Source organism: Mariniflexile sp., assembly GCF_041583155.1.
Taxonomy (GTDB): Bacteria; Bacteroidota; Bacteroidia; order Flavobacteriales; family Flavobacteriaceae; genus Mariniflexile.
The window spans coordinates 1-115,343 of sequence record NZ_JBFHGK010000002.1 but is presented as its reverse complement, the minus strand read 5'-3'; the positions used below and the strand labels follow the sequence as shown (position 1 = coordinate 115,343).

The window sequence follows — 115,343 nt, the reverse complement described above, 5'->3', positions numbered from 1 at the left end:
AAATGAGTAATGAAATAATTAACGAACAACTCTTTTTAGGAAAAACAAAAAAAGAAGTAAAGGCTATTTTAGGCAAAAGTGAATGGTATGGCTGGGATGATAGCATCAAGGCAAATTCTCCAGAAAAATGGAATTACAACTTGGGTTATAAACCGGGAGCTTTTAACATGACTCAGGAATGCTTAGAACTTGTGTTTAAAAATAACAAAGTTGAAAGTATTAAACAATATCAATTAGAAACGAAGTTTGAAGAAAAAGAGTAAATATATTGTCATTTTATTAATAGCCATTATTGGTATTAATTACATTAGTAGTATCACCTTTAAACGGATTGATTTAACTAAAGACAAGCGCTATACCCTTAGTGATGCTACCATTGCTATTGTTAAAGATGTCGATTCCCCAATAGTAATTGATGTGTTTTTAAGTGGTGAAGATTTTCCTTCGGAATTCAGAAGACTTCAAAATGAGACAAAGCAACTTCTCGAAGAATTCACTTCTAAAAACAAAAACATTGTATTCCAATTTATTAATCCGTTGGAAGACGACTCCACACGCGACAGGAATATCCAACAACTTACCGAACGAGGTTTAACACCTATGCAATTAAGCGTTCAGGAAAGTGGTAAAGCATCTCAAGCCATCATTTTTCCTTGGGCTTTGGCTAGTTATAATGATATAACGGTAACTATACCACTTGTAAAAAATAAAATAGGCGCTTCCCAACAAGATTTGGTAACAAATTCAGTGCAACATTTAGAGTATGCCTTTGCTGATGGGTTTAACAAATTAACAAAGCCAAAAACTAAAAAAATAGCTGTTTTAAAAGGAAACAACCAACTACAAGATAAGTATATAGCTAATTTTATTAGAAAAATTGGCGAATATTATTTCATAGCACCTTTTACTTTAGATAGTGTTTCAAAATACCCTCAAAAAACGCTTGAAAAGCTAAAAGAATTCGATTTAATAATTTCTGCAAAACCTACAGAAGCTTTTACTGAAGACGAAAAATTCACCCTCGACCAATACACCATGAACGGTGGTAAAAGTATTTGGCTTATTGATGCCGTAGCTATGGAAAAAGATAGTCTTTACAATGCTACTGGCTCAAATTTCGCAATAACTAGAGAGCTAAATTTAACCGATTTTTTCTTTAATTATGGCGTTAGAATTAACCCTGCAATTGTAAGCTCCCTTTACTCCGCCCCCATTACATTGGCCATGGGAGAAGGTAGTGAATCGCAATTTCAGCATTTACGTTGGCCTTATTCTCCTTTAGCATCTACCAACGAAACACATCCCATTGTTAATAATTTAAATTTGGTGAAGTTTGATTTTGCCAATCAAATTGATACACTAAAAAACAACATCAAAAAAACGATATTACTAGAAAGTGCACCTTTAACAAAATTAGAAGGTACACCACGAGAAATTAGTTTAGAAGTAGTTACCCAAGATGCCGACCCTTCCTCCTTCAATAAAGGTAACCAAACCTTAGCGGTGTTGTTGGAAGGTGAATTTACTTCGGTTTATAAAAACCGTATAAAACCATTTAAACTTCAAAAGGAATTAAACAAAAGCAAACCAACTAAAATGATTGTTATCGCCGATGGTGATGTTATAAAAAATGATGTTTTTAGAGGTGAACCGCAAGAATTAGGCTTTGACAGATGGACCGGACAAACCTTTGGTAACAAAGAATTTTTGCTTAATGCGGTTAATTATTTGTTGGACGATAACGGACTTATAAACATTCGTTCCAAAGAAATTGCCATTAATTTTTTAGATCAGGAAAAAATTGCTGACCAAAAAACGAGCTGGCAACTTATAAATATACTACTTCCATTAGTGTTTTTAAGCATATTCGGCGTTATTTTTAATTATTTCAGAAGAAAAAAGTACACAAACTAAATGGCTAAAACCTATTTAAAACATCTTCTTCCGTAAAAATTAATGTTAATAAGTTTGTTTCCAATATTAGTATGTATAGAATATATTTGTAAGTAGAATAATTAAGCTTTAATCGAATTATTTAAAATTGTAACATGCTAAGTTCTTAAAAAATCTTAAAATGTTGCATTCTACCAATAAAACAACATTATAAACAGATGAAATTTATAGTATCAAGTACCTATTTATTAAAACAATTGCAGGTTTTAGGAGGTGTTATTAACAGTTCAAACACCTTACCTATTTTAGATAATTTTTTGTTTGAATTAGATAATTCAACACTTACAGTTTCTGCCAGTGATTTGGAAACCACCATGGCATCTTCATTGGAAGTTGAAAGTGAAAGCCAAGGAAGTGTTGCCATTCCTGCACGCTTATTACTAGATACATTAAAAACATTTCCTGAGCAACCGCTTACATTTATTGTTGAAGATAATAATACAGTTGAAATTAGTTCTAACCACGGAAAATACGCTTTAGCTTACGCTAATGGTAACGAATTTCCAAAAGCGGTTTCACTTGAAGACCCTAGTAAAACCATTGTACTTGGCGATGTATTAGCTTCAGCTATAAGTAAAACCATTTTTGCCGCTGGAAATGACGATTTACGTCCGGTAATGAGTGGAGTATTTTTTCAGTTTTCAACTCAAGGTTTAACCTTCGTTGCTACAGATGCTCATAAATTAGTAAAATATACGCGTGAGGATATAAAAGCCAACCAAGTAGCTGAATTCATAATGCCTAAAAAGCCTTTAAATTTATTAAAGGGTATTTTAGCAGGTAGTGAAAATGATGTTACAATTGAATATAACGACTCCAATGCAAAGTTTACTTTTGAAAACTCGGTTTTAATATGTCGATTAATAGATGGAAAGTACCCTAACTATGAAGCCGTGATACCTAAGGAGAATCCAAATAAATTGGTTATAAGTAGAACACAATTTTTAAATTCGGTACGTCGTGTTAGTATTTTCTCTAATAAAACAACACACCAAATCCGATTAAAAATTGCAGGTGCAGAACTTAATATTTCGGCTGAGGATATTGATTACAGCAACAAAGCCGAAGAACGTTTAACATGTGATTACCAAGGTGACGATATGCAAATTGGTTTCAACTCGCGTTTTCTAACCGAAATGCTTAATAACTTAAGTTCTGATGACGTACAACTAGAAATGAGTATGCCTAACAGGGCTGGGATTTTAACTCCAGTTGATGGATTGGATGAAGGAGAACAAATTACCATGCTGGTAATGCCTGTTATGCTAAATAGCTAAAAATCCAGTTTAGACAGGAATTTAAATATAATAAAAGAGGCTTCAGAAAATTTCTGAAGCCTCTTTTTCAATTTAAAAAAGTTGAATAAATACTTATTTAACAAGATTATCGCTTCCTTGAAACGCTTTAATTAATAAATTTAATAGACATAGGGTATTTAGGAGTTTCCCCGTTGCTTGTTTTTATTGCATTAATTATTGGAAATATTATGGATATAATTCCAAGAACAATAAAGCCCAAAAGGCCTAAACCTAATAATAAAATAAGTGGTATACAGATTATAAAATAAATAATCAGACTAAGTTGAAAGTTTATAATATTTTTTCCGTGTTCATCCATTTGATATACTTTCTCCTTTTGTGTAATCCAAATAATTAAGGGTAATATCAAACTTCCAAATCCGGTGGCCAATGTAATTAACTGACTTAAATGGGTAATGACTAACAATTGTTTATCTTCTCTCATTATGATATTTTTTGATTGATATCTATAGGACGTACAAACAACAAATATGTTACAACTATTACTAAAAATGAGATTTACTACACCTAGTACATACCTTTACCCCTCTTTTGATTGTAGTGCTCCTGAAACCATTCAGGTTGCTCTATATCATTATCATAGATATAATCTGAAATTTTGCTAATAACATCTTCTGGATATGGCAACTTCGCCATAACGCCAAATCGCTTAACAGCACCAAACATTTTTGCATCTTTTTCATTCGGGTTTTTAATCCAATTTTGCATAGCGTCAGTAAATTCTGCTTTTGTAGTGCTTTTAAAAATATAACGGTTTTTAATAGCAATCATTGGTGGAGCTAAACGCTTATCTTCGGTTGTGGTGGCATCATGACAAGCATAGCAATACGTTTCCATTAATTTTTTTCCTGGATGTGTGGGGTCGGATATTTTACTATAAACGCTGGTAACATCGGTATAAGTATCGCTTTTATCATTTTTACAATCTGTAAAACAAAACAACAGTACGAGTAACAAAAAATAAATTTTCATTATAAACATTTAAAATTAATCTTCGTTTTTTTTCATTGCCAAAAACGGAATAACTGTAGCAAAGGCAATTGTTTCCACCGCATGAGTTTTGAATAACCTTTCTAGAAATGTATGTTTGCTTACCAACATAGCTATCATTTTAATTCCTTTCGTTTCAGTAAACTCATGTATGGTTTCAAAGACTTTATCATTTTTTACAACCAAGTAATTAAAAACTGGGTTATTAAAATTTTTCTTCAATCGGCTAATGCATTTATTAAGTTCTTCAGTCGCATCCTGATCACAAAGAGCGTGCATAATATGTATTTCACTATTATTTAAAGCTATAATGTCATTTAGTGGTTTAAAATCATTGATGTTGTATAGGGTTTTAAAACTTGTAATAAACCCAACCTTATCTAAACCAGAATATTTACAGTTTTCTGGAATTGCCAAAACAGGTGCAACACCGCGCTGTATCACTTTAATTGTATTACTACCAAAAAGTACTTTAGCCAATCCTGAAGCACCTTTTGTCCCCATAATAATCAAGTCTACATTGTATTTTTCTGAAACTTGATTTATGGAATCTATAAAGTTGTCATAATCTACAACGGCTTCAAAATGATGATTACCATTACTGTGTTTCTTAACAATTTTAGCGATGATATTATTAATTGATTTTTTCGCAGCATCCACAATGGTATTATAAATTGTTGCAGAAGCATTTACTACCAACATATCATCCGAAATGAACGAAGATGCTCTTTGTACATTCAATATATAAAAATTACACACCTCATTTTTATATAATTCCACGGCATAGTTTATGGCATTAATGGAGTTTTTAGAAAAATCTGTTGGTAGTAATATCGTTTTCATAGCTTATTGTGTTTCAAAGTTCGTCATGCATTCTAATTATAATGAGTATTTCTATAAATTTACTTCAACAAATTAATTTAAACTATGATAATTGTCAGCCAGAATTCAGTCTAGGTTTTGCATATTAAAATTAGTTTAATTTCCAAAAGCATTGTATTTTCGGCACAATAAATGTTATAAATTTGCTTTAATTTTATTTTAGGTTTTATGGTTAGAATTATATCCCTTTTGGTTTTTCTAGTAACGTTTTCAACGAAGGTAAATGCACAAAACAAAGCTTTTACCGCTGGAGAAAAACTAATCTATACTGCTTCCTACAACATGTCTGGTGTGTTAACAGAAATTGCACAAATAAACATGGAGACCAGCGAGGTTAAAACATCCAAAGCTACCCTTCTAAAATTGAAATTAACGGCAGCTACTTACAGCAAGTGGGATAGTTTTTTTAAAATTAGAGATTTATACGAAAGTTATGTAAATCCGAGTAATATTACACCATACTTACACAACAGAGATGTTAATGAAGGTAGCTATTATAAAAATATGAAATACACATTTAGTAATAGTACCAATACAGTAAAATCTGTTATGAAGAAAAAGAATGATTATGTTGAAAATAATAACATAAAAATAAATTCTGGAACGAAAGATATTATTTCTTCATTATACTATTTACGAGTTTTAGATTATAAAAACATGGCTGAGGGAAGCAAAAAATACTTCACTATACTCTTTGATAATGAAGAAGTTAAAGGCGTTGTTACGTTTCTTAGAAAAGAAACAATTAATACAGGTATTGGTAAAAAAGAGTGTTATAAGTTGGCTGTAGGTTCTAGTGAAACCAATGTGTTACAAGGCACTAACAGTAATTTTATTTGGTTAACTGCTGATGAAAATAAAATTATAGTTTACGGTAAATTTAAAATTCCGGTGGGCACCGGCGAATTAAAAATTAAATCGGCTTCTGGACTTAAAAATTAACATTAAACGAATGAAAAAACTTTTCACCATATTAGCCTTAATAGCTTCCTTTATCGCTATTTTATTTTCGGTTTTACCTATTTCTAATTTGGCAATTTTTCCAGGTTTAGCAGCACTAATTTTTGGCGGCTTTGCATTTTACTTATCCAAAAAGACTGGCGAAGTAAAAAAAATTCTTCATTTTGCGTTCCTTTTAACCATAATGGCCCTATTACTCACCTCTTATAAAGCATTTTTTACTAAAACTCAAGTTGAAAACATTGAAGTTTTAGAAGCCAAGGAAATTCAATTTGAAGAAGAAGCCATTGAGGAATTAGAGGAACTAGATATTGAAGAAATTGAAATTGAAGCTGAAGAAATAAACGATATCCAAGTTGAAACCATTGAAAACGCACCTGCTGAAATTAAAAGCAAAAATATTACTGTTGATGAATTAGAAAATTTGGATTTAGGCAACTAACAACTCATATCTTATAACAAATTCAAAAAAAATTCCATGATTTATTTTACATTTCTTTGAGGGAATTTCAATAGAAAATAAGAACGCTCATTCAGCATCAAAAGTCTATTATTTAATTAGAATTGAAATTGGATTAATTAAATGGTTTTTGTAATATCGTAGAATAATCAAAGCTTCATATAATGAAAAAAATCACCTTTATTTTAGGGCTTGCTATTTTAATAGTAAGTTGTGGTACATGTCAAAACAAAAACAGCGCTGAAAATATTGGAAAAGTATACGACTATGCCGCAACAATTACCCAAGAGGAGTTAAGAGAAGCACTTTACACTTATGCCTCCGATGATTTTGAAGGTAGAAAAACAGGTGAGCCTGGACAAAAAAAAGCCATTGAGTTTATAAAAAATCATTACATAGAAATAGGAATTCCTTCACCATTAACCAATGGTGACTATTTTCAAAAAATTCCAGCCTCTTTTTTTACGAATGGAATTAAAGAATCTGAAAACGTATTAGCTTATATAAAAGGTTCTGAAAAACCCGAAGAAGTCATCGTAATTTCTGCACATTTAGATCATATTGGCATCTCAAAAAGTGGTGAAATTAATAACGGCGCCGATGATGACGGCTCTGGAACTGTAGCCATCATGGAAATAGCTGAAGCTTTTAAATTAGCAGCAGATAAAGGTCATGGTCCTAAACGCAGCATTCTGTTTTTACATATAACAGGTGAAGAAATTGGACTTTTTGGTTCAAAATATTATACCGACGTAGATCCAATTTTTCCTTTAGAAAATACTGTAGCAAATTTAAATATTGATATGATTGGTCGCGTTGATCGAAAACACGAAAAGCAACGCAATTATTTGTATTTAATAGGGTCTGACAAGTTAAGTACGGAATTACATGACATATCGGAAGCTGTGAACCTGAAGTATTTCAACATGAAGTTTGATTATACTTACAATGATGATAACGACCCGAACAGGTTCTATTACCGTTCGGATCATTACAATTTTGCTAAAAACAATATTCCTGTAATATTTTATTTTAACGGTACACATGCCGATTACCACAAACCTAGTGATACCCCAGATAAAATAGAATATGACGTATTAGAAACACGAGCTCGTTTAATTTTCCATACAGCTTGGGAATTGGCAAACAGAAATGAACGAATTAAGGTGGATAATAAATAACGAATTAGATAATACGGAAAGTTGAATAACTTAAAAATTCCAAACCTGTCTACAATTTATTAAAACAAATTTTGATAAGTGTATTAAAAACACCTCCATCTCTTAATTGAAGACTTTTTCTGCCTGCGCATTAAGAGTTTATAAATAGTCTTGCTTAGCCCATTTAACCACAATTATTACAAAAGTACTTAATTGGGATATTATCTCTCTATCGTTTTAAACCCTGATAAAAACAAAAAAGCTCCACTAAAATAGTGAAGCTTTTTGTGAGCCCTGAAGGATTCGAACCTTCGACCGCCTCCTTAGAAGGGAGGTGCTCTATCCAGCTGAGCTAAGAGCCCTCATCACGAAACAAAATAACTATTTTGTGTTTCGGAGTGCAAATATAAAATTAACTACATATTTAACAAAGATTATTCTCAATATTTTTTAAAACATTTTCATTTTATTTTTTTTCAATCCATAAACTGTTAAAAACATGCTTAGTAAATATTTCATTAGGTAATTTTAATTTTAAGTCCATATCTTTATATGTTGATTAAACCTTTTTAAATGATAAACGAATTACAAGAAAACTATGGCTATTTATTTGAAGAGGCCTTACTCATTGAAATAAGTAGTGCAGGAACTTACAAAGAGGTTCCTGAAGGTTTTCAGCTAATAAATATTGGCGATTATATAAAATCAATGCCCTTATTAGTTAGTGGTGCCGTAAAAATATTACGAGAAGACGATAATGGTGACGAACTCCTACTCTATTTTATAGAACAAGGTGATACTTGCGCTATGACGTTATCTTGCTGTATGGGCCAAATGAAAAGTGAAATAAGAGCGGTTGCAGAAACTCCTACCAAACTCATCATGATTCCTGTTGAAAAAATGAGTGAATGGATGGGAAAATACAAAAGTTGGCAAAATTTTATCCTGCAAAGCTACCATGATAGAATGACTGAACTTCTTGAAGCCATTGATACCATCGCGTTTTTAAAAATGGATGAGCGGCTACTGAAATACCTTAAAGATAAGGCAATGGTAAATCATGATGATGTTATTAATGTAACACATCAAAATATAGCATTCGACCTGCACACTTCTCGAGTTGTAATATCAAGATTACTGAAAACTTTAGAAAACCAGGGCAAAATAATCCTTTATAGAAACAGCATTAAAATTTTACAACTCTAAATGAATTGTAACTATTGTTACTAAAAAAAACGCCCTATTAACATAGCTTTGTACCTTTCAATTCAACTATGGAATTAATTGATTTATTAGGTTTTTTTTTAGCACTATTAATTGGCGTAGTATTAGGCCTCATTGGTGGAGGTGGATCCATTCTTACTGTACCTTTACTGGTATACCTTTTAGGATATAATCCAGTTGTGGCAACAGCTTATTCTTTATTTGTTGTGGGTGCATCGTCTGTTGTTGGAGTTATTCAAAAAAACAAAGAAAAATTAGTCGATTTTAAAACTGGCTTTATATTTTCATTCCCATCATTTTTGGCGGTATATATAACTAGGCGTTTTTTAGTGCCAGCCATACCGCTTGAAATCGTTAGTATTAATAACTTCATCCTAACTAAAGGAGTGGCTATCATGGTGTTTTTTGCTTTGATTATGATTGTAGCTGCTACTTCCATGATTAGAACAAAAAAAATTAACGATTCTGAATTTAAAAAGATTCCATATTATAATACCTTTATACAAGGAATCATTATAGGAACAATTACAGGATTAATAGGTGCTGGTGGCGGATTTTTATATGTTCCAGCATTGGTACTTTGGGCAGGATTACCAATGAAAAAAGCTGTTGGCACGTCGCTAGTTATAATTGCCATAAATTCTATTATAGGTTTTTCTGGCGATTTATATAACCTAGAAATTAATTGGGATTTTCTTATATTGTTTACCTCCTTAACCATTTTAGGCGTTTTGCTAGGTGGCTATTTATCAAAATTTATTTCAAACAAAAAATTAAAAAAAGGCTTTGGTTGGGTTGTTATGGTTATGGCTTTGTACATAATTATGAAAGAAACCTTATAAAAAACCAAACAAATAAAAATAAATAAACTATTATGAAGATAGAACAAATATATACCGGATGTTTAGCACAAGGTGCTTATTATATTGAAAGCGAAGGTGAAGTTGCTATTATCGATCCATTAAGAGAAGTGAATCAGTACATTAAAAAAGCTGATCACAATAACGCAAAAATTAAATACATTTTTGAAACCCATTTTCATGCAGATTTCGTAAGTGGCCATGTAACTTTATCAAAATTAACTGGTGCTCCTATAATCTATGGCCCCACTGCAAAACCTTCATTTGATGCTATCGTTGCAAAAGATGGTCAGGAATTTAAATTAGGTAACTTAACATTCGTCGCTCTTCATACACCTGGGCACACTATGGAAAGTACGACCTATTTACTAAAAGATGCTAAAGGTAAAAACCATGCTATATTTAGTGGAGACACCTTGTTTTTAGGCGATGTTGGTCGTCCAGATTTAGCGCAAAAGGCTGCCGACATGACACAAGAGGATCTGGCTGGATTACTTTATGATAGCTTGCGTAATAAAATAATGCCTCTAGCAGATGAAGTTATTGTTTATCCTGCACATGGTGCTGGTTCCGCTTGTGGAAAAAACTTGAGTAAAGAAACCATCGGTACCATTGGTGAGCAAAAACAAACCAATTACGCCTTACGTGCAAATATGACAAAGGCAGAGTTTATAAAAGAAGTTACGGATGGTCTACAACCACCACCGCAATATTTTCCTTTGAATGTTAAAATGAATAAAGAAGGATATGATGATATTGATAGCGTTATTAAACGCGGAACTAGACCACTTAGCGCCAAAGCTTTTGAATTAGCCGCCAATGAAACTGGCGCTGTTGTTTTAGATGTTAGAAATGAAAAGGACTTTGTTACAGGTCATATCCCTAGATCTATATTTATAGGTATTGATGGTGGTTTCGCACCATGGGTAGGTGCCTTAATTGCCGATGTAAAACAGCCGATTCTTTTAGTAACTCCTGAAGGACGCGAAGAAGAAACAATTATTAGATTATCTCGTGTTGGGTTCGATAATACTATTGGTTATTTACAAGGCAGCTTTGAAGCTTGGAAAAAAGCCGGTTTCGAATACGATACTATTTCATCAATATCTGCAGAGGAATTCAAATCAAGAATAGATAACAACACTGAAGCTGTTTTTGATGTTCGAAAGGTTGGAGAATATCAATCTGAACACGTAAAGGACGCACACAACACACCCTTAGATTATTTGAACGATTATCTTTCTGAATTTCCTAAAGACAAACCCTTTTTCATTCACTGCGCAGGAGGTTACAGATCGGTAATTGCTGCGTCAATTTTAAAAAGTAGAGGGATTCATAATTTAATTGATGTTGCTGGTGGTTTCGGGGCTATAAAGGAAGTTGGAATTCCTGTTACTAATTATGTTTGCCCTTCAAAATTATAAATTTAGTTATATTATTATTTCAATGGATACTATTTAGAAAATTATAAAAAAAATAGCATTATGAATAAATTTGAAAGCATATTAAACCAAGACAAGCCTGTTTTAATAGATTTTTTTGCTGAATGGTGCGGACCCTGTAAAATGATGTCGCCTATTTTAAAAGATTTAAAAGACACATTAGGCGATTCGGTTTCTATTATTAAAATAGATGTAGATAAAAACCAAGCTATTGCTAGTAAATACCAAGTACGAGGCGTTCCAACCCTTATGATTTTTAAAAATGGCAAGCAACTTTGGAGACAATCGGGTGTTATTCAAAAAAATGAATTAGTTAGCATTTTACAATCCTTCAAATAATGGATTTATCTCGTAATTACTGGGAGGATAAATACAAAACAAATGATATTGGTTGGGATATAGGCCATATAGCCACTCCCCTGAAATTTTATTTTGATCAGTTAACAAACAAAAATCTAAAAATATTAATACCTGGAGGAGGAAACTCATATGAAGCTGAATATTTATATAATAACGGTTTTAAAAATGTATATGTCGTTGATGTTTCAAAAACCGCATTAAATAATTTAAAACAAAGGGTAAATTCATTTCCTGAAAATCAGCTAATTTGTGAAGACTTTTTCAAATTAGATATGGGTTTCGATATTATTATTGAACAAACGTTTTTTTGTGCAATTCATCCAGAACACAGACCTAAGTATGCCAAAAAGACTAGTCAATTATTAAATGAAGGTGGTAAGTTAGTTGGTCTTTTATTCAACATACCTTTAAATGATTCACACCCACCATTTGGCGGCAATAAATCTGAATATTTTCAGTATTTCAATCCGTATTTCAGTTTAGAAATCTTTGAAACTTGTTACAATTCGATTGAAAAAAGAAACGAAAATGAGCTTTTCATAAAGTTTGTAAAATTATAATCCTATTCAAATATTTTATCTAGTATCCACAATAAAGCATGATATTTTTCACTTAAAAAAAAGTCATTAAATCTTACTCTAGCGTGTATAAAAACCGATGCTACAACTTCATTTTACTTAATAAATGTGAATTATGACAGTTCTTTGGCAAACAGGCATTTTTTATGATAAAAGTTACCTAAGGTTAACATATAGCTTCGTATTTTTGAGGGCATAAAAAACAGATATGGAAGATATGTTATTTTACGATAGAATGCAATTTGCATTTACTATCACTTTTCACTACTTATTTCCACAGTTAACCATGGGACTTTCTTTAATGATTGTCTATTTTAAGTGGAAATTCCTCCGAACGAAAATCGATAAATTTAATGATGCCGCTAAATTCTGGATGAAGATTTTTGCACTTAACTTTGCAATGGGTGTTGTTACAGGCATTCCAATGGAATTTCAGTTTGGAACCAACTGGGCAAAATTTTCGGAATTAACCGGCGGTATTATTGGACAAACCCTGGCCATGGAAGGCATGTTTTCCTTCTTTTTAGAATCCTCCTTTTTAGGCCTCTTTTTATTTGGAGAAAAACTACTCGGACAAAAACTGCACTTCTTAACTGGTTTTCTTGTGTTTTTAGGCTCTTGGGCTAGTGGCTATTTAATTATTGCCACACATTCTTGGATGCAATATCCTGTGGGGTATGAAATACTAGAAAATGGAAAATTTGTTCTCACTAACTTTGGTGCACTATTCTCAAACCCTTGGTTATTACCTTCTTTTTTACATAATCAAATGGGTTCTGTAATTACCTCTGCGTTTGTTGTGGCGGGGGTTGGAGCCTTCTATATATTAAATGATAAACACAGTGAGTTTGGAAAATTATTTTTAAAAACCGGTGTTATATTTGGATTAGTATCAAGCATTTTAGTGGCATTTCCTACGGGCGATTTGGCTGCTAAAAATGTTGTAAAGTATCAACCTGTAAGCTTTGCAGCAATGGAAGGTATTTTTGAAACTGAAGAAGGCGGATCGGAAATAATTTTAATTGGTCAGCCTGACACGGAAAAAAAGAAATTAGACAATAAAATTGCAGTTCCAAACGTATTGAGTTTTCTAACCTATCAAAGTTGGGATGCTGAAATAAAAGGTTTGAACGAATTTGATGAAAGTGTTCATCCAACCAATATTCCTGGTTTGTATTACGCCTATCATATCATGGTTGGTTTAGGTACAATTTTCATTGGCTTAATGTTATTAGCAGCGGTACAATTATTCAGAAAGAAATTATACACTACTAAATGGATTTTATGGGCTATTATGTTCATGCTACCATTTCCCTACATTGCAAACACTATGGGCTGGTATACAGCAGAATTAGGAAGACAGCCCTGGTTAGTATATAACCTTTTACGAACTTCTGAAGGTATTTCGCCAACTGTTTCTTCCGGAAATACCTTATTTACTTTACTTGGATTTATTGGCCTTTACATTTTATTAGGACTCCTGTTTTTAATATTGGCAGGAAAAGCGATAAACCAAGGACCTGAAACTACAAAACTTAACTAATTATGGAATTATTCTGGTATATCGTTTTAATGACAATGCTAACCATTTATGTCATTTTAGATGGTTACGATTTTGGTGCAGGCATCATTCATTTGTTTTTTGCAAAAACAGAAAAAGATAAAAAAGCAATCACCAATGCAATCGGCCCATTTTGGGATGCGAATGAAGTATGGTTAATAGCATCAGGAGGCGTGTTATTTTTTGCTTTTCCAACACTTTACGCATCGTCGTTTAGTGGTTTTTATTTGCCTTTAATCATGATTCTTTGGCTACTTATTTTTAGAGCAATTGGCTTAGAGTTAAGAGGCCAAATACACAATAAAATGTGGGAAGTTATTTGGGATAAAGCTTTCGGTATTTCAAGTTTATTATTAGCTTTATTTTTTGGTATCGCTCTAGGAAACGTAGTGAGAGGTGTTAATTTAGGAATGGTTACAAATGGTGTTTCTGCCCACGAACCACATTATTTCTTCCTACCGCTTTGGAATGCTTCTTTTAGCCCACATGCCGAACATTTAGGTATTATTGATTGGTTTACCTTGCTACTTGGTGTCATTGGCGTTGTAGCCTTAACTATTCATGGGGCCAACTGGATTATATTTAAAACTAATTCCGACTTAAATGAAAAACTAAAAAAAGTGGTTTTCAACCTTAATATACTATTATCGGTATTAGTAATTATTTCACTTTTCATATGGCATGTTATAGAGCCTAAACCTTTTCATAATTTTATAGACAATCCTTGGTTATGGATTTTCCCTATCATTACATTTACGGGTTTATTTGGTTTGTTTAAAGTAAAAACATTTAAAAAACATGGAGTAGGTTTCTTATTTTCATCACTATTTTTATTTGGGGGCTTAACTTCCACCGTAGCATCCATTTTCCCGAAAGTCCTTCCTTCAACCAATAGTATAAATCCAGATTTAACCTTATATAATGTAGCTGCACATGAATACGGATTGTCTGTAGGTGTTTATTGGTTTGTAATTGCAGCACTATTAGTGGGGGTTTATATGTTTGTTCAATATCGCGTTTTTAGTGGAAAAATGGATGATGTTGGTTACGGCGAACATTAATCGGTGAATTTAAGAAATGACAGGAACGTTAATTTCACTTATTAGTATTTTCATAGGTATCATTGCAGCAAATCTATTTGGCTCTTTTAGAAAAAAATTTAGTTTTGGTTTTACAGGTAATACCTTAATTGGTGTTTTTGGAAGTATCTTATTTATTAAAATATTTGGGCGTTTAGGGTTCGATCCTTGGTCTATTATGAATAATGGAAATTTTAATGGATTTCTATTACTAATTAACTTATGTGTATCAGCTTTAGGAGGCTTCTTAACTCTAATTTTCGCTAAAATTGTTTATAAAAAAATGAATAAATAATTAAAAAAATAATCAAACAAATAGGGTTTGATTATTTTTTGTAAATTTGTTAACCAATTGGTTAAACCATATAGTTGAAATGAATAAAATAAAAGACGATACTACAGAATCTCAAATATTAGAAGCAGCCAAAAGCATATTTCAATCTAAAGGTATGGATGGGGCACGCATGCAAGAAATAGCAGATAAAGCAGGGATTAACAAAGCAATGCTGCATTATTATTACAGAAGTAAACAAATGTTGTTTGAAGCGGTATTTAATAATGCTTTTTCGCTATTAGCACCGCAATTAAATGCCATTTTAAATGATGATTCTTCCATTGAAGAAAAGATTAAAAACTTTACTTCAAACTATATTTCCTTTATAATAAAACACCCCTATTTGCCAAATTTTGTAATTCAAGAGCTTAATAGAAATCCTGAATTCATTATAAAACTGAAAGTTAGTAAAGACTTCCCTAATCTTGATAAATTTAAGAAACAAGTGGAAGAAGAAATTAAAACTGGTGTAATAAAACCAATAAAGGCTGAACAATTATTTATAAACATAATGGCTCTTAATATTTTTCCATTTGTAGCAAAACCATTAATTAAAGCCTTTATAAATGCAGAAGATGCCACTTACAATCAACTAATGGAAAATCGGAAAACAGAGGTATCTAACTTTATTATAAATTCTATAAAGAATTAATGAGATGAAACGCAGCTTACTTTTTCTTATATCCATATTCGCCATACCGAGCCTTGCTCAACAAAGTATCACTTTACAACAGTGTTACCAACTGGCAAACGAAAATTATCCATTATCAAAACAAACCCAATTACTTAAAAATCAAAATGAATTGGATAAAGAAATTATTTCCAAAGCAAAATTACCACAGCTTAGTTTTGATGCACAGGCTACATATCAATCTGATGTTATTGAGTTTCCTCTTGTTATGTCTGGAATAGAGCCTTTAAATAAAGATCAATATCGCGCCACGCTTTCTGTTAATCAACTTATTTATAATGCAGGTGCCACAGATGTTACATTAAATCTGAAAACAACTCAAAATAAAACAAAACAAAAACAAATTGAAGTCATTTTATACCAACTAAAACAAAAAATAAATCAGCTTTACTTCTCTGTTTTATTAGCTCAGGAAACTGAATTATTATTAAAGGCAAAACAAGCACAGTTACAAGCCAAGTTAAACGAAATAAAATCGGCTATTAAGTATGGGGTAGTACTACCATCTTCTGATAAAATTTTAGAAGCAGAATTACTAAAAATTAAGCAACAATTTGCAGAAATTGAAAACAATAGAGTATCATTAGTTTCAACTCTTTCAAGTATAATAGGTGAACCCTTAAATGCTTCTACCCTATTCGAAACTACTTTAATTACCTGTTCTTATAAACCAGTATTAAACCGACCTGAACTTGAACTTTTTCAACTCAAAAAAGAAGAAATTGAAACAAACGAAGTTTTACTTACAAAACTAAATGCGCCCAAATTACTCGGATTTGTCAATGGAGGTTATGGAAACCCAGGTTTAAATATATTAGACAATTCCTTCCAAACCTTTTATACAGTTGGATTTAAATTGAATTGGAATGTATTTGATTGGAATTCTAACAAGAAACAACGTGAATCTTTAGCCATAAACAAGGCTATTATTGATACTGAAGCAGAAACTTTCAAACTGAATACCCAAGCTGAACTAAAAGAACAACAAACTGAAATCGATAAAATTGAAGCCTTAATAAATTCAGATTTAGAGATTATAAATCTCAGGAAAGAAGTACTAAAATCGGCAAGTTCGCAACTTAAAAATGGTGTTATCACATCATCTGCTTATATCACAGAATTAACCAATTTATATGAAGATGAAAACATAATGATAAGACATAAAATACAATTGCAACTCGCTAAAGCAAACTACAACACCATAAAAGGACTTTAATTTATTACAAATGAAAATACATTATACGTTTATAGTATTAACCTTCCTTATTGCCAGTTTTTATTCCTGCGGAAATGGAAAGGATAAGGCAGATGGCTATGGAAATTTTGAAGCAACAGAAATAACGATTTCAGCCGAAAATAATGGAAAATTATTGCAATTTGATATAGAAGAAGGTTATAAACTTGAAAAAGGCCAATTCATAGGATATATCGACACCATTCCGTTATCATTACAACGTGAACAATTAGAGATTTCTAAAACGGTTATTAACGCAAAATCTAAAGGTGTTTTGTCTCAAATCGAGGTTTTAAATGCCCAATTAAAAACTGCCAATACCAATAAAAATCGTACTCAAAATTTGATAAAAGATAATGCAGGAACCCAAAAACAACTTGATGACATTCAGGGCGAAATAGAGGTAATTAAAAACCAAATTCGCAGCATAGAGATTCAAAATGCACCGGTAGTAAATGAACTAAAAAATATTGATGTTCAACTAAAACAAATTGCAGACCAAATTGAAAAATCCAAACTTGTAAATCCAGTAAATGGAACTGTTTTAGTAAAATATGCCGAACCCAATGAAATTACTTCTTTTGGAAAACCTCTTTATAAAATTGCAGATTTAAACACCATGCAACTGCGAGTTTACATTAGTGAAACCCAATTGGCAACCATTAAAATTGGACAAAACGTTACCGTAAAAATTGATTCAGCAAACACTTTGAAATCCTTTAAAGGCACCATTAGTTGGGTTGCTTCGGAAGCAGAATTTACCCCAAAAATTATTCAAACAAAAGAAGAACGCGTTGCCTTGGTGTATGCCATAAAAGTGGATGTAAAAAATGATGGCAGCCTAAAAATTGGCATGCCTGGTGAAATGTGGATAGAAAATAATTAAAAATATATAATCATGGAAAAACATATTTATAATGTTAATATTAGCTGGACGCAAGACCGTAAAGGAATGATGTGTTCACCAGAATTAAATAATTCAGAAAACAATCAATCCAACTGTATTGAGGTTGCAACACCACCAGAATTTGATAAAGGCATTCCAAACATTTGGTCGCCAGAACACTTATTTACCGCCGCAGTAAGTAGTTGTTTAATGACTACTTTTTTAGCAATTGCCGAATATTCAAAATTGGAGTTCATCAGTTTTAAATGTGGTTCAAAAGGTATACTTGAGAAAGTGGATGGGAAATTCGCAATTACGGAGGTGTTTTTATATCCTGAAGTTATAATTAATGACGAGTCCAAACGTGATCGAGCTGAACGTATTTTAGAAAAATCAGAGAAAGCATGTTTAATTTCAAATTCAATTACTTCCAAAGTAACCATGGAACCCAAAATAATTGTTCAAAATTAATTATACGTGAGTATCTCTGTAAAGAATGTTAGTAAATCCTACAAAAAAGTAAAGGCCTTACAAGACATTTCGTTTGAAGTTAAACCGAATGAACTTTTTGGCCTTATTGGTCCAGATGGTGCTGGAAAAACAACTTTATTCAGGATTTTAACCACACTTTTATTTCCAAATGAAGGTACAGCCACTGTTTCTGGTTTTGATGTGATTACAGACTATAAAAAAATCCGGAAGAGTGTTGGCTATATGCCTGGAAAATTTTCATTGTATCAGGATTTAACGGTTGAAGAAAACCTAAACTTTTTTGCTACTATATTTGGAACAAGCATTGAAGAGAATTACGATTTAATAAAAGATATTTATATTCAAATGGAACCTTTTAAAAATCGTCGTGCAGGAAAACTATCTGGTGGGATGAAGCAAAAACTGGCTTTATGTTGTGCCTTAATCCATAAACCAAAAGTGTTGTTTTTAGATGAACCAACCACTGGTGTTGATCCTGTTTCTAGAAAAGAATTTTGGGACATGCTAAAACGCTTACAACAAAAAAATATAACGATTTTAGTATCCACACCCTATATGGACGAAGCTGCTTTATGTGATAGAATTGCGCTAATTCAAGATGGAAAAATTTTAGAAATTGACACACCAGAAGCTATCGTAAAACATTTTCCAAAACAAATTTATAATGTACGTGCCAACAATATGTATCAACTCATTACTTGTTTAAATGAATACCAACACAACCATAGCGTATTTCCTTTTGGTGAATTTGTGCATTATACAGATAGTAGAAAAGATTTTAATCCGAATGAATTAAAGCTGTATTTAGAATCGAAAAAATTGTCAGATATAGAAATTGAAAAAACCAAAGCAACCATTGAAGATACCTTTATGGAATTAGCAAAATAGATATCCATTCAAAAATGTTACACTGAGCGCAGTGGGAGTGCGTTTACAACTAAAAAGTCATTTCCCCAAGACAATTCAAAATAAAAAAATGAACAATAGCAAAGTCATACAGGTAACAGAATTAACCAAAATGTTTGGTGATTTTACTGCTGTAAACTCCATAACTTTTGAGGTTAAAAAAGGAGAAATCTTTGGCTTTTTAGGTGCCAATGGCGCTGGAAAAACTACAGCTATGAAAATGCTAATAGGAATTTCAAAACCAACTTCTGGAAAGGCAAATGTTGCAGGTTTTGATGTGTTTACACAAGCTGAAGACATCAAAAAGAATATTGGTTATATGAGTCAGAAATTTGCACTGTATGACGACTTAACCGTTAAAGAAAATATTACGTTTTTTGGTGGGATTTATGGATTATCAAGAAAAAGAATAAAAGAAAAATCGGAGACATTAATTAAAGAGCTAGGCCTAGAAAAAGTTACAAATACGTTAGTTGGTGCTTTACCCTTAGGTTGGAAACAGAAATTATCGTTTTCAGTATCATTAATACACGACCCAAAAATTGTGTTTTTAGATGAACCTACTGGAGGTGTTGACCCCATTACCAGACGCCAATTCTGGGAAATGATTTACAAAGCTGCCCATCAAGGAACAACCATTTTCGTAACCACTCATTATATGGATGAAGCCGAATACTGCGACCGAGTTTCCATCATGGTGAACGGTAAAATTGAAGCTTTAAACACACCGAAAATACTAAAAGAGCAATTTAAAGTTGATAATATGAATGATGTGTTTTTAAAATTAGCAAGAGGATGAATCGATTTATAGGCTTCGTAAAAAAAGAATTCTATCATATTTTCAGAGATAGACGTTCGCTATTTATTCTCTTCGGAATGCCTATTGCTCAAATTATGTTATTTGGTTTCGCCATTACCAATGAAATTAATAATGTTGATATTGCTATTTTAGACCATTCTAAAGATGCTGTAACCCAAGAAATCATAAATAAAATTTCAGCATCAAAATATTTCAGCATTAAACAATTAATAACACGAGAAGCTGATATTGCTCCAATATTTCAAAAAGGACACGTAAAAGCTGTTTTAAACTTTGAAAAAGATTTCAGTCAAAAATTAATAAAAGCGCACGGAGCTAACGTTCAAATTATTACAGATGCCACGGACCCCAATACTGCGAATACAATCAGTAATTACGTAAATGCGATTCTGCAACAATACCAAAAGGAGGTTAACAAAGAAATAGTCAATTCCTATCAAATAGTTCCACAAACCCGCATGGTTTATAATCCAGAATTAAAAAGTGTGTATATGTTTGTTCCAGGTGTTATGACTATTATTTTGATGCTGGTTTCTGCCATGATGACCTCAATTTCCATCACCAGAGAAAAAGAATTAGGTACTATGGAAATACTTTTAGTATCCCCATTAAAACCAATTCTAGTGATTGTTGGCAAGGTATTTCCATACATTTTTTTATCCATAATCAATGCCATAATTATTGTGGTACTTAGTATTTTCATATTTAAAATGCCCGTTCAAGGCAGCTTAATTTTATTAGGGATGGAAAGTGTTTTGTTCATAATAACAGCATTGGCCTTAGGTATTTTAATCTCAACTATTTCTGCAACGCAACAAACAGCCATGATGATTTCTTTAATGGGTTTAATGTTGCCTGTAATACTTTTATCAGGATTTATTTTTCCTATTACCAGCATGCCATTGCCACTTCAAATAATTAGTAATATTATACCCGCCAAATGGTTTATTATCATCATTAAAGGTATTATGCTTAAAGGTGTCGGACTACAATATATCTGGAAAGAAACCTTAATTTTAATAGCAATGACCATATTTTTCATAGCATTAAGTGTGAAGAAATATAAAATTAGATTGGAGTAATGAAAACAGTTTTATACATCATACAAAAAGAGTTTAAGCAAATCTTTAGAAATAAAGGCATGCTTCCTATCATTTTTGTGTTACCACTACTCCAACTCATTATCTTATCAAATGCTGCTACTTTTGAAATTAAAAACATCAAATTTGGCTATATTGATAACGACCATACTTCAACATCCAGAGCCTTAATTAAAAAATTCAATGCCTCTACTTATTTTAATGTTTTAACCGATTTTCCTTCAGAAGAACTAGCAAGTTCAGCCATGTTAAATGGCAACGTAGATGTTATTTTGGAAATTCCACAATATTTTGAACGCAATCTACAAAAAGAAAAACACAACCATTTAGGTGTTACCATTAATGCGATTGATGGTGCCGCTGCGGGTGTTGAAAACGTGTATGTTACACAAATTATTCAAAGTTTTAATAAAAATTTGAGGGTCCAATTATTGCAACCATCGGACTCACAAATACAAGTAGCAAGCATTAAAACCATCCCCTTATTTTGGTATAACGAAACCTTAAACTACAAAACCTATATGGTGCCGGGAATTTTGGTTTTGTTAGTAACCATGATTACACTTTTTCTTTCAGGAATGAACATTGTACGCGAAAAAGAAATAGGAACTTTAGAGCAAATTAATGTTACACCAATTAAAAAAAGTCAGTTTATCATTGGCAAACTATTTCCATTTTGGGTAATAGGTATGGGATTATTAACGGTTGGGTTAACAATTGCAAAACTAATTTTTAATGTACCAATGATTGGTAGTTTACCACTAATGTATTTTTACACATCCATTTATATATTAGTTGTTTTGGGCATAGGTTTATTCATTTCAAACTTTACGGAAACACAACAACAGGCGATGTTTATCGCCTGGTTTTTTACAGTAATTTTTATTTTAATGAGTGGTTTGTTCACACCCATTGAAAGTATGCCAAAATGGGCACAAGCCATTACAGAATTCAACCCCATTAAATACTTTGTACAGGTAATGCGAATGGTCATGCTAAAAGGGTCTGGTTTTATGGATATTTTACCGCAGCTTTTAAAAACATTGCTTTACGCACTCATCATGAATAGTTTAGCCGTTTGGAGTTATAAAAAAACCAATTAATTTAATAAAACTAATAAGCTGTTTTAAAAAGACCAACCAATCTTTCAACTAATTCCCTTTTATACGGAGCCATAATTCCGAAAGCAACTTTTTTCCATCCCTTGAATCTTTAGAAACTTCCACAAAATGGACCTTATCTGAATTATATTCCTCTATTTTATATTGAAAAACAAAACTTTCAGATTTTGGTTCTAAACTTAAAAGACCGAATCTTAAATCATTAAAATAGAGCTGCTCATCTTGTTTCGAAATAGTGTACCATCCTTCAGAAATACTTATCATTCTTTCTACACTTTCATTTTTAACAAGATTTCCTAAGAGTTCATGATTTTTTGGATAGGATTCAAAAGTAACCGGCTTAGTATCAAAAAAAGAATAATACCCAATCAAATAGGTGTCATCTGTTTCTACATTAGCACTCCAAAGTATGGTATTCAATGGAGAGGGTCGTGTATCTAACTTTAAATAGCTAATATTCTGAATCTCCAATGCCGATTGAAATTCAACGTATGCCAACCTTTTTAAGAAAAAAGTTACCAATAAATACGAAGTACTTATTACTAGCCCCATGGTATTATAAAAACGACGTTTTCCGGATGTGTGCTTTTGCCACATGGCTAGTACCAAAAACACCAAAAAAGGTAATGTATAAATAGGATCTATAACAAAAATAGTTTTAAAGGCTAGTCTTAAATCCAATGGCCAAAATAATTGGGTTCCCCAGGTGGTATGTGCATCCAAAATAGGATGTGTAACAAAAGACCAAAAAAATAGCCACGACCAACCTTTAAAATCTTTATAGCCTTCATAACGAGAAACCAGCCAACCCAATAGAGGCGCAAAAACTGCCGAAAACACTATGGAATGGGTAAACCCACGGTGTATGGAAAGTGCTGTAACAGTATCTGTAAAATGAGAAGCAAACACATCTAGGTCTGGAATAGTACCCGCAATTGCCCCATAAAGCATCGCTTTATTTCCAACCTTTCTTCCTAAAACAACTTCTCCTACAGCTGCTCCTAGTACAATTTGAGTTAATGAGTCCATATAATCGGTAAAGATAATACATGCCTTTCAAACAGAACGATATTCTTTTTCTACATAATCCAATAACTACTTTCTAATAAATAAGGAGGATTACATGGATAATTTATAACAAAAACACCATACTAGGCTTAGCAATTTAATCCATTTAAAAATAAACATTAATAAATGGAAATTCCAAAACGCTTTTTAGTATTAAATCATAAAAAATTAATTAAAAATATAGCGATTCCCTGACAAAAGTCATTGTTTAAAATTATGTGTTTTACTACTTTTTTAGATAATTTTTAACAATGAAAAAACCTGTTTTAAACTTCGTAATTAACACTATTATGGCCTTAACAATGGCAGGGATAATAGGAATAGGATTTTTAATAGAATTTACTTTAATTTCTGGGCAAAAGCGTAAACTTCTATTTGGTGAAAATGTAGAGCTCTACTTTATGGGGATGAATAGGCACGAATGGGGAAGCATACATCTCATCCTTGGGTACATCATAATAGGATTACTATTTGTTCACATTTTTTTGCATTGGAATATTGTAAAAAGTGTATATAAAAAGATAATACACCGACCGTTACTTAATAAACTGATAGGCTTCTTCTTCGCCTTCATCTGTTTAGTTTTAATACTACTACCATTATTTATTAAGCCTGAAATTAAAACTACTAAAAATGGGAGCCATGAAAAATTTAAAATTGAACACTTAAAAAAATAAAGTACTTCTTAATCAATTTTCTAAATATAAGCCGTCAGTAACATAAGTTACTTTCTAGAGTTTATCTCTAACCTACATTTGCAATATCAAAATTATTACAATGAATAAAAATTTATATACACTAAGTTTTGTGTTTTTAAGCTTTGTATCCTTATTTCAGGGGCAAGAACTTGTTCCAATAACAAAAACTGAGGTTTTGAACAAAGTTTCAGAAGCAAACCAAACACTTAAAATCTCGGAGGAAGAATTTAAACAAGCACGAGCGGACTACCGACAAACAAATGCTGTTTTTTTACCAAACATAAGCGCAAGTCATACCGCCATGGCTACTACCAATCCTTTAATGGCGTTTGGTTCTAAATTAAATCAAGAAATTTTAACAGCAAACGATTTCAATCCTGCATTGTTAAACGACCCTTCACAAATTGAAAACTATGCCACAAAATTAGAAATTCAACAACCATTAATCAATCTCGATGGTATGTTTCAGCGAAAAGCGGCTAAATCCAAAATGGAAGCTATGCTTTTAAAAACAGAACGTACAAAAGATTATTTAGCCTTTGAAGTTGAAAAGGCGTATATGCAATTACAACTTGCCTATAAAGCTGTAGCTGTGTTAGAAAAAGCCTTAGAAGCAGCAAATGAAAATAAAAAGTTAGCAGACAATAGTTTTAACCAAGGGTACCTGCAACGCTCCGATGTATTACAAGTCGAGGTACGTGTTACCGAAGTTCAAAACCAATTACAAACAGCTAAAAGCAATGTTCAAAATGCTTCCAACTACTTATCATTTTTAATGAATGACGATACTTATGTAGTATATACCCCTTCGGATGAGTTACATATTTCAACATTCGCTTTGGAAAATAAAACCGTATCTGAAAATCGTTCAGATATAAAAGCAATGCAGCTTGCTTCCCAGGCCTATGAAGCTATGAATAAAGCTGATAAAATGGCTTTTTTACCAAGATTGAATGCTTTTGGAAGCTACGAACTGTACGACGATGAAATTTTTCAAGGAGATGCGAATGGTTATCTATTTGGAGCCCAATTAAGTTGGGATATTTTTCAGGGTTCCAAACGCTTAGGAAAAACACAAAAAAGCAGATCTGAATTTGAAAAATCTAAATTGGAATACAACCAATATATTTCACAAAGTAATTTAGAATTCAACAAAGCAAAACGTGCATTTTTAGATGCTGAGAATAAATTAAAACTTACTAGTTTGGCATTAAAACAATCGGAAGAATCTTTAAGGATCCGAACCAACAGATTCAAAGAAGGGTTAGAAAAAACATCCGATCTATTGATGGCTGAAACACAATTCGCACAAAAACAACTGGAATACTATCAAACCATTTTTGAATACAATTACTCACAGGCATATTTACAATTTTTAACTAAAGAATAACCGCACCACTGCGCTCGAGAAGACGAAACCTTGTTAGTTCGAGTGCCGTGGCGTTCTAAATAAATACAAACCAAATGATGAAAAACTTATATACAATCGTAGCATTCTCAACAGCTCTTTTATTTTCAAGTTGTGGAAGCGACAATAAAAAAGCAGTTGCAGATAATTCACCAGCCATTCCTGTAAAAGTTAGTGAAGTTCATACAAACGGAACCAGCCCATTTTTAAGTGTAAGCGGAAAAATTCAGGCAACAAATAGTGCCGATTTAAGCACTAGAATGATGGGATACGTAAACAAAGTACATGTTAAAGTTGGCGATAAAGTAAACAAAGGCCAATTGTTAATTTCAATTAATAATACCGATTTACAAGCAAAACGAGCACAAGTAAATGCTGGTATTACCGAGGCTATGGCTGCTTTTAATAATGCCCAAAAAGATTATAACCGTTATAAAAATTTGTTTGCAGGCAACAGCGCTTCACAAAAAGAAATGGATGATATAACGGCCAATTTTGAAATGGCAAAAGCACGTTTAGAGTCGGCAAACCAAATGAAAAATGAAATCAACGCTCAATTTGCTTATAGTAATATCACTGCACCTTTTAGCGGTACCATTACTAGTAAAACAGTAGAAGTTGGTGATATGGCAAATCCAGGAGTGCCATTAATAAGCGTAGAAACACCGGGAAACTTTGAAGTAATGGCCATGGTACCAGAAACTGAAATTTCGCAAATTACTAAAGATACTTCTGTTAATGTTTTGGTGAAATCCATCAACCAAACTATTAAAGGAACAGTAACAGAAGTTAGTAGCTCGGCTAAAAACACGGGCGGACAGTATTTAGTGAAAATAGCCTTAGAAAAGACCGACGCTAAAATTCTTTCTGGAATGTTTACAACCGTTCAGTTTCCTGTGGAAAGAAAAACTAAAACAGAGCTAGTTTTAATTCCAAGTGAAGCAATTGTTACAAACGGCCAACTAACAGGTGTTTATACAGTTAGCCAAAGCAAAACTGCAATATTACGTTGGTTGCGTTTAGGTAGAACCTTTGGAGATCAAATAGAAGTATTATCTGGTTTAAATGCGGATGAAGCGTATATAGTTTCTGCTGAAGGGAAACTTTATAACGGTGCTAAAATAGCTATTAAATAACTAAAAAGCTGCGTTAAGGATAAAAGTGAAAATCCTTTTTTTGCTGCCATATATGGCAAAAAAAGATTGCAACGAATAGCCTGTTAAAACGCCCAAAACAAAATAATATTAAATAGAGATTTCCACTACGGTGGAAATGAAAAAAATTTAATGCAATGAAAGAAGGAATCGCAGGAAAAATTGCAAAAGTCTTTATACAGTCGAAGCTTACAGTGCTGTTAATGATCGTGTTTATGGTTATTGGTGTGTATAGCTCATTTTTAATTCCGCGTGAGGAAGAACCACAAATTGATGTGCCTATGGCCGATATTTTTGTAGGTTATCCTGGAGCAAGCCCAACAGAAGTTGAGTCGCGTGTACTTAAACCTTTGGAGCAATTAATTTCGAACATTAACGGTGTGGAATATGTGTATTCTACAGCAATGAAGGAACAAGGGATGGTGATTGTACAGTTTTATGTGGGTGAAGATATTGAACGCTCTTTTGTGAAGCTTTATAATGAAATAAACAAACACATGGACCAAATGCCAGAAGGCGTTACATTCCCATTGGTAAAAACACGTGCTATTGATGATGTTCCTATGTTGGGATTAACATTGTGGAGTGAAAACTACGACGATTATCAATTAAGCCAAATGGCACAGGAACTGGAATCGGAAATTAAAAAGGTGAATGATGTAGCTATTACTCATAAAATAGGTGGTAGAAACCGTCAATTACGAGTAGTTTTGGATAAAGACAAACTTGCCGCTAGTGGTTTGGATTTCTTGACCGTTTCGGAGATGATTAAAGCTAATAACTCCCAATTAAACTCAGGAAGTTTTGATAAAAGTGATACTGAATTCCTAGTGAATACAGGAACGTTTTTAGAATCGGCCAGCGACGTTGAAAATTTAGTAGTTGGTGTACAACAAAACCAACCTATTTATTTAAAGCAAGTAGCTAGCGTAATTGATGGTCCTGAAGTTCCTAAAAATTATGTGAGTTTAGGTTTTGGAAAAGGTAGTGAAAAAGCATCAGATTATAAATCTGAATATCCTGCAGTGACTATTTCGGTAGCAAAACGCAAAGGAGCTGATGCGATGAAAATTTCGGAAGTTATTATTGATAAAGTACAGCATTTACGTAAAAACTTAATTCCAGACGATGTACATGTAGAAATAACCAGAAACTATGGTGAAACCGCTTCACACAAAGTGTCTGAGCTTTTATGGCACCTTATCGGCTCTATTTTCGCTGTAACCTTGGTAGTTATGTTAGCAATGGGCTGGCGTGGTGGTTTGGTAGTATTTTTATCGGTTCCAATTACGTTTGCATTAACCTTATTAAGTTATTACATGCTTGATTACACTTTAAACCGAATTACACTTTTCGCGTTAGTGTTTGTTACAGGTATCGTGGTAGACGATTCTATTATTATTGCAGAAAATATGCATAGGCACTTTAAAATGAAACGTTTACCTTTTAAACAGGCAGCCTTATATGCTATTAATGAAGTTGGAAACCCAACTATTTTAGCAACCTTTACCGTTATTGCATCGGTATTACCTATGGCATTTGTTTCTGGTTTAATGGGTCCATATATGGCACCAATGCCTATTGGAGCATCTATTGCGATGATATTATCGTTATTTGTTGCTTTAACTATTACGCCTTATTTAGGTTATATTTTCTTAAGAGAGAAGGATAAAAAAGCAGCTGCTGATGAAGCTGAAAAACCAATTGAAAGCACTTACATTTATAAAATTTACAACAAATTTGAAACACCTTTATTAGAAAACAAAAATAAACGTTGGTTGTTTTTAGGTGGCACATTTGCCATTCTTTTAGGAACTATGATGTTGTTTTTTACGAAATCGGTTGCTGTAAAAATGCTTCCTTTCGATAACAAAAATGAGTTCCAAGTGGTTATTGATATGCCAGAAGGTACCACTTTAGAACGTACTGGTGTCGTTGCTCAAGAAATTTCTCAATATTTAGCAAGCCGACCAGAAGTGGTTAATTATCAAAACTACATAGGAACCTCTGCTCCAATCACGTTTAATGGTTTAGTACGTCATTACGATTTACGTGGAGGTAGCAATATGGCCGACATTCAAGTAAACCTAATTGACAAAGGAGCGCGTTCTGCACAAAGCCATGACATCGCTAAATTACTACGCCCGGACATTCAAAGAATTGCTAAAAAATACAATGCAAATGTAAAGTTGGTAGAAGTTCCGCCAGGACCACCTGTACTATCTACAATTGTTGCTGAAGTTTACGGACCTGATTATGAAGAGCAAATGAAAATTGCAAACAGTGTTCAAAACATCTTAAAAAACACGGATGATGTGGTAGACATCGATTGGATGGTTGAAAACAACCAAACAGAATATCAGTTTAACATTAATAAAGAAAAAGCAATGTTATATGGTGTTGCGCCTCAACAAATTGCGTACACCATGAATATGGCTTTGTCTAACAGACCAATTACTAATTTATATGATGAAGATGCTTCAAATCAAATTGGTTTAATATTGGCTTTAGATGAAAAAGAAAAATCAACTATCACAGATATTTCTCAATTAAAAATAAAGTCGAAACAAGGAAATATGGTACCTATTGCCGATTTGGTGGAAATTGAAGAAGTAACAAGTGCCAAAAGTATTTACCGTAAAAACCAAAAACGTGTAGTTTATGTTTTAGCTGATATGGCTGGCGATTTAGAAAGTCCTGCTTATGCCATTCTTGGTATGGAAGAAAAACTAAAAGAAATACCATTACCAGCCGGTTATGAAATTAATGAAATGTATCTAGGACAGCCAGATTTTGAAGATGATTATACCGTAAAATGGGATGGTGAATGGCAAATTACATTGGAAGTATTTAGAGATTTAGGCATTGCCTTTTTGGGGGCTATCATATTGATTTACATATTGATTGTAGGTTGGTTCCAAAATTTTAAAGCACCTGTGGTGATGATGGTTGCTATTCCTTTATCCTTAATTGGAATTATATTAGGACACTGGATTATGGATGCCTTCTTTACAGCAACATCTTTTATTGGAATGATTGCTTTAGCCGGAATTATGGTTAGAAACTCGGTATTACTTATCGATTTTATAAACTTAAGAACGGCAGAAGGAATACCATTAAAACAGGCTTGTATTGAAGCGGGAGCCGTTAGAACAACTCCTATTCTATTAACCGCCGGTACCGTGGTTATAGGAGCCTTCGTTATTTTATTTGATCCTATTTTCCAAGGATTAGCCATCTCTCTTATGGGAGGAACTATTGTTTCTACAGTATTAACACTATTGGTAGTGCCATTGGTTTACTATATGATTGAAAAAAAGAATTACAAATAACATGTCTGGGGTGTGCAGTGGAAACCTTTTAGTAATATAAATTAAAATCAATTTTTTAAAGCATTCGTGCCAAAAAAAAATATAGCGTATGAAACTAGTAATTGTAACCGTAGTAGAACAGTTCCAAAAGGATGTTTTGAAACTATTCAAAAAAGCAAACATTGAAAACTTTAGCAGTTCCGAAATTGATGGCTATAAAAATGGATCTTCCCTTTTTATGGCTTCTAACTGGTTTTCAGCAGAAAAAGGAGTTAATGAATCCAGTATGTTTTACTCTTTTACCGAAGATAAAAACATTGAAGTTTTGTTCAATTTAATAACAGAATTCAATTCAAATTTAGAAACAAACAATCCAATAAAAGCAGTTGTTGTTCCTATTTTAAAATTTATATAAACTTAAAAAATTAATCAAAATGTTAAATACATATTTTAGAGTTATAGTTGGCACCATGGTATTATTAAGTGTTATTCTAACAGTTTACGTTAGTCAAAATTGGTTATGGTTTACCGTATTTATTGGTGTTAATTTAATACAGTCTGCCTTCACCAAATGGTGTTTATTAGAAACTATTTTACAAAAATTAGGTGTTAAAAAGGAAAGTGCAAATTGCTCGGTAAAATAACAATTTCTTTTTATCAAACAAATCATAAACCCCTGATTACAATTGAAATAAAACGGAATACCCGTTGCTATTTTTCTTAAATTTCAATTTTATTGAAAGACAATTAAAAAGATAAAAGCTTAGAACATATGCTTTTATCTTTTTAATTATTTAATCGAAGTTATTGCAAAACTCTACTAGTACCTTAAAATGGTGTTCCATAGCTTCAATTGCTAATTTTGAATCTTGCATTTTTATTGCTTCAAAAATGGCTTCGTGGTTTTTAATTTCAGATTTAACATGGTCTTCATCGCAAATCTTAGTTTCATCTAAAACTCGTAGTATTTTTGGAGTAATTCGCAACATCATTTCATTTATAGTGCCATTTCTACTTGCTTTGGCTATTGCCAAATGAAAAAGTAAATCTTCTTGTGTCGCTTCCTCTCCTTTTAAAAGTTTTAATTTAAAATTTGTGAGTGCTTGCTCTATATTTTCTAAATCTTTATCGCTACGTCTCTTCGATGCCAAAATAGCAGTTTTTATCTCAAGCATTATTCTGGTTTCAACCAATGACTTAAAATTTTGGTGATCTAAAGTTATCATATCATCTAAAATACCAATCATAGCTGTCTGACCTATATCTGCAATAAAAGTTCCTGTATGGGCAATCGATTTTAATAAACCGTAGAATTCAAGCTTTTCAATAGCCTCGCTAATATTTCTTCTGCTTACACCAAACTTTTCAGATAATATCCTTTCTGATGGCAATTTATCTCCAGGTTCCAGATTTTTATATTTAATTAAATCTCTGATTTTAGAAATTATTACATTTTGGATCTCGTTATTTTCTGCGTTGTTGAACTTATCTAATTCCATTTTAAAATTTAAATCATCTGAAATAATATACAAATTGATATAATAATTTAAAGCAATTTTTTTAGTTGGCAATAGTAATAATTAAACTACAATTATTACCTCCCTCGTCAAATATAATTATTTTTTTTTTAGATGTTTATGTTGATAATTAGTCTATTCTTTTATCTAATATGGAATTCTGTAAGTAAAAGATCTAGATTTTATAATATTCTGTGATTATATATTATTTTTATTTCAAGTACTTACTACTGAATATTTAATACGTTCAAGATTTAATTTAGTGTACTTAGAAAAATGAAATATTTTAAGTAATTCTTCAAGTAACATCATTCCAAAGGCCCAAAATACTGACACCTCGAAATATAGAATTAACAGAGCACATAAGGGAAGGGCTATCATCCACTGAGCAACAAAATTAACTATTAAGGCACGCTGGCTATCACCAAGCGCACGTAAGATATTAGCAGACACAGAATTATAACCTCTAAAAATTGGAAGGATAATGTAAATTGGTGCTATTATGTATAAGGCCGTTTGGGTTTCAGGTTCAATTGTTGGATAGATTAGTAGTATATTTTGGCTAAGAATTAAAAAAAGTAATGCAATCACGATAGTTAATGCAATAGTTGCCTGCCTACAAGCGGTAATAAATATTTTAAGGTGTTCGGTGTCTTTCTCACCTATAGCCTGGCTAATATTAATCGCTGAAGCATGAGCCCAAGCAGCAACGAATTGTGTACCAATTCGGAACCAAGGAAAAATTAAGGTAATTGCAACGAACGAAGATAAATCGAGCTGTGCAAATAAAAGTTGATAAACAGAGGCCCCGATAAAGAGAACAAAAAAATTGGCAGCAATGGGCAGAATTTCTTCCAACTGAGGTTTAATCTCTGTCCAAAAAAGTCTTTCTTTAGGGTATGTTAAATCCAAGTTCTTATCTGTTTTCATTATTACATACAGAAAAACAGTTCTTAGAAATATAGCGGCTAAACTTCCCCAAGCGGCGCCAACAACACCAAGTCCATTGAATTCACCATATCCATTTATTAACAAATAACTAAGAATTGCATTGGCAGGTATTTCAATGGCGTAGGCCATTAATGGTAATTTGGTTATGCCGCAACCATTGTAAAAGGAAATACAAATTTGGGTGTATGCCGTAATAAGAATAATATACTTTGTGATGTCAAGATAAGATTCTACCAATTTTATTAGTTCTGCATCGTTGGTAAGGATTGCAACCAAATCGGAACCAAAAAATATTATCATAAAAAACAATAATAGTGATGCAGAAACATTTATGAATAAACCAACCCAAAAGGCCATTACCAGATTATCCTTGTTTCTTGAACCATAAGCTCTACCCACAATCAATTGAACGCCATTGCATATTGCAGTTTCTATTCCCAAAGATGCCGCTACTATTGTTGCTGCTATACCCATGGCAGCAACAGACACTTCTCCTAATGGAGCCACCAGAAGCGTATCAATCATTAACATAGATTGAATCAACAAAGCATTCAAAGCCATTGGCCATGCCAATGACAAGTTTTTCTGTAAGTAGGGTTTAGAGTTTTTCAAAATAACCTTACGATAATAATGATGAGAACTATAGTATACCTAATTAAATAGGCAGTTATTTAGTTACCAATATTTTAAGCCAGCACTAATGGTTATCATTGTAAAATCACATCGCTCGGGATAAAAATCCCACTGCCCTTCCCATTTTTTGTTATTTGAAGTAAGGGTTATTCGAACCTGTTGTTCCGAGTCAATATCTACTTTAGATTTAGAGGGATCGGCTCCAGCATTCATGGGATGAAAGTAATTTCCATCCTGTTTATGAATTGCATTCGGGAATCCTCGGTATTCCCCTTTATGCGCTGAGCCAACTTCATTATGAAAACCTATCCAATCAATACCATCCTTATCAATCATACTCGATAAACCTCCACCTTCCTTTTCCAAATAATAGATTGCTGTAGGGGTCGTAATTATGTATGCAAGTCCTCTGCCAGCAGACTCATCTATACCATGTGTGAGATTAACTGTCTGCCCTGTACAAAAGTCAAGAAACAACAAAAACGTGAAGCATGTTATTAATTTTTTCAAATCCATAATGACATTCTTTAGTTTTCAATTGCCGATGATTTATTTTTTGGTACTTCGTCTTAACAAATAACCAATGGTAGCGATAATTAATGAACAAGCCACAAACATAATTCTACCCCAAAACGGATTAGGAATTAAGGCCATCAACATAATACCAGCACTCATTACAATAACCATTCCACCTAATTTATTTCTTTGTTGACGGTCAAATTCATCTTGTTGATCATCTGCAATAACCGCTGTTTCAAGGTCTTCAAAAAAACTATCTCTTTGTTGTTTATGATTGTCTTTTGCTTCGTTGTAAAATAAGGAAGTAGCCCAAAAGAAACTTCCGGTAATAAATACATGCCCGGCAATAGTTAGAATTATATTCATATCCACAATCTCTCTGCTTGTAAGAGATTCTACACCAAACCATGAAACAAAAACATCTGCCGTAACAACATTATCTACCAACCAAGACACAATTAATCCAACTGCAATAGTTGCCCAAGGTGCCCATTTAGGAGTCTTTTTTATAAAAATGCCTAATAACAGCGGTATCATCATAGGTACCTGTACCATGGTTGAAACCCTCATCATGAGTTCATATAGACTAAGTTCTTTAAGCGATGCAAAATATAATGCAACGGCAATAACTCCTAAACCACTTATAAAACTAACAAATTGACTGATTCGCAACAGCTTAATATCATCAGAAAGTTTATTCTTTTTAACTAGAAATGGTTGATATATACTCCGAATAAAGATTCCTGCGTTTTTATTTAGTGCGGAATCCATAGAAGACATAGAAGCAGCAAAAAGTCCTGCCATAAGCAATCCAACCGTCCCGATAGGCATGGCATTTCGAGTAAACACAAGATATACTGCATCGGCTGCTTTGTTTCCTAATTGAGAATAATCTGCTGCGGCATCCGGATAGAGTGTTGCTGCTGCCCAAGGTGGAACAAACCAAATTATAGTTCCAACACCCATAAGTATCATAGCCAATAAAGCTGCTTTACGGGCATTAATAGAATCTTTTGCATTAAGAAATCGAAATGAATCGTGAAGGTTCATTACTGTTATAACCTGTTTTGGCAAAAAGAATATAAACGTACCAAATAAAATTAATGGGTAATTCATATTTGGACCTATAAGAAAACCTCCCGGAAAATTGTTTACTAAGTTTATCGGCCCTCCTACTTTTACCAATGCTACAACGGCACAGGCCACTGAAACGACGGCAACCACCAAAGTTTGAACAAAATCCGATGCAACTACTCCCCAGGCACCAGAAAGCACCGATACAAAAAGAACAGTAAATCCAATTGCTATTATAGTTAATGAAATATCTGCATCAAATACGGCACTGGTAAAAACCCCTAAAGCATTCAACCAAACTCCTGCATTAAGAAAAGAGAAAACTATTAATGCCCATGAAAAAAACAGCTCATTTTCGGAACCAAAACGACCTTTTATAGCTTCTGTAGGCGTATCCACCCTCATCTGCCTAAATCGATGAGCGAAATATGCCCATCCACAAAGAAATGCAAAAGTATTACCAATATAAACAGCACTTATAGCGAAACCGTCTGCAAACGCTTTACCAGCAGCTCCCGTAAACGTAACTGCTGAAAACTGTGCCATAAAAGCTGTAGATCCCACCATCCACCAAAGCATTCGTCCTCCACCACGGAAATAATCACTGGTGGATTTACTTGCCATTCTTGAAAAAATTACACCAATAGCAAGAATTAGTATAAAATAAAGACCAATTACTAGGTAGTCATAAAACATAGTTTATATTTTTATTGAAGATGGCGAACATCGGTCCAATTATTATTTTTTCTAATTAAATCGATAAGTTGCTGATATAAACTACCTTCCTTGAACGATTGGTATGGTGCTACCGTTTCACCATTAATATCTTTAACGAATTCTCGAACTAGGTAATGCCAATTACGTTCGGTGTCACCCTGTACTTTTGGCTGATTTTCTACAATGTCTTGAGGTAAAGGCAAGGTTTCCCATGTTTTATTTTCTCCATAAAAATATAGAGGTCCCATTCCATAATGGCCTTCAATAAAAATGGCTCCTTTTGTTCCATAAAATACAATATGATTTTCTTGAAACTTAGGATTCAAACCACCGTGTTTAAAAAGAACCGAAACTGGTTTGGTTGCCATAGGACTTTCTAACTGTGCCAAAACCGTATAAGACCATTCCACATTACTTTCACCCCATTTAAGCGATGGGTCATTTAAGTTTTCAGGAATAAAATCTCTTCTTGTTTTAAAATTATGAACACCTTCGACTATGGGAGCTTTTCCTAAGTCGTCTCGCACCTCACCGATAATCGATAATATGCTTTCGCCTATTACGGAGGTAACAATTGAAATCATGTGGGTAAAATTGTTATTAAGACGACCACCCCCATCTTCTTTTCTATGCGACCAACCAAATGGTATATCACGCTCTAGATTAAAGTGCGATATACACTCCACCTCTGTTGGTTCTCCAATCCTTCCTGCTTCAACCAGTTGCTTTGCATATTGGATATAGGGCATATAACGAAAACTAGAAGCAAAGGCAGTTTTTACTTTTTTCTGTTTTGCAAGTTCATATAACTCTATTGCAGACTCACCCGAATCTGTTAAGGGTTTATCGCTAAACACATGGCAACCAAATGCTATAGCCTGTTTTATGGGCTCGTAGTGTGCCCCACCAGGTGTTGCAATAGACACAATATCAGGTTGGCAATCTATTAATGCTTGTGTCCAATTTGTTCCTGAGTAAGGAATATTCATTTTTTTAGCGACTTCCTTCACGATACTTGCTGTTCTTCCAACAATACCTACAACCTCTACACCTGCAGCGCGAAATGCATCTGCATGTCCTTGCCCAGCAAATCCAGTACCGGAAACTAATACTTTTAATTTATTACTCATCTTTTCTTTTTTAATTGCTATTTAATTAAAATTGACTGTATTTTTTTCCAATATTTAATGCTGATAAAGTTGAAATGGACTAAATAGATTTAATCATTTTTTGTACTTCATCATATAAAATCCAAATTATAGAAATATACTACTTGCAGTTAAAAATCACTTTCTTCTGCCATCTTTACAACACCGACAGTTAATATTAAATTAGCAAATCGACGCTGTTCCCCTGTTTGAATAATTAATGTGGTTAAAGGCTCCCTGATTTTATCGTAGAATGCCCATCGTTCCATTTCCTCCCATTTTACATCACCAAGCATTTTTTTATAAGTATCATGAATTTCTGCATTTGCTTCAACGGGTTTTTCCATAACAATAGCACCTTGGATAGGACAAACTTCCAATATGCCTTCAAGTACGGTAAGCGCATCTAACAGGCCTGGACGGAAGTTTAAATGAACTGTGGTTGAGTTTGGCCCCGACATAGCTCCGACAGGTAAATTACCATCTGCTATAACCACTTGTGCAAAATGACCCGAACGCGCAAGCGCTTCCATAATTGTTGGGTGTATTACTGGAGTCTTCAACATAATTTTATTAATTAGATGTTTTTAGAAAATATAAGCTCTAAGCCCTATAAGGATCTTAGTAATTTTGTTATTAAAATAAATTGTAAATTGTTTTAGGACTCTTCAAATACAATTTAAGCAGGAACTACATATTATAGACACCACCGTTAATATCTAATGTAGCGCCTGTAATAAAGCCATCGTATTCAGAGGCTAAGTATAAAACGGCACGAGCAACATCGTCTGCGTTACCGGCGCGTTGGATTGGAATACTCGCAGTTGTTTCAGCTGCCGATTCTTTAGTGGTATGTGTATTATGAAATGACGTTCCAAGAATTAAGCCTGGTGCTACGGCATTTACTCTTGTTCCTTGCCCTCCTAACTCCGTAGAAAGTGCTCTTGTAAAAGTTAGTATAGCTCCTTTGCTTGTAGAGTAAACTAGGGATCCTGGGTGCCCACCTTTACGACCAGCAAGCGATGCCAAATTAACGATGCTACTATTCTCATTTTTACCCAGATGAGGGGCCGCTGCTCTTGTAACAAACATCATGGACGTCATATTAATGTCCATAACCTTATGCCAAAACTCAGTATCCATTTCGTGCAGCATTTTTCGCGCAACAAGTGAACCTGCATTGTTTATTAATATATCAAGACTTCCAAAAACTTGCACTGTTTTTTCTACTAAGGCATTGGCATCAGCTTCTTTAGTTAAATCTCCACTTATCGCAACAGCCTTTTGTCCTTTACTAATAGCATATTCGGTTAATTGATTAGCAATATCGGCACTAGAAAAATAATGGATTGCCACATTAGCACCGCTATCAATAAAATGTTTTGTGATTGCTTCTCCGATTCCTTGGGCTCCAGCAGTGATAAGAACGTTTTTTCCAGTTAATTTATTTTGGTGTTTCATATTATTACTTTTATTAATAAAATTGATAATCTTAAAGTTTAAGAATTATCATTTAGTTTATACAATTATAGAAATCATGGTGATAAAGTTTGATGAAAACCCAAATCCTTATTAAAATTTAACCATGTAATTTTAGTTGAATTTTGCTTTGATGTTAACTAACACCGCAATACTCATATAACAATTTAAAATGTTGCTTCATACGCTTTTCTGCCAATTCTGGATTCTGGTTTTTAATGGCCTCATAAATATCGAAGTGTTCTTTAATCCTTAATTCATCTAACGAATCATAATCCTTATGATATTTTTTAAAATCCACAATTATTTGAGGCGTAATCCCTATCATTATTTGATTCATGGTAACATTTCCACTTGCTTTTGCAATTGCTAAATGAAATAACAAATCTTCTTGAACAGCATCTTCACCAGATAATAATTTGGCTTTATGCGCTTCTAAGGCTTCTTGTATACGAAGTATATCTTCTTCAGTTCGCCTTTCTGCAGCTAAGCTAACAGCTTTTAATTCGAGTAAAATCCTGGTTTCTACTAACGATTTAAAATTAGGTAAGCCCAGACTTAAAATATCCTTAACCATGCCGTTTAATGCGACTGGACCTATGTTTGCAACAAAGGTTCCACTTTGTGGCATGGAAATTAATATTCCGTATGATTCCAATTTAAGAATTGCTACCCTTATGCTTCTTCTACTAACCTCAAATTTTTCAGCTAATATGCGTTCGGCAGGTAACTTATCTCCAGGTTGTAACTTTTTTTGAGTAATTAAATCGCTTATTTGAGAAATAATTTTTTTAACTCGGGTAGTAATTTCTTGATTTTCATTTTTTGAAAGTACATCTAAGTTCATATAAACAAATTAAATTGGTGTACCAATTTGGTACAGTAAAATTATTAAATTTATTTGATTTTTAAGCACAAACTCCATTTTAATTTCGCTTTTTTTTAAGCCAACCAATCCTTATATTCAGATTGGCTAGCTCATCAAAAAAAAAACTAAACTAACTCGAACTTTAATCCCTTTTATAATTTATACTATTCAGGATTTAAATTTAAAATCTTCTGTTGTGATACTTAAAATGACATTCAATTCTTAGAAAAACTATGTAAGTTTTAAGAATAAAAAAAGGGGAGTATGCTGTACTTCAATACATTTACTCCCCTTCATTCATACTCTTTGATTTTAGTTAACCAAAGAAATATTTCTAAACCATCGATTACTAATAACCTGCATTTTGAGTTATTACTCCGTTGGTTGCAAGAATTTCTGAATTCGGTATTGGGAACACATAGTAATTAGGATTAACAGTTAATCCCATCTCTGCATCAACAGTTCCTGTTCTTACTAAATCAAACCATCTATGTCCTTCTAAGGCCAATTCTAATCTTCTCTCTTTAGCTATTGCGGTTCTAACATCAGCTTGTGTTAATGCAGTACCAACTAAACTATTTAAACCAGCTCTTGTTCTTATAGCATCTAATCTTGCTAGAATGGCTGCAGATTGCACCCCAGTTGCATTTGTGGTTTCATTTAATGCTTCAGCATACAATAAAATAACATCAGACAATCTCATTTCTATAAAGTCTTGTTCAAGACCTCCGGTGTACTTAATACCTGTTTTGTTAGCCACATCAATAGTTAATGCTTTTCTTAAATCTGTACCCCCACCAGCAGCACTACTAGCATCAAAGGCAGCGGTTAAGCGTGGGTCTAAAGGTGTACTCGATTTTGTATCGGCACCAGCAAACCAACCTACAAATGTTGAAGCCGATGAACTACCTGAAGCATTCGCTACAGAAGAAGAAATTTTGGTTGCAAAAATAATTTCACTACTCGTATCGGTCACTACATCTGCAAAATTAGGTTCTAAAGTTATACCTGCAGCAGTAGCATTTGTTACTACAGCACCAAGTTCTGTTGCTGCCCCAGCATAATTACCTCTGTGCATATATACTTTACCAAGATAGGCGCGTGCTGCAATCTGAGACGCACGACCTGTTGCCAATCCAGAATTAGTTAATCCAGCAATTGCGTCTTGTAAATCTGGAATAATTACGTTATTATAAATGTCTTCCTTAGGCTGTCTCACTAAAATGGACAAGTCTGAAGTACTTGGCGAAGCTGATAAATTTACAGGTACATCACCAAAAACCAATACTAGTTTGAAGTAAGATAGAGCTCTTAAAAATTTTGCTTCTGCTACTTCTGTAGCTACTAAAGAGTTTTCAATAACGTTATTTGTACTTAAAATTGCTTTATACAAATTGCTATATACTGGGCTAAAGAATGCCCCCGTCATATCTCCCCCTCCTAAATCGGAATTATACGTATCCATTGAGGTGAAAGGATTCTCTATCATCAACATATTATCTGCTCTAAAATCGCCCATTACCGCTTGTGGCATTACAACTCCAGTTTGATAGTAATATGCTGCATTTAACACGGGTCCAAATTGATCCAGTTTACTTGCTTCCAATTCTAAAGGAGGTGATTGGTCCAAATCATTATCACATGCTGTAATTAACAGCGTTGACACTAAAACTAAATATATAAATTTCATTTTTTTCATTTTTTCTTAATTAAAAATTAACATTTACACCGAACGTAAAGCTTCTTACAACTGGGCTAGCACCTTCTTGGTACCCATTAGTTGTTGGGCCTGCATAACCAGTATTTTCTATCTCTAAACCTTCAGGGTTAAATGAGGTGTAGTCTTTACCCATGATGTACAACAAATTAGTAGCAGCAGCATAAACTCGCATTGAACCAATACCTATTTTACTAATAAATTCTGGTTTTAGTGTATAACCTATAGTTAAGTTTCTTAAAGCAATATAAGAGGCATCTTGAATTAATGCTCCATGAACATCTCTGGTTTCTAAATAATGCATACCATTATGATCTGCTATACCATCGTTATTTGAATCAAAAGCAGAATTAGTAGCATCACGGAATTGAGATTGCCAGTAGATAGGGTCTATATTATATACTTCAGCACCTTGCGATCCTTGGAACTGGAATGTAAAATCAAAATCCTTATAATTCATATTACTTGATAGACCCCAATAAAAATCTGGAGTATTCGATCCTAATTTAACATAGTCATCTTCATATGTAATTTTTCCATCTTTATTTTGATCTACTACGTATTGTACACCACTAGTATATCCAATGTTTCTTGTTGGATCTCCAATATAGATTGATTCCACTTGACCAGCACTTTCGTACCCCCACATTTCACCTAGTTCTCCTCCTACATAATTTCTAAACTCAGCACCTCTACCGCTTGGTCCACCATAAATTTGACGAGGTAATTCAGTAAGATCACCTAGACTTGTAATTTCTGAATTTACCGTAGATAAGTTAGCACTCAAACTCCATGTAAAATCATCCTTCTGAATTACATTTGCATTAGCTTCGAACTCCCAACCAGAACTTGTGATATCACCACGATTAAGTCTAATGGAAGGCGTACCTAAAACCTCAGAAACACTTTGTTGAATCAACATATTATTAACATCTGAAGTATAATAATCAATACTTAATCTGAAACGGTTATTTAAAAATCCTGAATCAATACCGTAGTTAGTTTCTGTATTGGTTTGCCAAGTTAAATCTGGATTTGCAACATCAGTTGGAATTAAGAATGTAGTTCCAAAAGCTGATGAAACCGTATTTAAAATACTTAATGAGCTGTATGATCCTAAATCTGAAGAAGTACCTAAAGATCCCATACTAAATCTAAGTTTTAATAAACTTAAAACATCATCATCTTGTAAAAAAGATTCTTTATGCATATTCCAACCTAAAGAGAATGCTGGAAATACTGCATATTTTTCATTAGCTCCAAAACGAGAATCACCATCTCTTCTTACCGATGCCGATAATAAATAACGGTCGTCATAAGCATAGGCAACTCTACCAAAAATACCTCTTCTAGATTGAGCTTCCTCAATACTTTCTGAAATTACATCTTCAGCGTTAAAATAAGAATAATTTAAAGGAAGGCCATAAGGTACATTCGTTCCGTTTGATGAAAAACCATTATATTTTGTATTTACAAACTCCACACCAACAACTGCATTAATATCGTGCTTATCTTCAATCACGGTAGAATAATCAACAGTAGTTGTGCTTAAAATAGTCGATTTTTTAATATTTGATATATCTAAGTCTGTTTGATTAGAACGTTGCTGACCATCAGCTAATATACCGTCGTACACGTAATCATTAACATCACGTAAATCTGCTCCAAAAATGGTTTTTACATTTAACCCATCCATGATTGCATATTCTAAATAAGAACTTACGTTTGCATAGTACGTTTTTTTGTATCTTCTAGAATTATCAAACTTTGCAGCAACACCTGCATCACCTGTTCCTCCAATACCATTTAGATTTCTACCATATTGCCAATCATGAACAACATCGCCAGGCTTTAAATCATAAATACTTGTTGGATCGAGTCCGATACCTCTGTAATCTTGGTCAAATGATCTGCCAAAATTATTAGCCGTATACCCTGAATTGAATAATGCTTGTCTCTTAGCATCCAATTCCTGAACGAAATCAATTGAAGCTTGTGTATGGTAAATAGGGCTGATGCTATAAGCTCTTAAAAGATCCCTCATTTCCCAAGGCACAATATCTTGATTACCGTAAAAACCGTTCATACTTAATCCTGCTTTTAACTTATCGTTTAAATTAGCATCGATATTCATACGTCCGTTATATCTTTCATAACCTTGTCCAATTACAATACCATCGGTACTCAAATAACCAATAGAAGCAAAAGCTTTAACGTTTTCAGAACCTCCGCTCATGCTAACATCGTGACTACTACTATTACCAGTTCTAAAAAGCCAATCTTCCATACTTACCACATCTGGCGCATTTGCGTAAGCATCAAGTCTATATTGTAATAAACGTGAATCTGTTTGGGTAAGATCATAAGCATCTGTTTGTAATTCAGCAGCCCATTCTCCAGCAGTTTTAAGCATTTCAATATCCTTAACATACTTTTTTGAAGAACTCACATAGGCGTTGTAGCTAAAATTAACTTTACCAGATTTACCTTTTTTAGTAGTAACTAAAATTACACCATTGGCCCCCAAAGATCCATAAATAGCAGCAGAGGCAGCATCTTTAAGCACCTCCATACTCTCAATATCGTTAGGATTAACGGTTGCTAAATTTCCAGAAATAGGAAACCCATCTACAACAATAAGTGGATCGGAGTTACTAGAAAGAGATGAGCCCGTTCTAATCTGAACTTTAAGATCTGAACCAGGTTCTCCACTTTGATTTTGGATTAATACACCAGATAACTTACCTGCTAAAGCCTCATCTACACGAGCAACTTGTACTGCAGCTACATCATCACCGCCAATTTTTGCGATCGCTCCTGTAAGGTGAGATTTTTTACGAGTACCGTATCCTACAACTACAACCTCGTCTAATTTAGCGGCATCTTCCGCAAGGATTACATCTAACGTTTTTTGATTAGTTATTGTGATAGATTGTTTCACATAACCTATGTACGAAATTTGGAGAACATCTCCCTTTTTAACTTCCAGTTGGAAATTTCCATCGAAGTCTGTAGCAGTACCTTTAGTAGTATTCGCTACAATGACGTTAACCCCAGGAATAGGAATTCCCGTAGCGTCTTTTACTGTTCCGGATAATTGATATCCGTTTTGCGCAAATAAGGATATATTAAATATCAATACCAGCATTAAAGTTAGTTTAGTTTTTAAATTCATTTGAAATTTATTTAGTTAATTGTATAGTACTCAAAGTTGTAAAAGTCATTATAATAGGAATGAAAACATCCCCTTCATTACGCAACGTAAACCACCACCTTTCAACTAGTCGCTAAATTTGATTTTAGCTTTTGAAAGTGCAAATACGTATTGTATTACATGCTTAATTTTTTAGTTAAGTCTCACAAGAAGTGCTTAAATAAAAAGATAATAATCTTATCTTTTTTACGTAGGTATTAGTATCATTTGAATGTCGTTTATTATTTAGTTTAAGTTAGGTTTATTTTATCAATGGTAATTTGGTAAACCAAAGTGGTGAACCAAATATATGTTAAATATATGTTATAACAAAATTTTATTTAAGATAATTTTAACTAAGTCGTAAGAAACACCAACTATCTTAAAAAAACGCAAACATTAAGGTTCTGAACACAAAATAATTCAAGAAAACGTTGTAGTTAATCTAGTAAAAATGATTAACAATAGGTTGCCAATTACCAACTCCAAAGGGTTCCATCTTCTAATCGAGTTACTGGAAGATAGGATCTTTTATAAGGATACTTTTTAGTTGCTTCTTCATCAAAATCAACGCCAAGCCCAGGCTTATCCTCTATGTAAATTTCTCCATCTTTTAATGTAGCATTATAATTAAAAACTTCATTTAATTCCGGAGTTCCAAAACCAATAAATTCTTGCACCCCAAAGTTGGGTGCCCATAAATCTAAATGCATGTGAGCCATGAAACATATAGGAGACAAATCGGGCGCCCCATGAGGAGCCATTCTTACGTGATACATGGATGCAAAATCGGCAAGCTTTCTTAATGGCGTTAAACCACCGCCATGCGTTACAGCTGTTCTAACAAAATCTATATATTGGTTTTCAATTAAATGTTTGGCATCCCAAATAGTATTAAATTTTTCACCCAAAGCCATTGGCGTGGTCGTATGATTCCTCATGATTTTATAACCTTCTGGGTTTTCATAGGTTACAGCATCTTCAAGAAATTTTAATTTATAAGGTTCTAAGGCTTTTCCTAACTGAGCTGCTTCTATAGGCGTTAATCTGCTATGTACATCATGACACAATTCAATATCATAACCAAACTTCTCTCGTGCCTTTTTGAATAATTCAGGAATAAAGTTTAGATATTTTGTTGTAGACCAAGGATGTTCCGGTGGTAATGGGCGATTGCCTTGCAATTCGTAGTAATTTTTTTTATCACCTAAAGTACCATAAGTACCTTCGGTGCCAGGAATGGTACATTGTAACCTCGCTACCTTATATCCATTTTTAATTGCTACTTCCAAATTATTGAGAACATCTTCTATAGATGCTCCATTAACATGCGCATAAACGGTAACTGCTCTTCTACTTTTTCCTCCTAATAGTTGGTAAACTGGCATATTAGCAACCTTTCCTTTGATATCCCAAAGAGCGGTATCAATGGCTCCGATTGCTGCCATACTAACAGCTCCATTCTGCCAATAGGCGCCTTTGTATAGATATTGCCAAATATCCTCAATTTGCTGGGCATCTCTACCTATCAAACAAGGAATAACATGCGCTTCCAAATAAGCAACTACGGCTAATTCTCTTCCATTTAAAGTGGCATCCCCTAAACCGTAAACACCTTGGTTCGTTATAATTTTAACTGTTACGAAATTTCGACCAGGACAACAAACAAAAACTTTTATTTCTGTTATTTTCATGTGCTTAATTTATATTTAAGACTATCTCAACTCTTATACCCATTTTTTCTAAAATAGAATCAAGAGGATTTTATTTTAATAAACCTAAATCTTTAGAATCAGTTCCTTTACCTTTTAATGGTGAATTAACTAATAAGTTGTACGACTCTCCATCAAATCCTGGGTTAAAAGTCCAAAGGTTTTGTACATTATATTTTTGATCACCCGTAACCATTAACTTATCCGATTCATAGAAATTATTGTTAAGAATATTTACAACAGGCTCTCCAACAACTAAATGCATCTTCACAGGCTTTGTTTTATTAAATATATTATTCTCAATATCAATCACTTGCACACCATACAAGGACAAAGCGGCTTCATATTTGTTTTTGCTTCCATAACCTACATTATCCAATACATTATGTTCCATTTCTAAAAATGGTCCGAAGGTACTTTCATCCTTTCCTCCTCGATACAATCTTAAAGCAGCGCCTTGCACATCTTTTAGACTGTTATTTTTCATAATAAAATATTCTACATTATACGCGCCTATATCATCAGTTTCTGTATCGAGAGCGGCAATATGACCTGTAATATTTTTAAATCTTGAATTTTGAATACTAATGGTATCTGCAAATGTTCCTTTAGAAACTCGTAATACATCAAAAGAATGATTTACAATGAAGTTTTCGAAATCACAATTATTTATAAATAACTTATAATTTTCTAACATCGATTTTTTACTTGTACTTATTACTGAATTTCCTGCGTAATCTGGTGATTTATCTCCATCAAATTTTACATTTTCAAGTGACAAACTTCCTCCATCTTGAATTTCAAAAGCCATCATGCGTTCAAATAAAATGGTTGGTTTATCTCCTCCAGAAGATTTAAAAGTAAGTGGATGTTTAACTATCACTGCTTTGGTTAACAAATAAGTACCTCCCGGAGTTAATTCTAAAATATCACCTGGATTTGAGTTTTTAGCGGCATCAAACAATGTGTTAATCCCTGCTTCTACTTTTATGGTTTTTCCCGAATTTAAAGCTATATATTTATCTGCTTTTGAATACCATGAAACACCCGTATTTTCTTTAGTTGCAATATTTGGACTTATGGTAATTTCATTTTTTATTTTATCAGATTTCGGAATTAGAAAGCCTTGTTCGTTTTTTACCAATTTCATATCTGCATTTTCAAATCCGTTAGGTATACCAGATTCCATATTATTCCCTAAAATATTGTCTTTAAATGTAATACCACTAATATCATCATAAACAGTAAACAGATTCTTCTTGTTTTCATGATAAAAAACATTTCCAGAAATTTCTGAATTTCTTGGTGCTTGACTTCTTTCTGCATCACTACCAGCACATAATTGGATATAATCGCAATTTACAAATGTGTTATTAGTTAATTTGGAATCTATAACCGGTACATAACGGTTTGGTGATGAATTTGGTACACCATTCATCATAACAAAGGCTCCTCTAAATCGATAACCGGTTAACCCCACATGGTAATTATTTATTACTGTTTGAGTTTCATTAATGATACGAACCCCTCCAGTACTTGGTTTTCCATTTCCAATAAATACATTGCCATCTACTAAAGTTTCATTACCATGGCGCATAGTTAAAGTACCTGTACACTCAAAAAAGGTATTGTATTTAAATGTGTTTTGACAAGATTTGTTTGAAATAATTTCATGCTCACCATTAGTTCTATCAAAATAATTAGATTCTACCAACGTCTTGGAATTTTCTAAAGCATTATGGCTTGTACCAATTCTTAAGGTTTCTCCACCATTATTTCCATAAGTTGGTCGCGGACCAAAGTAGTTATGATCTATTTTATGATTATTTTCTATACTCTCTTTAGTATCTAATCCAACAATCATTGTTACTCCTAAATTCTTTTTCCCTACAATGTGATTATGATCTATACGATTATTTTTACCATAAATAGTAATCCAGTAATCTTGAACCTGACGTTCTGGATTATTATAATTATCTATCACACATTCGGTTAAGCGACTATTATTCGCCATCTCTTCTCTGCTTTTTCTGAATGAAATAACAGCATTTGTTGGCGTATATCCATTTTTGAAAACCAAGCCTTCCACTATCAAATATTCACCAGCCATTTGAAGATTTGAATTCCCTTCTAATGTAACTTTTCCCTTTTCTTCAACGGTTAAGGTAATAGGTTTTTCTTTGGTTCCTTTTCCTTCAAAAACTAATTCGGCATCTTTCCAAACACCATTAGCTAAGGTTATGACTGTTCCTGGGTTGGCGTTCTTAACAGCATCATTAAATTCGGAAATATCCTTAACAACTGTGCTGTCAGCCTTCTCTTCTTTACAAGAAATAATTAGTACTAAAAGCGAGATTGCTGCTACGTAATATTTTAATTTATTTTTCATTTTAAAAATATTTTACTAAAAATGGTTATGTTAAAAGTATTTTGTTAATATGCCAATAACGCCCGTATAAGATACAACACAGGAGAAAAATAAGGCGGCATATAATCCAATATTTACCCAAATACTGGTTTTATAGTTTTTCATGATTTTCTTATTATTTACCATGAAAATTATACCTAATACAACTAGAGGCAAAATAAAGACATTAAATACTTGAGATAAAATTTGAATTTCGATAGGATTCCCTCCAAAAGCTGGACCTATTAAAGCTACTAAACAGGCAATGAACGTAATTACTCTAAATTGTTTTGAACTAGTATCTAATTCTCCTGATTGATAATCTGCAACTAATAATGGTGCTATTAATAAACATGGAAAAATAGATGATAATCCTGCACTTAAGGCTCCAAAAAAGAAAATAGTAACTGCCCATTTACCTGCAACGGGCTCTAAGGTATTTGCCATATCGAGTACTTGGGTAACGACCTTTCCTTCATAAAATAATGCACCCGCAGCCACGGCCATAATAGTTCCGCTAATAACAAATATTAAAATGGCAGCAGTTATGGAATCCTTTTTTTGTTGATCTAAATTTTTAATTGTCCACCCTTTCCCTTTAACAAATAACGGTCGAGACAAAAACGTTGCAGCAGCCATAGTAGTACCTACAAATGCTGCTACCAACATTTTTCCATCTGGCACATCTGGCACTGAAGGCATTATACCCATAATAACATCTTTGGTTAGCGGCTGAACAAAGCATAAGGATAAGAAAAATGAAAGCCCCATTAAGGTTACAAAAATAACCAGTATTTTTTCGAAAAAGGTATACTTTCCAACCAGCAACAATAAATAGAAAACTACAATAATTACAATAGCAATTATTAGTACAATTTCATACTTTAAATGTTCTAAACCAGCGAAATTAATTACCAGTATTTCGTAAATAATATTGGAAGAAATCCCTAGAATACCCATTAAAGAATTCCATTGTCCGAAGGTTATGCCTATTATAATTAAGATTGCTAAGCTTTTACCATATTTCAAATTTTTCTTAAAACCATAAAGAGCTGTGTCTCCAGTAATAAGTGCATAATTGCCATAAACAAACATTAAAATCCCAGAGAAAAAACAGCTTAACAATAACACCCATAATAATTGCATATTAAATTGGCTTCCAGCAACAATCATAGATGTAACACTACCTGTACCAATTGTATAACCAATGGCAAAAATACCTGGTCCGAAACCTAAAACCAAAGCTATTATTTTATTTAAAAAGGACTTTTTTTCTTTTAATTCGGTCATAAATTGTGGTATTTAGTTAGTTGGTTATTAAATAGGTTCTTTGTTACTTGTAATTTTTTGAGTTGTACAATAGCTTTTACATCTTGAGAAGCCAACACTTATCTGTTCACTCTTGCGCTACCAATTGGTGTGGTGAAATTTCCCGGTAACATCATCGGTTCTTTGATAGGTGTGCGCTCCAAAATAATCCCGTTGTGCTTGAATAATATTTGCTGATGAATTAGCTGTTGTGTACCCATTAAAAAAAATAACAGACTCACTTAAACAAGGCACAGGCAATTCATTTATAATACATTGAGAAACTAATTTGTTAATGGATGGCTTTAAATCTTTAACCTTTTCAATAATAGTTTTATCTTTTAGAATATTATCATCAACCTTTAAAACTGAAATTAACGCTACCATGAAATCGGATTTAATAATGCATCCGTTGGTCCAGATTCTAGCAATTTCACTTAAATTTAAAGTCCATCTATAAGCCTTTCCTGCTTCTGAAATTAATTTAAGACCTTGATAATGATTAATAATTCTGGCAAATTGATAGGCCTTTAAAACATCTTCGGTATCTAAACTAAAAGAAGAAGGCACAATATTAAAGTTTTCACTTGCCTGAACGCGTTCTTCCTTATAAAATGAAGTGTATCTTGCAAATAATGCCGAAGCAATTAATGTACTAGGAGCACCTAATTCGGCTGTGGCAATTGTAGTCCAGTTTCCAGTTCCTTTATTACCTGCTTTATCTACTATTTTATTAACTAACCAATCATTTCCATCTTTTTTCCTTAAAACTTCAATAGTAATTCCTAATAAATAACTATCGGCTTTTGGTTTCCATGATTCTAAAATATCAGCAATTTGATCTGGATTCTTTCCCGTGGTTTTCAAAATCGTATAAACCTCTGCCAACAGTTGCATTTCTACATATTCTATACCATTATGTACCATTTTCACAAAATGCCCACTGCCCTCTTCTCCTATATAAGTACAACAAGGTAAATTATTGGCATCTTTAGCTGCTATGCTTTCCAAATAAGGTTGTACCAAATTATAAATGTCCTTGTTTCCTCCTGGCATAATTGAAGGCCCTTTTAATGCACCTTGCTCACCTCCAGAAACACCAACACCTATAAAGTGAATGTGCTTTGATTTTAAGTAATCATAACGTTCTTTAGTTTTTAAATAATTTGAATTACCACCATCAATCAGAATATCGCCATCTGATAAAAAAGGAATTAAATCTTCAATTACCATATCTGTAATTTTACCAGCATTCACCATAAGCATGATTCTTCTAGGTGTTTGCAAAGAATTCACAAAAGCTTCGATATCTGAAAATGGCTGTGAAGTTTCAAGTTCTTTATGTGCTTCTTTAAATTTGATTGCCACATCTTCCTCTGTGCCTTTAGCTTCACGATTAAAAATTGAAATTTTAAATCCTTTTTGAGCTAAGTTTCTACTTAAACTCTTTCCCATTACTCCTAATCCAAATAGTCCAAATTCTGATTTCATTTGTAATTCCTTTGTAATTATTTCAACGATTTCTTCTGGTTTTAAACCAATATTTATTTCCAAAGCTTCCTTTGGTTGTTCTAAAGTATCAAACTGAGATTGTAATAAATCTGGCGACATAAAATGATTTTCTCTCTTTTTTAATCGCTCCAAAATTTGATGAAAACTTCCTGCTAAATGAACCCATTTAACCTGATTTTGAATGTCGGAACTTAAAATATCTCGATAAGATTTTTTTAAAGCAGAACACACTATAACACAGCTTTTGTCTTGCAATTGCTTCTTTGCCAATTCATTAAGCGTTCGCAACCAACCGTAACGATCTTCATCATTCAGGGGAATGCCACTACTCATTTTGTCTATATTTGATTGTGGATGAAAATCGTCCCCGTCAAAAAACGGCATATTAAGTTTTTGAGACAGTATCTTGCCTATTGTACTCTTGCCGCAGCCAGAAACACCCATTACAAATATTACATTGTTTAAATTCATATTAATTTTGAATTAAACTGTATTACTGTTTATTAGGTGCAGAACCAGGCCCAATAGAAGCATCTTTAAACCAAACTTCTGCGTAACAGCCATTGGCATATTGTTTTTCTATATCTCCATTATAAGTTTCTGAACCTGTGTACCAAACAATATTTTCTTCAGGATTCTTTCCATTGGTTTGGTTATAAGCTCCTTGTTTAAAATTTTGAATTTCTCCGGCATAAGCATTCTCACGTTCAACACCATCTCGACCAATGGCCGCGTATAAGTCCCAAATTTGTTGAGGAATCGCTTCCTTTGTTGAAAAATCAGATTTTAGTAAGTTTTTCGTGAAGGTTTTTGTTTCGTGGCCTTTACTTTTAAATGTAAGATACATAATACCTTCATAAACATTTATTTCATAACTAAATTCTTCACCTAAAGCAATACCCTCTTCTGGTTCTGCGGGATATGTATCCGGACTTGTACCTACAACAGACATATCATACCCCCAAACAGCAGTTGAAAAATCCCATCTACCTGAGTTATCATCTCCCGCTGTATTTATTTCATAATTCCAAAACACCGAGCCTTTTTTATGCCCTGGGAATTTTTTATAGAAAATTTTAAGAGGTTCATTTTCATGCCCTTCTTTACCGTGTATTTGTCCAACTACTACCGAATACGATGCAGCAACCCGAGCATCACCTGACGTTGACACATGCTGTACTTTTAAGGTTCCAGTTAATTTGCCTCCTTCTTCGGGCGTCCAGGTTTCGGTTTGACCTAATTCTGTTCTTGTATTGCTTGATGTGCGAGAAGTAATGCCTGAATTTGGTGTTTTATAAACTACCCAATCCGTAACGCCATCATTAGTAACATAGAAAAAATCTTTATGTTCCTTTTTTATTAAATCTTTAAAACTTGTACCATCTCCACAAAGAATACTGAATTGTTCCATAATTGGAATTACATCACTTGGGTAAACTTTGGCTTTTTCTTCAGTTGTTTCCGTTTTTTTAGCTGAATTAAAGCAGCTATTAAGTAAAAAGGCCATGCCAACCAATAAAAAAGATAGCCTTACGGACTTGATGGTTTTGGTGTTCATTATAGTTAGTTTAGTTGTTGTTTAGTTTCTTCAATTGGAGCATTAAGATACTGCTTAATCAATTAACATTTAAAGAATTTGAAGATTTTACAAGAAAATATTTCAAACAATTAAATGACATCTTAAATCAATACTAATATTGGTGCGCCAATTTGGTTTACCAAATATAACATTATTTACTTAGTATTAAAATATTTTTTACAATTGATGTTAAAAAATCCTAAAACAACAGCTTCAAAAGACGTTTTATAATTAAATAAAGGTGTATAATTTATTCTAGAAAACAATAAAATCATCAGAATTATTGAGGAAAATAACCTAATTCTTAATGATATAATCGAGGTTGACTGAAGAAAGTCACCGGAAAAGAAATTGAAAGAAAGTTTGATTTTAAAAAAAATGTGGCATTCTTATTTAAAAAAGTGACACCATTATTAGAAGAAAAGTGAGCTCTAAATTATTTACAAAAACCAAGTAATAGTTACCCATTTATTTTAGTATTAATTAGAGGGTGTTTGAAGAAGTGTAGCTACAAACCAAAGCCATAAGCCAAACGTACCATTAATTGTGCTAGTCCCGTATCAGCCACTCCATCTTTTATCATGGGAAAATCTTTTAAAAATTCATATCGCAAACTAATATCCACATATTTGGTAGCATAACCAACACTAGGACAAAAAAGCATGGAGTTTTCCTTATATTCTTTTGTTATTGAAAAAGCACCGCCTAATTCGCCCATAACATAAAACTCATTAGCAAATAAAAATGTTTTATAACCTACCTTTACGGGAATATATCCAAAGTCATCTCCGTCTTTCACAAATAAATTATTATATCCAGCTGTAAAACACAAGGAATACGCACTCGAAATATTATATTGTAATCTAGCATCAGCCCCTAACACATAATTGTACGGGTCATTTAAAGGCAAGCCGCCATTAAGCCCTACTCCAAACTTAAAATTTCTATTATAACCATCTACACTTTGTTGGGCTATTGAAAGATTACTATAAATAAATAAACAAATAAGAACTAGAAATTGTATTGGTTGCTTCATGGTAATTTATTGAATTATCATTGATTAAATAATATTTTGAAACTATAATAAATAGCAGGTATGCAAATATGCGACACACTGTTTATTAAATATTTACAACATATTTTACTTATATTATAGAATTTCCATTTTTTAATTAAACCTTTATTCTCATAATTGATTTAAAAGACTATTTTCTTTTGAAGTCAATCAAAATCTCAATACAGCACATTTTTAGTTTGTACCCTATTTACTTTTATATCAAGAGATTTGGTGTCATTTGGATAGCCAATTGAAACCACAAAATTCATTTAGAATCCAACATTATGAATATTATAGGAAACATTATTAAAGGAGTTATAGATATTACCGATCAGTTAACACCAGAAAACAGTCCGGCGAAAAACCAAAAAGAAGTATTGAATAAATTATTAACTGAAGCTAAAAACACCGCATTTGGTAAGTTTTATAATTTTGAAGAAATATTGGAGTCCGAAGATATTCAAAAAAGCTATTCTAATAAGGTACCATACTTTGATTATAATAAAATAAATGATGAATGGTGGTGTAAACTTCACGAAGGCCAAACCAACGTTACTTGGCCAGAAAACCCAAATTATTATGCATTAAGTTCTGGAACTACAGGAAAAACTAGCAAACGAATTCCTGTTACTGATGCGATGATTGAAAACATAAAATCTGCAGGTATTGCTCAAATTATTGCTTTAAGTCATTTTGATTTACCTGCTTCATTCTTTGATAAAGGTATTTTAATGCTAGGAAGTTCCACAGATTTAATTGAAAAAAAAGACCATTTAGAAGGTGAAATTAGTGGAATAAGTGCCCATAATATACCTTCGTGGTTTAGAGGTTACTATAAACCTGGGGAAAAAATCGCAAAAATAGACGATTGGGATGAACGCGTTAGAAAAATTGCAAAAAAAGCCAAAGATTGGGATATTGGAGCCATAAGTGGTATACCTTCTTGGATTGAATTAATGCTTAATGAAGTGATAACCTATAATAAAGCCAAGAATATACATGATATTTGGCCTAACTTAGAAGTTTACACCTCTGGCGGCGTGGCTTTTGGTCCTTATGAGAAAAGTTTTAACGCCCTGTTAGGTAGACCCATTACTATAATTGACACTTACCTTGCTTCCGAAGGTTTCATTGCCTTCCAAGCCAGACCTGAAACTGATGCCATGCAACTGGTAACAGATGGGGGCATATACTTTGAATTTGTTCCGTTTAAACCTGAATTCATAAATCAAGATGGTTCATTAGTTGCAAATGCTCCTTCGCTAACCATAGAAGAAGTGGAACTAAACCAAGACTATGTTCTTTTAATTAGTACAGTTTCTGGTACGTGGAGATATATTATTGGTGACACAATTGAATTTACCGATTTAGAGCGTGCAGAAATAAAAATTACGGGACGCACTAAATTTTTCTTAAACACAGTAGGCTCTCAACTCTCGGTTAACAAACTAGATGATGCCGTTAAACATTTAGAAGAACATTTTAATATAAAAATTAAGGAATACACCATTGCGGCAAAACGTTTTAATGAGGAATTTTATCATAGCTGGTACTTTGGAACAGAAGATACTGTTGAAGCAGATGCGATGGCAGATGCTTTAGACGAGTTTTTAAAACAAGCCAACAAAAATTACCGTGTAGCAAGATCAAAAGCTTTAAAAGGGGTGAAAGTAAAAACCATTTCACCAGAGCTGTTTTACGATTGGAATGCTGCGAATAAAAAGAAAGGCGGACAAGTAAAAATGGAACGTGTTATGAATGAAGAAAAATTTGCTGAATGGGAAACATTTATTGCGAATAAATAATCACCTACTCTGTGTTTGAAAGTGCTGCTCTATCTTCTCGCTCTTCAACTAAAAGCATTATTTCCTCAGGCGATAAATAGAATCGTTTGATTCTATTTGTATAAATTTCAGGAAACCCCGCTTCATTAAGAATAAAATTCTTGGTTGCCAGAATGTAGTGTTCCATACCATGAGCTACAGCATAAGTATCTGCAATGCGCTCCGCCTTTTTTAAAGCATTTTCTGAAAATAGGTAACCCAAACCAAATCCTATTAGGTTTAATCCGCTTCTGTTTTGATAATCCATAACATGACCCAACTCATGACCCAACCAACCTATTAACACCTTGGACGGAATGTTTTTTGTATAATAAACGGTGTCTGAAATTTTAAAATTTTCACTTATCAGAATTTTATATTTACGCTTTGATGGTGAACTAAAAACACTCCAAAAATCGGGCTGTGCCTGCATAGTCGATTTTTTAATTTTACTCTTAAACTTAAACTCTATCGGAACATCCTTTAATTCAGGATAATGTGATAAAGCCGTTTTAACTTCATTTTCAATAGAATTTGGATAAATATGTTGTGCACTCAAAGAATATAATTTTAAAAAGATTAATACTAAAATGAAATAATTTTTCATCACAATTGGCTTTATAATAATGGACTAAAAAATTTAGCAAGCCCTTCTATAAATTTTTGAGATTTAGATCTGTTTTTAAACGCATCATAATTCAATTTTACTGCATTGTCACATTCTTTATTAAACTCATCTAATATCTCTTTCGTTATGGTTTTATCGTAAATAACAGCATTGGTTTCAAAATTATGCTCAAAACTCCTTTGATCAAAATTTCCAGAACCTACAGAAGCAATTTCATTATCTATAATAATAACTTTACTATGCGAAAAACAATCTCTAACAAACACGTTGATACCTACTGATAAGAATTCCTCAAAATTTGAAAACATAGAATAAGTTGCCAATACGGAATCGCCTCTTTTAGGAACCAACAAATTAACTTCAATCCCACTTTGTGCTGCAATTACCAATGCTTGTAACACCGCACTGCCCGGAATAAAATAAGGGTTTGCTATAAAAATATTATTTTCAGCTAAGCTTATCATGGCAATATACTGCTGCATGATGGCGGGTTGATTGGAATCTGGCCCACTAGTAACTATTTGAACCGACGAATAACCAACTTTTTTGGGCTTCGGAAGATACTTAGGTTCCAAAAGCATTCTTTTTTTACTAGAAAAATGATAATCCTTTATAAAAACGCGGTGTAAACTATTAACAACAGGTCCTTCTAACTTAACATGTAAATCTTTCCATACCCCTAAGGTTGATATTGGTTTTATATATTTATCTGAAATATTAAAACCTCCGGTAAAACCAATGGTTCCATCAACAATGATTATTTTACGATGATTTCTATAATTTAAAGTAAAAAGCAAGTTGCCAAAACGCAATGGCATAACTGGATAGGTTTTTACTCCAATACTCCGAAAACGCTTCTTTAATTTTCCGCTAAAGGAGAAACTACCAAACGAATCATAAATCATTCTTATCACTACGCCTTCTTTTATTTTGGTTTTAAACAATTCATAAAATCTATCTTGTAAATCACCATTTTCAAAAATATAATATTGTACATGGATAAACTTTTTTGCATTTTCAATTGCCTTAAAAATAGCACCAAAAGCTTCATCACCATTATTAAGAATTTTAACATTATTACCTTCTGAAGCGTACAAATACGTAGTATTAAGAATTAGTTTAGATAGTTTTTTAGATTTTTCGGAAGTAAACTTACTTTCAAACCTATCTCGCAATTCTTGCTCTACTTCAACATTATACAGATTTTCCTTTTGAGATCTTTTCAATCTGAAAAATTTAAATTTTCGTCGATTAACCCCAAACAGGTAGTATAACAAAGCACCTGCAAATGGAAATACCATGATGGTAAATACCCAACTTAAAGATTTTGTTGCTCTCGAACCATACATAATGACACTGTATATGGCCCATAGGTTTATAGCAAAATATAATATGATTAGCACTTTATTCATTTCAAAAAAAGCTAGAATAGTAACAAGATATCAGCAAGGCCATATACTTTTTTGAGTCCCAACAACGGTATCGATTTAATAATTAATATCAAATTAAATACTAAAATTACCAAACCATAGACTTAATTGATTTAAAAACTAACCCAATCACTTGCTTCTTTTTGGGTTATAATCAAAAGCGATTGTGTTAATTTTTTAGTGTAATATACTCGTTATTTGTATAATACCTTTAAAGAATTTAAACATATGGGCATGATAGCAACCAAGGATAATCAAATTAAGTTATACTACAGTTCTGAAACGTCAATAGGAAAACAAACTTATGCCTATGTTGTTTCATCCGAAAAAAAAGTATTAGCTATTGATGTTTCTAAGACCAAAGTACCCGGTAGCCATTGGGTAGAAATAGCTGATGGCCTGGATATTGAAATTAATAAGTTAATAAATAGAGATCACCCAGATTTTGTTAACCAATATGGGAATAAAGCGATTGATTTAGACCAACACGATTGGCTTCGTATACTAGAAAACCATCCCGAAACATTAGCATTTCCAGTGGTAATTATGGCTGATAAAATTGTTGCCATTCATTCTCCTTCCGATTTTGTTAAGTATATGGATCCGGATTCCAAAAACAAGTAAACATTTCATTAATTCTAATTTATGACCATTCTAAAGGGAAAAAAGATTAGTCTATTTTTGTTTTTAATAGGTTTCTTTACACTTAGTTATTTCCTTTTACAGTGGTGGGCAAAAAACTACGTTGAGGACTTTTTATCACAAAAACTTCCTTCTGAATTGGAATTAAAACATGCTGATTTAAACATTAACATCCTATTTGGCAATGTTACTTTACATGATGCTATTATTAAAATTAAAAGTACCGATTCTCTTAAACATCATACTTTTTTAGAATTAAAAAGTCTCGACTTAAGAAGCCTTAAATACTCGGATTTACTGTTTAATGAAACCCTTTCCCTATCTAAAATTGTTTTAAAAGAACCAAAAATCCGTTTTTATCCTGACAGAAAATCAAAACCTAACAAACAGAAAGCTAAGCCTAAAAAAAAGGGAATTAAAGACATTGAATTTAACGAGTTAAACATTGTAAATGGTGGCATAACAATTTTTGATGCTAAAACCGACCGTATTAAATCTTCTGCGGAATCTTTGAATTTAAAAGTTTCAGAAATTAAAATAGATTTAAAACCTAATGTTAATAAACCTTTCTCCTTTAAGGCTTACGATTTAAAAGCCAGAAACGTCATTTTAGGAAATTCTAATTATGAAACATTTAAAATAAGCCAGTTAAACTTAAATAAAGATACCTGGAAATTAGAAAATTTACAAATTGTACCCAAATACAGCAAAACAGCTTTGTCTCAACATTTAAAGAAGGAGCGCGATCATATTATTTTAAACATTCCAAAAGTATTTTTAAACAACGTAGATTTTAATTTTTTTGAAAACCGTTTTGGTATTGTTATAACTTCAGCGGAAATAATTAATCCAAAATTAAAAGTTTACAGAGATAAATTATTACCAGATGATTTAACTGTAAAACCACTGTATAGTAAATCTTTAAGAAACTTAGATATTAATTTAGCAATCAAAAAAACCGAAATAAAAAACGGCTATATTTCTTATGCTGAATTAGTTGAAAAAGATAAAAATGCAGGTGAATTATTTTTTAACCAGGTTGATGCCACAATAAACCAGATAAGCAACCATAAAAATGCCGATACAACAGAAATAAACATACATTCAAAACTTATGGGAACAGCACCTCTAGAACTCCAATGGCGTTTTGATGTAAATAATACCACCGATGCATTTGAGGTATCGGGTTCCATAAATAATTTACAAGCTAACCTTTTAAATCCTTTTTTTAAACCTAATTTGAATGCTTTGGCTGAAGGTACACTTCAACAAATGTTTTTTACATTTTATGGTAACACTTTAGAAGCTAAAGGAGAAATGAAAATGAAATATGAGGATTTTGAGTTTAAGATACTACGCCAAAATAGTTTTAAAATAAATAAGGTACTAACTACAATAGGAAACCTTTTTATAAGTGATGGCTCTAAAACAGATCCTGAAGGCTTTAGACATGGAGCTATTGAAGCAGAACGAGATGCTACCAAATCCTTTTTTAACTATTTATGGATAAACATTAAAAATGGCGTTATAAGCACTCTTACAGGCAATGGAAATCAGAAAAAATGAGTTTGAGTGACTCTATAAATTACTTTTCTTTCAACTTAATTGAGAAAGCCTTTAAAAGATTACACATTAAAAAAGAAAACCGCTAAAAATAAAGATCTACCTCTCCTTTTTAGCGGCTAAAATCAAATCCCCATTCAATTTTATATTGTATAATTCAATCAGTAAAAACCAACCAAATTTTGTATTACCATACGATTAAATCTTTTTTCTTCCGGTAATTAATGAAAAAATAAAGAGTACTAGAAATATAAAAAACAGCACTTTTGCGATGCTAGCAGCACCAGCCGCGATACCTCCAAAACCTAATACCCCTGCTATAATTGCTAAAATGATAAATGTAATTGTCCAGCGTAACATAATTTCTATTTTTAAGTTAGTATTTAAAGTGTATTATTGTCTCTAACAATAAGCACTTCCTTATATATCAAATTTAACAAATAACTAAAAGTATCATTAACGCAAACGGTTTAGATGTTAACCCTAAAACATTTAAAATCAACTAAATATTTCATGATTACAGAAAAAAAGAGAGAAAAATAAACATATTTTTCTCTCTTCCTCTCTAACTACTTACATTGATAAAATAATTAATGTAAATCTTCAATATTTTTATTCGACCTAACCTTAAGATCTCTATATATAGGTTCATTCTGTTCTTTGATGTTTATTTTTGGCACCAGTAATTCTAAAACTTTGAAAATAATATATCCTAATAAAACTCCTATTACTATGTTTAATATCATCTTTTTTGTTTTTTACATAATCAAAATAAGTTGATGTATTCCGTATATTTATTTTTGATTCGTTTTCAAAATGACTAAATCAATTCCAAATAATTATTAAAATTCAACGATATAACCCTATCAAAAAAAAACAGGGCCTAGGTTAAAATGAAATCCGTATTAAGCTGTAATTGCTAATCTGTTCTGACTATTCTGATAGTGTTTAGGACTACAATTATACTTGGCTTTAAAAATTTTAGAAAAGTAACTTCTACTGGTAAGTCCAATAGTATATACTATTTCTGAAATATTAAGTTCTGATGTTCTTATTAAATTTTCGGCAGCTTCCACCCTAACATTTCTTATAAAATCGGTTACGGTTCTGTTGTGCATAATTTTAAATCCTTCTTGTAATTTTATAGGAGATAAACCGGATTTTTTGCTTAAATATTTTAAACTATATTGAATTTCCGGATAGTTTCTAATAAATTCTGAAATGTCCCTTAAGGCTTCCATATCCGATTGCGATAAAGAACTTAGGCTGTTTTCAGCATTCATCAAATCATCTTTATGCTGTTCTAACTCTAAGGCTAATATTAGGTATACAGTACTATTAATTAGCAAATTCCTAATCAATCCTTTTTGATTTATACTGTTAAGATGCTCTATTTTTTCTGAAATTTTTAAATTCAATGACCCTATATAAGCAAGCTGATTGTTCTCCTGATTAATTAAAAAGGTGTTTTGTAAATGATTTTTTAATTCTTTATCGGAAACAGACAAAACATCTACCGTAATCATAGATACCTTAACTTCTTCGTTTTTTTCGAAAAATAGATAGGTTTTGTTTTTTGCTGAATTTGAAAAAATACCCGTTTGAAATTGCTCCAGTTTATTTCTTTCTCCATTTTTTCCAAAACTTTGCATCAAAGAACCTTTGGAACAATACCCGAAATGAACAGAATTAGAATTATCATGCCTATAAGTAAGCGTTACAGCTTCTTTTAATACTATATCATATTCGATATAAGAAATAGCAGGCTCTACCGATATTCCTGAAACAAACCCTTTAGCGACTTCATTATTAATTTCCAAGCGGCATTCTTTAGATTTAATTTGAAGTTCTCCTCCCAATTGCTTTTGTATTTGCTCAAAAATTGTTGAAAGTTTATTTGAAGTTATTGATATCGTGTTCATAATGTTAATATTAAAGTTATTCTGCAAGCTTCACGGTTCTATAAAACAGTTGTTATATTATTTATCACTAGTTGAAAATGGATTCAAATCACTATTCTGAATTTGGGACGGTGTCATATAATTCAACATAAATTCTTCCAGGTTTAAAGTGCGTTTAACGATTGCATATTGGGGCGTTTTAAAGCTTAAATTTTTCATGGCTGTGGGTTTAAATTATACTTGATCCTTTTCTGTTTTACAAATTTGCAACAATAGTGTAGGGATACTGTTACACAATTTTTTCGTTATTTTATATAATTATAATAACAGGCCACTTATTAAGAAAAAATTAAGAATTTTTGACATCAATTTTCTATTAAACAACCTAAATATTAGTTAGATAGATTTATATCTTTAATACTAATGAGGTTAATAGTTTTATTAATACGATTAAATCTATTGGCTAAAATCACCTTATTTTGAAAAAATATTTTTCATGAAGAACAAAGCTCCCACTACACACGAAAATGTTACATTCAAACTAACTCACCTACCGAGTCTGTTAGTTAACACCTATAAATCATGGATTGCTAAAGAACCTTTTAAATTAGGAGCCGTAGTGGCATATTATGCAATACTATCGCTTCCTGCTTTACTCATTATTATTCTAAATTTAGTTGGAACCATTTGGGAAAGAGAACTCGTGCGAGGTGAGTTGCATGCCGAAATGTCTTCTGCTTTAGGTGCCGATACTGCAACAGCCATTTTAAATATGATTGTTGAAAAAGGAGACCAACCCACATCCATATTTGCCACATTATTAGGTATTGGCGTTTTATTGTACGGTGCCACTGGTGTATTTTATCAGTTACAAAATGTTTTAGATGAAATTTGGGAAATTGAACCAAACTATTCCAATGAATTTATTTCTACGTTAATTGGAAGAGCCAAAAGTTTTGGATTTATATTAATTTTCGGGTTTCTTTTACTTATTAGTTTTGCACTCACGGCTCTCCTAACTGCATTTGCTAACAGAATTTCCAGTTTATTTTCATCCGAGATTGTAGGTTTAGCTTATCTAACCGATATATTAATTTCCCTGGTATTTATTTACATTTTGTTTGCGGCTATGTTTAAATATCTGCCAAGTAAACATATCAGATGGAAGGCTGTGCGTGTTGGTGCTGCGTTAACCGCCTTTTTATTTATCTTAGGAAAATACGTTCTGTCCTATTATTTTGGAAAAACAGAACCGGGTTCTACATACGGTGCCGCCGGATCCATTATTATTGTAATGCTTTGGACGTCGTATTCCAGTTTAATCTTGTTTTACGGAGCACAATTCACCAAAATTTACTCGGATAACTATTTGATAACCGACAGCTAATTTTAAAAATATTAAACTTCAAAAATAAACTGTTTATATTATTCACTTTTTTGATTGGGCTAAAAATTCTTTTTAAATGAGTTAATAGTTTGACTGGTTTAAACATAATTTTATCCAATACTTTGGAAGGAATATTCACCAAAAAAATAAAATTATGAAATGCATTCTTTGGTTTACAGCTGCTATTTTAATATTCGTTTGGATATTAGGCGTTTTTGGTTTTATTGCTGGTATAGCCACTGGAGTATTAATTCATTTTTTATTGGTAATTGCCCTAATTGTAATAATTTACAATATAATGTCTGGGCGAAAATCATCTGATAAATCTTAGAAAAACAATATTTTTATAAATAATCTATAAAATGAAACGATATACAACAGCCGTTTGGAGCGGTACAGTAAAAGAAGGAAAAGGATATTTAATGTCTGAAAGCAAGGCCTTAAATAACATGCAATACTCTTACAACAGTCGATTTGAGAATGGTACTGGTTCTAATCCGGAAGAACTCATGGCGGCAGCACATGCCGGGTGTTTTACGATGCAATTTAGTGCCGATTTAACGAAAGCAGACTTCATTCCCGAGGTATTGGAAACCAAATGTTTTATTATCATGGAAGATGGGATAATCACAAAATCTGATCTTAACGTTACTGCAAAAATTCCTAATATTTCAGAAGAAGAATTTCAAAAAATAGCCCAAGGTGCAAAGGAAAATTGTCCGGTTAGCAAAGCGTATAAAGCTTTAACTATTACTCTTGATGCTAATTTAGATAATACTATAGATTAAATAAATTACTCACCCAAAACATTTTCTCTCACATTATGTTACAAAAATCACTTTTAATATATCTCGCAGATGATGACAATGAAGATCGCATGCTTTTCAAAGAAGCATTAGATGAGTTAAATATGAACGTTAAAATTAAAGATTTCGATAATGGTGTAACACTTATGGAGCATCTTTTAATGAAAAATAAACCCTTGCCAGATGCTATCTATTTAGATTTAAATATGCCTCTTATGAACGGAGAAGAATGTTTATCTGACATTAGAAACGAATCTTTTTTAGCACATATTCCAGTTATTATTTATTCAACTTACATTGATGAAGTGATGACTGACAGACTAAAAAGTAATGGTGCTAATTGGTACCTAATGAAACCTAATTCATTTTCAAAACTTAAAAGTTTACTTCAAAAAAGTTTAAATTACATTGCCAATACCCATAATAATACTTCGCACGAAACAATGGAGTTTATGATTATTACATAACGATACACTTTAAACGTGTAAAATGATGAATAATCAAACCTCCATGCTTTATCAAAATCAACCCTTACTTTACCTAGGTTTAAGCCATATGTATACGACACTCTTGTGCACAGGCAACGCAAGAGGCCGCACAAGCTTGGCAGTGTTCATTATCATGTTGTTTACATTGCTCCGCACACCACTCACAAATTTCGGCGCATAAACCACAATACTTTTTCGCAAAATAACTATCGGCTATCATAAATTTAATGCAAACCAAACAAGCTTCTACACAAAGCATACAACAACTTGGACATTCATTTTTACTTTCCTTGCCCAGCATAGCAGAAAGACATTTTTGACAATCTATTATACATTGCTGGCAGGCCGCTATACAACTTTCATAACTACGTATCATATTCTTTATTTTAAGATTAAACTATTATTCCCAAGTTATAAGATTATAGGAAATTTAATTTTCTCAAATGCAAAAAAAATTAACGCATTACATTATTTATCAGTAGTTTAAAAAAACTTATTAAAAGAAAAGACTTAATTGATTTATTGTACAGGGAAGTATATTACAAATTCAGAACCTACAGCTTCTGTTCCAAAAGCGGTTATGTAACCATTGTGGTTTTCTAGAATTTTTTTACAGATTGCTAACCCAATTCCTGTACCGGAATATTCGGTTTTTTGGTGCAAACGCTGAAATACTTCAAAAATCTTATCGGCGTATTGCTGCTTAAACCCAATACCGTTATCCTTAAAAGCTATTTTATGGTAATATTTATAATCCTTTGCGTTTAAGTTCGATAAATCTGTTGCTAATATTTTGCTGTATTTAATCTGAAGTATAGGTGATTCGTCCTCTTTTCTGTACTTAATAGCATTTGTAAGCAAATTAGTAAACAACTGTTCAATTTGGAAAGTTACACCCTTTATTTCCGGAAGCCTATCTGCTGTTATGGTTGCGTTAGAACTTTGAATACTAGTGGTTATATCCTCCTGAACTTTATCTAAAAGCTGGTTTAAGTCTATAGTTTCAAACTCATCTTTTGTAATGTTAATCTTAGAGTACGCCAACAAATTCTCAATAAGTGATTGCATTCGGTTGACCGCCTTAATTACTTTACTGAAATAATCTTTACTTCTATCCGAAAAATTTTCAGCTTCATTATCCTGAATTCTTAAGGCAAACAACTGGATTTTACGAAGTGGTTCTTGTAAATCGTGACTGGCTACACGGTTGAAAGATTCCAATTCTGCATTTTTATTTTTTAATTCTAAGTTACTCTCCAGCAATTTTTCTTCAGCAACGATGGTTTCGGTTACATCCTGCACAACGCCAATCATTATCTCCTTACCATTTTTAGTAATAAATTGTCCATTCGTTTTAAAATACTTTACAACACCCTGTTTGGTAATTATTCTATATGTGTGCTCGGTAATTTTACGTTCTGATATTGTTTCTGCTCCAATTCTATCATACTCTTCTAAATCTTCTGGGTGTACAAACGATCTATAAGTTTCAAAATTAGAATCAAATTCTTTTGGCCTACAACCCAACATTTCATAAAAATTATCTGAAATTTCAGATTCACCGCTTTCCATATGCCAAATAAAATTGCCAATTTTAGCTATACGTTCAGCTCCTGTTAAGATAGAGTTTTGTATAATAAGCTCTTCATTCAAATTAATTAATTGATTAGCTTTTTCTTTATCCTCAGTAACATCTCGAGTTGTTACGGTTACCCCGTCTCCTAATTTAATGGCTGTAGCTCTAAACCATCTTAAAGTACCATCTTTTGTAAATGGGGTCTCATAATTAACGGGTTTATCCGTTTCAACAGCTTCAACTAAATTTTCAAAAACCCCAGATTTAAAAGTAGTTGGGAACACTTCCGACATTTTTTTATTCTTTAAATTATCGGGAAGATCTCCTGTAAGCGGACTTATTTTATCATTAACAAATAAAACTTCGAAATCTATAATTTTTCCTTCTTTTGTTCTAATACTTTTAAAACTCATTACAATATGTGAAATGCTTTTAAAAATGTTAGTTAATAAGGCGCGGTTATCTAATAATTTTAAATTCTGATTTTCTAGTTGTTTTATAAAATTCAGTTCCTTTTCCTTAGCTTCTTCTTCGGCTGTAGAATTACGTGAGGTTAAAAGTACCCCTTCGGCAAGTGGTGTTACTAAAGAATGAAACCACATTTTTTTACCCTCAACATCTATTTGTCTATCAAAAACCACCTTAATATTTTCATTATAAGACGTAATAAGTTCTTCCAATGCTATTTTGGAGCTATGTAAAGGATGTGCATTTAAAACAGTTTCCCCAACAAGCGCTTCGGGTTCCAAACCTAAGTAATCGCGATTACAATCGTTGGCGAATACAATTTTAAAATCTATAATTTCTTTAGAATTATTGAAAACAGGTTCATAGTAATTTACAATGTTATCTGTTGTAGCTAAAACATTTTTTAAAAATGCTTCCGATTTTCTAACCTTCAATTTATTAGTGTAGATTCTAAAAAAGGAGATTAAAAACACCGATAAAGCAAAAAATCCTAAAACCAACAACATACTAGGTGTTAAGGATTTGTAAAAACTATAATTAACTTTTCGCTCTTTCATTAAATGCTCTTCATCCGCGAGCATTCTTTCCTTAATAACTTTAATGTCATTAAGTGTTTTATTAATTTTTAATCTATATTCCTGATCATTATTTAAGGCATCCAAACCTTGTAGAGAGCTTGTATCTTTAAGATAAGTAAGTTGGTTGTATAAACTATTTAATAGGGTATTTAACGGTTTAATACGTATGGCATGTACGCTATTATCTTGTGTAAGCACCTTTAAAGAATCTAATATTGATTTACCTTCCTGTTTATAGGCTTCAAAAATTTCATCTGATGATTCATTATGAATTAAATCTTTCCTAAATTCTTCCGATTGGGCTTTAGAATAATGATTTGTAAGATTACCAATAGCATTATAAACCTGCAGGGTATGTACCACCATTTCCGCAGATTTTTGTGTATTCATTATCTGTCTGTAAGTAATGCTAGTAGTAACTAACAACAGCATTACTGCAACAAACAATAGAACGATATAGGTTTTTGTTGAAGTATATAAATGCTTAAAACTCATATAGGGCTAAACGCGAAATATAAAATTTTCTTTATTTAATTGAGATGCGTGGTTTATGAAATTAATTTTTAAAGTTTTCTCAACAATTTCACATAATTTTATAAAACAGCTGGGCTTATTAATATAAATATTGGCGCCTTTTTGAAAAGATTCTTCAATATCTTTATCTGAAGACGAAGTGGAATACATAGCAATAAACAGATCTTTTAATTCTGGTTTGCTTCGAATCTCGGTTAAACACTGCATACCATTTACTATAGGCATATTAATATCTAAAAAAATTAAACTTGGAAGTTGAATATTAGGTTGAAAAAGGTAGTCCAATAACTCTTGTCCGTGTTTAAAAAGAGATAAGGATGTTTTCAATGAAATTTCCTCTAATGCTTCACTAAATAGCATTCTATCATCTTCATCGTCATCTACTAATACTATATTATAAATTGTGTTGTTCATTAAGTAAGGGATTTCTTGTAAAGTTACTACAATATATTGTTTATTATACAAATAATTCAAAAACCTTACATTAATCTGAATATAGCATTGTAAATTAAAATGAAAAAGACAAATACTTTTCCAGTTAACGACGTCGCAAAAATTATCTATTTCACCTAATTAGTAGGTTAATTTAAAGAGCTTTAATTAATAATAGCCTCATCTTTAGAAACATTTTCTTTAGGTACTTTTTTGAAAAATTCAGCAAGTTCCAAATCGGCACTTGGTCCGTAACCAAGCAGAAGCGTTCCTTTCTCATTTTTACTCGTTTTAATTACATAGAGTATGGACATATCGGATGGATCGCTCATGCCTTCATACCTATGCTCCGCTACGATAAAAATATCATTTGGTTTATACTCGTTTTTAGTTTCATTATTCACTAATTTTTCATTTTGGTAATGAAAATTAGCTGTAAATCCCTTATTTTGATATAACTTAATGTAATCTTTCTCGTGTTTTGCAAATTCATTCTCCATTTCATTAATTTTTAATATTGCTAATAAGTTAAAAGCCTTAATTGGTGTTTCAAATATGACAGTTTAATTTTAATAAACTTAACCCTATTAAATTCTATTTTAACGCAATCACTTAAATTGAATTCATCTATTTTCAAACTATCTATTCCCAATAAATAATCATAACATCCTAGTTAGCAGAAAAGTTGCCAAAAGCCATAGAATTAAACTAAGCAGGCCACCTATTATTAAAAAATGTTTAAAGCGATAATTCCCTATACCGTAAATTAAGGTATTAGTTTGATAACCCATTGGTGTAAAAAAACTAAAATTAGCTGCAAACATAATAGCTAGAATAAATGGCTTAAAATCTAGGTTCATACCCTGCGCCACCGAGATAGCAACAGGCGTCATGATAATAGCCGTGGCATTATTACTAACCACACCACTTAAAAACATAGTGACTAAAAAAAGGGTCCCAATAATAATATAGTCTGGCTGGTTGGATAAAAATCCTAATAACTGATCTGAAACCCAAACATCTGTACCTGTATTATGCATAGCAAAACCTAAAGGAATCATACCCGCAAGAAGAAAAAATATTTGCCAGTTTACTTTCTTGTAAACAGTATTTAATTCTAGGTTTTTTGTTAGTAATAATAGGCATACCCCAGTTAAAGCACTAACCATAATTGATAAAAAGCCCATGGCTGCCAGAAAAATTACTAAAATAAGAACGGCTAAGGAAAAGTTTCTTTTAAACTTAGAGTTAACGCCTACTTTATCGAATTCCTGCAAGATCACTACATTTTCCATGCTTTGTAAGCCAGGTAGCTTTTCTTTTGAAACCTCAACCAACAATCGATCGCCTGCTTTTAAAACCAGACGGTTCATACTGCTTCGCACCATGCGTTCTTTCAGGTTAATAAGTGTTTTTCTTTTTTTAATGGCTAAAGGAATAGCATCTTGAAGCATAAAACTACGTAAACTCCCCATCGTTTTACCTAATAATGAAGCTCCCGGCAGCATTAAGATTTCTACAAAAACATGTTCATCTAATTCATTTTTTACGTCAGTAACCCCCTCGTTTTCATCCACTATTGCTTCCGTTTTTTTATCTTCATAAACACTTAAATTTTCTGAGGTTTTAATCCTAGCCAAATTTTCCAGGTTACACAATAATAGTAACTCATCACCTTCTTTTAATGTAATGTATTTCCCTGGAGAATTATGAACTCTATTATTACGAATAAGTTGTAACAACGAAATTTCGGGATTTTCAAATAAAAAGCTATCCTGTATTTTTTTTCCAATTAATTCAGAATCAGGATTAATACTAACTTTGGTTAAATAATTATCTATTTCATAATCTTTACCTAAATTTTTTGTTTTATCCCAAGGCAACCAGTGCAAAGACAGGGTCATATAAAGTACGGAAACACCTAAGAAAATAAGGCCTAAAACAGAAAATTCAAAAAAACCAAGACTCTCGGCTCCTAAATCTTTTGATACCGCATTCACAATCAAATTTGTAGAAGTTCCCATTAAGGTACAGGATCCTCCCAAAATACCTGCAAATGAAATGGGCAACAAGAGCTTAGATTGAGGAATTTTATATTTATCTGCAAGTTGATTAATAATTTTTATAAATACAATTACCACTGCGGTTGTACTTATAAAAGCCGAAATACCTGCTGTTACAAACATAAAAATAGGCGCCATTATATAAAGAGGTAAGGATTTAACCTTACCCATACCGGAAGTTAACCATTGAATTACTCCATTCTCTTCCATGGCGATGGCGAGTATCATGAGGGCTAATACCGCTATAGTTGCTGGATTAGAAAATCCACTTATACCTTCTTCTGGTGTTACTAATCCTAATAAGATGAGTGACACAATAATGAAAAAGGCTATTTTGTCTATAGAAAAAACCTCGAAAACAAAAAGCACTATGGTAACCAATAGCACCGAAAACATTAATATAATTTCGCTTTCCATTTATAAATTATGAATTGTGTTAACTATTTAAAGAATGCAACTTTCATCTTAATGAAAAAGCAAATATTAAGTACGCATGCATGCCGATTACCTACACGATAACAAAATAAACAACCTTGTAATGTGTTCTGACTAAGAAACTTTAGTAGAATTTACTAAATCCTGTAAATCCGATTTTTTTAAAGCCTTACCAAATAAGGCTTGACCCGGATCCATAATTCGAGTGTCGCTTAAACCTCCTATATACAAAGCATCAAACCCAATATCTTCTATCAATTGCTTACCTACAGTCCGCCCTTCCTGATCCTGAGCTGCAAAAGGAATTGCTATCCTTTTGGTATTACTAAATGCGTGTTCTTTTAATACCTTGGCAAAAATACTGTTAAACGCCTTTACAGTTTTGGCTGTACCAAATTTCATGGCTGTATATTCCGAGGAATTAAAATTGGCGTCGAGTACGCTTTGCGCAATGGCCCCGTCTCTTTCTGGGTACGGATTAGTAGCATCAATAATAACTTTATTGCTATACTCACCTGCATATAGTTCTGCAATTTCATCTATAGCTTTAAATGGTACTGCTAATAAATACACATCTGCATTAGCTTTAAAAGCTTCGGCCAAACTTGCCGCTTTAGCATTAGCTCCGGCTTCAAGGACCAAATCATTCAACTCATTTGGGTTCCTGGAGCTAAAAATCACTTCATGCCCTACCTTACTCCAATGCGTTCCTAAATTACCTCCTATGTTTCCACTACCTATTATTCCAATTTTCATAACAATTCTTTTAAAAATTAAACTCTTTATTTTGATACCATATTACAGTATGCTGTTAGTAAAGTATAAACACTAACAACATTATAATAAGGCAGATGGAAATTATCCAATTTAACATTTAAAGTTTAACCGAAACCAAACGATTATTAACGCAATAGATTAAAACATTAATATACAAATAGTTGTAAAAAAATCAAAATAAGTTTTAATGTAGCAGTTTAAATTTCAATTGTTTCTCAAGGCAGTAATAAGCTCCCCTTTATTCATTTTAGAGCGCCCAGAAATACCAATATTTTTTGCCTGTACGTATAATTCTTTTTTTGTCCTTTCTTCATAAGGTTTCGCTTTTCCTCCTTTTTTTCCCGCATTAGGGGTGTTGGCTATTCTTGCCGCTTTTTCCTTGCTGTAGCCTTTCTCACGAAGTGCTTCATATTGGTCTTCATTTTTTATACTTGGAATTCCCATTACGCTTTTAATTTAATGATACATAGTTTACTAATAACCCAAATTTTAATATAAAAAATCCAATTCGTTAACGCTATTGCATAATATTTTAACTTTAATCAAATAGCTGATTTACCGGCAATTGCATCAATAAATAAATCATTTGAGTTAAGCATAACTGAGTAGCTTATGTAATTTTATAATCAGAAAAAAGAATTCGTTTAATTAAAATTTAAAATTATGAACAAAGATCAAATAGAAGGAAAATGGAAACAAATTAAAGGTAAGTTTAAGCAAAAATATGGCGATGTTACCGATGATGATTTAACCTATTCTGAAGGAAAATTTGACGAAATGTTGGGTAGACTTCAAGAAAAAACAGGTAAAAAGAAAGAAGAAATTAAAAAAGAAATTGAGTCGTGGTAGAAGTTAAATTCTATCCATTAATAGCAATAACCTCCTAATTAACGTTAGGAGGTTATTTATTTTTAGCTTTTAAACAAATAATTAAATAAGGTTAAAAAAAAAGGTAGACAACATAGTCTACCTTTTCCTTTACACTAAAGGGATTTATTACTGAAAAGGGTGGTATTCAAATTTTTGACCACCAACGGAAGCATCGGCCATAAGACCAGCTTTAGGCAATGTAAAAATTAACACCCCATCGGAATAACTTACATTTTCAGACTTTCCCTCTTCAGCAACAACAGCAGAGGCTTCGGCAGAAAATTCATAATTGGCTTTTTTAAATTTGGCTAAAGCAGCATCTGTTTCAAAAAAGATAACCTGAATCATAGATTGTCCTCCTGCTTGAAGACCAATATTTACTTTTTTCAACGAAGTCATTCCAACGGCTGTTCCATTTTCATAAACAACACCATTACCACTTGCTCCACCTACAATTAAACCTCCTTTGCCAACATTTGGAAAAATAGCATATCCAGAAGCTTTTTTAAACAAGGTTTCCAAGCCTGGATCTTTCATTATAAGCGTACTTTTGGCTTTTTCTGCATCGGCCATAACTTCTTTGTCCTTATCATTTTGGGCTACTGCACCTGCAGAAGCCATCAGAACACAAACTATCATAAATTTTTTTAAAGTTTTCATAATTTAATTTTTTAATTATTAATATAAATCAAATTTACTGCATTGAAATTCAGAACAGTAACCCAAAAAATCTAATTATTAATCCATTTGCTTCTTTGCAATATGCTCTATAGAAATTGTAGTTGTAGGCACAGTAAATCCTTCCGATTTTAGTACTGCATAACTAGTTAATTGTAAGTCTGTTTTAAGCTTACCACCGGGCGCTTTTACCTCATCAGTCTTGTACCAAAAATGAACTAAAATATGAACGATATCATTTTCTATTTTATCAACTAAAACCGAATACATTGGCATTTTTAGTACAAATTCATTTTTATGTAACAAGGAATCTATTAGTTTAATAGCGTGGTTTATCCTGTCATCGTGACCTACGCTAATGATGAATTCATGGCGCATTAGCTCGTCTATTGTATAATTTTTTAGATTGTTTTTTAAAATAGAACCATTCGGTATATAGGCATCTATACCATCGGGTGTTTTTAGGGTTGTAGAGCGTAATCTCATTTCAATTACTCGTCCTTTGATACCATCAATTTCAATTAAATCCCCAATTCTAAATGGTCTTTGAAATGCCATAAGAATACCTGCAATAAAATTTTCGCCTATATCTTTTAATGCAAAACCAATGATGAAGGTGGTTAATCCGGCTCCAGCTAAAATTTTGTTTGTTATGTCATCAAAACCTAAAATACCTAAAGCTATTACAAATACCATCACAGTTAATACAAGTGAAATAACACTTAGAATGAAGTCCGCAATTAACGGATCATTGGATTTAGAAATAATGATTTTTTTTGCATATTTATTTATTAATCTAATTAGTAATAATCCAATTATGAAAATAACGATAGACAACATTATTTTGGGTAAATGAGCCACTAAGTTTAACCAAGATTGGTGAATTGATTTTTTAAATATATGTATTTCTCTATCCATAAATTTTATTCATTTTTTACTGCCTCTTTTTCAGCCGCTTCTCTAGCTTTTTCCTTTTCCCTTTCCTTTTTTCTAAAATAACCTCTTAGTAAAAAATTGTTTTTGGCGGCCTCCATATTCTCTTCTAAACCTTTGGAGCCTTGCCTTAAATTTTCCATCGTTTTTTCCATATCACGGGCAACACCTTCATCGTTTAACAATTTCCCTAAAGTTCCTTCGCCTTCATTTATATCAATGAGCATGGTTGCTAACTCATCGGTGATGACTTCGGCATTTTCAGCTGTAATTTTAATGGACGACAAAATAGCATCAAACTCAACTGGTTCTACAGATTGTATGTAAGCACCTTCTTTTATTACTGGAGCACTTGGACTTCCTTGAGAAATCATTAAAAGCTTATCGCCAATAACACCTTCGGATGTAATGGAAGCTTTACTATCTTTTTTGATGAATTTTTTAACATCCTTATTCATTAAGGCTACAACATTTACTGTAGTATCATTAACAATACTTACACTCTCGATGGTGCCAACGGCAATACCCGAAAAACGTACCTGACCCCCTACCTGAAGTCCGGATACATTTCGAAAATTCGTGTTTATTTTAAACTTGGAACTGAATAAGTTTTGATTACTTCCAACAAAAAAAATAATTATAAATAATATTAAAATCCCAATGGATACAAATATTCCAAGTTTAATTTTATATGCGTTTTTATTTGTTTTCATTTGTTGATAGTTTTTGTTATTATTTATCCGAATTTGGTATGGAATTTTAATTTATAATGCTACTAATTATTCATTTAAAAAAGGATTGGATATAGCTATCGTCTTCATTCATGAAGGCCTCTAAACTTCCTGTTTTGTACACTTTTCCATCTTTTATCATGGCAATTCTGTCCGCTACTGTTTTTACACAATTGATATCGTGAGTAATAATAATGGACGAATTCTTAAATTTCGCTTGTGTTTCGTTTATTAAACTACTTATTTCACTGGATGTTATGGGGTCTAATCCAGTGGTTGGTTCATCGTATAAAATGATGCTCGGGTTTACTACTAGCGTTCTTGCTAACCCAATTCTTTTTTTCATCCCACCAGATAATTCCGAAGGCATTTTATCAATTGAATTTGGCATTCCAACATTTTCTAAAGCTTCTTCAATTTTATCGTTCATTTCTGTTTCCGAAAATGTCTCATTCAATCTAGTTAGCGCAAATTTTAAGTTTTCTCTAACCGTCATGGAATCATATAAGGCTGCACTTTGAAAAAGAAATCCTATTTTTTTTCGAACTTCAATTAATGCATCCTCATTAATATCGGTAAGCTCGTAATCCCCCACTTTTATACTTCCTTCATCATGTTTTAAAAGACTTACAATACACTTAATCAAAACCGATTTTCCAGACCCAGATTTTCCTAAAACAACCAAGTTTTCATTATCAAAAAGTTGCAGATTTATACCATCCAAAACCTTTTGACTACCAAAACTCTTTGTTAGATTATTAATTTCAATTACAATGTTGTTTTCGTTTTTCTTCATTAGAATAAATCTGTTATTTGTACAGCAATTAAGTCTACAATTATTAATAATAAAGAAGCCGTTACTACCGCTGAATTTGCTGCAACGCCAACACTTTCTGTTCCTCTGCCTGCATTAAAACCTTTGTAACACCCAACTAAACCAATAACCGCCCCAAAAAAGAATGATTTTATTACGGCAGGAATAACATCAATAAATTCCACCTGGCTAAAGGCCTGGTTTAAAAACAAGGCTAAACTCACATTATCTTTAATGTTTATGCCTAACCAACTTCCAAAAATTCCAATAGCGTCGGCATATAAAGTTAGAAGAGGAATCATGAAAGTTGCAGCTAGTACCCTTGGGATTATTAAAAAATTTATTGGGTTCGTATTAGAAACTTCCATAGCATCAATTTGCTCGGTTACACGCATAGAGCCTAGTTCAGCTCCCATACTAGAGCCAATTTTTCCAGCGCATATTAAGGCCGTTATTACTGGACCCATTTCCCTGATTATAGAAATGGCGACCATTCCAGGCAACATCGCTACTGCCCCAAACTCAACTAAAGGAGGCCTAGATTGAATAGTTAATACCAACCCAACAATAATACCTGTAATAGAAATTAAACCAACCGATTTATTTCCTATTTGATAACATTGTTTTAAAAATTCTTGAAACTCAAATGTTTTGGTGAAAAGGTTTCTTAAAACAGTATTTAAATAAGCTACCACATTAGAAACATCTACAAAAAACAAAATACTTCTATCTTTTAGGGAAGTGATAAAAGAAGGCTTATTAAAAAAAGTATCGTTTGACTTATGTAATTCTTCAGGCATAATCTTACAATTGAATATGCCAATAAAATTACATGCTTTTAAATGGTAAGAATTACAAGATTTTAATCAATTATTATAAAATATCAATGAAAAAACTCTGATAATGAATTTGGTAAACAAGTTGTGTCCAAACATTAAAAATACACCTAAAACGGATATCCAATAGCTAAATTGAATACTAAGTTTTCTTGTCGCCAACCGTTACTTCCAAAATTTATATCATCTATCACCCACCTATTGCCTTCTGGCAAATATGGTTTTCTTAATGGAAATGCAAAATCTGTTCGCAGTACTAAAAAACTAAAATCAAATCGTAATCCCAAGCCAGCACCAACTGCTAATTCGTTTAAAAACTGATTAGAAAATTTAGAACCAGGTTTCTCTGCGCTTTCATTTAAAAGCCAGATATTACCAGCATCTACAAATAAGGCGCCTTTTATAAATTTGTAAATATCTGTTCGTAATTCCGTATTTAATTCCAATTTCAAATCTCCAGATTGGTCTGGTAAAAATGAGTTAGTAACCTCGTTGCCATTAAAGGTTCCCGGACCAATGGACCGCGCTCTAAAAGCTCTAACACTGCTAGTTCCACCAATAAAAAACTGTTTAATGAATGGCATTTCTTTAGAATTGCCAAATGGAATGCCAGCCCCCACAATAATCCTACTAGCCAAAGTTGTTTCTTTACTAAAATGATAAAAATGACGAAACTCCATTTCTAATTTGGTGTATTGACTAAATGGCACCCCTAGAATACGTTTAGGATTATCTGCATTATTAGCTCCCAACAACAACCCAACTGAATTTCCAGACAAATCAACTTCTCCTTTAAAATAGATGTTGTTTTTTCTGTTCTTTAACATGGTATTAGTGTAGGTATAAGAATAATTTGTACCTAATATAAATTGTTTATCTATTACTTTTTGTAAGGAAGGGTTGTCTTCTATTTGCGACTTATATAAATCGGAAACATTGTTTGAAGACGTATAAGCAATATTTATTACGTTTAAATTATGCTCTTTACGTTCATTTTCTTTCCAAACATACCCAAAAGAACTATTAAATGTTTTTAATGAATACAGTTTTGTTCTTAGCTGATACTCGTAACTTAAAGAAGCCTTGGTGTTTGGAACATAAGCGCTACCTGAACTCATAGCTATTGGGGAAATAAAACGTGGCCAAATTAAACTAGTTTCGCCACCAAATCGATATACATTAAAACCTTTATTCTGACCCGATACCTGAACTTCCAAGCCAGCAAAAGCTGATATTTTTAAAAGTTCCGCTCCTTTAAACGTATTCCTATTACTCCAATTGATATTTAATTCGGTTCCTGAATAATTGGCTGAGTTTGTTTTGGCTAAAGCTTCTGTTTGGATTGATTTTTTAGGTAAGGGTGTTAGATAATAGTAGGTATCCAATAGATTTTTTATGGAATCATTTTCTTTAAATTCATTTTTCACAAATTTAAAGGTACCTAATGTTATTAATCTGTTTAAAGACAAATTATGAGTTGTTCTATTATAGAAATCACCTTTGTCAAACAGCAAGGTTTTATCAAATATGAATGGCTTGAATACAGTTTTGTTATCAATAATTGTTAGGTCTTTATACTTAATCGTATCCATTTTTCTAGAGGCAATGGTATCTCTTTTCAAATTAAAACTCGGATAGACGTAAATATCATTTATGCTGTATTGGATTTTAGCATTTTCAGGAATATTCTTTTTTAGTTTTAATAGTAAATCCACTTCATGGCTGGCTACAGTACTATCCACCTGAACAAAGAGGTAATCCTCATTAAAATAGTAAAACCCCCGTTCTTTTAATTTAGCATCAATTCTTGTTCTTTCGTTTTTTATTTCATCTAAATCATAAGGGTTTCCTGGTTTTAGAAGACTTTGTTCTTTCAAAACATTTATTTCCTTGCTTAGAAGTAAACTGTCCTTTGGAAAAACTACCGATCTAATTTTATATCGGTTATGCAATTTCGCTTCATATTTAGCTTTTGCCTTCTTACCCTTTCTAATAGAATCTGCCAACGATTCTGCATTAAAAAAACCTTTGTTTTCAATATAATTTTGAATTACTTTTCTATTGTATTCCAAATCAACTTGACTCATTAATATTGGTTTTGAACCTAATTTATACTTTACCCAGTATTTAAAACCTTTCTCTTTTTTCACCTCCCCAACCAAATTGTAAAAGAAGATACTTGGACGCATTCCTAAAAAGGATTTATTAGGAATCGGACGCATTATGGCATCTAATTCAGATTCTATTGCTTTTTTTATTTTTTTAGATTCCGTTCCTCTTTCAATAGCTATAGAATGCCCTACGTACAACAAATCTCCCTCTGGAATTTTACGTGTACCGCTACAGCTCAAAAGCATTAAAACTGTAAAAACTAACAAAATGCTATTATTTAGTTTCATTCTTTTTCTTGTCTTTTTTTCTGTCTTTACGATTCTTTTGAAATAATTCTTTAAACTTGTTGTAATTCATTGTGATGATGAATGCAACTCCTGTTTCAATAACCTGACCCTGTAAAGCTACCTGATAATTATTCTTTCTATAAGCTCTGAATTTATAACGACCATCTTCGGTAATTAAGTAATCGGCCGTTACATCTCCAGCGATTGTAGAAGCTTGTTGATTTTCTTGGGGCGTACCTTCCAGACCAATATTGCTACCCACAGTAACTTTCAGTCGGTCATTTAAGAGCTGTTTTGATAAGCCAACATTTAAATCGGTTCGTTCTTCTTTTTGTCCGGAGCTATAATCTTCGGTGGCTTCCAGATCAAAATTCAATTCAAAACCTTTTATTAGGTCTCCTGCTAAATTGTTTAATTGTTGTGATAAAATTTTACTAGCACTTTGTTTTGCTAAAAAAGCTCCGCTTACGCCACCGGTTTCACTTTGGAAAGGGTTTTCACCTATAAAACGATTTAGTAACAACAAAGCGAATACTTGTTTGTTAAGCGCATCTTCATCGCGCCTAATTTGTTCTAATTTGGTTTGTGTTGTATTGATAATTTCAGTTGAAACAGCATTGTTTTCCTCAGGTAATACAATGTCGAATGAAATTTGAGGTTGTAATAATTCACCTTTCATTTTTAATTCGGTTTCAAAAGGAATTCTTTGTTTGTAGGTGTTACGAGTTTCATCTGTTATACCGGATAATTGGTCATCAACCAGGTCTAAGGGGGAAGCCTCTACATTATAAATAGCTGTGATATCCACATTTGCAGTGGTTGGTTCTCCGGTCCAGAGAATATAACTCCCTGGCTTGATATCGAATTTTCTTTTTATTAAATTGAAATTCATTTCATACGATCCGCCACTAAACTCATATTTACCCGTAAGTGTTGTTTTACCTGAAGCATCAATGCCTCCTGTTAGTTCGGCTTCTCCTTGTAGTTTTAAGAAATCACCATTGGCTTCATCTATAATTATAGATATTTCAGCTTTTTTATCTACAACAATGTTTACCGAAGCATTAATGCCCCTAACTTCTGTTTGTGTAATCTCAGTTGTGGGATTATCAGCCGTAATTAGTATGGGCTGATCCTGATCGATAAACTCAACCACACCTTCCCTATCGGCTATTGATGGATCACTTTGCGGTAAAACAATAGCAAATTTAGTATCCGCATTTATTTTTAAGGTACCATCAACTACAGGATTATCTAATGTGCCTTTGATGTTTAAATTATTATCTAAAAATAATTCACCATAAAATAAATCATTACTATTTGCTTTTGAATTCACAGCCTTAAAATTATTGGCTATTACATTTAAATTGAACCCTAAATTGTTATAATCCTTACTATCAATAACACCATTTATCTTTAAAGGATTCCCATTTTCATCTTGCAATTTAAAATCATCAAAACCAATTTGATTGGTATTAAAAGTGATTTGATCATTAAGCAAATTAAACTTTGAATTTAAAGGAACCACCAAAAAACCCACATCATTAAATTTAATATTACCATTAATCGTTGGGTTAGAAGCTATGCCATTAATAGTTAATTTTCCGTTTAGAAAACCTTCACTGTCATCTAAATTTTCTAACGTAAATGGCTGAATGGATTGCATTTGCAACTTTTGAATAGCTACAACAAAGTTTAAATTCTCATTACTTACATTGTAATTTCCATTAATAGTTAATTGATTATTTAATCCCGACAATGTCATATCTGCCTGGTATAAATTGGCAGTTCCATTATCTACTTTTAAATTAATGGTACCTACCGTATCATTTTTAATTTTAAAATTTTCAATATTTAAATCGGCAACAAATAAAGGGCTTGTATTTACATTCTTAATGGTAGCCTCACCGTTTATAGCGCCCCCTATTTGAAAATTAGATTGTGCTATACTAGTTAAAGATTCTAAATTAAAATTTTCAAAATGGGCTGTAATCGGTGCATCTACTTCATCACCTTCGGATTGTAAAGAAAAGCGTTGTTGCTTATTCTCAATTTTAAAGTTTGAAATTTGAATCCCTTTGTCAGCTATTTTTATACGATTATTCTTGTCAATATTCCAATCATTATAATTCAGAAGAAATTTTTCAGGATTGAAACTAATATGGGAACTCCCTAAACTATCTTTAAAAACTCCCGAGATGCTATACTTATCTTTATTTAATGCATCTTTTACAAGTAATGAATAATCAACTGTATTAGCTTCTGCCTTACCAAATAAAGTCGTTTTTGCTATCTCAAATTGGCTGTTTTTTATCTTTGTTAAAGTTAAATTATACTGTAATGCATTAGCCTCGGAGCTAACTTTTATAATACCGCCAGAAATTTCATTGTTTGCAAAGCTCAATCTTGGAATAATAACATCTAACGCCATGGAGTCGTTCACCGTATTGTAACTCCCCTTTAATATAATTTCAGATAATTCTGTAAGTTCAGGGATAATTTTTTTAGTGATTTGGTTGTCCTTAACGGTAACTTCAAAATCAAAATTCTGTTTTTCATCATTCTTAACATAAGCCTTCTCTAATTGATAATATTTTGAAATGGAATTTGTTATCTGATCCCCAATGTTTGATAAATTGTAATTTCCAGAAATTATTCCTTTAACAAATTGCGATTTTAATATTATAGAATCTTTTTCAATACTAGAAATAGCTCTTATGCTTATAGTATCAATAGGGAATTGCTCAGTTTCTAAGGCTACTAAGAAATTATTAGCGCTAAGGGTACCATTTAAATTTTCGAGGTTTAAATCTTCAAAATTGGCAGTTATATTCCCTTTCATTTTTAAAGGACCTGCATGTAGATTTAGCTTATTTAAATCAATTAATTCTAAATCTAATTTCAAGTCCAAATTTGGTTTTTCTGGATTTGTAGAACCTTTGGCATTTAAATTAAAATTAATATTTGGATCATCAGATTTAACATTAGCATCATATAATCCATTATCAATTTTACCACCAATTACGATGTTCTGGTAATCATAATTATTGAATTTAGCTGTAGCAATTTTGGAATTTAGTTCTGCCTGCATATGCGCAGGATCAAGGCTTCTACCCTTAAGAGAAGCATTCACAGTCACTTTACCAACCTTGGTGTTTTTAATTAATTTACCCAAATCAAAATTATCCAAACTAGCTTCTGCAAGATACTGTTCCTCATTTTTTCGGGATTGATTGAAAGAGGCATCGACTATAGCTTTTCCAAATGGGCTTTCAAGTAGGATATTCGTTTTAAAATCATTAATACCTCCTTTAAAATGTCCTTTCAAATTAAAAATTTCTGGTAACTGAATATTGTCTGGAATCGTATTTTTAGGAGTAAAAGCATAAATATCTTTGGATGAGCTTTTAAAGTTTACAACAGCAATATCAAAAATGCTTTCATTCATATTTGGTAGTCCGGTTATGCTACCATTTATGTCTAAATAAGTACTTCCTAATCCGTTTACATTAAAAGTGTCAATATTTAAATTATCTAACCTTCCTTTTAATATAGAATTGAAATTTAAAACGGCAGCTTCATTATTCCTAAAAACAGGATTAGTGCGTAATTGAGGTACAAGTAATAGAACGTCTTTAAAGCCAAGTTTACTATCTGTTAAACGCGCATTAACCACTAAGTTTTCCGGATTTTCACTAAGTGATTCGATGGAAGGATACGAAACCTGAATGCTGTTTTGCAGTATGGTTTGAGGCGTTTTTAAATACATGTCTTTCAAAGAGGCGCTTTTAGCTCCGTAATTAAAACTCGTTGTTAAAGCTTCTAACTCAAACCCACTTTGTTCTTTAAATTGAAATGATTCAATATTGCCTGAATAGGTAGTGTCATTTATGACAATTGATTCTGCTTTTACACTTAAGTCAAATAATTGTAAATAATTGAAATCAATTCCTTCACTTACTTTTACTGCATTATTATTACTAAATCCGAAATTGAAATGTGTGATTGAAATATCATTGAAATTAATTTTCCAGAAGGAATTTGAAGTATTCTCGACAGTTTCTTCTTTGTTTTTTTGTGATTTTAATAATGTAAAGTCACCCTTAGTTTGGTTTAATGTTATTGTATTTACCGCAATGAGTTGCTCTTCTAAATCGATTTTTGAAATCTCCGTATTTAAATTCTTAAACTGAATTTCGGTATCAATGCCTGCAATAACATCCTTATACTTTACATTAATATTATCTAAATTAATGTTTTTCAAATTCAATTTTAAAAGCTTTATTTCTGTTTCATTATCATCATCAATTATTTCAGAAACTTTATTCGACACTTCAATAGGTTCTTGATTATAACTTAATTTTAAGCCCTCTAAATTGATATCAGGTACACCAAAAGAAAGATTATCTAAATCAAACTTGCTAATTTTAGTATCAAGATGATTAATATATAAGTCGATGTAATTTTTAGAAACCGCATCTTGGTAAGTGAATTTAATACGGTTTAGATTGATGTTTTTAATAGCAATTTCCATCGGGTTATCATTAGTTTTTGGCTCATCTGTTTCAAAAGCTTTTATGATATAATCGAAATTATAAACCGAATCGGCATTGACTTTAATATTGGCTGTAATACGTTCCAAATGGATGGCATTTATTTCAATGGTATTACTTAGTAATTTTAGTAAGCTAATATCTACTTTCAGCGTTTTTCCGGCCAACAAGGTGTCTCGATGTTGGTCTTCAAAATAGAAATCACGAAGAATTACTTTTTTTGGTAAACCTATTTCAATAGAGCCAACTTCAACCTTCGTTTTTATGGTTTCTTCTAGAAATACAACCGCCTTATCTTTTACATAATTTTGAACAAAAGGTATTTGTAGCGCAAGCACAACTAACAAAAAAATCGCTATAAAAGTTAATAGGATTTTTAAAATTATTTTAGCTACTTTCTTTAATAGAACCATTCAATGTTTTATAATACTCTTATATAAAATTACTACTTTGATTTAATTTTATTCAACTTATTTTTATTGAAAAAATAATTGGTGAAGATATTCCTTAAAATTGCTATACTATTTATACAATTATTATGAATTCTTTCAAAATTTTAATTTTATTGGTTGAAGACTATTTTTAAGAATAAAAAACTGCTTTTAATTATCTCAATATATTTCTTCAATAGACTTAAAAATATAAACGCCCTTAAACAATGTTCAAGGACGTTTATATAGTTAATAGAAGATGTATTACCTTAATTCCGGAATTTTGCACACATCCATATCTCCGTAATCTAGATTCTCACCTGCCATTCCCCAAATAAATGAGTAATTACTTGTTCCTGAACCCGAATGTATAGACCATGGTGGTGAAATTACCGCTTGGTTATTTTGCATCCAAATGTGTCTGGTTTCTTGTGGCTCACCCATAAAATGACAAACGGATTGTCCTTCTGGAATTTCAAAATAGAAATAAACTTCCATTCTTCTATCGTGTACGTGCGCAGGCATCGTGTTCCAAGAACTTCCTACTTTTATAGAAGTCATACCCATTTGTAATTGGCAAACATCAACCACACTGTTTACAATATATTTTCTTAGGGTACGAGCATTGGCCGTTTCTGGCGAACCTAATTCAATCACTTCAACATCATCCGTTCCAATTTTTTTTGTTGGATACGCCTTATGCGCTGGTGTTGAATTAATATAGAACATAGCAGGTTTACTGCTAGATTTACTAGCAAAAACAACACTTTTATTTCCTTGCCCTACGTACAACGCTTCTTTATGGTTAATTTCGTAATCAGTGCCATCTACAGTTACTACACCACTTTCACCTATATTGATAATACCCAATTCTCTTCTTTCTAAAAAATAAGGTGCTTTCAGCGGATCGATAGTTTCTAAAGTAAGTGGTTTATTTACTGGCAATACTCCTCCAGTTATAAAACGATCGTAGTGAGAATACACTAGGTTAATTTTATCAGACTCAAAAAGGTTTTCAATTAAAAATTCATTTCTTAACTGTGTTGTATTATAACTTATAACCCCTTGTGGGCTAGAAGCATAACGTGATTCATAACTAATAGACATAATTTTATAATTTAATTATTATTAATTTACTTGATTTATTTAGTGAATTGTAATTTACAATATAATGACGGTTAAGCTTACAGCACCTTGTGCCCCAATTACCAAACATTGCTCGATATCTGCTGTTTTTGAAGGCCCCGATATAAACACACCAAAGGTTCTATCTCTTTTTGAAATGGCTTCAAAAGCACTGTGCATATGCAAGTGAATATCTTTCTTATTTACAATTAAAACCAAATCGTTTGTAATGAAAGGTAGCACTCTTAGGGTAACATCATTTTCAGCAATCCAAACCGCACCATTTTCGGCAACAGCTAATTCTCCATGAATTATAGCTAAATCGATAGCTTCTAATCCATGAGGATCAGTACTTTCTGAAATAGAAATGCTTCCTAAACCAGAGGCCTTGGTACAGGAAACAATTTTTGATGCATTAGGATATAGTTTCTTTATTTCTATATCTAAATTTTTAATGTCGTCTAATTCTACAGCCCTTCCTCCAACAAATTCAACATTACCAATAAATGTTTTTACCAAATCCTTATCTTCAGCAAACACATTTAAATCAATTTCCGGTAATGGCAAAGATGTAGGTTTGTTTTGTTTTACGGCTTTTAAAATGGATTCTCTGCTCATTTCTTTTGTCTGTTTTTATACCATTCATCAAAATTACTATTCTTAACTTCAGGCAAATCTCTTGCTTTTCCCCAGGCGTTTAACTTGGAGTAAATTATAAACTTCGGCATGTGTTTTAACATAAAACGTGCAGACTTTCCTGCAATACCATACATTTTAGAACTAGCTAAAACACGTCCTGCCATTTTTAAGGTCGTTTTTTTAACTACCGGCTGCGGAACATCTTTTGTAATTATTTGTCGCCACTTGTATAATTGTTCGTGGATATTGATTTTTACCGGACATACATCGCTACACGACCCACATAAAGTGGAAGCAAATGGTAACGAACTATGTTTTGTTAAATCTTTGCCTGGCGATAAAATGGAACCAATAGGTCCTGGAATTGTGGCTTTGTAACTATGCCCACCACTTCGCCTGTAAATAGGACAGGTGTTCATACATGCTCCGCAACGAATGCAATGTAAGGACGCTCTAAAATCCTCTCGACTAAGTTGCTCGGTTCTACCGTTATCAACAATCACGATATGCATTTCTGTGCCTTTAGCTGGTTTATTAAAATGCGATGAATAGGTTGTAATTGGTTGTCCGGTTGCACTTCTTGCCAATAACCTTAAGAAAACACCTAAATGTTTTTCCTGCGGTATTAGCTTTTCCATACCCATACAAGCAATATGAACTTTGGCTAAATGCGCACCCATATCGGCATTTCCTTCATTGGTACACACTACAAAACCACCTGTTTCTGCAACCGCAAAATTAACACCAGTTATAGCAGCATCTGCTTTTAAAAATTTATCGCGTAAATGTTTTCTAGCTTCGTTTGTTAAATATTGTGGATCGCCATTACTTGGCTTGGTTCCTAAATGTTCTTGAAACAATACATCAACTTCTTCCTTCGTTTTATGTATTGCTGGCAACACTATGTGGCTTGGTGGCTCTTCTGCTAATTGAACGATGCGTTCACCCAAATCCGTATCGACCACTTCAATACCATTTGCCTCCAAATACGGGTTTAAATGACATTCTTCAGTAAGCATCGATTTACTTTTAACTACCTTCTTTACATTCGTTTTTTGAAGAATACTATGCACAATTTTATTATGCTCTTCTGCATCGGCTGCCCAATGAACAGTGACCCCATTCTTTTTGGCATTTTCTTCAAATTGAATAAGATAATCATCTAAATTGGAAAGTACATTCGCTTTTATGGCCGATGCCAAATCTCTAAGCGTTTCCCATCCTTGCACATTGTGCGCCGATTTATCTCGTTTTTGTCGAACAAACCAAAGTGCTTTATCGTGCCAATTAACTTTTGCCTCGTCTTTATTAAATATTGCTGCTTCGTCTGCGTGTGCCATAATTTAGATACTGCTATTTAAAATTTCTGCAATGTGCATCACCTTTAAAGGCTGTTTATTTCTATTTACTAACCCTTCTAAATGCATTAAACACGAATGGTCTGCCCCCGTAATAACCTCTACATCGCTGTCAATATGATCTTGAATGCGGTCTTTTCCCATTTTTACGGAAATGGCTTCTTCAAATACTGAAAATGTACCTCCAAAACCACAACATTCATCTGGCCTGTTTAACGTTTTTAGTTCTAAACCTTTTACGTTATTAAGTAAATCTTCTTCGGTGGAATAATGTGCGTCCATTCGTTCTGAGCAGGACCCCAATCGTAAACCACGTAACCCATGACAACTTTTATGAATGCCAACTTTATGCGGAAAGGATGCTCCTACATCGGTTCTTCCCAAAACATCATGAATAAATTGACATAATTCGTAAATATTTTTTCTAACTCGTTTTACATCGTCTGTTTGCTCTAAAATATCAAAATGCTTTTTTACATGATATACGCAGCTTCCTGAAGGCCCTACTATATAATCATAAGCTTTAAAATTTTCGACAAATAACTGACAGATACCTTTTGAATCTTGTTCGTATCCAGAATTCCCCAAAGGTTGTCCACAACAGGTTTGTCCCATCGGGTAATCCACTTCAACTCCTAATTTTTCAAGAAGTTCTAATGTGGCAATACCTACTTGCGGATATAATTGATTAATGTAACATGGTATAAATAAACCTACCTTCATTCTATGTATTATTAAATTTTATATCGGAAATACCAATAACTAAAAAGCACAAAAAACTAATTATTGAACAAGCTATGTTAGCTCTATAATAATCAAAATCGTTTAACATACTATGTTTATGATTTGGACGCATTAATTATTGAATCCCCTATTCTGCTAGGTTAAAAAAAACAATTTAATTTTAACTATTTTAGGTGTTTTTGGCTTAATAATTACAAATGTAAACGATTACATTAAAACTATTACCCTATTTTACACACTTTTTCTAATAAATGGAAAAAAATTAAATTCTCGTAAATTTATAGTTTTAAACCAAATATTGGGGTACAAACTAAATTTAATTTTAAAATTATTTACAGATTTAGTAGTTCTTTTCTATCAACCCTTTGCAGTGTATTTAATATATTTGTCTGAACCATAAATCCAACAACTTGTACACAATTAAGACTACCGAAAAAACAACCAATCAAGACACTATTATTGAACTTAAAAATGCAAATAATAGCACTTTTGTAAAAATATATTTAAACTTAGGAGCTAGTGCACAGGAATTAACTCTAAATGGTCATACTATTATCGAAGATTTGACACCACTTACTTATAATAACACGTACGCATCTTCCATCCTATTTCCATTTGCCAACAGAATTAAAGATGGAAAATATACGTTTGAAGGAAAAGAATATCACTTTGAAATTAACGAACCTGGTAACAATAACGCCTTACACGGCTTAGTTTACAATAAAACTTTCCAAATAAAAGAACAGAAAACAACCGAAACTTCGGCTTCTGTAACACTAACTTATGTGGAAGAAAATGAATCTGCAGGTTTTCCATATACCTACACCTTGGAATTAGAATATATTTTAACGGATTCTAGTTTAGATATAAATGTACTTGTAACAAATACCGATTCTAAAACATTTCCATTTACTTTAGGTTGGCATCCTTATTTTAGCACGAGTAATTTATTTGAGAGCACTTTAAATTTTGATTGTGATACGCAATTTACTTTAGATGAAAGGTGTATTACAACGGGTACCAAAACTATTAAAAACATCCCTGTTTTTGAAGTAAAAGACAAAAATTTAGACGATTGCTTTATATTAAATAGTAATAAAACACAGTTTAATACACCCGATTTTGCTCTTCAAATAAGCGCTTCTTCTAATGAAAACTTTTTACAGCTTTACACGCCTCCAAAAGTAAATGTTATAGCTATTGAACCTACCACAGGTGTATCAGATAGTTTTAATAATAAAGTAGGCTTGCAACTTTTAAAACCAAACCATAATTATAAAGTAAACTGGCAAGTGAAATTAATTTAACCTTAGTTTTAGCAGGTAATTACTATAATATAATTTCAAAAGTTATATTTTTGATAATTAATTAAATAAACTCAACAGCCCCTAATGAAGCGTTCCATTTATTTAGTATTAACCCTAATTTTTTTAATGCTTTGGAGTTCCTGCCGGAAAGATTTTGAATTTTCTCCAAGCACTGGAAGTCTTCAATTTTCTAAAGACACGGTGTATTTAGATACCGTTTTCACCAACATTGGTTCCAGTACTTACAACCTAAAAGTTTATAATAAAAGTAATAACGACATTCTTATTCCATCCATAAAATTGGCTTTAGGAAATGCGTCCAATTACCGATTAAATGTAGACGGACTACCAGGAAAGGCCTTTGAAAACATACAAATACTTGCTAACGATAGTCTATTTATTTTTGTAGAAACCACGATTGACTACAACAATTTTTCAAACCCAAACGGCAACTTTCTATATACCGACCAAATAGAGTTTGATGCTGGTACGAATCTTCAAAAAGTAGAATTGGTTACACTTGTTCAAGACGCCGTTTTCATTTATCCAAACAGAGATACGGCCACAAAAGTAATTGAAACACTTAAAATTGATATTAATGGTGACGAGGTAGAAACAGACATTCAAGGCCGTGAGTTACAACCAAACGAACTGACCTTTACCAAAGACAAACCCTATGTTATTTATGGTTTTGCCGCTGTACCTAGTGGCGAAACTTTAACCATTAATGCCGGTGCACGCATTCACTTTCATGAAAACTCAGGGTTGTTAATTTCTGAAGGCGCCACCTTAAACGTAAATGGTAGTTTAAGTACAGACCAAAAGCTTTTAGAAAATGAAGTCATTTTTGAAAGTGACAGATTGGAACCTAATTTTTCTGAAATTTCAGGACAATGGGGTACTATTTGGTTTTTTGAAGGCAGCCTGAATAATACTATAAATTATGCTACCATTAAAAATGCTTCCATAGGTATCTTGTGTGATGGAGATGCCAACGTTGCAACCGAAAAACTAAAAATCACCAATTCACAAATTTATAATAATAGTAGCTTCGGAATTTTAGGTAGAAACACCTCAATTACAGCTGAAAATGTGGTAATTAATAACTCAGGTCAATCCTCATTTGCTGGAACATTTGGCGGAAAATATAATTTTACCCATTCTACCATTGCTAATTATTGGTATGGCTCCAGACAATTTCCTTCCGTATTATTAAACAATTTTATTACGGATGAAGATGATAATGTGATTGTTACTAATTTAACCGAAGCTAATTTTAATAATTGTATCATTTACGGTAATGATAACCCCGAAATTCTATTAGATGAAATTGAAGATGCCGCCGTGGTTTTTAACTTTAAATTCACAAATTGTTTAATTAGATTTGATAATAGATATAATAATTTAACTGGGCCTAATTACGATTTAACCGATACAAACCACTACCAAGGAAACATTTTTAATCAAGACCCGAACTTCTATAACACGGATTTAAATCAATTAATAATCGGTAAAACCTCTGCAGCCATAAACAAGGGGCTATCCTCCTTTGCAACACAGGTGCCTTTTGATATTTTAAATGTAAGTAGAACAGCCACGCCCGATATTGGGGCGTATCAGCACATTGTTTTTCCGGAGGAGGACTAATACGGTATTTAACCCACCAATTTTAGACTTTACAAAAAATATTGCTTATTTTAGAAAATAACATAAGTGGTTTACTAAAAAATACTTTTAGTTTTCCAAAGTAAAAACCTTTGAAGAAAAAACAATTAAAAACTTATGAATCAAAAATTAAAAACAGCGTGTTTTATAACTTTTATTTCACTTTTTGCTTGTAATTCAGATAAAAAATCTAAAAATGAACAGTTAACTCCCATAAAAGAACATAAAGTTATATCTTCTAAAAATCAGTTTAATAATTATTGGTATTCAGGAAAAGCCGAGTTGAATAGCTATGAGCTAAAGCAATCCCGCTATGGAGAAATCCGTGATGGCGAAGTGATTTTAGTATTTGTTACCGAACCATTTTCGCTAAACAAACAAGTAAAATTAGACAATGCAAAGGAAGCTGGATCCGATAAAGTATCGGTTATGAAACTAAATCAAATTAGACGATTCACCACGGGCATTTATGATTATTCTATTATTAATACAACTTTCACTCCAATTGATTCAAGAAAACATCCGCATACATTAAAACTGAATACAAGCATTCAAGAATGGTGCGGGCAAACGTTTACACAATTAAACCTAAAAGAAAATAGTTATCTCGTTCAACAATTCTCATATTTTGAAGCTGATGGAGACACTGAAACAAACCTTCCAGTAACACTTTTGGAAGACGAATTAATGACCCGAATTCGTATAAATAATGGCCAATTGCCTGAAGGAGAATTAGATTTGATATTTTCAACTATTTATAGTCGTTTTACTCATAATAAAATGAAGGCAGCAAAGGCTATAATTAGTAAAACAACAACAGATACTACAATTCAATACAACATTAAATATTTGAATTACAAAAGGAAGGTTTCTATTGATGTACAAAAAGAATTCCCTTATAAAATACTGGCTTGGACAGAAGATGATGGTGATGGCCAAATAACTGAAGCTCGCTTAAAAAAGACCATAAACGAGCCATATTGGCAACTAAAAAGCAATTCCGATGAAGCAAAAAGAAGGGAAATGCAGCTAATTAAATAAATGACTCTGTATTTTACCTTAGCTATCCCCTTTAAAAAATTTTAATTTTTAATTAGATTATTACCAATGATTTTTAGAAAAGCAACTGAACAAGACCTTGCAGCGATAGTAGAACTGATGGCTGATGATATGCTTGGGAAAGACCGAGAAAATGTCCAAAACCCACTACCTATAGCCTATTTAAAAGCTTTTGAAAGAATAAATTCAGATGAAAATCAAGAACTTATTGTGGTTGAAAATGAAAATTCTGAAATTATTGGCACCCTACAGATAACTTATATTCAGTATTTAAATTATTGTGGTACACTAAGAGCGCAAATAGAATCGGTTATTATTAGAAAGGACCAAAGAGGACTCGGGATTGGTAAAAAAATGTTTGAATGGGCCATACAGAGAGCCAAAGACAAGGGTGCTAAGATAGTACAACTTACTAGTGATAAACAGCGCCCTAGAGCTATCAAATTTTACGAAGATTTAGGCTTTAAAGCCACGCATGAAGGCATGAAATTGCATTTTAAATAAGAATTTCATTGTAATACGTCATTGCGAGGCACGAAACAATCTATTTACTATTTATACTACTATTATAATGAAATTACTTCACTGAGTTAGCAAGAACGAGGGTTTTATGAGATGGTTTCAATGGTTCCTCCTTGGCCATGACATTGGAATTAGAACTTATGTTAGCTGGTGGCTGCGTTAACGATTGAACGGCTTGTTTGAGCTCCCCGCCGAAGAAGGGAGCGAGTAGTGAAAGCGTGTTAAAACGCCATAAAAAGAAAAAATCCTACTTAATGCAGGATTTTCTCTTTTTATACTATTAGCCGTTTACTTAATAGCATTGGCCATAAAGGTAAATTATACAAATAATGGGCGTCCTGCCATCATTGCATTTACTTTATCTTTAACCACTTCTAAAACGGTTTCGTTTTCATAATTGGTGATTACTTCATCAATTAAATCGACAATCACAATCATATCAGCGTCTTTTAAACCTCTAGTTGTAACGGCTGCTGTACCAACACGAATACCAGATGTTACAAAAGGTGAACGTGTATCAAAAGGTACCATGTTTTTATTTACGGTAATATCTGCTTTTACTAAAGCGTTTTCTGCATCTTTTCCTGATATATTTTTATTACGTAAATCGATTAACATACAGTGGTTATCGGTACCATCAGAGATGATGTTGTAACCTTTTCCAATTAAGGCTTGTGCCATAGTAGCTGCATTCGATTTTACTTGTAATTGATAATGTAAAAAATCATCGGTTAAAGCTTCACCAAAGGCAATTGCTTTGGCTGCGATAATATGCTCTAACGGACCTCCTTGGTTTCCTGGGAACACCGCAGAATCCAATAGAGACGACATTTTACGTAAACTTCCGTCTTTTAAAGTAATTCCAAACGGATTATCAAAATCTTGTCCCATCATAATCATACCGCCTCTTGGGCCTCTTAAAGTTTTATGAGTAGTGGTAGTTACAATGTGGCAATGAGGCATAGGATCATTTAAAATACCTTTTGCAATTAAACCTGCTGGATGCGAAATATCTGCCATTAATATAGCTCCAACGCTATCTGCAATCACTCTAAAACGTTTAAAATCGATATCACGAGAATATGCAGATGCACCAGCAATGATTAATTTTGGTTTCTCTTTTGTAGCAATTTCTTGAATTTTATCATAATTTAAAACACCTGTTTCCTGCTCTACACCATAAAATACAGGGTTATAAAGTTTACCAGAAAAGTTTACCGGCGATCCGTGTGTTAAGTGACCTCCATGCGATAAATCGAATCCAAGAATTTTGTCTCCTGGGTTCAAACAGGCATGATATACAGCGGTATTAGCCTGACTTCCAGAGTGTGGCTGTACATTAACATAAGCAGCTCCGAACAATGCTTTTGCTCTATCAATAGCGATTTGCTCTACTTCATCAACTACCTCACAACCACCATAGTAGCGTTTACCAGGATATCCTTCAGCATATTTATTGGTTAATACAGAACCTGCAGCTTCCATTACCTGTGGGCTTACAAAATTCTCAGACGCAATAAGTTCAATACCATGTAATTGGCGTTCCTTTTCTGCTTCAATTAGTTCAAAAATTTGTTCGTCGCGTTGCATAAATTTAGTTTCTTGTTAAATATTCGGCAAAAATAACAAATAGATTAGTTAAATTCATCAAAAAACATATATTTACTTTTAAGTTTTTAACCATTTTATTAACGATTAATAGAAACTTATTTTTTTTTGGTTTTATTCCGTTAAAATGAAAAAAATGTGTAGGTTTGAATATATTTCCAAAAACACTAAACAAATAAGTTATGCCATTATACGCTAACAATCCAGATAGAAAGTCGTGGTTACACGTCGATAAAAATTCCGATTTCCCAATCCAGAATATTCCTTTTGGCGTGTTTTTAACGCGTGATGATGTTATTACCATTGGCACTAGAATTGGTGACACCGCCATTGATTTAGGCGCTTTGCACCAATTAGGCTATTTTATTGACATCCCATTAACGGACGATATCTTTCTTCAGGACACCTTAAACGATTTTATTGCCGACGGTAGAAAAACGTGGCGTGCCGTAAGAAACCGCATTGCCCAAATTTTTGACAGCAATGATAAAACACTAAAAGAAAACAAAAGCCATAAGGAAATTGTATTATTCCGATTGGATGAAATTGAAATGCAGCTACCTGTACAAATTGGCGATTTTACCGATTTTTACTCAAGTATGGTGCATGCAACTAACGTTGGTAGTATGTTTAGAAGCACAGAAAACCCATTATTACCAAACTGGTTACATATTCCGGTAGGTTATCATGGCAGAAGTTCTTCTATAATCCCATCGGGTATCCCGGTAAATAGACCACAAGGACAAACGCTTCCTGAGGGTTCTGATACGCCCGTATTTGGACCAAGTAAATCGGTTGATTTTGAGTTAGAAATGGGATTCATTACAACCGTAGCCAACGATTTAGGAGAACCGATTCCCATTGAAGAAGCCGAAGAACACATTTTTGGTCTAGTACTTTTAAATGATTGGAGTGCTCGCGATATTCAAAAATGGGAATACGCACCATTGGGGCCATTTTTAGCAAAAAACTTTGCAACCTCAATATCACCATGGATCGTAACACTAGACGCCTTAGAGCCTTACCGTGTTGATGGACCTAAACCAATAAAGCCTCAATTAGATTACCTTACTATTAAAGGTAAAAGAAGTTTTGATATTAACTTGGAAGTAGCTATTCGTCCAACCGGCGCCAAGGAAACCGTTGTGTGTAAGTCCAATTTCAAACATTTATATTGGAGCATGGCGCAACAATTAGCACACCATACGGTAAACGGTTGCCCTGTAAATTCGGGCGACTTAATGGGTACAGGCACTATTTCAGGTCCAACACCCGACTCCTATGGTTCTATGTTAGAATTAACTTGGAAAGGCGAAAAACCTATTAAAATGAAAGATGGTAGCGAACGTAGCTTTTTAAATGATAATGACACTGTTATAATGCGTGGTTTCTGTGAAAAAGACGGAACTCGTATTGGTTTTGGTGAAGTTTCAACGAAGTTGTTACCTGTTTTTACTAAGTAAAACACCTCTTCAATAAATGGTGAGCAGTAGCGAACCATTTAAAATAAAATACAAACCTAAAAAAAGCCTAATAAAAATTATAAAGAAGTCTCGATACTGTATCGGGGCTTCTTTTTTTAGATGATTTTGTATTATAATTCATATTAAAAACATTAATTTAAATCATTTTAACCGATTTATTAGCATCTTATCTGTTGTTTTATTAATTTGGCACTCTTATTGAAAAACGCTTTCAATAATCCAAAATTAAAAATCATGATAAGAACTCTACTTTCCCTTTTACTAATTACCTGCACCCTATCCTGCAGTACTAGTAAACAAATTGAAAAAGCCGTAAGTGCCGGAAATTACGATCAGGCCATTTATGATGCTATAGGTAAATTACGAACCAATAAAGAAAAAAAAGGAAAGGCTGATTTTATTGCCATGCTTCAAGAAGCGTACAACAAAGCCAATGAACGCGATTTAAGCAACATTGACTTCCTTAAAAAAGACAATAACCCAGAAAACTATCTACGAATTTATGATATGTACGTAGGTTTAAACAAGCGCCAAGAACTTATAAAACCTTTATTGCCACTTGCCATTAATGGAAGAGCGGTGAAGTTTGATATTAAAGATTATTCTTCACAAATTATTATTTTTAAAAATAACGCTTCTTTAAATTTATACAACAATGCATCTGCGCTTTTAAAATCAAATAATAAATTAGATGCTAGGCAAGCCTTTGCTATATTACAGGATATTGAAGATATAAACCCAAACTATAAAGATGTACGCAACCTTTTGGAGGTAGCACATAATAAAGGTACCGATTTTGTTTTAGTGAATATGATTAACGATACCCGTAAAACGATCCCTACTCGATTGGAAGATGATTTGTTAAACTTTAGCACCTACGGACTTAATAATTTATGGACAGTTTACCACAGTAACCCTGTAGAAAAAGTGACCTACGATTACAACATGCGGGTAAACCTAAGAGATATTAATTTATCGCCAGAACAAATTAAAGAACGCCAAATTATAAAAGAAAAACAAGTTGCAGATGGCAAACAGAATTTGTTGGATGCGAAAGGAAACGTGGTAAAAGACAGCCTTGGTAAAGCCATACAAGTTGATAAATTAATAACCGTACGTTGCGAATACTACGAAAGTACACAATTTAAATCGGCAAAAGTAGCTGGCAACGTAGAATATATAGACATGATAAACAAACAATTAGTAGACGCTTTCCCAATAAGCAGCGAATTTGTGTTTCAACATGTTTTTGCTAGTGCTCGTGGCGATAGACGCGCTTTAGAAACAACACTACTACCATTTTTAAATAACAGACAAGTACCATTTCCTTCGGAAGAACAAATGATTTACGATACTGGTGAAGATTTAAAACTGCAATTGAAGAAGATAATTAATTCTTATAACCCTACGAGGTAGAAAGAAATATATAAAGAACTATTTTTTGTTCGTTCGAGCTCAGTCGAGACCTATACTACGTTAATAGCTAAAAGTTTTCAACAGCGTTCGAACGGACATCTTCATTGTTTTTTTTAAAAATATAATTGAAATTTCCTATCTTCAATTAAAAGCATTACTGGTTCACGATTTTGTGGGAAATCAAAATAAAAAGTCTTTTTTAAGTTACTATTTCCCTTCACTTTTTTCTTCTTTTTTGAAAATGGTTTTAAAAAATAAACAGGGTACCTTTTATTTAAATGGTCAACTGCAAAAACATTTTCGTAATTTAAATCAATAGGAGTCTTTCCTGTATTCTTAATAATTAATTGAATCATTTTAAAAGACCCTAGAGAAGGATATATAGCCTTTGAACCTTGAGGAATTGAATATCTATCTACTACCTTTAAAACCTGAACATCCAAATTTTTAAAATCCGGATTTTGACAGTAACAATAGGAACTATTTAATAGAAACAATAATGAAATAATGTTTAAACACTTCAATAAATTTGCCATATTCTATCTTTATATTATTTGCTTAAAAATTTACTAATAAAATCATTTGACATAGCTGTTGAAGAATCAACTTTTAAAAGACCTGTTTCTGGACATTCAAAAATCTTTAACCTTACAATCTAATCTCCAATGAATAAATTTATCATTATAATGAATTAAACCTATCATTATTTTACGTTTCGGATAATTTCTTACTAAATTAATTTAAGATTGTATTTAATGAATTAAATCAAAATAATATTTCAAAATTAGATTTTCCAAACGATTCTTTAAAATAAAAAAGTAAACAGCTACAAATAGTTATGAACAATTACCACAACTAAAAAGCCGCCTCACACACCACTTCAACCACCTCTTTAGAAACAGGATGCACAAACGTTAACCTTTCAGCATGTAGGTAAAGTCGGTTGGCTTTTGTGCCATACAAATCATCACCAACAATAGGTAACTGTAAACCTTGATTGTGCGCTGCATGTACGCGAAGTTGGTGGGTTCTGCCCGTAACTGGGTAAAAATGGATACGTGTCTTTCCGTTTTCTATGGCAATAACTTGGTAGTTGGTTACTGCTGGTTTTCCGTGTTCGTAGCATACTAATTGCTGCGGACGATTATCTAGATCTACTCGCAAAGGCAAGTTTACACTGCCTTCGGCAGTTTTCAAAACACCATCCAACAAGGCCACATAGCGCTTTTTAATACTACGCTCAATAAATTGTTTTTGTAATTGTTTGTGGATGCGAATACTTTTAGCAACTAACAATAACCCCGATGTGGACATATCTAACCGATGAACTAACAACGGTCCTGTGGCATAAGGTAAGTACTGTTTCATTTTGGTGAAAACCGACTCATTAGTAGTTTTTCCGGGTACCGATAAAAATTCGGGGGGTTTGTTTAGTAGTAATAAATGGTCGTCTTCAAAAACAATTTCTAAATCTTTTTGATAACTTATTGACTGCTCTATGGGGTTATCTTCAACCGCTAGACCTTGCATCATATGTCCTAATATAGGCTCACATTTACTGCGGCAAGAAGGGTAAAACTGTTTGTGTTTACGTACTTCCGATTTTGGGGAAGCCCCCCACCAGAACTCAGCCATACAAATGGGTTTCAAATTGTTTTCATAAGCAAACTGAAATAACTTAGGCGCAGCACACTCTCCCGATCCTGCTGGTGGAATGGGTGAACTGGTGTTCTTAAAAATATCGAGCAAATCTTTATTTTCACCTTCTGCATTTAAAAATTGGTATTGCTCATGAATCCGCTTTTGTAAGGATGCCGACAATTTAGCGCGTTCGTTTTTTAACTCTTGAATGGGTTCAATAAAACCATTCAGAACCGCTTCAGCTTCCCGAATACGCTGATCTTCGGCTTGTTTAAAGTGCTTCAATCGTAACTGAAACCCAATACTTTGTTGGTTTAAAGCAGCTTCCAAAGCTTCAAAAGCTTCAAGAGGCAAGTTTTTTTTAGCTGCTTCACGTTTTTGGTTTCTCAGTTTTTTAGCTTCTTTTATTTCAGCTTTAAGTTGTGTTACATCATCCGTAAATGCCTTTTTATATTCTAATACCTTTGCCTGAGCATTCTTAAATTGTTCCGCTTGCTCCAAAGCTTCAATTTGAGCATTCATAACATTCAATTGTGCTTCTCCCTTTTTATAAAATCCGGCCTCATTCAAGGTATTATAAACTGTAGGCACAAATCCTGCAATAGCGTTACTATCGGCTAGTTTTCCCGAAAAGGCAGCTAAGTAACCTAAGTCATTTTCTGAGTTTTCAACTACCATAACCCCAAACATCTTACCTATTATAAGGCCAGACTGCTTTGGATTTAAGCCAAAATTATGAGTGAAATCTGTCTGATTTTCTAAATAATTCTGAAGTTGCTGAGCCGCCAAAATACTTAACCTATGCGGTTCGTAGTAAAACGGAAAGGTGAACTTTTCGGGCAAATTGATACCCAACACATTTTTTAAAGGATGAAAGAATGTTTCGCCAAATTTACACATACTTACCTGAAACAATGTGCTTTAATGATGTAGTTGGTAAATTATAAAGATATACCCAAGTTTTAACAGACTCTTTATTATCTAAACTAGCTTCAATTAATGTTCGTGTATATTCGTTGGCGTGTTCACCAGTATCTCCAATGCCCTCATAATCATCCAAAACTTTAAATGTCTTTTCAGGGTTTAGAATTCTAAAAATATGTCCATAAACCTTTTCCTCAGCATTATCACTTAAAACAGCACCCGGGTACCAAGACACTTTATATAGGTTTCCATGAAAGTAACCTTCACCCACAAATTCTGAGTTTCTTTCTAAAAATTTAGACATGTAACTCTCGAAATCTTTTAGCAAGGTTCCGTAAACAAATAAATAATCGGATTTCATGGCATTAAAAGCTATTAGATAAGATTACTTAATTCCAAACTATTGATACCTCCGTGACTTTCATAAGCCACCGCTTCACCATCTTTAATAACTAAAAGCTGAGGCGATTCGTGTAAAACTTTAAACTTTGTAGCAATTTCATTAGAAATATCTCGATAATTTAATAAATCTAAAAAATATAAATCCAAATGGTCTTCTGTTAAATAAAAATCTGCTTCAAACTGTTTTAAAACCATTCGACTAATACCACAACGTGTTGAGTGCTTAAATATAACTTGTGTTTTTGTATTTGATTTAATTTCAATTTCTTGTAATTGTTCCAAGGCTGTTAATTGAATCCACGGCAAAGTTTTACGGTCTTTATCTTCGGTAGATCCACTAAATATTTTATTAAAAAATCCCATTTCTATAATTTTAAAAGATTAAGTCGTTTTCTTTTCAATAGCTTACAAACTGACTAAACGTCATCAAAATCAGGTTTTTAGACGACATTTTGTCGTAAAACTAACGCTGGTAAGATTATTGACCTATACAGGTTGTAAAAGTAAAACAATATAAAATAGATTCCCTTTCACAGGAATTAAAAAAACATAAAAATATGAACTTAAATAATTATACAATTAAATCGCAGGAGGCAATCCAGCAAGCGCAGCAAATAGCGCAGGGTTTTGGTCACCAACAAATTGAAAATGAGCATCTTTTTAAAGGCGTTTTTGATGTTGATGAAAATGTTTTACCATTTATTTTAAAAAAACTAAATGTAAACATTAACATCTTGCAACAAGCTTTGGATAAACAAATAGAAAGTTTCCCTAAAGTTACAGGAGGAGAATTCACTCTATCTCGTGAGGCCGGAAAAACCCTTAACGAAGCATCCATTATTGCCAAAAAGATGAATGATGATTATGTGTCGGTTGAACATTTAATCATTGCCATTTTTAAATCAAATAGCAAAATTGCTCAAATGCTAAAAGACCAAGGTGTTACTGAAAAAACACTTACAGCCGCCATTAGCGAATTGAGACAAGGCGAAAGAGTAACATCTCAAAGCCAGGAAGAAACATATAACTCACTTAACAAATATGCTAAAAATCTAAACCAACTGGCTAAAGATGGAAAACTAGATCCCGTTATTGGTCGTGATGAAGAAATTAGAAGAATTCTTCAAATTCTATCACGAAGAACCAAAAACAACCCCATTTTAGTAGGTGAACCCGGAACTGGTAAAACCGCCATTGCGGAAGGATTAGCACATAGGATTATTGATGGCGATATCCCAGAAAACTTAAAAGACAAGCAAATTTTTGCATTGGATATGGGCGCATTAATTGCAGGTGCCAAATATAAAGGTGAGTTTGAAGAGCGTTTAAAAGCCGTAATTAAAGAAGTAACAGCCAGCGAAGGGGATATTGTTTTATTTATTGATGAAATTCACACTTTAGTTGGTGCTGGTGGTGGTCAAGGCGCTATGGATGCTGCAAACATTTTAAAGCCTGCATTAGCAAGAGGCGAATTGCGCGCTATTGGAGCAACAACGTTAGATGAGTACCAAAAATACTTTGAAAAAGACAAAGCTTTAGAGCGTCGTTTCCAAAAAGTAATGGTTGATGAACCAGATACAGAAAGTGCCATCTCGATTTTGCGTGGTATTAAAGAAAAATACGAAACACACCACAAAGTACGTATTAAAGATGAGGCCATTATTGGTGCAGTGGAGTTATCACAACGCTATATTACCAATCGATTTTTACCAGATAAGGCCATTGACTTAATGGATGAAGCTGCTTCTAAATTACGCATGGAAATCAATTCTAAACCTGAAGAACTAGATGTTTTAGACAGAAAAGTGATGCAGTTGGAGATTGAAATTGAAGCTATCAAGCGTGAGAAGGATGAAAGCAAGCTAAAAATATTACGATCCGATTTAGCAAATTTAAAAGAACAACGCAACGATTTGAATGCGAAATGGAAAAGTGAAAAAGAGGTGGTTGAAAACATTCAGAACACCAAACAATCTATTGAAAACTTCAAACTGGAAGCTGAACGCGCCGAACGTGATGGTGACTATGGAAAGGTTGCCGAATTGCGTTACGGAAAAATAAAAGAAGCTCAAGAACAGCTAGACGTTTATCAAAAGCAATTACAAGCACAGGCAGAACAATCGCTAATAAAAGAGGAAGTAACTTATGATGATATTGCTGAAGTAGTTGCCAAATGGACTGGAATTCCGGTTACAAAAATGATTCAAAGCGAACGTGAGAAACTATTGAAACTAGAAGACGAATTACATAAACGTGTTGTAGGTCAGGAAGAAGCTATTGAAGCCGTAAGTGATGCCGTTCGTAGAAGTCGCGCTGGGTTACAAAACCCTAAAAAACCAATTGGCACCTTCCTGTTTTTAGGTACTACAGGGGTAGGTAAAACAGAGTTAGCAAAGGCATTAGCTGAATATTTATTTGACGATGAAAATGCCATGACTCGTATCGATATGAGTGAATACCAAGAACGTCATGCAGTAAGCAGATTGGTTGGAGCTCCTCCAGGATATATTGGTTATGATGAAGGCGGACAATTAACAGAAGCAGTACGCAGAAAACCATATTCTGTAGTATTATTAGATGAAATTGAGAAAGCACATCCAGACACCTTTAATATTCTGTTGCAGGTACTAGATGAAGGCCATTTAACAGACAACAAAGGACGTGTAGCCGATTTTAAAAACGCCATTATAATTATGACATCCAATATGGGAAGCCAAATAATACAAGAACGTTTTGATGCTACAAAAGACATCACATCTGCTATGGAAGTAGCTAAAATAGATGTATTAGCTTTATTGAAACAAAGCGTTCGTCCTGAGTTTTTAAATAGAATTGATGACACCGTCATGTTTACACCATTAAGCAAAGAAGACATTAGAGCTATTGTTGGATTACAATTAAAAAGCGTTACAAAAATGTTAGCAAAACAAGGCATCACCTTTGATGCCACGCCAGAAGCAGTAGATTATCTAGCCCAAAAAGGCTACAATCCGGAATACGGCGCACGACCAGTTAAACGTGTTATTCAAAAAGAAGTTTTAAATGCTTTAAGTAAAGAAATATTAGCAGGCAGTGTAACAATAGATAGTATTATTTTATTAGATGCTTTTGATGACAAATTGGTTTTCAGAAATCAAAACTCCCTAATTGAAGAAGAAATATAAATTATATTAAAAACTTGTAACAACACAATACCGAAAACAGACTTATTATTGGTTGGTTAGTAAAAGCAACATGAAACTGAAATTTTAGTGGATTGTTGCTTTTCTTATTTAAAAATGATAAAAATGTGATATTTCTTCCAATTTCCAATAATATGAAAATTAAATAGTTAATAAAAAAGTTAATAAAAAACGAACTCAAATCGACGAACGACCTATTTATATCGTTTAAATCACTTAAATTAGCTATCTGTAAGTCCCCAAAATTTACAATATAATAGCACATCAATTTAATTTGTTTAACCCAAAAAGCATTAAAACCTACTTATACCTATGGATATATCTAGATATATTGATTATACCTTACTAAAGGCTACAACTACCGAACGAGAAATTATAGACCTCTGTTACCAAGCCAAAGATCAGGATTTTTATTCTGTATGTATTAATCCTGCCTATGTTGCATTAGCCAAACAACTATTAGAAAATACTAACGTAAAAATTTGTACCGTGGTTGGATTTCCATTAGGAGCATCATCAACCGCTTCCAAAGTTTACGAAGCACAAAAAGCCATTGAAGATGGCGCTAATGAAATAGAAATGGTAATGAACCTGGGGTTTTTAAAAAGCAAAAATTACGTCTCCGTTCTAAAAGATATTATAGATGTTAAAATGGCCATAAAAAAAATACCTCTTAAGGTTATTTTAGAAATTTCAGAATTAAACAAAAACGAAATCATTAAAGCCTGCAACATTTGTATAGATGCAAAAGCCGATTATATAAAAACATCCAGTGGCTTTTCAAAAAGTGGAGCAACATTAACAGCTACTAAAATCATTAAAAAAACCATTAGAGACGCCATTAAAATTCAAGCATTTGGCGACATAAAAGACATAGAAACCAGCATTAAATATATTGATGCCGGGGTTCACCGAATTGGCATGGCAGCTTTATTTAAAACAACTCGCAGCATTCGTTTAGTGAGTTAATTAATGAATAGTTAAACAAAAAAAGCGGATATTTACGCAATTGTTTAATATCTTTGAAAAACATCCTTATTCTTTAGACTAAGGATGTTTTTTACATTTACAGAAACCACTTTTTCAATCTATATGAAACCACTAAACAAGTACATTGATCATACTATTTTAAAAGCAACCGCTACAAAATCGGATATTATTCAGCTTTGCGAAGAAGCCAAACAATACCAGTTTTTCTCCGTTTGCGTAAATAGTTGTTATGTATCTTTAGCTAAAAATCTACTACAAAATACAGACGTAAAAGTATGTAGCGTTATTGGGTTTCCCCTAGGAGCAATGAGCACTGAAGCAAAAGTTGCAGAAACAAAACAAGCTTTAAACGATGGTGCAGATGAAATTGATATGGTTATAAATATAGGCCTATTAAAAAGCAATGATTTTGATGCTGTCTGGAAAGATATTGAGGCTGTTAAAAATTGCATGCCAACTAAAACTTTAAAGGTTATTCTAGAAACCTGTTATTTAGAAGAACTTGAAATAATTAAAGCCAGCGAATTAGCTATACAAAGTGGAGCTGATTTTATAAAAACCTCTACTGGATTTGGAACTGGCGGAGCAACGATTCATGATGTAAAACTTATGAAACATGTAGCCAATAATAATGCTAAAATAAAAGCTTCAGGAGGAGTTAAAGATTACAACACAGCTCTAGAATATATCAATCTTGGTGTAGAGCGCTTAGGAACATCTTCTGGGATTGCCATTGTTACAGGACAAACTTCCGATGACAAAAATTACTAAATCCACAATCAAAATCATACCAACTTCCAAAAATTCTAATTAACTAACTATTTTATTTGATAAAAAAATGAGTGTACATATAGAAGCGAAACCAGGAGATATAGCAGAAACCATTTTATTACCAGGAGATCCCTTACGTGCAAAATGGATTGCAGAAACCTTTTTTGAAAATCCAAAATGCTTTAACAAAATAAGAGGGATGTACGGCTATACAGGTACATATAATGGAAAACGCATTTCTGTAATGGGAACCGGTATGGGCGTACCTTCCATATCAATTTATGCACACGAATTAATTACCGAATACGGGGTAAAAAACCTAATTCGCGTAGGTAGTGCGGGCTCATATCAAGCACATGTAAAAATTAGAGACGTGGTATTAGCTATGGCAGCTTCATCAAATTCTGGACTTAACGAACTTCGGTTTGGTGGTGCAGATTATGCCCCTACTGCCAATTTTGAATTATTCCAAAAAGCGGTAGATGCAGCAAAGTCCAAAAACATTCCATTGAAGGCCGGAAATATTTTTACTTCAGACGAATTCTATGCTGACGATTTCGAATCTTATAAAAAGTGGTCTAAATTCGGTGTGCTATGCGTTGAAATGGAAACTGCAGGTCTTTATACAATTGCCGCTAAGCACAATGTTAATGCACTTTCTATTTTAACTATTTCAGATTCTTTGGTAACTGGCGAACGCACCTCAAGCAAAGAGCGAGAAACAACGTTTAAGGAAATGATTGCAATAGCGCTGGAACTCGCTTAAAACTCGCTTAAAACAAGTTTAAAACGTATTAAATGGCCTGTAAACTTCTGAGCCAACACATTAATTGCCGTTTCTTTTAATTGAAGCACCCTTGGGTAACCACCCGTTGTTTGACAGTCGCGCATCAAAATTATCAACTTCCCCGAAGGCGTTAATTGTACCGTACCTGGCAGTACTGCCGAAGTGATTATTGGTTTTAAATTGTTTTGTAATAATTCAGTCAGCTGATAAGCCATTCGGTTATTATCTTTTGAAATGAAAAAGTCATTTTGAAGTAACTCAGATTGCTGATTTTTAGAAAGCAGATCGAATTCTGGACCTTTGAAAACTTCAATTACATTAGAATCGAAACATTCATCTAACACTTTAATTGAAGCATTCTTATTAACAATAAATGAGTTATTTAAATTTAAATCAATCGTGTCATTTTTAGATATTTTATCCAAACAAGTAACACCTTTATACATACTTTGACTCCCCAAAACAGCCTCTGTTTTAAAACCACCCAAAACAGCCAAATAACAACGAACACCTCTTTGTAATTTTCCAAAAGACAACACTTGCCCCTTTCTAATTTCAATAGGTTTATTGATTGAAACGGACTGCCCATTAACTTTTGGAGACATATCCGCACCGGAAATACAGATATAGGTATCACATTCAAATAGTAGCTTCGCTCCCACCAAAGTCATTTCTAAAACAGCAAGAGTCTCCGCATTCCCTAATATGGCATTCGCCATAGCCGCAGAATAACGATCCATAACACCCGAATAAGGCACGCCGTACTGTGAGTTACCTAAACGTCCAAAATCTTGAACAGAGGTGTATAAACCTGCGTTTAAAACCCTAATCATGCAGCACCTCACTTTCTAAGTGATACACACCAGCTTCAACTAACAATTTAATACCCTTATACTCGTCAAGCGAAATTGGCTGAAACTGAATTTTATCCAAAGGTTTTGCAAAACAAGGCACTTCTAATTTAGGATTAAAAAAAGCTACCGGCGTGTTCCCGATAATATTCCAACCACCAGGACTTGCAACAGGATAGACACCAGTTTGGCTTCCTCCTATTGCCACCGAACCTTTTTTAATTTGCAAACGCGGAGTCGCTTTTCTTGGCATATGAAGTGTATCATCCAGACCTCCCAAATATAAAAAACCAGGTAAAAAGCCAATAAAAAAAACAGTATAAATGGCCTCGGAATGCAGTTTGATTATCGACTCTTTTGACAGATTTTTTTCTACTGAAATAGCTTCCAAATCAATACCAAAACCAGCATCATAACAAACGGGGATTTTCCATAGATTTGACAAGATGTCATGCTTAAAGTCTTTCGAAAAATAACATGCTTTCAATACTTGTAGTTCATTTTCGAAATTCCTACAAAATGAATCATAAATAATTAATAACGAGTTGTATGCTAATTTTATTTCAACAATAGATTTAACTTCAATACTCTCTATCACTCTTTTAAATCTAATAATATCTTTCAAAACAGCCTCATCAATTACCGATGGCCATTCTACCAAAATAGATCGTTCTCCATAGCGTTTATAGGTAAGATTGAAAGACACTAATTCCTTAAGATTTTAATAGCTTTTGATTCTAGCTTAAGCAACAGTTTTTTTAACAAATTTTCAGCATGCAGATTGTCTCCATGAATACAAAATGTTTCAGCTTTAATTGACACTTCTAGACCTTGAATGGTTTTCACCTTTTGCAATTTCATCATTCGGTAAACGTGTTCAAACATCTCATCTGCGTCGTGAATTAAAGCATTGTTTTCACTTCTAGACACCAGCGTTAAATCGTTGTTATAATTTCTATCTGCAAAAGCTTCATAGGTTATCGGAATATTATTTTGGATGGCTAAATCTTCAATAACCGACTTATAAGGCACATATAATTTAACTGGCTGTGCGATACTTTTAACCACCTCAATAATTACAGTAGCTGTTTTAATATTACTTGCCGCCATATTGTAAAGCGCCCCATGTGGCTTAATGTGATGAAGTAAAACATTTTCTTCTTCAAGAATGGTTTTAAGACTATATATTTGCTCCTTTAAAGAGTTAAATAATGCCACACAAGCCATATCCATCGGTTTTCTTCCAAAGTTTTCCTTATCTGGAAATGACGGATGCGCCCCTATTTTTACATTATGCTTTTTGGCTAATCTAACTACCTTGCGCATTGTCTGACTCGAACCAGCATGTCCGCCACAAGCGATATTACAGGACGACACATACGGCATAAGTTTTGATTCGTTACCTACACCCTCTCCTACATCTATATTAATATCCATGGTTTGTATAGTCACTAAAATAAATTTAAATTAAAAACCTTATTAATGGTTGCAATGGATAGTAAGATACTAATTCCTAAAATAAAAACACCAAAAACATTGTGTTTTATATTGTTTTTATAACTACCCAAAACGGATTCCTTATTCATAATCCAAATTAAAATCCATGCAATTACTGGCAACAACATGCCGTTTGCAATTTGAGCAAATTTAATAATATCGATAGGCTTTATACCTAACGAGGAGAACAAAATGCCTAACACGAGAACACCCATCCAAACCGCTCTAAACTTATTCGTTTTCATGTTTGTAGACCAGCCTAAACACCCACTCGCTACATAGGCCGCAGCTAAAGGCGCTGTAATAGCACTTGTAATACCGGCAGAAAACAAACCAATTGCTAAAAAATAGGTTGACAAACCACCAAAAAGTGGCTCTAATCCCTTTGCTAAATCGGTTGCGTTTTTTATCCCTTCGCTTGGTATCGCTGCTGCGGAAACAATAATGCACATAGAAACCAAACCTCCCAAAACCACAGCTACGAAAGTATCCTTTCTAGCATATTGCAAGTCGGATTTTGATTTCCACTTTTCTTTAACTAAAGCGGCATGTAAAAACAAATTATAAGGGACTACGGTTGTTCCTATAAGTGCAATAACCAACAACAAACTATCTTTTGGAAATTGAGGAATCCACATGCCTTTTAATATTTCAAGGATACTTGGTTGCGTTATTACAGCGGTAACTAAGAATGCGAAACTCATCAAAATCACCAAACCAACAAGAACCTTTTCAAGTATTTTATAGTTTCCAAGATACAATAACACAAAAGCAAAAAAGCCAATAACTAGACTCAAAGTATTTATTGAAAAATCACCTATTATAAAACTTGGATTCCCTACAATGGTTTCTAAACCTAGAACACCTCCAGTAATATTACCAGCCTCATAAGCAGCATTTCCGATAAAGACAGCGGAAATAACTAGTAATATGGTAAAAAACTTTATTAGCGGATTTTTAATTTCTGTTCTGATAATTTCAGATAAACCTTTTTGGGTAATAATACCTAAACGCGCCGACATTTCTTGCAGAACAATGGTAGCAAAAATAGATAACACCATAGCCCACAACAGCGCAAAACCAAAACCTACACCTGCCAAAGTACAAACAGTAACAGTACCGGGACCTATAAACGCAGCTGCTATTAATGGACCCGGACCTATATTTTTAAACCACGATTTCACCACTTATTAGCAGCTTTTAAAGCATAAATTGCAAAAGTACCTAACCAATGCCCTCCTTCATAACTATCATTGAAAATACTAGGCAAAGAATAATTTATATGACCATATGCTATATTATATAAATGTTCGTATTCCGGTAAACCCTCTGCTATTTTACACAAACTCCAAGCTCGCGAAAAATTAACACCGTCTAAATGCACTAATTGCCCATCGGTTCTATCGGAAACCAGACCAACTTCCAAAACAAAATTTTCATCTTTTAACTGCGGAAGAAAAGCATGAAGCCAGGTCTTAAATTGGGTTTCAGGTAATAAACGCTTCATTAAAGCCGCTTCTTCCAAGCATGGAGATAAAAAATCACTTCCGCTAGGCTCCCAACTTATCGGGCAATTTTCATCCTTTAAAAAGAAATAATCAGCACGTTCTTTAATCGCTGATTTTAACGACTCGTTTTTTAGAGTTACAGCATAATCGTAAGCAAAGGATAAACCAAAAGCTGTATTTGTATGAGTCCCTACTCGCTGCGGATAGTTTAATTTTGGCAAAAACGCAATGTACTTTTCAACAATTAAATCGGTTAATGGTTGCAAATTTGCTTCCAAGGTTCTAGCAACTGGAGCATCCCAAGTATGAAGCTCTTCTGCTAATTTAAGAAGCCACGCCCAACCATAGGTGCGCTCAAATGATTTATTATGTTCACCCAAAAAGAAATTTATTTCCGTAGCTATATTTTCTTTTGAAATATTAGTAAGTAAGCGTTGTTTAATATCTTCAGCATTATTAATATCAGGGAACTGTTTTAGCAAGCTTACCAAACTCCAATGGCCATGAACTGCAGAATGCCAATCGAAACAACCGTAAAAAGCAGGATGCAATGTACTTGGAGATTTTAAATCGGCATCACCACCAAGGGTTTGCGATAATTTGTTAGGATATTCAGTATTAATACACTGCAAAGGCAAGATTGCTAATTTATTAGCTTGCTCTAAATTAAGATTTGGCTTTGGAGAAATTTCAATTTTTGAAGTTTTAATGTCCGCCTTTTTTTCTTCTTTGGAATTATTACAACTTAAAGTTAGAATTGTAATTAAAAATAATATTGGTTTTTTCATAGTGCGATTTAGAATAACGCAATAAATCTAATGAAAATTTATCGCTTTGAATAAAGGTCTTTTATATTCAAATAGCACATTAGGTGCTTTTAGTCTATTTTAATATACACTTGTTTGTGAGGTTGTTCGGAAAGCGTAATCACTAATTTATCAGATTCAAAATAAGCTATTGCTACTACCCCATCCAATGGATCGGATAAATTATAAAACTCAGTTCCATTATTATTCCAAACTAAATTCCTAAAAACAAAACTACTTGTACAATTTTCAGGTGCCGTATTACTATTAATAAATCCGGTAACCATGATACCATCCTTTTTAAACTCCGATTGAATATACTGAAAACAATTATTGGTTTCAACTAATTCTCCAGATTGATAGGTTTCAATAACTTGCCATTTTCCAATAATTCTATCATTCATATCCGAATCACTATTCGAACATGAATGAAGTAGAATAATTAAACTTAAAAAAAATATAATTTTATTCAATTTTCACTAAAAAACTATTGAATTTATATCAAAACATATTTTACAACAATGCTTCCTTTCTTCTAATGTTGATTCGCATTGTCCCTTCAATTGGATTTTCGGACACTAGTATTAAATAACCACCTCCGCCAGCACCCGCCAGTTTCCACGCCAATGCCTTTTCTTTATACTTATCGATTTCTTTGTTTATTCTATCGTTAACCATAGCTGGAAACAAGGTAGTTTGCGCATTGAAAGATTTCAAAAAGCCTTTTGCAAACTTCTCTAAATCCATTTCCTGAATAGCATCCCAAACCTCTTCTTCAGCTTTTGCCAAGGATTTTACATTTTCTTTATTAACATTGGTATCTTTTAAAAGATCTAATCCATCTTCTCTCGGCCAAAGCAATGCCATACTGATATGAGATTCCAACCAACTAAGAATGGATTCGGAATGAACAGATTCGATTTTTTTAGGCCAATATTCCGTATCATAATAATGCCTTACAAGACCTGGCATACAAATTCCAATAGCATCTTGGGCTCCAGAAATCATTTCAGAACCTGGCGTATTTTCATACTTAAAAAGAATTTCAGCCAATTTTTCCGGTTTTTCCATTGGTAGGTAATAAGGCCAGATTTTTTTTGCAGCATTTCTAGTTGAAGTAGACATTCCGCAACGTTCATTATACTCTATAATTGGCTCCAGCGAAACTGTAATGGCCCAACCTGGATGATGCTTAGAAACATAAGGCTGATCTATCCAAGTACCCGCCAAATCGATTCTGTAAGGTAGTGCACAATTTCCACCGGTTCGTAAAGCTGTTGTTGAACGTTCTGGTAATCCAGTGTCTGGAATTCTGCTTAACATTTTTAATTCAATACCAAGTTCATTACATAACTCTTCTTTAGCAGGAGTAAACCCGTCTTCATTAACAACAAAAAAATCTGGTTTTAATTTTTTAAGGTCCTCTTCAAAATCTAACATTCCAGAACCAGAGTTAACAAAAGCTTCCTTTACATACTTTATGGCATTAATCATATAAATTCGTTCTTGTTCGGAATTTATAGTTTGACGCCCTTTTAAGCCTGCAATAGTTGCATCTGAGCCAATTCCAACGTATAAATCTCCGTATGTTGATGCTTCTTTAAAGAAAGCGATATGTCCACTATGCAACATATCAAAACAACCAGATACAAATACTTTTTTATTCATTTATTATGTATTAAATATTAAAAATAACCCCCTTTAATTTTACTGCAATTTATTTTATTCATTATTATCTGACAAAAAAAACAACTAAAAAACCTATTTCATGGATAAAATAATTATAAAAATTGAGAAATATGAATTTTGAAGTAAAGGAATATCAATTTCTAAATTTCATGTTGATTTTTTTGAATATTATTTAACAGATGACTTACCTAAGGATTAACAAAGTATTCACTTCAAAATTAACGAAGATTAATTATACTTTTTTTACTCAATCATCATAAACTAAGATAATTTCAAATAAGTATCAAAAGTTAACCAAAAACCGAAAGTTTTTACTTCTTACGAATAGAACAAATACAGAATTTGTTGTATATCAAATCTGATTTTTACAGATATGAGTTGTTTTCACACACCATTAAACCTTTCTCAAACCAGATACAACAGAATATACATTTCCATACAAATAATTCAACAAACAAAACCAAACCTGTCAATGATTCTTCCTTATTACTGACATAACCTAAGCTAAACACAAATTCACAATTCGTTCCGTAAAAATTGGGTTTTTAACCAAATCTTAAAAGACTTATGCTTTTGAAGAAATTCTATCCCAACCACCCTTCTCTATCCATACTCCTATATTGAATAGCCTCACTTATATGTGAACCATTTATAGCTTCTGCGCCTTCTAAATCGGCTATGGTTCTGGATACTTTTAATATACGATCGTACGCTCTAGCGGAAAGATTTAAACGCTCCATAGCGGTTTTCAGTAACTGTTTAGAAGCATCATCTAAAACACAATAATTTCGAATTTGTTTGGTATTCATTTGGGCATTGTAATGCACGGTATCGGAATCGGCAAAACGTTTGGTTTGAATATCTCTAGCCTCGGTAACTCGTTTTCTTATTTCAACAGAGGTTTCACCCTTCCTATCGTCTGATAATTTATCAAAAGGCACTGGTGTCACTTCTATATGAATATCAATTCGATCTAATAATGGTCCGGAAATTTTACTTAAATAACGTTGCATTTCGGCGGGACTCGAGGTTACCGGCGCGTTAGGGTCGTTAAAATAACCTCCCGGACTCGGGTTCATACTGGCCACTAACATAAAACTACTTGGATAGGTTACCGTAAATTTTGCTCGCGATATGGTGACTTCCCTATCTTCTAAAGGTTGACGCATCACTTCTAAAACTTCGCGTTTAAATTCGGGTAATTCATCTAAAAACAAAACACCATTATGTGATAAAGAAATTTCTCCAGGTTGCGGGTAACTACCGCCACCGACTAAAGCAACGTTTGAAATGGTGTGATGCGGACTTCTAAACGGACGTTGTGCCATTAAGCCTGTATCTTTTGTGCGACCAACCACCGAATGTATTTTTGTAGTTTCGAGTGCTTCATGAAGCGTCATGGGTGGCAAAATACTTGGCAAACGTTTGGCGAGCATGGTTTTTCCTGCACCTGGTGGCCCAATCAAAATAATATTGTGCCCACCGGCAGCGGCAATTTCCATACATCGTTTAATACTTTCCTGTCCACGTACATCGCAAAAATCGAATTCCGGATAGTTTAGATTTTTTTCAAACTCTTCGCGAGTATTTATAATAGTTTGTTCTAATGGTTCACCCTTATCGAAAAAATTAATGACTTGTTTGATATTTTCAATTCCGTATACCTCTAAATTATCGACAATGGCCGCTTCTTTGGCATTCTCTTTTGGAAGTATAAACCCTTTAAAACCTTCTTCTCTGGCTTTAACAGCGATGGGTAATGCGCCTTTTATGGGCTGCAGCGTACCATCTAAAGACAATTCGCCCATAATTAAATAACGCTCTAAATCATCGGCTTTTATCTGACTTGAAGATGCCAAAATGCCAATAGCTAAAGTTAAATCGTAGGCAGAACCTTCCTTGCGTAAATCGGCGGGCGACATATTAATGATAATCTTTTTTCCTGGAATTCTATAGCCATTATTTTGAAGTGCGGCAGCAATTCTAAAATTACTTTCTTTAATAGCATTATCGGGCAAGCCTACTAAATGATACCCAACACCGCTATCAGTGTTCACTTCAACTGTTACGGTTGTCGCTTCAACACCAAAAACAGCACTTCCAAAAACTTTTTTAAGCATATATGATTTTTACTGCTTAAATGTAAGAAATGTATCTTTTACTTTTTATATTCTGCTAAAAATAAAAATTACTTGTTTTAAACTCTGAAAAACTTCGTTTACACTTTTTCTAAATACTTTAAAAAATACGGTTTCGGTGTAAAAATGATTGGATCGCTTACTTACAAAAAGAAAAACCTTATACTTCTATAAGGTTCTTCAGTTAACAACACTTTGACTAACACATCCATAATAGATGTTCTTTAATTAGTTTAAAAATTTAGGTTTTAAAACTAACATTGCCCACGCCCAATTTTGAATATCGGCAGCATTAGCATCAGTCACTCCTTTAAGTTCATACATGCCATCGGAAACAAACATTTGAGAATAACCTAATACCAAACTATAACCTTTGAATTTTTTAGAAAACACTAAATCCAATTCCGTACCTAGAGATTTTTCACCACTTGCTAAGGCTTCCTCTCCGCTAAAATTTAAAGCAGTTACCGACAAACTAGATGTTTCGCTAAGAGTAAAATTAGCACTTACATGAACATCAATTAACCCAACGTTATTTACGTGATTCCCTACGTAGAAATAATCCATAAACCCATTAAATTTATGATTTGTACCATATAATGGAAAAAAGGCTTCGCTTTTTGAAGTTGATGTATCGTTACCACTTATAATTTCAAGACCCGCTCCTAAACTAACTTTAGGAGAAGCTTTATAACTAAAATCTAAGCCTAATAAGTAGGCACTTTTCACCTGATCGCCTGTTTGAAGGAAAGCATTTGCTGCGACTCCAAAATCTCCATTTTTATAATCTAAATGCGTTCCTAATGTTTGCAAACTATTCACACCGTCAGGCGTTTCATTATCTACTTCGAATTTTTGAAAACCTGTATTTAACAAAATTAAACTTCCTGAAAAGTTTTCCCAAGCTTGTTTTAAATAGACGTATTGCATGGATTTATATGAAAAGAAACCAGAAGTATTATACACAGTACCCACAGACCGAAACCCTGTAGGATCTGAATAATCTTGACTAAACGCCAACCCTAAATCGAGCATAAACTTATCTTTCTTATACTGAATTAAACCCGCATCGTGATTTCTACCTTGCTGTGCCCAATCTAAGCCTCCAAAGATACGTTGGTCGTCATAAGAGATTACTTGACGCCCTAATTTGGTTGAAAATCCAGAGCCTAAATTAATATCTGCCCATGCTTCAAAAATAGCGAAAGAGTTATTCTGGTCGTATGGTAACAACTGCCTATTTTCACCCCAAACTAACACATCCTGAAGACTTAAGTAAAATTTGTATGCCTCTGCCGTAAACCCCGCATTTAATCTGGCACGTGTAGAAATACCGAAACCTGCATCGGCAGCATTTGGAATAACACTCCCAAATCCATGTCTGTATTCTGTTCTAGGACGAAACTCGCCATCTAAAGAAAATTGTGCTTGCATCCATTGTATGCTCCCTAAAAATAGCACTAAAATTGCATATTGTTTTTTCATTGTTATTGTTTTTTATGTTTGTTGATTGTATTTAAAATGATGTTTAGTTTCTGATTTTCAACTAATTTATAGCTAACACTCTTAATGTCATTAATAAATTATATTAATGCTCTAAAAAATCTATCAGATGTTTTCTGTATTTGTAATAATCGTCATGTTCTAAAACAGATTTCCGGGTTCGTGGTCTTTCAAAATCGATATTTAAAATATCGCCAATTTTGGCTTTGGGTCCGCTGGTCATCATCACGACGCGGTCTGCTAAAAAGATGGCTTCATCAACGTCGTGGGTAATCATTACCGCCGTAATTTTCTCTTTATTCCATATCTCTATTAAGATATCTTGAAGCTCGCCACGTGTTAAAGAATCTAACATTCCAAACGGTTCATCCAGCAATAATACTTTGGGTTTTATAGCAAATGCTCTGGCAATACCCACACGCTGTTGCATACCTTGAGAAAGCTCCGAAGCTTTTTTATTAAAGGCATTTTCTAAACCTACTTTTTGAAGATAGTACTTAGCAATGTCT

General features: G+C 32.9%; 103 protein-coding genes and 1 tRNA gene (1 of these 104 running past the window's edge). 46 read left to right on the top strand and 58 right to left on the bottom strand.

Annotated features, from left to right (window positions below; all coding sequences use genetic code 11):
- The 3 genes from ABYI63_RS01395 to dnaN all read left to right on the top strand — a co-directional run.
- Positions 1 to 263, top strand: partial view of a hypothetical protein gene (locus tag ABYI63_RS01395; RefSeq protein ID WP_372752639.1) — the 3' portion only. 232 nt of this gene lie to the left of the window's left edge; only the last 263 of its 495 coding nucleotides appear in the window; the start codon falls outside the window, past its left edge; it ends in the stop codon at positions 261 to 263.
- Entirely contained in the window at positions 247 to 1,914 is a 1,668-nt protein-coding gene (gene gldG, locus ABYI63_RS01390) for a gliding motility-associated ABC transporter substrate-binding protein GldG (protein WP_372752637.1), read from the top strand. Before ABYI63_RS01395 ends, gldG begins: the two co-directional genes overlap by 17 nt.
- Before the next feature lie 197 nt (positions 1,915 to 2,111).
- On the top strand, positions 2,112 to 3,230 hold the full coding sequence (gene dnaN, locus ABYI63_RS01385; protein ID WP_372752635.1) for a DNA polymerase III subunit beta: 1,119 nt from the start codon (positions 2,112 to 2,114) through the stop codon (positions 3,228 to 3,230).
- Positions 3,231 to 3,357: 127 nt separating this feature from the next.
- On the opposite strand, the gene ABYI63_RS01380 is transcribed toward dnaN, so the two are convergent.
- From ABYI63_RS01380 to ABYI63_RS01370, 3 genes are all read right to left on the bottom strand, one after another.
- On the bottom strand, positions 3,358 to 3,696 hold the full coding sequence (locus ABYI63_RS01380) for a DUF4870 domain-containing protein (RefSeq protein WP_372752633.1): 339 nt from the start codon (positions 3,694 to 3,696) through the stop codon (positions 3,358 to 3,360).
- An 83-nt stretch (positions 3,697 to 3,779) separates the two neighbouring features.
- Positions 3,780 to 4,244 carry a c-type cytochrome gene (locus ABYI63_RS01375; RefSeq protein WP_372752631.1) on the bottom strand — a complete coding sequence of 155 codons (465 nt, stop codon included), beginning with the start codon at positions 4,242 to 4,244 and terminating at the stop codon, positions 3,780 to 3,782.
- 15 nt (positions 4,245 to 4,259) lie between these two features.
- The gene (locus ABYI63_RS01370) at positions 4,260 to 5,105 is read right to left on the bottom strand and encodes a universal stress protein (protein ID WP_372752629.1); all 846 of its coding nucleotides are present in this window, start codon (positions 5,103 to 5,105) and stop codon (positions 4,260 to 4,262) included.
- 207 nt (positions 5,106 to 5,312) lie between these two features.
- On the opposite strand from ABYI63_RS01370, the gene ABYI63_RS01365 reads away from it, so the two are divergent.
- The 3 genes from ABYI63_RS01365 to ABYI63_RS01355 all read left to right on the top strand — a co-directional run bounded on the left by ABYI63_RS01365 (position 5,313) and on the right by ABYI63_RS01355 (position 7,745).
- Positions 5,313 to 6,086: a DUF3108 domain-containing protein gene (locus tag ABYI63_RS01365; RefSeq protein WP_372752627.1), complete on the top strand. Its 774-nt coding sequence runs from the start codon at positions 5,313 to 5,315 to the stop codon at positions 6,084 to 6,086.
- 10 nt (positions 6,087 to 6,096) lie between these two features.
- Positions 6,097 to 6,546, top strand: a complete 450-nt coding sequence (locus ABYI63_RS01360; protein WP_372752625.1) for an FUSC family protein — start codon at positions 6,097 to 6,099, stop codon at positions 6,544 to 6,546.
- A gap of 182 nt (positions 6,547 to 6,728) precedes the next feature.
- Positions 6,729 to 7,745 (top strand): M28 family metallopeptidase, encoded by a 1,017-nt coding sequence (locus ABYI63_RS01355; protein ID WP_372752623.1) that lies wholly within the window; start codon positions 6,729 to 6,731, stop codon positions 7,743 to 7,745.
- 267 nt (positions 7,746 to 8,012) lie between these two features.
- Here the strand turns inward: ABYI63_RS01355 and ABYI63_RS01350 are convergent.
- A tRNA-Arg gene (locus ABYI63_RS01350) sits at positions 8,013 to 8,086 on the bottom strand.
- A gap of 211 nt (positions 8,087 to 8,297) precedes the next feature.
- On the opposite strand from ABYI63_RS01350, the gene ABYI63_RS01345 reads away from it, so the two are divergent.
- The 16 genes from ABYI63_RS01345 (at position 8,298) to ABYI63_RS01270 (ending at position 22,394) form a co-directional block, all read left to right on the top strand.
- Positions 8,298 to 8,930 (top strand): Crp/Fnr family transcriptional regulator, encoded by a 633-nt coding sequence (locus ABYI63_RS01345; RefSeq protein WP_372752621.1) that lies wholly within the window; start codon positions 8,298 to 8,300, stop codon positions 8,928 to 8,930.
- Between the two features lie 68 nt (positions 8,931 to 8,998).
- Positions 8,999 to 9,790 carry a sulfite exporter TauE/SafE family protein gene (locus tag ABYI63_RS01340; protein WP_372752619.1) on the top strand — a complete coding sequence of 264 codons (792 nt, stop codon included), beginning with the start codon at positions 8,999 to 9,001 and terminating at the stop codon, positions 9,788 to 9,790.
- Between the two features lie 32 nt (positions 9,791 to 9,822).
- Positions 9,823 to 11,232 carry a rhodanese-like domain-containing protein gene (locus tag ABYI63_RS01335; RefSeq protein WP_372752617.1) on the top strand — a complete coding sequence of 470 codons (1,410 nt, stop codon included), beginning with the start codon at positions 9,823 to 9,825 and terminating at the stop codon, positions 11,230 to 11,232.
- A 60-nt stretch (positions 11,233 to 11,292) separates the two neighbouring features.
- Complete coding sequence (trxA, locus tag ABYI63_RS01330) at positions 11,293 to 11,589, top strand: thioredoxin (protein ID WP_372752615.1); 297 nt, start codon at positions 11,293 to 11,295, stop codon at positions 11,587 to 11,589.
- Entirely contained in the window at positions 11,589 to 12,170 is a 582-nt protein-coding gene (locus tag ABYI63_RS01325) for a methyltransferase domain-containing protein (RefSeq protein ID WP_372752613.1), read from the top strand. The genes trxA and ABYI63_RS01325 overlap by 1 nt, the downstream gene beginning before the upstream one ends.
- A 226-nt stretch (positions 12,171 to 12,396) precedes the next feature.
- Positions 12,397 to 13,731 carry a cytochrome ubiquinol oxidase subunit I gene (locus ABYI63_RS01320; protein WP_372752611.1) on the top strand — a complete coding sequence of 445 codons (1,335 nt, stop codon included), beginning with the start codon at positions 12,397 to 12,399 and terminating at the stop codon, positions 13,729 to 13,731.
- A gap of 2 nt (positions 13,732 to 13,733) precedes the next feature.
- On the top strand, positions 13,734 to 14,810 hold the full coding sequence (gene cydB, locus ABYI63_RS01315) for a cytochrome d ubiquinol oxidase subunit II (RefSeq protein ID WP_372752609.1): 1,077 nt from the start codon (positions 13,734 to 13,736) through the stop codon (positions 14,808 to 14,810).
- Between the two features lie 16 nt (positions 14,811 to 14,826).
- Complete coding sequence (locus ABYI63_RS01310; protein WP_372752607.1) at positions 14,827 to 15,123, top strand: hypothetical protein; 297 nt, start codon at positions 14,827 to 14,829, stop codon at positions 15,121 to 15,123.
- Positions 15,124 to 15,202: 79 nt separating this feature from the next.
- A complete protein-coding gene (locus ABYI63_RS01305; RefSeq protein ID WP_372752605.1) occupies positions 15,203 to 15,814 on the top strand; it encodes a TetR/AcrR family transcriptional regulator in 612 nt (203 codons plus the stop codon).
- Between the two features lie 4 nt (positions 15,815 to 15,818).
- The gene (locus tag ABYI63_RS01300) at positions 15,819 to 17,069 is read left to right on the top strand and encodes a TolC family protein (protein ID WP_372752603.1); all 1,251 of its coding nucleotides are present in this window, start codon (positions 15,819 to 15,821) and stop codon (positions 17,067 to 17,069) included.
- 10 nt (positions 17,070 to 17,079) lie between these two features.
- Positions 17,080 to 17,973, top strand: coding sequence for an HlyD family secretion protein (locus ABYI63_RS01295; RefSeq protein ID WP_372752601.1), 894 nt, complete (start codon positions 17,080 to 17,082; stop codon positions 17,971 to 17,973).
- A gap of 12 nt (positions 17,974 to 17,985) precedes the next feature.
- Entirely contained in the window at positions 17,986 to 18,444 is a 459-nt protein-coding gene (locus ABYI63_RS01290; RefSeq protein WP_372752599.1) for an OsmC family protein, read from the top strand.
- A gap of 6 nt (positions 18,445 to 18,450) precedes the next feature.
- Positions 18,451 to 19,353 (top strand): ABC transporter ATP-binding protein, encoded by a 903-nt coding sequence (locus tag ABYI63_RS01285; protein ID WP_372752597.1) that lies wholly within the window; start codon positions 18,451 to 18,453, stop codon positions 19,351 to 19,353.
- A gap of 88 nt (positions 19,354 to 19,441) precedes the next feature.
- Positions 19,442 to 20,170 carry an ABC transporter ATP-binding protein gene (locus ABYI63_RS01280; protein ID WP_372752595.1) on the top strand — a complete coding sequence of 243 codons (729 nt, stop codon included), beginning with the start codon at positions 19,442 to 19,444 and terminating at the stop codon, positions 20,168 to 20,170.
- The gene (locus ABYI63_RS01275; protein ID WP_372752593.1) at positions 20,167 to 21,273 is read left to right on the top strand and encodes an ABC transporter permease; all 1,107 of its coding nucleotides are present in this window, start codon (positions 20,167 to 20,169) and stop codon (positions 21,271 to 21,273) included. Before ABYI63_RS01280 ends, ABYI63_RS01275 begins: the two co-directional genes overlap by 4 nt.
- The gene (locus ABYI63_RS01270; RefSeq protein WP_372752591.1) at positions 21,273 to 22,394 is read left to right on the top strand and encodes an ABC transporter permease; all 1,122 of its coding nucleotides are present in this window, start codon (positions 21,273 to 21,275) and stop codon (positions 22,392 to 22,394) included. Before ABYI63_RS01275 ends, ABYI63_RS01270 begins: the two co-directional genes overlap by 1 nt.
- Positions 22,395 to 22,442: 48 nt before the next feature.
- Here the strand turns inward: ABYI63_RS01270 and ABYI63_RS01265 are convergent, their stop codons facing one another.
- Positions 22,443 to 23,441, bottom strand: a complete 999-nt coding sequence (locus tag ABYI63_RS01265) for a metal-dependent hydrolase (protein WP_372752589.1) — start codon at positions 23,439 to 23,441, stop codon at positions 22,443 to 22,445.
- Between the two features lie 290 nt (positions 23,442 to 23,731).
- On the opposite strand from ABYI63_RS01265, the gene ABYI63_RS01260 reads away from it, so the two are divergent.
- The 6 genes from ABYI63_RS01260 (at position 23,732) to ABYI63_RS01235 (ending at position 30,695) form a co-directional block, all read left to right on the top strand.
- Positions 23,732 to 24,157 (top strand): DUF4405 domain-containing protein, encoded by a 426-nt coding sequence (locus ABYI63_RS01260; RefSeq protein WP_372752587.1) that lies wholly within the window; start codon positions 23,732 to 23,734, stop codon positions 24,155 to 24,157.
- 100 nt (positions 24,158 to 24,257) lie between these two features.
- Complete coding sequence (locus tag ABYI63_RS01255; protein ID WP_372752585.1) at positions 24,258 to 25,568, top strand: TolC family protein; 1,311 nt, start codon at positions 24,258 to 24,260, stop codon at positions 25,566 to 25,568.
- Between the two features lie 77 nt (positions 25,569 to 25,645).
- On the top strand, positions 25,646 to 26,722 hold the full coding sequence (locus tag ABYI63_RS01250; protein ID WP_372752707.1) for an efflux RND transporter periplasmic adaptor subunit: 1,077 nt from the start codon (positions 25,646 to 25,648) through the stop codon (positions 26,720 to 26,722).
- 155 nt (positions 26,723 to 26,877) lie between these two features.
- The gene (locus tag ABYI63_RS01245; protein WP_372752583.1) at positions 26,878 to 30,072 is read left to right on the top strand and encodes an efflux RND transporter permease subunit; all 3,195 of its coding nucleotides are present in this window, start codon (positions 26,878 to 26,880) and stop codon (positions 30,070 to 30,072) included.
- An 88-nt stretch (positions 30,073 to 30,160) separates the two neighbouring features.
- Positions 30,161 to 30,466, top strand: coding sequence for a hypothetical protein (locus tag ABYI63_RS01240; protein ID WP_372752581.1), 306 nt, complete (start codon positions 30,161 to 30,163; stop codon positions 30,464 to 30,466).
- Positions 30,467 to 30,485: 19 nt separating this feature from the next.
- Positions 30,486 to 30,695, top strand: a complete 210-nt coding sequence (locus ABYI63_RS01235; protein WP_372752579.1) for a DUF2892 domain-containing protein — start codon at positions 30,486 to 30,488, stop codon at positions 30,693 to 30,695.
- A gap of 150 nt (positions 30,696 to 30,845) precedes the next feature.
- Here ABYI63_RS01235 and ABYI63_RS01230 read toward each other — a convergent pair whose 3' ends face one another.
- The 16 genes from ABYI63_RS01230 to ABYI63_RS01155 all read right to left on the bottom strand — a co-directional run bounded on the left by ABYI63_RS01230 (position 30,846) and on the right by ABYI63_RS01155 (position 53,421).
- Positions 30,846 to 31,550, bottom strand: a complete 705-nt coding sequence (locus tag ABYI63_RS01230; protein WP_372752577.1) for a FadR/GntR family transcriptional regulator — start codon at positions 31,548 to 31,550, stop codon at positions 30,846 to 30,848.
- Positions 31,551 to 31,784: 234 nt separating this feature from the next.
- Positions 31,785 to 33,131, bottom strand: coding sequence for an MATE family efflux transporter (locus ABYI63_RS01225; RefSeq protein WP_372752575.1), 1,347 nt, complete (start codon positions 33,129 to 33,131; stop codon positions 31,785 to 31,787).
- Between the two features lie 63 nt (positions 33,132 to 33,194).
- Complete coding sequence (locus ABYI63_RS01220; protein ID WP_372752573.1) at positions 33,195 to 33,668, bottom strand: hypothetical protein; 474 nt, start codon at positions 33,666 to 33,668, stop codon at positions 33,195 to 33,197.
- A gap of 33 nt (positions 33,669 to 33,701) precedes the next feature.
- A complete protein-coding gene (locus ABYI63_RS01215) occupies positions 33,702 to 35,441 on the bottom strand; it encodes a hypothetical protein (RefSeq protein WP_372752571.1) in 1,740 nt (579 codons plus the stop codon).
- Positions 35,442 to 35,452: 11 nt separating this feature from the next.
- Positions 35,453 to 36,592 carry a Gfo/Idh/MocA family protein gene (locus ABYI63_RS01210; protein ID WP_372752569.1) on the bottom strand — a complete coding sequence of 380 codons (1,140 nt, stop codon included), beginning with the start codon at positions 36,590 to 36,592 and terminating at the stop codon, positions 35,453 to 35,455.
- Between the two features lie 149 nt (positions 36,593 to 36,741).
- The gene (locus ABYI63_RS01205; RefSeq protein ID WP_372752567.1) at positions 36,742 to 37,176 is read right to left on the bottom strand and encodes an RbsD/FucU family protein; all 435 of its coding nucleotides are present in this window, start codon (positions 37,174 to 37,176) and stop codon (positions 36,742 to 36,744) included.
- Positions 37,177 to 37,300: 124 nt separating this feature from the next.
- Complete coding sequence (locus tag ABYI63_RS01200; protein ID WP_372752565.1) at positions 37,301 to 38,071, bottom strand: SDR family NAD(P)-dependent oxidoreductase; 771 nt, start codon at positions 38,069 to 38,071, stop codon at positions 37,301 to 37,303.
- Between the two features lie 154 nt (positions 38,072 to 38,225).
- Complete coding sequence (locus tag ABYI63_RS01195; protein WP_372752563.1) at positions 38,226 to 38,936, bottom strand: FadR/GntR family transcriptional regulator; 711 nt, start codon at positions 38,934 to 38,936, stop codon at positions 38,226 to 38,228.
- A gap of 370 nt (positions 38,937 to 39,306) precedes the next feature.
- The gene (locus ABYI63_RS01190) at positions 39,307 to 40,647 is read right to left on the bottom strand and encodes a RagB/SusD family nutrient uptake outer membrane protein (RefSeq protein WP_372752561.1); all 1,341 of its coding nucleotides are present in this window, start codon (positions 40,645 to 40,647) and stop codon (positions 39,307 to 39,309) included.
- 19 nt (positions 40,648 to 40,666) lie between these two features.
- Complete coding sequence (locus ABYI63_RS01185; protein ID WP_372752559.1) at positions 40,667 to 43,849, bottom strand: SusC/RagA family TonB-linked outer membrane protein; 3,183 nt, start codon at positions 43,847 to 43,849, stop codon at positions 40,667 to 40,669.
- Positions 43,850 to 44,343: 494 nt separating this feature from the next.
- On the bottom strand, positions 44,344 to 45,561 hold the full coding sequence (gene manD, locus ABYI63_RS01180) for a D-mannonate dehydratase ManD (RefSeq protein ID WP_372752557.1): 1,218 nt from the start codon (positions 45,559 to 45,561) through the stop codon (positions 44,344 to 44,346).
- 70 nt (positions 45,562 to 45,631) lie between these two features.
- Entirely contained in the window at positions 45,632 to 47,968 is a 2,337-nt protein-coding gene (locus ABYI63_RS01175; protein WP_372752555.1) for a polysaccharide lyase 6 family protein, read from the bottom strand.
- A 30-nt stretch (positions 47,969 to 47,998) separates the two neighbouring features.
- Positions 47,999 to 49,276: an Nramp family divalent metal transporter gene (locus tag ABYI63_RS01170; protein WP_372752553.1), complete on the bottom strand. Its 1,278-nt coding sequence runs from the start codon at positions 49,274 to 49,276 to the stop codon at positions 47,999 to 48,001.
- Between the two features lie 117 nt (positions 49,277 to 49,393).
- A complete protein-coding gene (gene gndA / locus ABYI63_RS01165; RefSeq protein WP_372752551.1) occupies positions 49,394 to 51,277 on the bottom strand; it encodes an NADP-dependent phosphogluconate dehydrogenase in 1,884 nt (627 codons plus the stop codon).
- 22 nt (positions 51,278 to 51,299) lie between these two features.
- On the bottom strand, positions 51,300 to 52,364 hold the full coding sequence (locus tag ABYI63_RS01160) for a polysaccharide lyase family 7 protein (protein WP_372752549.1): 1,065 nt from the start codon (positions 52,362 to 52,364) through the stop codon (positions 51,300 to 51,302).
- Positions 52,365 to 52,893: 529 nt separating this feature from the next.
- Positions 52,894 to 53,421: a hypothetical protein gene (locus tag ABYI63_RS01155; protein WP_372752547.1), complete on the bottom strand. Its 528-nt coding sequence runs from the start codon at positions 53,419 to 53,421 to the stop codon at positions 52,894 to 52,896.
- 305 nt (positions 53,422 to 53,726) lie between these two features.
- Here ABYI63_RS01155 and ABYI63_RS01150 point away from each other — a divergent pair, with 305 nt between their 5' ends.
- The gene (locus ABYI63_RS01150) at positions 53,727 to 55,247 is read left to right on the top strand and encodes a GH3 auxin-responsive promoter family protein (RefSeq protein WP_372752545.1); all 1,521 of its coding nucleotides are present in this window, start codon (positions 53,727 to 53,729) and stop codon (positions 55,245 to 55,247) included.
- Positions 55,248 to 55,251: 4 nt separating this feature from the next.
- Here the strand turns inward: ABYI63_RS01150 and ABYI63_RS01145 are convergent, their stop codons facing one another.
- Positions 55,252 to 55,824 carry a hypothetical protein gene (locus ABYI63_RS01145; RefSeq protein WP_372752543.1) on the bottom strand — a complete coding sequence of 191 codons (573 nt, stop codon included), beginning with the start codon at positions 55,822 to 55,824 and terminating at the stop codon, positions 55,252 to 55,254.
- Between the two features lie 59 nt (positions 55,825 to 55,883).
- Positions 55,884 to 57,305, bottom strand: a complete 1,422-nt coding sequence (gene cls, locus ABYI63_RS01140) for a cardiolipin synthase (protein WP_372752541.1) — start codon at positions 57,303 to 57,305, stop codon at positions 55,884 to 55,886.
- A 252-nt stretch (positions 57,306 to 57,557) separates the two neighbouring features.
- Here cls and ABYI63_RS01135 point away from each other — a divergent pair, with 252 nt between their 5' ends.
- Entirely contained in the window at positions 57,558 to 57,947 is a 390-nt protein-coding gene (locus ABYI63_RS01135; RefSeq protein ID WP_372752539.1) for an arsenate reductase family protein, read from the top strand.
- A 21-nt stretch (positions 57,948 to 57,968) separates the two neighbouring features.
- Positions 57,969 to 59,531 (top strand): hypothetical protein, encoded by a 1,563-nt coding sequence (locus ABYI63_RS01130; RefSeq protein ID WP_372752537.1) that lies wholly within the window; start codon positions 57,969 to 57,971, stop codon positions 59,529 to 59,531.
- Between the two features lie 195 nt (positions 59,532 to 59,726).
- Here ABYI63_RS01130 and ABYI63_RS01125 read toward each other — a convergent pair whose 3' ends face one another.
- The 3 genes from ABYI63_RS01125 to ABYI63_RS01115 form a co-directional block, all read right to left on the bottom strand.
- Positions 59,727 to 59,888 carry a DUF1328 family protein gene (locus ABYI63_RS01125; protein ID WP_372752535.1) on the bottom strand — a complete coding sequence of 54 codons (162 nt, stop codon included), beginning with the start codon at positions 59,886 to 59,888 and terminating at the stop codon, positions 59,727 to 59,729.
- A 545-nt stretch (positions 59,889 to 60,433) separates the two neighbouring features.
- Positions 60,434 to 61,450, bottom strand: coding sequence for a helix-turn-helix domain-containing protein (locus tag ABYI63_RS01120; protein WP_372752533.1), 1,017 nt, complete (start codon positions 61,448 to 61,450; stop codon positions 60,434 to 60,436).
- Positions 61,451 to 61,507: 57 nt separating this feature from the next.
- Positions 61,508 to 61,648, bottom strand: coding sequence for a hypothetical protein (locus tag ABYI63_RS01115; RefSeq protein ID WP_372752531.1), 141 nt, complete (start codon positions 61,646 to 61,648; stop codon positions 61,508 to 61,510).
- A 277-nt stretch (positions 61,649 to 61,925) separates the two neighbouring features.
- Between ABYI63_RS01115 and ABYI63_RS01110 the strand changes: the two genes are divergently transcribed.
- The 4 genes from ABYI63_RS01110 to ABYI63_RS01095 all read left to right on the top strand — a co-directional run bounded on the left by ABYI63_RS01110 (position 61,926) and on the right by ABYI63_RS01095 (position 64,089).
- Complete coding sequence (locus ABYI63_RS01110) at positions 61,926 to 62,816, top strand: YihY/virulence factor BrkB family protein (RefSeq protein ID WP_372752529.1); 891 nt, start codon at positions 61,926 to 61,928, stop codon at positions 62,814 to 62,816.
- 154 nt (positions 62,817 to 62,970) lie between these two features.
- On the top strand, positions 62,971 to 63,147 hold the full coding sequence (locus ABYI63_RS01105) for a lmo0937 family membrane protein (RefSeq protein ID WP_372752527.1): 177 nt from the start codon (positions 62,971 to 62,973) through the stop codon (positions 63,145 to 63,147).
- A 31-nt stretch (positions 63,148 to 63,178) separates the two neighbouring features.
- Positions 63,179 to 63,604: an OsmC family protein gene (locus ABYI63_RS01100; protein WP_372752525.1), complete on the top strand. Its 426-nt coding sequence runs from the start codon at positions 63,179 to 63,181 to the stop codon at positions 63,602 to 63,604.
- Between the two features lie 35 nt (positions 63,605 to 63,639).
- Complete coding sequence (locus tag ABYI63_RS01095) at positions 63,640 to 64,089, top strand: response regulator (protein ID WP_372752523.1); 450 nt, start codon at positions 63,640 to 63,642, stop codon at positions 64,087 to 64,089.
- A gap of 540 nt (positions 64,090 to 64,629) precedes the next feature.
- Here ABYI63_RS01095 and ABYI63_RS01090 read toward each other — a convergent pair.
- The 6 genes from ABYI63_RS01090 to ABYI63_RS01065 all read right to left on the bottom strand — a co-directional run bounded on the left by ABYI63_RS01090 (position 64,630) and on the right by ABYI63_RS01065 (position 71,417).
- Positions 64,630 to 67,122, bottom strand: a complete 2,493-nt coding sequence (locus ABYI63_RS01090; RefSeq protein WP_372752521.1) for a PAS domain-containing protein — start codon at positions 67,120 to 67,122, stop codon at positions 64,630 to 64,632.
- Between the two features lie 111 nt (positions 67,123 to 67,233).
- Positions 67,234 to 67,680, bottom strand: a complete 447-nt coding sequence (locus tag ABYI63_RS01085; protein ID WP_372752519.1) for a response regulator — start codon at positions 67,678 to 67,680, stop codon at positions 67,234 to 67,236.
- Between the two features lie 182 nt (positions 67,681 to 67,862).
- On the bottom strand, positions 67,863 to 68,198 hold the full coding sequence (locus ABYI63_RS01080) for a hypothetical protein (protein WP_372752518.1): 336 nt from the start codon (positions 68,196 to 68,198) through the stop codon (positions 67,863 to 67,865).
- A 159-nt stretch (positions 68,199 to 68,357) separates the two neighbouring features.
- On the bottom strand, positions 68,358 to 70,178 hold the full coding sequence (locus ABYI63_RS01075) for an SLC13 family permease (protein ID WP_372752516.1): 1,821 nt from the start codon (positions 70,176 to 70,178) through the stop codon (positions 68,358 to 68,360).
- Positions 70,179 to 70,310: 132 nt separating this feature from the next.
- Positions 70,311 to 70,952 (bottom strand): NADPH-dependent F420 reductase, encoded by a 642-nt coding sequence (locus ABYI63_RS01070; RefSeq protein ID WP_372752514.1) that lies wholly within the window; start codon positions 70,950 to 70,952, stop codon positions 70,311 to 70,313.
- Between the two features lie 225 nt (positions 70,953 to 71,177).
- Positions 71,178 to 71,417 (bottom strand): Rho termination factor, encoded by a 240-nt coding sequence (locus ABYI63_RS01065; RefSeq protein WP_372752512.1) that lies wholly within the window; start codon positions 71,415 to 71,417, stop codon positions 71,178 to 71,180.
- Positions 71,418 to 71,636: 219 nt separating this feature from the next.
- Here ABYI63_RS01065 and ABYI63_RS01060 point away from each other — a divergent pair, with 219 nt between their 5' ends.
- Entirely contained in the window at positions 71,637 to 71,822 is a 186-nt protein-coding gene (locus ABYI63_RS01060; RefSeq protein ID WP_372752510.1) for a CsbD family protein, read from the top strand.
- Between the two features lie 147 nt (positions 71,823 to 71,969).
- On the opposite strand, the gene ABYI63_RS01055 is transcribed toward ABYI63_RS01060, so the two are convergent.
- From ABYI63_RS01055 to ABYI63_RS01005, 11 genes are all read right to left on the bottom strand, one after another.
- The gene (locus ABYI63_RS01055) at positions 71,970 to 72,503 is read right to left on the bottom strand and encodes a YSC84-related protein (protein WP_372752508.1); all 534 of its coding nucleotides are present in this window, start codon (positions 72,501 to 72,503) and stop codon (positions 71,970 to 71,972) included.
- Between the two features lie 78 nt (positions 72,504 to 72,581).
- Positions 72,582 to 73,439: a mechanosensitive ion channel family protein gene (locus ABYI63_RS01050; RefSeq protein ID WP_372752506.1), complete on the bottom strand. Its 858-nt coding sequence runs from the start codon at positions 73,437 to 73,439 to the stop codon at positions 72,582 to 72,584.
- A gap of 5 nt (positions 73,440 to 73,444) precedes the next feature.
- Entirely contained in the window at positions 73,445 to 74,167 is a 723-nt protein-coding gene (locus ABYI63_RS01045; protein ID WP_372752504.1) for an MlaD family protein, read from the bottom strand.
- 70 nt (positions 74,168 to 74,237) lie between these two features.
- Complete coding sequence (locus ABYI63_RS01040) at positions 74,238 to 74,981, bottom strand: ABC transporter ATP-binding protein (protein WP_372752502.1); 744 nt, start codon at positions 74,979 to 74,981, stop codon at positions 74,238 to 74,240.
- A complete protein-coding gene (locus tag ABYI63_RS01035; protein ID WP_372752500.1) occupies positions 74,981 to 75,799 on the bottom strand; it encodes an MlaE family ABC transporter permease in 819 nt (272 codons plus the stop codon). The genes ABYI63_RS01040 and ABYI63_RS01035 overlap by 1 nt, the downstream gene beginning before the upstream one ends.
- Positions 75,800 to 75,945: 146 nt before the next feature.
- The gene (locus ABYI63_RS01030; protein WP_372752498.1) at positions 75,946 to 78,234 is read right to left on the bottom strand and encodes a BamA/TamA family outer membrane protein; all 2,289 of its coding nucleotides are present in this window, start codon (positions 78,232 to 78,234) and stop codon (positions 75,946 to 75,948) included.
- A complete protein-coding gene (locus ABYI63_RS01025) occupies positions 78,221 to 83,200 on the bottom strand; it encodes a translocation/assembly module TamB domain-containing protein (RefSeq protein ID WP_372752496.1) in 4,980 nt (1,659 codons plus the stop codon). The genes ABYI63_RS01030 and ABYI63_RS01025 overlap by 14 nt, the downstream gene beginning before the upstream one ends.
- Before the next feature lie 282 nt (positions 83,201 to 83,482).
- Positions 83,483 to 84,325 carry a 5-dehydro-4-deoxy-D-glucuronate isomerase gene (gene kduI / locus ABYI63_RS01020; RefSeq protein ID WP_372752494.1) on the bottom strand — a complete coding sequence of 281 codons (843 nt, stop codon included), beginning with the start codon at positions 84,323 to 84,325 and terminating at the stop codon, positions 83,483 to 83,485.
- 54 nt (positions 84,326 to 84,379) lie between these two features.
- Positions 84,380 to 84,961, bottom strand: a complete 582-nt coding sequence (locus tag ABYI63_RS01015; protein ID WP_372752492.1) for a lactate utilization protein C — start codon at positions 84,959 to 84,961, stop codon at positions 84,380 to 84,382.
- Positions 84,958 to 86,322, bottom strand: a complete 1,365-nt coding sequence (locus ABYI63_RS01010) for a lactate utilization protein B (RefSeq protein WP_372752490.1) — start codon at positions 86,320 to 86,322, stop codon at positions 84,958 to 84,960. The genes ABYI63_RS01015 and ABYI63_RS01010 overlap by 4 nt, the downstream gene beginning before the upstream one ends.
- A gap of 3 nt (positions 86,323 to 86,325) precedes the next feature.
- Positions 86,326 to 87,063 (bottom strand): (Fe-S)-binding protein, encoded by a 738-nt coding sequence (locus ABYI63_RS01005; RefSeq protein ID WP_372752488.1) that lies wholly within the window; start codon positions 87,061 to 87,063, stop codon positions 86,326 to 86,328.
- 431 nt (positions 87,064 to 87,494) lie between these two features.
- Between ABYI63_RS01005 and ABYI63_RS01000 the strand changes: the two genes are divergently transcribed.
- From ABYI63_RS01000 to ABYI63_RS00985, 4 genes are all read left to right on the top strand, one after another.
- Positions 87,495 to 88,391: an aldose 1-epimerase gene (locus tag ABYI63_RS01000; RefSeq protein WP_372752486.1), complete on the top strand. Its 897-nt coding sequence runs from the start codon at positions 87,495 to 87,497 to the stop codon at positions 88,389 to 88,391.
- 84 nt (positions 88,392 to 88,475) lie between these two features.
- Complete coding sequence (locus ABYI63_RS00995) at positions 88,476 to 90,038, top strand: right-handed parallel beta-helix repeat-containing protein (protein ID WP_372752484.1); 1,563 nt, start codon at positions 88,476 to 88,478, stop codon at positions 90,036 to 90,038.
- A gap of 135 nt (positions 90,039 to 90,173) precedes the next feature.
- Entirely contained in the window at positions 90,174 to 91,097 is a 924-nt protein-coding gene (locus ABYI63_RS00990) for a septum formation inhibitor Maf (protein WP_372752482.1), read from the top strand.
- Positions 91,098 to 91,163: 66 nt separating this feature from the next.
- Positions 91,164 to 91,619: an N-acetyltransferase family protein gene (locus ABYI63_RS00985; RefSeq protein ID WP_372752480.1), complete on the top strand. Its 456-nt coding sequence runs from the start codon at positions 91,164 to 91,166 to the stop codon at positions 91,617 to 91,619.
- Positions 91,620 to 91,955: 336 nt separating this feature from the next.
- Here the strand turns inward: ABYI63_RS00985 and glyA are convergent, their stop codons facing one another.
- On the bottom strand, positions 91,956 to 93,227 hold the full coding sequence (gene glyA / locus ABYI63_RS00980; protein WP_372752478.1) for a serine hydroxymethyltransferase: 1,272 nt from the start codon (positions 93,225 to 93,227) through the stop codon (positions 91,956 to 91,958).
- Positions 93,228 to 93,427: 200 nt separating this feature from the next.
- Between glyA and fahA the strand changes: the two genes are divergently transcribed.
- Together fahA and ABYI63_RS00970 are read left to right on the top strand one after the other, a co-directional pair.
- Positions 93,428 to 94,708 carry a fumarylacetoacetase gene (fahA, locus tag ABYI63_RS00975; protein WP_372752476.1) on the top strand — a complete coding sequence of 427 codons (1,281 nt, stop codon included), beginning with the start codon at positions 93,428 to 93,430 and terminating at the stop codon, positions 94,706 to 94,708.
- Between the two features lie 255 nt (positions 94,709 to 94,963).
- Positions 94,964 to 96,145: a hypothetical protein gene (locus ABYI63_RS00970; RefSeq protein WP_372752474.1), complete on the top strand. Its 1,182-nt coding sequence runs from the start codon at positions 94,964 to 94,966 to the stop codon at positions 96,143 to 96,145.
- A gap of 113 nt (positions 96,146 to 96,258) precedes the next feature.
- Here ABYI63_RS00970 and ABYI63_RS00965 read toward each other — a convergent pair whose 3' ends face one another.
- The 4 genes from ABYI63_RS00965 to ytxJ all read right to left on the bottom strand — a co-directional run bounded on the left by ABYI63_RS00965 (position 96,259) and on the right by ytxJ (position 99,475).
- Positions 96,259 to 96,681, bottom strand: coding sequence for a hypothetical protein (locus ABYI63_RS00965; protein ID WP_372752472.1), 423 nt, complete (start codon positions 96,679 to 96,681; stop codon positions 96,259 to 96,261).
- A gap of 319 nt (positions 96,682 to 97,000) precedes the next feature.
- Complete coding sequence (locus ABYI63_RS00960) at positions 97,001 to 98,686, bottom strand: pseudouridine synthase (RefSeq protein ID WP_372752470.1); 1,686 nt, start codon at positions 98,684 to 98,686, stop codon at positions 97,001 to 97,003.
- On the bottom strand, positions 98,679 to 99,071 hold the full coding sequence (locus ABYI63_RS00955) for a gamma-glutamylcyclotransferase (protein WP_372752468.1): 393 nt from the start codon (positions 99,069 to 99,071) through the stop codon (positions 98,679 to 98,681). Before ABYI63_RS00955 ends, ABYI63_RS00960 begins: the two co-directional genes overlap by 8 nt.
- Positions 99,072 to 99,085: 14 nt before the next feature.
- On the bottom strand, positions 99,086 to 99,475 hold the full coding sequence (gene ytxJ / locus ABYI63_RS00950) for a bacillithiol system redox-active protein YtxJ (RefSeq protein WP_372752466.1): 390 nt from the start codon (positions 99,473 to 99,475) through the stop codon (positions 99,086 to 99,088).
- A 194-nt stretch (positions 99,476 to 99,669) separates the two neighbouring features.
- Between ytxJ and clpB the strand changes: the two genes are divergently transcribed.
- From clpB to deoD, 4 genes are all read left to right on the top strand, one after another.
- Positions 99,670 to 102,276: an ATP-dependent chaperone ClpB gene (gene clpB / locus ABYI63_RS00945; protein ID WP_372752464.1), complete on the top strand. Its 2,607-nt coding sequence runs from the start codon at positions 99,670 to 99,672 to the stop codon at positions 102,274 to 102,276.
- Between the two features lie 330 nt (positions 102,277 to 102,606).
- Positions 102,607 to 103,263, top strand: a complete 657-nt coding sequence (deoC, locus tag ABYI63_RS00940; RefSeq protein ID WP_372752462.1) for a deoxyribose-phosphate aldolase — start codon at positions 102,607 to 102,609, stop codon at positions 103,261 to 103,263.
- Between the two features lie 123 nt (positions 103,264 to 103,386).
- Complete coding sequence (deoC, locus tag ABYI63_RS00935) at positions 103,387 to 104,055, top strand: deoxyribose-phosphate aldolase (protein ID WP_372752460.1); 669 nt, start codon at positions 103,387 to 103,389, stop codon at positions 104,053 to 104,055.
- A gap of 67 nt (positions 104,056 to 104,122) precedes the next feature.
- Positions 104,123 to 104,821: a purine-nucleoside phosphorylase gene (gene deoD, locus ABYI63_RS00930; RefSeq protein WP_372752458.1), complete on the top strand. Its 699-nt coding sequence runs from the start codon at positions 104,123 to 104,125 to the stop codon at positions 104,819 to 104,821.
- Here the strand turns inward: deoD and ABYI63_RS00925 are convergent.
- From ABYI63_RS00925 to ABYI63_RS00880, 10 genes are all read right to left on the bottom strand, one after another.
- The gene (locus tag ABYI63_RS00925; protein WP_372752456.1) at positions 104,818 to 105,675 is read right to left on the bottom strand and encodes a biotin-dependent carboxyltransferase family protein; all 858 of its coding nucleotides are present in this window, start codon (positions 105,673 to 105,675) and stop codon (positions 104,818 to 104,820) included. The two genes, deoD and ABYI63_RS00925, sit on opposite strands and share 4 nt — an antisense overlap.
- The gene (pxpB, locus tag ABYI63_RS00920) at positions 105,668 to 106,399 is read right to left on the bottom strand and encodes a 5-oxoprolinase subunit PxpB (RefSeq protein ID WP_372752454.1); all 732 of its coding nucleotides are present in this window, start codon (positions 106,397 to 106,399) and stop codon (positions 105,668 to 105,670) included. Before pxpB ends, ABYI63_RS00925 begins: the two co-directional genes overlap by 8 nt.
- On the bottom strand, positions 106,399 to 107,145 hold the full coding sequence (gene pxpA / locus ABYI63_RS00915; RefSeq protein ID WP_372752452.1) for a 5-oxoprolinase subunit PxpA: 747 nt from the start codon (positions 107,143 to 107,145) through the stop codon (positions 106,399 to 106,401). Before pxpA ends, pxpB begins: the two co-directional genes overlap by 1 nt.
- Entirely contained in the window at positions 107,145 to 108,377 is a 1,233-nt protein-coding gene (locus tag ABYI63_RS00910; RefSeq protein WP_372752450.1) for an Nramp family divalent metal transporter, read from the bottom strand. Before ABYI63_RS00910 ends, pxpA begins: the two co-directional genes overlap by 1 nt.
- Positions 108,371 to 109,486, bottom strand: a complete 1,116-nt coding sequence (locus tag ABYI63_RS00905) for a DUF2891 domain-containing protein (protein ID WP_372752448.1) — start codon at positions 109,484 to 109,486, stop codon at positions 108,371 to 108,373. Before ABYI63_RS00905 ends, ABYI63_RS00910 begins: the two co-directional genes overlap by 7 nt.
- Before the next feature lie 89 nt (positions 109,487 to 109,575).
- Positions 109,576 to 109,908 (bottom strand): hypothetical protein, encoded by a 333-nt coding sequence (locus ABYI63_RS00900; protein ID WP_372752446.1) that lies wholly within the window; start codon positions 109,906 to 109,908, stop codon positions 109,576 to 109,578.
- 109 nt (positions 109,909 to 110,017) lie between these two features.
- Entirely contained in the window at positions 110,018 to 111,172 is a 1,155-nt protein-coding gene (locus ABYI63_RS00895; RefSeq protein WP_372752444.1) for an adenylyltransferase/cytidyltransferase family protein, read from the bottom strand.
- 605 nt (positions 111,173 to 111,777) lie between these two features.
- On the bottom strand, positions 111,778 to 113,313 hold the full coding sequence (locus tag ABYI63_RS00890) for a YifB family Mg chelatase-like AAA ATPase (protein ID WP_372752442.1): 1,536 nt from the start codon (positions 113,311 to 113,313) through the stop codon (positions 111,778 to 111,780).
- Between the two features lie 246 nt (positions 113,314 to 113,559).
- Positions 113,560 to 114,816 carry an alginate export family protein gene (locus ABYI63_RS00885; protein WP_372752440.1) on the bottom strand — a complete coding sequence of 419 codons (1,257 nt, stop codon included), beginning with the start codon at positions 114,814 to 114,816 and terminating at the stop codon, positions 113,560 to 113,562.
- Between the two features lie 103 nt (positions 114,817 to 114,919).
- On the bottom strand, positions 114,920 to 115,343 hold a 424-nt coding region (locus ABYI63_RS00880; protein WP_372752438.1), incomplete at its 5' end, for an ABC transporter ATP-binding protein.

What these genes read in the sequence shown, in the direction of transcription:
- dnaN (WP_372752635.1), top strand. Translation starts at nt 2,112, where the DNA reads ATGAAATTTATAGTATCAAGTACCTATTTATTAAAACAATTGCAGGTT.
- ABYI63_RS01380 (WP_372752633.1), bottom strand. Translation starts at nt 3,696, where the DNA reads ATGAGAGAAGATAAACAATTGTTAGTCATTACCCATTTAAGTCAGTTA.
- ABYI63_RS01375 (WP_372752631.1), bottom strand. Translation starts at nt 4,244, where the DNA reads ATGAAAATTTATTTTTTGTTACTCGTACTGTTGTTTTGTTTTACAGAT.
- ABYI63_RS01370 (WP_372752629.1), bottom strand. Translation starts at nt 5,105, where the DNA reads ATGAAAACGATATTACTACCAACAGATTTTTCTAAAAACTCCATTAAT.
- ABYI63_RS01365 (WP_372752627.1), top strand. Translation starts at nt 5,313, where the DNA reads ATGGTTAGAATTATATCCCTTTTGGTTTTTCTAGTAACGTTTTCAACG.
- ABYI63_RS01360 (WP_372752625.1), top strand. Translation starts at nt 6,097, where the DNA reads ATGAAAAAACTTTTCACCATATTAGCCTTAATAGCTTCCTTTATCGCT.
- ABYI63_RS01355 (WP_372752623.1), top strand. Translation starts at nt 6,729, where the DNA reads ATGAAAAAAATCACCTTTATTTTAGGGCTTGCTATTTTAATAGTAAGT.
- ABYI63_RS01345 (WP_372752621.1), top strand. Translation starts at nt 8,298, where the DNA reads ATGATAAACGAATTACAAGAAAACTATGGCTATTTATTTGAAGAGGCC.
- ABYI63_RS01340 (WP_372752619.1), top strand. Translation starts at nt 8,999, where the DNA reads ATGGAATTAATTGATTTATTAGGTTTTTTTTTAGCACTATTAATTGGC.
- ABYI63_RS01335 (WP_372752617.1), top strand. Translation starts at nt 9,823, where the DNA reads ATGAAGATAGAACAAATATATACCGGATGTTTAGCACAAGGTGCTTAT.
- trxA (WP_372752615.1), top strand. Translation starts at nt 11,293, where the DNA reads ATGAATAAATTTGAAAGCATATTAAACCAAGACAAGCCTGTTTTAATA.
- ABYI63_RS01325 (WP_372752613.1), top strand. Translation starts at nt 11,589, where the DNA reads ATGGATTTATCTCGTAATTACTGGGAGGATAAATACAAAACAAATGAT.
- ABYI63_RS01320 (WP_372752611.1), top strand. Translation starts at nt 12,397, where the DNA reads ATGGAAGATATGTTATTTTACGATAGAATGCAATTTGCATTTACTATC.
- cydB (WP_372752609.1), top strand. Translation starts at nt 13,734, where the DNA reads ATGGAATTATTCTGGTATATCGTTTTAATGACAATGCTAACCATTTAT.
- ABYI63_RS01310 (WP_372752607.1), top strand. Translation starts at nt 14,827, where the DNA reads ATGACAGGAACGTTAATTTCACTTATTAGTATTTTCATAGGTATCATT.
- ABYI63_RS01305 (WP_372752605.1), top strand. Translation starts at nt 15,203, where the DNA reads ATGAATAAAATAAAAGACGATACTACAGAATCTCAAATATTAGAAGCA.
- ABYI63_RS01300 (WP_372752603.1), top strand. Translation starts at nt 15,819, where the DNA reads ATGAAACGCAGCTTACTTTTTCTTATATCCATATTCGCCATACCGAGC.
- ABYI63_RS01295 (WP_372752601.1), top strand. Translation starts at nt 17,080, where the DNA reads ATGAAAATACATTATACGTTTATAGTATTAACCTTCCTTATTGCCAGT.
- ABYI63_RS01290 (WP_372752599.1), top strand. Translation starts at nt 17,986, where the DNA reads ATGGAAAAACATATTTATAATGTTAATATTAGCTGGACGCAAGACCGT.
- ABYI63_RS01280 (WP_372752595.1), top strand. Translation starts at nt 19,442, where the DNA reads ATGAACAATAGCAAAGTCATACAGGTAACAGAATTAACCAAAATGTTT.
- ABYI63_RS01275 (WP_372752593.1), top strand. Translation starts at nt 20,167, where the DNA reads ATGAATCGATTTATAGGCTTCGTAAAAAAAGAATTCTATCATATTTTC.
- ABYI63_RS01270 (WP_372752591.1), top strand. Translation starts at nt 21,273, where the DNA reads ATGAAAACAGTTTTATACATCATACAAAAAGAGTTTAAGCAAATCTTT.
- ABYI63_RS01265 (WP_372752589.1), bottom strand. Translation starts at nt 23,441, where the DNA reads ATGGACTCATTAACTCAAATTGTACTAGGAGCAGCTGTAGGAGAAGTT.
- ABYI63_RS01260 (WP_372752587.1), top strand. Translation starts at nt 23,732, where the DNA reads ATGAAAAAACCTGTTTTAAACTTCGTAATTAACACTATTATGGCCTTA.
- ABYI63_RS01255 (WP_372752585.1), top strand. Translation starts at nt 24,258, where the DNA reads ATGAATAAAAATTTATATACACTAAGTTTTGTGTTTTTAAGCTTTGTA.
- ABYI63_RS01250 (WP_372752707.1), top strand. Translation starts at nt 25,646, where the DNA reads ATGAAAAACTTATATACAATCGTAGCATTCTCAACAGCTCTTTTATTT.
- ABYI63_RS01245 (WP_372752583.1), top strand. Translation starts at nt 26,878, where the DNA reads ATGAAAGAAGGAATCGCAGGAAAAATTGCAAAAGTCTTTATACAGTCG.
- ABYI63_RS01240 (WP_372752581.1), top strand. Translation starts at nt 30,161, where the DNA reads ATGAAACTAGTAATTGTAACCGTAGTAGAACAGTTCCAAAAGGATGTT.
- ABYI63_RS01235 (WP_372752579.1), top strand. Translation starts at nt 30,486, where the DNA reads ATGTTAAATACATATTTTAGAGTTATAGTTGGCACCATGGTATTATTA.
- ABYI63_RS01230 (WP_372752577.1), bottom strand. Translation starts at nt 31,550, where the DNA reads ATGGAATTAGATAAGTTCAACAACGCAGAAAATAACGAGATCCAAAAT.
- ABYI63_RS01220 (WP_372752573.1), bottom strand. Translation starts at nt 33,668, where the DNA reads ATGGATTTGAAAAAATTAATAACATGCTTCACGTTTTTGTTGTTTCTT.
- ABYI63_RS01215 (WP_372752571.1), bottom strand. Translation starts at nt 35,441, where the DNA reads ATGTTTTATGACTACCTAGTAATTGGTCTTTATTTTATACTAATTCTT.
- ABYI63_RS01210 (WP_372752569.1), bottom strand. Translation starts at nt 36,592, where the DNA reads ATGAGTAATAAATTAAAAGTATTAGTTTCCGGTACTGGATTTGCTGGG.
- ABYI63_RS01205 (WP_372752567.1), bottom strand. Translation starts at nt 37,176, where the DNA reads ATGTTGAAGACTCCAGTAATACACCCAACAATTATGGAAGCGCTTGCG.
- ABYI63_RS01200 (WP_372752565.1), bottom strand. Translation starts at nt 38,071, where the DNA reads ATGAAACACCAAAATAAATTAACTGGAAAAAACGTTCTTATCACTGCT.
- ABYI63_RS01195 (WP_372752563.1), bottom strand. Translation starts at nt 38,936, where the DNA reads ATGAACTTAGATGTACTTTCAAAAAATGAAAATCAAGAAATTACTACC.
- ABYI63_RS01190 (WP_372752561.1), bottom strand. Translation starts at nt 40,647, where the DNA reads ATGAAATTTATATATTTAGTTTTAGTGTCAACGCTGTTAATTACAGCA.
- ABYI63_RS01185 (WP_372752559.1), bottom strand. Translation starts at nt 43,849, where the DNA reads ATGAATTTAAAAACTAAACTAACTTTAATGCTGGTATTGATATTTAAT.
- manD (WP_372752557.1), bottom strand. Translation starts at nt 45,561, where the DNA reads ATGAAAATAACAGAAATAAAAGTTTTTGTTTGTTGTCCTGGTCGAAAT.
- ABYI63_RS01175 (WP_372752555.1), bottom strand. Translation starts at nt 47,968, where the DNA reads ATGAAAAATAAATTAAAATATTACGTAGCAGCAATCTCGCTTTTAGTA.
- ABYI63_RS01170 (WP_372752553.1), bottom strand. Translation starts at nt 49,276, where the DNA reads ATGACCGAATTAAAAGAAAAAAAGTCCTTTTTAAATAAAATAATAGCT.
- gndA (WP_372752551.1), bottom strand. Translation starts at nt 51,277, where the DNA reads ATGAATTTAAACAATGTAATATTTGTAATGGGTGTTTCTGGCTGCGGC.
- ABYI63_RS01160 (WP_372752549.1), bottom strand. Translation starts at nt 52,364, where the DNA reads ATGAACACCAAAACCATCAAGTCCGTAAGGCTATCTTTTTTATTGGTT.
- ABYI63_RS01155 (WP_372752547.1), bottom strand. Translation starts at nt 53,421, where the DNA reads ATGAAGCAACCAATACAATTTCTAGTTCTTATTTGTTTATTTATTTAT.
- ABYI63_RS01150 (WP_372752545.1), top strand. Translation starts at nt 53,727, where the DNA reads ATGAATATTATAGGAAACATTATTAAAGGAGTTATAGATATTACCGAT.
- cls (WP_372752541.1), bottom strand. Translation starts at nt 57,305, where the DNA reads ATGAATAAAGTGCTAATCATATTATATTTTGCTATAAACCTATGGGCC.
- ABYI63_RS01135 (WP_372752539.1), top strand. Translation starts at nt 57,558, where the DNA reads ATGATAGCAACCAAGGATAATCAAATTAAGTTATACTACAGTTCTGAA.
- ABYI63_RS01130 (WP_372752537.1), top strand. Translation starts at nt 57,969, where the DNA reads ATGACCATTCTAAAGGGAAAAAAGATTAGTCTATTTTTGTTTTTAATA.
- ABYI63_RS01125 (WP_372752535.1), bottom strand. Translation starts at nt 59,888, where the DNA reads ATGTTACGCTGGACAATTACATTTATCATTTTAGCAATTATAGCAGGG.
- ABYI63_RS01120 (WP_372752533.1), bottom strand. Translation starts at nt 61,450, where the DNA reads ATGAACACGATATCAATAACTTCAAATAAACTTTCAACAATTTTTGAG.
- ABYI63_RS01115 (WP_372752531.1), bottom strand. Translation starts at nt 61,648, where the DNA reads ATGAAAAATTTAAGCTTTAAAACGCCCCAATATGCAATCGTTAAACGC.
- ABYI63_RS01110 (WP_372752529.1), top strand. Translation starts at nt 61,926, where the DNA reads ATGAAGAACAAAGCTCCCACTACACACGAAAATGTTACATTCAAACTA.
- ABYI63_RS01105 (WP_372752527.1), top strand. Translation starts at nt 62,971, where the DNA reads ATGAAATGCATTCTTTGGTTTACAGCTGCTATTTTAATATTCGTTTGG.
- ABYI63_RS01100 (WP_372752525.1), top strand. Translation starts at nt 63,179, where the DNA reads ATGAAACGATATACAACAGCCGTTTGGAGCGGTACAGTAAAAGAAGGA.
- ABYI63_RS01095 (WP_372752523.1), top strand. Translation starts at nt 63,640, where the DNA reads ATGTTACAAAAATCACTTTTAATATATCTCGCAGATGATGACAATGAA.
- ABYI63_RS01090 (WP_372752521.1), bottom strand. Translation starts at nt 67,122, where the DNA reads ATGAATACACAAAAATCTGCGGAAATGGTGGTACATACCCTGCAGGTT.
- ABYI63_RS01085 (WP_372752519.1), bottom strand. Translation starts at nt 67,680, where the DNA reads ATGAACAACACAATTTATAATATAGTATTAGTAGATGACGATGAAGAT.
- ABYI63_RS01080 (WP_372752518.1), bottom strand. Translation starts at nt 68,198, where the DNA reads ATGGAGAATGAATTTGCAAAACACGAGAAAGATTACATTAAGTTATAT.
- ABYI63_RS01075 (WP_372752516.1), bottom strand. Translation starts at nt 70,178, where the DNA reads ATGGAAAGCGAAATTATATTAATGTTTTCGGTGCTATTGGTTACCATA.
- ABYI63_RS01070 (WP_372752514.1), bottom strand. Translation starts at nt 70,952, where the DNA reads ATGAAAATTGGAATAATAGGTAGTGGAAACATAGGAGGTAATTTAGGA.
- ABYI63_RS01065 (WP_372752512.1), bottom strand. Translation starts at nt 71,417, where the DNA reads ATGGGAATTCCAAGTATAAAAAATGAAGACCAATATGAAGCACTTCGT.
- ABYI63_RS01060 (WP_372752510.1), top strand. Translation starts at nt 71,637, where the DNA reads ATGAACAAAGATCAAATAGAAGGAAAATGGAAACAAATTAAAGGTAAG.
- ABYI63_RS01055 (WP_372752508.1), bottom strand. Translation starts at nt 72,503, where the DNA reads ATGAAAACTTTAAAAAAATTTATGATAGTTTGTGTTCTGATGGCTTCT.
- ABYI63_RS01050 (WP_372752506.1), bottom strand. Translation starts at nt 73,439, where the DNA reads ATGGATAGAGAAATACATATATTTAAAAAATCAATTCACCAATCTTGG.
- ABYI63_RS01045 (WP_372752504.1), bottom strand. Translation starts at nt 74,167, where the DNA reads ATGAAAACAAATAAAAACGCATATAAAATTAAACTTGGAATATTTGTA.
- ABYI63_RS01040 (WP_372752502.1), bottom strand. Translation starts at nt 74,981, where the DNA reads ATGAAGAAAAACGAAAACAACATTGTAATTGAAATTAATAATCTAACA.
- ABYI63_RS01035 (WP_372752500.1), bottom strand. Translation starts at nt 75,799, where the DNA reads ATGCCTGAAGAATTACATAAGTCAAACGATACTTTTTTTAATAAGCCT.
- ABYI63_RS01030 (WP_372752498.1), bottom strand. Translation starts at nt 78,234, where the DNA reads ATGAAACTAAATAATAGCATTTTGTTAGTTTTTACAGTTTTAATGCTT.
- ABYI63_RS01025 (WP_372752496.1), bottom strand. Translation starts at nt 83,200, where the DNA reads ATGGTTCTATTAAAGAAAGTAGCTAAAATAATTTTAAAAATCCTATTA.
- kduI (WP_372752494.1), bottom strand. Translation starts at nt 84,325, where the DNA reads ATGTCTATTAGTTATGAATCACGTTATGCTTCTAGCCCACAAGGGGTT.
- ABYI63_RS01015 (WP_372752492.1), bottom strand. Translation starts at nt 84,961, where the DNA reads ATGAGCAGAGAATCCATTTTAAAAGCCGTAAAACAAAACAAACCTACA.
- ABYI63_RS01010 (WP_372752490.1), bottom strand. Translation starts at nt 86,322, where the DNA reads ATGGCACACGCAGACGAAGCAGCAATATTTAATAAAGACGAGGCAAAA.
- ABYI63_RS01005 (WP_372752488.1), bottom strand. Translation starts at nt 87,063, where the DNA reads ATGAAGGTAGGTTTATTTATACCATGTTACATTAATCAATTATATCCG.
- ABYI63_RS00995 (WP_372752484.1), top strand. Translation starts at nt 88,476, where the DNA reads ATGAAGCGTTCCATTTATTTAGTATTAACCCTAATTTTTTTAATGCTT.
- ABYI63_RS00990 (WP_372752482.1), top strand. Translation starts at nt 90,174, where the DNA reads ATGAATCAAAAATTAAAAACAGCGTGTTTTATAACTTTTATTTCACTT.
- ABYI63_RS00985 (WP_372752480.1), top strand. Translation starts at nt 91,164, where the DNA reads ATGATTTTTAGAAAAGCAACTGAACAAGACCTTGCAGCGATAGTAGAA.
- glyA (WP_372752478.1), bottom strand. Translation starts at nt 93,227, where the DNA reads ATGCAACGCGACGAACAAATTTTTGAACTAATTGAAGCAGAAAAGGAA.
- fahA (WP_372752476.1), top strand. Translation starts at nt 93,428, where the DNA reads ATGCCATTATACGCTAACAATCCAGATAGAAAGTCGTGGTTACACGTC.
- ABYI63_RS00970 (WP_372752474.1), top strand. Translation starts at nt 94,964, where the DNA reads ATGATAAGAACTCTACTTTCCCTTTTACTAATTACCTGCACCCTATCC.
- ABYI63_RS00965 (WP_372752472.1), bottom strand. Translation starts at nt 96,681, where the DNA reads ATGGCAAATTTATTGAAGTGTTTAAACATTATTTCATTATTGTTTCTA.
- ABYI63_RS00960 (WP_372752470.1), bottom strand. Translation starts at nt 98,686, where the DNA reads ATGTGTAAATTTGGCGAAACATTCTTTCATCCTTTAAAAAATGTGTTG.
- ABYI63_RS00955 (WP_372752468.1), bottom strand. Translation starts at nt 99,071, where the DNA reads ATGAAATCCGATTATTTATTTGTTTACGGAACCTTGCTAAAAGATTTC.
- ytxJ (WP_372752466.1), bottom strand. Translation starts at nt 99,475, where the DNA reads ATGGGATTTTTTAATAAAATATTTAGTGGATCTACCGAAGATAAAGAC.
- clpB (WP_372752464.1), top strand. Translation starts at nt 99,670, where the DNA reads ATGAACTTAAATAATTATACAATTAAATCGCAGGAGGCAATCCAGCAA.
- deoC (WP_372752462.1), top strand. Translation starts at nt 102,607, where the DNA reads ATGGATATATCTAGATATATTGATTATACCTTACTAAAGGCTACAACT.
- deoC (WP_372752460.1), top strand. Translation starts at nt 103,387, where the DNA reads ATGAAACCACTAAACAAGTACATTGATCATACTATTTTAAAAGCAACC.
- deoD (WP_372752458.1), top strand. Translation starts at nt 104,123, where the DNA reads ATGAGTGTACATATAGAAGCGAAACCAGGAGATATAGCAGAAACCATT.
- ABYI63_RS00925 (WP_372752456.1), bottom strand. Translation starts at nt 105,675, where the DNA reads ATGATTAGGGTTTTAAACGCAGGTTTATACACCTCTGTTCAAGATTTT.
- ABYI63_RS00905 (WP_372752448.1), bottom strand. Translation starts at nt 109,486, where the DNA reads ATGAAAAAACCAATATTATTTTTAATTACAATTCTAACTTTAAGTTGT.
- ABYI63_RS00900 (WP_372752446.1), bottom strand. Translation starts at nt 109,908, where the DNA reads ATGAATGATAGAATTATTGGAAAATGGCAAGTTATTGAAACCTATCAA.
- ABYI63_RS00895 (WP_372752444.1), bottom strand. Translation starts at nt 111,172, where the DNA reads ATGAATAAAAAAGTATTTGTATCTGGTTGTTTTGATATGTTGCATAGT.
- ABYI63_RS00890 (WP_372752442.1), bottom strand. Translation starts at nt 113,313, where the DNA reads ATGCTTAAAAAAGTTTTTGGAAGTGCTGTTTTTGGTGTTGAAGCGACA.
- ABYI63_RS00885 (WP_372752440.1), bottom strand. Translation starts at nt 114,816, where the DNA reads ATGAAAAAACAATATGCAATTTTAGTGCTATTTTTAGGGAGCATACAA.